The sequence below is a fragment of the Streptomyces sp. NPDC050388 genome, from assembly GCF_040655635.1.
Lineage (GTDB): Bacteria > Actinomycetota > Actinomycetes > Streptomycetales > Streptomycetaceae > Streptomyces.
This window is the reverse complement of the sequence record NZ_JBFAKH010000027.1, coordinates 1-98,667: the sequence shown is the minus strand read 5'-3', so window position 1 is coordinate 98,667 and position 98,667 is coordinate 1. Positions and strand designations below refer to the sequence as shown.

Genomic DNA, 98,667 nt, shown 5'->3' with positions numbered 1-98,667 from the left:
GCAGCGGATCGGACAACGGACCGCCCAGCACGATGCCAGGGGTGGGCTCCAGGGAACGCCGCATGCGCCGGAGACAGTGTCCCTGCGGGGGGGGGGCAGGGGATCTTCGCGGTCCCGAGGCTGCGGGGCCGGAGGCGGATGCCGTGCCGAAAACCGTGAGCAGTCGGCAGGCATGTGTCACATGAGCGCTCAAATGAGCGACATAAGGACAGTGGTGGCCGAAGTGCTCACGGTTTTGGGACGGTGTGTCCTCCCCGCGGCGCGGGCGCGTGTCCGGACATCGCACGCGTCGAGGCCGCCGCCCCACCGGGCGGTCGTGGAAAACCGTCCGCACGAGCAGCCGACCGCCCCCGGCGAGGCCCGATGCGCCAGCACTCGATCTCACGTCCGCCGGGCAGCACCACCGTCTTCGAGCCGCGACGCCGCCTTCAGATCCCTTGCACCACCCGTCGGGACACCGTCTGCGCCGGAAGCTCGTCGTAGGAAGGGACCGGGCTGGAAAGGAGGTTGCCGGCCGCCCCAGTGCGTCTCGTGGCCGGGCGGGGGCCAGGATCCCGTTTCACCTGGACGGGGCCACAGCCGGCCCGCCCGTTCACATTCCGGGATCGCGCCTTCCCAGTCGTCGGTGCACCGGTCGGCCCAGGTCCGGCCCACCATGACCGGCCGGGTCACCACGCCGCCGGCGACCTCCTGCACCCGCACCACCAGACCGAGCCCGTTGACTCCAGGGTTCCCCGCGGACCGTAGGACACATCGAGAATCCCGCACCCGTGAGCGTGCAGGAGGAACCGTTCCAGGTCGGCTGGGACGCAGGCGGTCAACTCCCGCCCCCAGAGCGCCACCTGGGGACCACGGGCCGCGTCGACCGCGACGCGGAACAACCGGCCACGGAACTCCGGGCAGAGCCGTTCTCACAAAGCCTCATCAGCTTCAGCCGTGCTTGTTGTCATGCCTCCCCTGGCTGGTAGCGCCGGCCTACTTCCAAGCGTCCAGCGGTACCTGAGGCCCGCCCGTCAGGTAACGGTGGAGGGCACCGGCGGTGGTCTCCACGAATTCCTCGGGGATCGAGGGCGAGGACCTCGCGGGCGCGGCGGACCGCGGATCACCGCCGAGCACCTGCTGACGCTGCTCGAGGCGGCCACGCCGACGGCATGAGCAAGGCCGAACCGGGCGGGCGCACCTCCGCAGTCGGCCCGTGCTGGTTCCTCCCCACTGCCGCCTCCGCCATCTTCGACCGGGACGACGAAAGGGGCAGCATGCCGGACGAGGTCCACCACGGCGGCTGGTTCGACGAGCACCGCCGCCTCACATCCATGCCCCGGACAGGTCGAGGGAGCGCAGCCAGCGCCGGTCGCCGCACCCCCGAGGCGGCCGAAGCCCCCAGACGTCGATCACACCGCCCGACACGAGGTCTTTGAGGTCACGTGCGGGCGGCTTCCTGATGTGTCACATGGGATGTGCATGAGGTACGTGAGACGGGTGAGCTGTCGTATGTCTGGAACGTGCTTTCCTCGGCGGACCCGGAGAGGGATGATGGAAAGCTGACACTGCTGTTCGAGAGAGGTTCACGGGGATGCCCGAAAGGGACGACGAGGAGCGCGAGTTCGACATCAAGTGGGCGGACGGGGCCGAGCACAAGGAGCCGTCGGCCCGTGCCCGGATGCTCGCCGCACGCTGGAAGGACAACCCGCCCGGCCCGGTCCCGTTCCGCGGTGAGCCGGAGCACAAGGCGTCCCGCGGCTCGTCGTCATGGGTCTCCACGGCCGTGGTCCTCGGCTGCGTCGCCGCGGTGATCGTTTTCCTCGGTTACATCAACTTCCGCCCGTACTGATCAGCGCGGGATGAACGAGGACGTCTTCAGCGGGGAGACGGCGGCGGCGCGCCTGGCCCGGGGCGCCGCCCTCGGTGAGGTGCTGGACATCGCCGACCCGAGTGGGAGTGCCTGGATCGCGCTGGACGAAGGTGTGCGCGCGTCGGCGCGGTATCGGTCCGCGCCGCTGCCGGACCCAGCAGCCGTCGGGCTGTCGGAAGAGTCGCTGCTGGTTCTCGCCCTGTGCCATCCCGACGGGCGGATACGTGAGCGTGCGCTGGTCGGGGCGGCGGAGCACCCCGTGCTGTTTCCTCTGCTCGTCGTGCGTGCCGCCGACTGGGCAGCGCCCGTACGCGAACGGGCCCGGCAGTTGCTGGTCGAGACCCTCGCCGGGGAGGTGAGTGCAAAGACGGTTGCCTCCCTCGCACCGCTGGTTCTGCGGGTCGCCCGCCGCGAACGCGGGGACTTCGGCCTCGAACTGCTCGGTACCGCGCTCCGCCGGGCTCCGCACGAACTGCTGCTGCCCCTGTGCACCCACCCCGACCGCACCCTGCGCCGGTTCGCCTTCCGGTCGGCCGTCAAAGGAGGTCTCCTCTCCCCCGGTGAGCTGGCCCGCCACGCAGCCCGGGACGACGACACGGTCGTCCAGGCCCTCTGCGCCGACGCCGCCCTGGCTGCCACAAGCACCGGCGAGGGCCGGGGCGACTGGGACGACGTACTGGAGCCGCTGCTGGGCGCGCGCAACCCACGGGCACGGTCGGCCGGTGTCACCGCGCTGAGGCGGGCCGGGCGGCCCGAGCGGGCGGTGGAGTTCCTCGCCGACCGGTCCGCGGTCGTCCGGGCCTGCGCGCGCTACGTTCTACGACAGCACGGGACGGATCCGCTGCCCTGGTATCGGGAGCGGTGCACGGACCCGGCGGACCCGGCGGTGCCGCCCGGCGCGGTCGTCGGACTGGCGGAGTGCGGGCAGCGCGCCGACGCGGAGCTGCTGCGGCCGCTGCTCGCCCACCCGGCACCGGCCGTACGGGCACGGGCGGTGGCCGGGCTGCGCACCCTCGACGTGGGCGCCACGGAGCAACTGTTGCCGCTGCTCGACGACCCCGCGTCCGGTGTGGTGCGGGAGGCGGCCACCGCCCTGCTTCCCCTCTCCGGGGCGCTCCCCGCCAACCGTCTGATGGGGTTCCTCGATACCGGGCGCCCCCGGCATGTTCGGGTCGCCGCGTTCCGGCTGCTCGATGCCCGGGGCGGGGTCATCGGACTGCGGGCGGCGGTCGCCCTGCTGGAGGATCCGGACGACAGGCTGCGAATGTGGGCCGGACAGTCGGTGCAGCGCTGGCATCCGGCCGCCGACACGCGCCCCGGGGACCCGGAGGTGGGCGAACTGCTCGACCGGGCCGGCCATCTGTTCGGCGAGTACGTCCTGAAGCGGTGCAAGTGGGAGGCGGGGCTGCCCTCCTGAGACAGGCCCCGCCCGTCGACCCTGTCGGCTAGCGGTTGTAGCGCATGAAGGCGCGGACCATGTGGCAGGTCGTGTTCGACGGCGGGTGTATGCCGATCAGTTCCGCCGTGCTTCGTATCGTCTCGTCGGGTGCCTGGTCGGGCAGGTAGACGCCGGAGTCGAGCAGGGCGATGGCGAGCCGCATCGCCTTGAGGCGGCGGTTGTGCGTGACGTACCACTCCCGCGGGCGGCCCGGCGGAAGCGGCCGCTTCTCGACGGGCGCGCAGGGCGTTTCGAGCAGGACGGGACGCTTCGCGGTGGACTGGGTGGGCAAGGGCTTCGGCTTCAGTGCGGCAGCGGGCACGGCATCCTCCTGTCGCGGTCAGGGTGCCCACCGCGATCCACGCCGATCCCGGCAACACCCTCGAACACTGCTTCCAGTTTACTGCCCGGCACTGACATCCGAAGGCCTCGGAGAAGTCACCGAATGCCCAGGTGAAGAAGGTGTTCCGGCTGTGGAACGCCTGGTTCGGAAGGTGCCCTCCGGGGCGCTGGGGAATTCGAACAGCGGCTCGGCGGGAGCGGAGGGAGCGTACGGTGAACGGCATGGAGATCTGGATCAATCCGGCCTGTTCCAAGTGCCGCAGCGCCCTCACCCTGCTGGACGCCGAGGGCGCCGACTACACCGTCCGCCGTTACCTGGAGGACGCGCCGAGCCAGGGCGAGATCCGTGAGGTGCTGGAGCGGCTGGGGCTGGAGCCGTGGGACATCACCCGCACCGGGGAGGCGGCCGCCGGGGAACTCGGGCTCGAGGAGTGGCCGCGGGACGCCGGTTCGCGGCAGCGCTGGACCGCGGCGCTCGCCGAGCACCCCGAGCTGATCCAGCGTCCGATCATCACGGCCGAGGACGGCACGGCGGTAGTGGCCCGCAGCGAGGATGCGGTACGGGACGCCCTGTCCCGTCGGACGCCTGACGCCTGAGACCGAGCGGCCGTGACGCAGGCCACTTCGGGAAGTCCGCCGGACCGCTGAGTAACTTCGTTCGGCATCTCGTACATAGCGGCGTACGTTCCCCTACCGCTTCAGGAGGCGCGCATGTCGCGCAGGAGAACTCTCGGCCCCAAGAAGAAGCTCGCGTTGCTGCTGAGCGCCGCGACGGTGGCCGGCGGCGGTGCCTTCGTCATGGCCAGCACGTCGAACGCCTCCCAGACGGCGGCACCCACCACCAAGTCGGCGGCCGACTCGACGGTCTGCCAGGGTCTCGCCACGGCGCTCGGCAACAACCAGAAGTTCATCGAGGGTCAACGGGCCGATCCCGATGCGCAGTCCGAGGCGCGGATCGCCAACCGCGAAGCGGTCATCGCCGAGATCGAGCTCAAGCAGAGGGCGTCCGGGTGCACGGTTGGGGAGTCGGCTCAGGACTCCCAGCCGGCACAGCCCGCTCAGCCCGCGCAGCCCGCTCCCGGTGAGCAGGCCGGCGGGGGCGACGCCGCGCAGAACCCGGGCGGCGACGGCGCGGCGGCCTCCGGCGAGCAGGTGTGCAACGGCTCCACGGTCACCCTCTCCGGTGAGGCCGGCGCCCCGGCGGCGTCCAGCAACCAGTTCCCGGCCGGGACCAAGCTGAAGGTCACCAACCTGGACAACAACAAGTCCACGACGGTGGAGGTCACCGGGGTGTCCGGCAGCTGCGCCCTGCTCAACGACGCGGCCTTCGAACAGGTCCGGGAGCCCGGCAAGTTCCTGATCCGCCGGGCGCTCATCGAGAAGGTGGGCTGACCCCGGGCCGCCACAAGCCCCCTGGGGCGCAGACCCTGTTCGGGGGGCGGGGCGGGCCACGGTGCCGCCCCGACCCGGGTCGCCGCCCCAGGGTGTGACGGGAGCCCTCCCCCGCTCGGCCGCCGTCGAGAGCGGGGAAGGGCTCCCTGCGTCTGGGAAGGAGCGAGAAGCCCGCACCACACGGTCCACGTGGTGAACCAGGGCTCCTGCTGGGGGCCTCGGTCTGCTTCAGTGACTCCACTCACACGAAACGCGCGGGCTTCCTGCGGTCGTGGCTAGGCCACGTCGCAGAGGGCCAGCCCGGCCCTGTTGAGGACGTTCGTCGCGCCGACGTGGTCCGCGTTCGCTGCGAACCCGCACACCGTGCATTCGAACTTCGCTTGGGTGGCGCGGTTCTCCTTCGCAACGTGCCCGCAGTCGGGGCAGGTGCGGGAGGTGTTGCGGGGGTCCACGGCAATGACGGTCCGACCGGCGCTTTCAGCCTTGTGGGCGAGGATCACGAGGAACACCCCCCAACCCGCGTCGAGGATGCTGCGGTTCAGACCGGCCTTGGCGGCGGACCCGTTGGGCAGAAACGCGCCGGGGGTTTCCGGATCGGGCTTGGGCTTGGGCGCGCGGGTCATGCCCGCTGTGTTGAGCCGCTCGTGGGCGATCACATCGTGGGCGATCACATCGTGGTCGCCCACGAGGGCGAGCGCGGTCTTGTGCGCGTGGTCCAGGCGCTGGCGGCGGATCTTCGCGTGGATCCGGGCGACCCTCCGGGCGGCGGCCCGGTGCTTCTTGGTGCGTCGGCGGGTCCGCTGGGGGAACCTCGCCAGGTGCCGCTGTGCCTCGGCCAGGTCGTCTGCCACCGCTCCAAGGAAGCGCGGGCTGGCGATGTGCACGCCGTCGGACGTGGTGAGGAAGTGCGTCACGCCCATGTCGATGCCGATGCTGCTGCCCGTGGCGGGCAGCGGCTCGGCGGGCACCTGGTCGCAGGAGAGGACGACGTACCAGCGCCTTCCTTCCCGCTTGATGCTGATCGTCTTGACCCGGCCCTTGACGGGACGGTGCTGGTGCACGCGGACGTGGCCGACGCCCTGGAGGCGGACGCGGGTCTGCGCATCGTGCGGGGTGGAGTCCCAGCGGCAGCCGTCGCCGTCTTTCGGGAAGGTCACGGTGTCGAAGTGCCCGACGCCCTTGAACCTGGGGTATCCGGGTGTCTGGCCTGCCTTGACACGCTGGAAGAACGCGGCGAACGCCTTGTCCAGGCGGCGCAGGGTGGCCTGTTGGGAGGAGAACGACCAGCGGCCCTGTCGCTCGAGGTCGAACGCCCGGATGTCCTTGAGCTGCGCGGACTGGTCGCCGTAGCGCACGGTCGTCTTCGACGTGTGCCGGTAGGCGTCCCGGCGCTCCTGGAGGGCCCCGTTGTACAGCGAGCAGTGATCTCGCATCATCTCGCCCAGCGCGACCGTCTGACGGGCCGTGGGCCGCAGGAGGAACTTGTACGCGCGGATCACGAGCCGTCCCCCTCCCGCTTCTTTGGGGGGCGTTCCCACTGGGTGTCGATGTACCTCTCCACTGTTGCCGCCGATACCGCGCCTACCGAGGCGGCGAAGTACGACGACGACCACAGCGTGGGCATCCGCGACCTCAGGTGCGGGAACTCCTCGCGCAGCACGCGGGAGGTGAAGCCCTTGAACTGGTTGGCCACGTACGAGGCGGACGACTTCGCATCGTGCTTGACGAACAGGTGCACGCGGTCGGGCATCACCTCAAGGGCGATGATCTCCCAGCCGCGCTCGTCCGCCTTGGCCCGGATCAGCTCGTCCAGGCGTTCCGCGACCCGGCCGTCCAGGACCGGACGGCGGTACTTCGGGCACCACACCACGTGGAGCCCGAGATCGTACACGCCGCCGGAGAATCGGCGAACCTTCCTGGTCACGGCCACGTAACAACTATACACACGCGACAGGTCTAGTGCGACAGAAAAACGATAAAGACGAACAATGCTGATTTCTGCACCCAGTTGAGATCGGAGCAGCCCAGACAAGCCATTCCCCACCCCGTTAAGGCGGAGCGCCCCCTGGCTAGGTCATAATGGGGGCATGGACGGTTTCCGGGAGCTCATCGCGACAGGTCGTCAGGACCTCGAGCCCTTCTGGCCCTCCCGTCAGCACGACGACTTCGACCGCGAGTGTTGCCGCGCGACGACCGCGCCGGCCCTCTGACGCCGTACCTCCCGGCCTTCCGCCGGCGCGAACCGCGTACGTCCTCGACCGGCCCGACCACGAACTCGTGGCGGTCGAGTCCTCTCGACGAACCCTTCGCGCGAAAGAGCTGCCCCCTCATGGCGACCACTCGTTCCCCCTCCCCCGCGAATCCCGCGCATCCCGTGAACCTCGTGAACGCCGCGCCCCCCGCGGACTCCGTGCCCTCCGTGACCTCGGCGCCCTCCTCACCCGCCGCCCCCATCGCGCCCCGTACCGTCCCGGCCGGCGGCCGTCCCCGCCACCGGCTGCGGGCCGTCGCCCCGGACGAGGTCGTCACGGTCGCGGACCTGCTCCCTCCGGGGGCCACCTGGCTGCCCGCACCGCAGCACACCCTGCCCGCCCTGCCCGGGCGTCCGCCCATGGTCGGCTACCTGGTGCTGGTCCCCGCCGACCAGCAGCCGCCGTTCCCGGTGGCGGTACCGGACGCCGACCCGTCGTCCGCCCCAGCCGCGCCCCCTGAGGACGACGAGGCCGACGCGTCGGTCCGCGTCGACACCGTGCGGCGCACCGCCGAGGTGGATGGGCGTCAACTCGACCTCACCTACCTGGAGTTCGAGCTGCTCGCCCATCTCGTGGCGCACCCGGACCGGGTGCACACCCGCGACCACCTGGTCGCCACCGTGTGGGGTTATGGCCATGTGGGCGACGGCCGAACCGTCGACGTCCACGTCGCCCGGCTGCGCCGCAAGCTGGGCGCCGAGCACCGGGGCAGGATCCAGACCGTGCGCCGGGTCGGCTACAAGTACACGCCCTGAGGGTGGCCCGGCCCCGCTCTGCTCTGCTCTGCCCTCGGCAGATTCCTGTTCCCCCGGCCCGCCCGACCCGGCAGAGTCGGACGGTATGAGGCTTCTGATGCTGGGCGGTACGGAGTTCGCGGGGCGGGCCGTGGTGGAGGCGGCACTCGGGCGGGGCTGGGAGGTGACCGTCTTCCACCGGGGGCGGCACGGGGCCCCGCCGGGCGTCCGGTCGCTGCTGGGCGACCGGACCGCCGTCGACGGTCTGGCCGCCCTGGACGAGGCGGCCGGCGAGTGGGACGTCGTCGTCGACACCTGGTCGACCGCCCCGCGCGCCGTCCGGGACGCGGCGCGGCTGCTGCGGGGCCGCGCCGGACGGTACGTGTACGTGTCGAGCTGCTCGGTGTACGAGTGGCCCGCGCCCGCCGGGTACACCGAGCAGGCCCCGGTGGTGGCGGGCGCCCGCGCGGACGCCGACCGCACCGAGTACCCGCAGGACAAGCGGGGCGGCGAGCTGGCCGCCGTGGCCGCCTTCGGCACGGACCGGTCGGTGCTGGTACGGGCGGGGCTGATCCTCGGGCCGTACGAGAACGTCGGCCGGCTGCCCTGGTGGCTGAACCGGATGGCACGCGGCGGCCCGGTCCTCGCTCCGGGGCCGCGTGACCTGCCCGTCCAGTACATCGACGTCCGCGACCTCGCCGAGTGGATCCTCGGGGCGGCCGAGCGGGAGCTGAGCGGGCCGTACAACCTGTTCGGCCCGCAGGGGCACGCCACGATCGGCGCGCTGCTGGAGGCGTGCGCGGAGGTGACCGGGGGCGCGGCCGAGCTGCGGTGGACCGCGCCGGAGGCGATCCTTCAGGCCGGCATCGAACCGTGGACGCAGCTGCCGGTGTGGGTGCCGCCGGACAGCGAAGCGCACGGCGCCCTGCACTGCGCGGACGTCTCCCGGGCGGTCGCGACGGGGCTGCGCTGCCGTCCCGTCGCCGAGACCGTGGCCGACACCTGGCGCTGGCTGCGAGCCGTCGGCGGGACGGCACCCCAACGCCCGGACCGGACGTTCAAGGGGCTCGACCCGGAAGTGGAGGCGAAGGTCCTCGCGGTAAAGGGGGATCGGGGCGAGCCGTAGGGCGAGCCGTATGCCCGGCCAGGTGTACGTAGCACCACCCCGTGACCGGTGGCTCGGGCCAGTGACCCGGCTGTCGGTGCTCGGACAGACTTGCCTCATGAGCATCGAAACGAAGAGCCGCCCCGGGCGTACGAAGGGTCTCGCGAAGGCCGCACTGCGGGGGTCGGGGCTGGCGCTGGTGTCGCTCCCGCTGTCAGTGGTGTGCTTCACCCTGACCCTGCTGTCGATCGCGCTGATCCCGGCCGGGGTCGGCATCGTCACGACGCCGTACGTGCTGGCCCGGGCGCGCACCTACGCGAACTGGCGGCGGGTGCTGGCCGCCGAATGGGGCGGGGTGCGCATCCCGCCCGCGTACCGGCCGTTACCGAAGGACGCCAACCCGTGGGCGCGCACGTTCGGGATGCTGCGTGACCCGGCGACCCGGCGGGAGCTGTTGTGGCTGCCGGTCGACATGACCGCGGGGTTCGTCACCGCGCTGCTGCCGGCCGTGTTGCTGCTGTACCCGCTGGAGGGGTTCGCGCTCGCGGCCGGGCTGTGGCGGGTGATGCCGGACCCGTACTGGTACGGCTTCGTCCCGGTCGGCGACCAGGCGTCCGCGCTCGGCGCCGGCGCACTGGCCCTCGGTCTGGTCTTCCTCGCCCACTTCGCCTCCCCGCCGGTGCTGGACGCCCATTACCGGCTCACCCGCGCCTTCCTCTCTCCCACCAAGGGTGAACTGAGCGAGCGGGTAAGGGTGTTGACCGAGACCCGGCGCGACGCCGTCGACACGTCCGCCGCCGAACTGCGGCGCATCGAGCGGGATCTGCACGACGGGGCGCAGGCCCGGCTGGTCGCGATGGGTATGGATCTGGGGACCATCGAGGCGCTGCTCGACAAGGACCCGGAGCAGGCGAAGGAGTTGATCGCGCAGACCCGCAGGTCCTCGGTGGAGGCACTGTCGGAACTGCGGGAGCTGGTGCGCGGCATCCATCCGCCGGTGCTGGCCGAGCGCGGGCTGGGCGACGCGGTGCGGGCGCTGGCGCTCAGGCTGCCGGTGGCCACCGAGGTGAACGTGGAGCTGCCGGGCCGGGCCGGGGCGCCGGTGGAGTCGGCCGCGTACTTCGCCGTCAGTGAGGTGCTCACCAACGCGGTGAAGCACGCGGGTGCCGACCGGATCTGGGTCGACCTGCACCATGCCGAGGGCCACCTGCGGGTGAGCGTCACCGACAACGGCAAGGGCGGCGCGGTGATCGGGGCCGGTTCGGGGCTGACCGGGGTGGAGCGGCGCCTGGGTACATTCGACGGCGTCCTGGCCGTCAGCAGCCCCGCGGGCGGTCCCACCATGGTCACCATGGAGATCCCTTGCGAGTCGTCCTAGCCGAAGACCTGTTCCTGCTGCGCGACGGGCTGGCCCGGCTCCTTCGGGCCCATGACTTCGAGGTCGCCGCAGCCGTGGAGTCCGGTCCCGAACTGTCCCGTGTGCTGGCCGAGTTGGAATTGGACGTGGCCGTGGTCGACGTACGGCTGCCGCCGACGCACACCGACGAGGGGCTGCAGTGCGCGCTCGAGGCGCGACGCCGTCGGCCGGGGCTGCCGGTGCTGGTGCTGTCGCAGCACGTGGAGCAGTTGTACGCACGGGAGTTGCTGGCCGACGGCGGCGGCGCGGTGGGCTATCTGCTGAAGGACCGGGTGTTCGACGCGGGGCAGTTCGTGGACGCCGTACGGCGGGTGGCGAACGGAGGTACGGCGATGGATCCGCAGGTGATCCAGCAGTTGCTGGCGCGGCGGTCGGGCGACGACCGGCCGCTGGCGCGGCTGACGCCCCGGGAGCGGGAGGTGCTGGAGCTGATGGCGCAGGGGCGCTCCAACGCGGCGATCGCCGGCAGGCTGGTGGTGACGGAACGGGCCGTCGCCAAGCACACCGCGAACATCTTCACCAAACTGGGACTGGAGGTCTCGGACGACGACAACCGACGTGTGCTGGCGGTTCTCGCGTATCTCGACCAGGGCCGGTGAAACCGGACCCGCGCTCTCACCCGACGTCCACGATCAGCAACTCCCTGTGTTTCATAGGGCGTTGAAACCAGAGTGCCGTACGAACTTCTCATCAATTTCCGTGACGGTTGAACACCCCCGGGGCGGCTCCCGTACTCAAGGGAGCCGCTCCGCTTCTGTTGGGCGATTCGATGCCCGTAAGGGGGTGCTCCTCAACAAGGTCAGAGGAGTTCAGTGACTCCACCCACCGCTGAGGCGGCGGGCTTCCAACCCGAAGGTTGCGGTCCAGCCCGAACCGACCCCTTTGCGGGGCAAAGCGCAAATTACCAGAGCACCGGGAAGGCCGAGGGCCCCCTTGCGAGGAGAATGATGGGACGCAATACAAGAAAACGCCGTATGCCGTTGGCCGCCAAAGCCGTGGCCGGGACGGCGGCCCTGGCGCTCGGTGGGGGTGGGCTGGTCTGGGCGAACTTCTACGCCTCGGCCGGCGAGTCGGGCCCGTCGCAGAACCGGACGAAGACGAGCGCGGCGCAGATCGCCACGATCGACTGCCCGGACGTCGGCCAGCAGCTCTCCGACGTGCCGGACCAGGCCCGCGGTGAGGTCGACGGTGAACTGGCCTCGATGGACCAGCAGATCACCGACGCCTACCAGCGCCTGGTCACCACGCGCCAGGCGCAGGCCGGGGACTCGCAGTACGTCCAGAATGCCATTCTGGGTCCGCTCAAGGACCGTCGTAAGGTGCTCCTCGACCGGATCAAGCTGGAGATCAACCGCGCGGGCGGCCAGGCCCCCGGGAACCTGGACGAACTCGCCCCCTGCTCCGGCCGCCCCGCCGACCAGCCGCAGCCGACCGACGGCCAGAACGGCGACGGCCAGAACGGCGGCGGTCAGGACAACGGCCAGGACAACGGCCAGGGTCAGGGCGACGGTCAGGACCAGGGCAACGAGCAGGCCCCGACCGACAACGGCAACGGCGCCGCGGGTCCGTTCGCCGAGGACTTCATCGACATCAACGACGTCCAGCCGAACTCGCGCGACCTGCCGAACGGTCTGGCCGCCAACGGCAGGTCCGGTTCCAAGGGCAGCTTCACCACGAAGTGCGGCGTCAACGAGAACAAGCTGTACAACAGCGACAACATCATCGTGGCCCCCGGTGTCGCGAACGGCGCGCACCACATGCACGACTACGTCGGCAACCAGAGCAACAGCTCGCTCTCCAGCGACGACGACCTGGTCGCCGCCGAGACCAGCTGCCAGAACCAGGGCGACAAGTCCTCGTACTTCTGGCCGGTGCTGCGCGTGCAGGACGGCACCCAGGAGTTCGACGCGGCCGACCAGGGCGGCGGCGCCGAGGGCAACGTCGGCAGGATCCTGCAGGCCCAGGAGGCCCAGCTCCGGTTCGTCGGCAACAAGCGGAGCAAGGTCGTCGCGATCCCGAAGCTCATGCGCATCATCACCGGTGACGCCAAGGCGTTCACCAACGGTCTCAAGAACGCCAACACCTCCTACAGCTGCACCGGCTTCGAGGACCGGCAGTCCACGGACAAGTACGTGCTGTGCCCCGAGGGCAGCCAGCTCGTGCGCACGTCCAACTTCCAGAGCTGCTGGGACGGACAGAACGCCGACAGCGCCAACCACCGTGACCACGTGGCGTTCGTCCAGGCGGACGGCAGCTGCCCGAACGGCTTCAAGGCCATCCCGCAGCTCCAGGTCCGCCTGGTGTACGACGTTCCCACCCCGACCATCGAGAACGGTCAGGTGAAGAACCCGTACGCCGTGGACAGCTTCCCGGAGCAGCTGCACAAGCCGATCACCGACCACAACGACTTCATCAACGTCATGGACGAGAGCCTGATGAACAAGGTGGTCAAGTGCATCAACAAGGGCAAGAACTGCACGTAGTCCCCTCGGTCGCCCACTGAGCGGGGGAGGGCCGGTGGCGGGATTCCCGCCACCGGCCCTCCTCTCGTGCGCCCGGTGCGCGCGGTGCCCGTTCAGCCTCCGTGCCCGGCGTGGCCGGAGGCGTGCGCACCGCCGCCGTGGTCCATGCTGCTGTGGTCGATGCCCTCCTCCACGTCGCCGCCGAGCCGTCCGCGCAGGTCGTCGAGCACGTTCTCCTCACCGACGGCGACCCACTTGCGCCCGACGAGGTAGTGACCGCCGTAGTCCTTGGCCATGTCGATCCACTCGCGCTGGCCGCGGTCGGTGGCGAAGGTGGCCAGGACGTACTTCTCCTTGCCCGCCTTGCAGATGGCCTGACGGATCGTGTCGGCGTCGGTCTGCATGTCCGGCTCGCACTTCGCCTCGGCGGCCAGGTGCTCCAGACTGCCGGTGGCCGTGGCGGGCACCTCGCTCCCGGCTCCGCCGGACCCGCAGCCCGCCAGTGCCAGTACCGCCACCGCGCCGGTCAGCGCGAGCATCTGTCGGGTCAGCCTCATGAGTTCCTCCGGTCCTTCCGGCGACATGCCGCACGGAGCCCCGGCAAGGGGCTCTCCGCCTTCGATACGGCTCCGGCCCGCGCAGTGCTCAACGCGCACGCGGCCGAGTCGGGCGACGCCGTCCGGACGGCCCAGTGACCTACCGGCCGGTTGGCTCGTTCTGCTGGGCGTGCAGTCACAGCATGCCGCCCAGCGCCCCCCGCACTCCTCCTCCGACGGTCCGGTCGTCGATGTCGAACAGGCCGAGGCCGCGCTCGCCGAGCACTATCCGCGGCTCGTCCGGCTCGCCTACCTGCTGCTGCCGCCGGGTACGGGCCGGAGCAGACGGGTGCTGACCGCGCACGCCCTGGCCCAGCGCGCGCTGCCCCGCGGCCGCACCGCGGCGCCCGTGATCCCCGCCCAGTCCGCCGAGGCCCCGCAGGCCGCCCCGTCCCCCGGGCGGGACGGCGATCCCGGGTACGCGTTGGTCCGGCTGCAGGTGGTGCGTACGGCGCTGCGGGCGGGCGGGCCGCTCAGGCGGACGCTGCTGTCACCGCCGTTGCCCCGGGTGTGGGGGCTGCGGCTGCACCCGCGGTCCGGTGGCGCCGACGAACTCGCCCTGGATCAGCGGCTGTCCGCCCTGTCCGGACCGGCCCGCGCCGCCTACGTGCTGCGGGGCCTCGAGCGGCTCGCGGACGAGGACGTGCGCAAGGTGCTCACCGACGCGGGGGTCGCCGACGCGGCCGCCGCGCTGGGCGAGGCCGACGGGGTGCCGGCCGAGTACCGGCTGCTCGACTCCCCCGAGTTCGACCCCTGCTCCCTCCAGGCCCGGCCCACCGATCTGCTGCGCCGCCGCCGGTACCTGAAGGCCGCGCTGACCGCGGGGTGCGCACTCGTCGTCTGCGGCGCGCTGCTCGGGCTGCCCGGTGACGGCTGGGGGCCCGACGGTGCCGCCGCGCCGCCGTACGCGCGGAACCCGGCCGCGCAGGCCGCCCTGGACCCGGCGAGGCTGACCCGGGTCCCCCCCGCTGCCTGGAAGACCTCCGCGCGCACCGACTTCTCCGTGTGGCCCGCCCGCGGCGACCTGACCGGTGACACGGACCTGCTGCGCCGCGCCCTCGCCGTGTGGGCCCGGCCCGGCGAGCGGGTCCAGGCGTCGGCGACGCCGGGCACCCCGTCCGGCGGCCCGGCCGGGCCGCCCCAGCTGCTGTACGCGGGGACGGTCGACAGCGCGCGCGTGGTGATCCTCCACGACGGTCTGCGCATCGCCAGGTACGCCGAGCCGAAGGGCGGCGCCCGGGGCGCCGTCCTCGACCTCGCCCGGGTCGACGGCGCGGGAAGGGCCGGGGCGAGTGCGGTGGTGCTGAGCCGGGTCGACGGCAACGTCCGTTATCTGACGGCTCCTTGGGTACGTGAGGCCCGCCGGCGGGACCTGCGCGAGCCCGACACCGACGCGACGGACCTCACGCTCGCCGACGGTGTCACCTCCCCGCTGGCCAGCCCGGCGCTGCGGGCCGGCTCGTGCACCTCGTGGAACGTGCTGGAGCTGACCGACGAGACCGGCACCCGGCTGATGACCGACCTCGCCGAGCTGGTCCCGGCCCGGCTGACCGCGGGACGGCCCGGGGCCACCGGCAAGACATCCGGTGCCAAGGCGCTGCGTGCTGCCTGGGCGCCGTTCGCGTGCTCACTGGCCTCGGTGCGTTCGGCGGGCGTCCGGAGCGTGAACACGTGGGCGTTCGCCGAGCAGCCGCTGCCGGACGGCGGGGCGGGCCCGGCGGACTGGGTGTGCACGCGGGCCGAGACCTGGCGGGGCGGTGGCACCCGGGTGCTGGCGCAGTTCCACACGCCGGGCGGGCCGTTCGGGACGGTGGTGGCCAAGGCCGAGGACGTTCCGCAGTGCGGGGCGCGTGAGCCGCGGGTGCTGGCCGGGGTGCTGTGGAAGTCCCCGGCGGGCACCTGGTACCTGCTGGCCGCCGGCAGTCGCGGTACGACGTCCGTCACCGCGAAGGGCGGTGTCGAGGGCACCGCGCAGGGCAACCTGCTGACCGTCGAGGCCGAACGGGGCGCTCAGGCCGACCTCGTGGGCACCCTGAAGGACGGGGGCTCCCTCACCGGCCTCGGCTGACCCGGTGATCATCACCGCTCGGTCCGGACCGTTCGAGTCCGGAATCGATCGGTAGGCTGGGGGCATGACTACCGGGGCACGCCGCAGAATGGGAGTCGAGGAGCGCCGGCAGCAGTTGATCGGCGTCGCCCTCGAACTGTTCAGCCGTCGCTCGCCCGACGACGTCTCCATCGACGAGATCGCATCGGCGGCCGGTATCTCGCGCCCGCTGGTCTACCACTACTTCCCCGGCAAACTCAGCCTCTACGAGGCCGCGTTGAGGCGTGCCTCGGACGACCTCGCGTCGCGGTTCGTGGAGCCGCACGAGGGCCCGCTGGGAGCTCGGCTGCTGCGCGTGATGGGCCGGTACTTCGACTTCGTCGACGAGCACGGGCCGGGTTTCTCCGCCCTGATGCGCGGCGGCCCGGCAGTCGGCTCCTCGACCACCAACGCGCTGGTCGACTCCGTACGGCAGCGGGCGTACGAACAGATCCTGTCGCACATGGGCGCGGTGGACCCGCCCGCGCAGCTGGATCTGGTGGTGCGTTCCTGGATCTCGCTCGCCGAGTCGACGGCGCTGATCTGGCTGGACGGCCGGCGCATACCGCGGGCCGAGCTGGAGGCCCAGCTGGTGCACGACTTCGCGGCGCTCGCCGCCGTCGCCGCGGCGCACGACGAGGAGCTGAGCACGCTGCTGCGCGGTCTGCTCAAGGACGAGCCGGGTGACGGGCCGTTCGCCGACCTGGTCACCCGGTTGATCGCGCTGGCGTCCTCGCCCTGACCGGTCGCCCGGCGCCTGCTCCCCTACTCCCCTACTCCCCTACTCCCCTACTCTTCGAACTTCCGGTACGAAGCGTCGAGCTCGCGTACCTCCGCGGAGGCGTGCAGGACCGTGCCGTCGAGGGACTTCACGTGCTGCCGCACCAGCTCCAGGACGGCCTCCGTGAGCCGGGCCTTGGTCTCCTCGGTCCGCCCGGGGAGCAGTCCGATGTGGACGTGCACCAGGGCGTGGCCGTCGATGTCGGGGCCGACCACGACGTCCTCGGTCCGGCGGAACCGGGTCTTGCACGCCGCCGGCCTCGCCGCCGCGATCTCCACCACGGTGGTGTGCAGGTCCCGTGCGAAGGCGGGCCGGTCGAAGTCGAAGCCGGCCTTCAGCTGATCGGAGTAGTCGACGGTGATCTGCGGCATCGGTGGGCCCTCCAGTTGCAGGTCGGAGGGCCCACCTTAGCCCGCGCCGTCCGTCAGCCGGTCGTGGTGAACACCGCGACCGTGCGGGCCGGGACGGTGAAGGTGCCGGTCTTCGCCGCGTAGGACGAGGTCTTCACCACCGGGTCCGACCCCGCGGCCTGCACCGGGTGCAGGCGGTGGCCGGTGCCGGCGAGGGCGTCGACGCGCTGTTCCTGCTGCTCCGGCGTGGCGTTGAAGACCACGACCAGGTCACCGAGCCGCATCGTGATCACGCCGGGCGTCTCGTCCTTGCCGGACAGCGGGAAGGACAGTCGGGACTGCACCTGCCCGGCGGTGTCGAGGGAGAAGACCGGTTCCGTCGTCCGGATCCTCAGCAGGTCCCGGTAGGCGGCCGAGGCGCCCTCGATCTGCGGGCAGCCGACCTGCACCGCGCCCAGCAGAGGCTTGGCGTAGGGCCACTTGTCGGCGTTGTCGGCGGCCGGCGGCAGACCGCGGCCGAAGCCGTTGCCGGCGGCGCAGTTCCAGTGGATGGCGTTGAACCAGTCGCCGCTGTCGTAGGAGTTGCGGTCCAGGGACTTGGAGCGCAGCAGGTCGGTGCCTGCCTGGGAGAGGGCCGGGCCCTGGGACAGGGTGGCCGTCGCCATGGCGAGGACCTGCGCACGCGCCCGGTCGTCGGCGCTCACGGAGCTCGGCAGCTTGAAGGCGAGCGCGTCGAACAGGGACTCGTTGTCGTGCGCGTCGGCGTAGGCGAGGGCGTCGCCGGGGGCGTGGGCGTATCCGGCCGGGGAGCCGTTGTAGTCGACCTGGGAGCCCTTGACCTCCTTTCCTTCGGTGTCGGTGAAGCGGTACTCGGCGAGGTTGCCGCTCAGACCCACCTTGATCAGGTCCTGGTAGTGCAGGAGCCGGGCCTTCTGCTCGGCCTCGGTGCCGTTGCTCTTCGAGGAGTTCGGGTCGGTGTGGAGGCCGGACGCGAAGCCCTGGACGCCGGGGTCCTCGTCGAAGGGGCCGCCGCCGCGGACGGCGTCACGGGCCCGGTCGGAGAAGGTGGCGATGCCGGTGCCGGCCATGTTCTGCTGGGTGGCCTGCTCGAAGCGGGCGTCGTCGGCGATCTCGCCGAAGTTCCAGCCCTCGCCGTACAGGATGATCTTCTTGCCGTCGACGCCGTCCTTCTTCGGGGTCAGCGCGTCGAGGGCCTTGCGCACGGCGAGCATGTTGGCCTTCGGGTGGTGGCCCATGAGGTCGAAGCGGAAGCCGTCGACCTTGTACTCCTTGGCCCAGGTGACGACCGAGTCGACGACGAGCTTGCCCATCATGGCGTTCTCGGGGGCCGTGTTGGCGCAGCAGGTGCTGTTGGCGACGGAGCCGTCGGCCAGCAGCCGCTGGTAGTAGCCGGGCACGATCCGGTCCAGGACGCTGGTGTCCGCCTGCCCGCTCGCCGCGGTGTGGTTGTAGACGACGTCCAGCACGACGCGCAGGCCGTCCTCGTTGAGCGCCTTGACCATCTTCCGGAACTCGACCGTGCGGGTCGTGCCCTCCGGGTCGGTGGCGTAGGAGCCCTCGGGGACCGTGTAGTGGTACGGGTCGTAGCCCCAGTTGTAGGCGTCCTTGGCGGCGGCCTTCGCCACGCACTCCTGCTGCTTGTCGGAGTCGGCCGGGAAGGAGGCCAGGTCGCAGCCGACGGTGGCCTGGTCGGCCTTCTTCTCGGGGATGGTGGCGATGTCGAACGCGGGCAGCAGGTGCACGTACGAGGTGCCGGCCTTCGCCAGCTCACGCAGGTGCTTCGAACCGTCGCTGTCCTTGTCGGTGAAGGCGAGGTAGGTACCGGGCTGCTTCGCCGTGCGGTCCTCGACGGAGAAGTCGCGGATGTGCAGCTCCTGGATCTGGGCGTCCTTCAGCGGTACGGCCTTCGGCTTGTCCAGGTCCGCCCAGCCCCGGGGGGCGAGATCGCGATCGCCGAGGTCGACGACGAGGCTGCGCGCGGAGTCGGTGGTCAGGGCCAGCGAGTACGGGTCGGTGACCTTGTTGGTGACGACCTCGCGGGTGCTGGGCGCCCACACCTTCACGACGTACCGGTAGGGCTTGCCCTTCCAGGACTTCGGGCCGGTGACGGACCAGACGCCGGTGGCGTCGTCGCGCCGCATGCGGGCGGTGGAGCCGCCGATCTCCAGCGAGACGTCCTGCGCGGTCGGTGCCCACACGGAGAGCGTGGGCCGGCCGTCGCGGAAGACGGGGCCGAGCTCCGCCCTGGTCGCACCGGCCGCGTACAGGTCGTCGAGGACGCCCGCGGTCTGCACTCCGGTCGCGGCGAGCACGGCGCCGGTGGCGGCCCGCTGGGAGGCGACGACCTGGCCGCGCAGGGCCTCGCGCACGCGGTCCCGGTCGCGCGGGTCGACGGTCCAGGCGGTGTCGTCCTTCAGGTGCGGGAACCTCGCCTTCTGGGCGTCGGTGAGGGACGTCTTCGTCAGCCGGAGCACGCGCGTGTCGTCGCCGCCGGTGAGCGTGCCGTCCTGCGCCTTGATCGAGCCGGTGCGGGAGGCGAGGAGCTGGGTGGAGGCGGCGGCGTCGGAGCCGTTCCAGACGACGGTGTCCCGGTCGATCCAGACCGCCTTGGCGGTGGTCAGGTCGAGGGCGGCCGCGGAGCCGGCGGGCTGCGGCAGCAGGTACCTCTCCTGGCCGCTCAGCAGCCACACCTCGTGGCCGTTGGCCTTGAGGTCGAGCGACTGGTCGGACGGCAGGTCCTTCTCGTCGCCCTTGTGGATGATGTAGCTGAGGCTGGTGGCGCCCTCGGTGAGCGGCACCTCGAAGACCGCGCCGTAGGCGTCGGTCCTCACCGGCTTCAGGGGGTTCGACCAGTCGGTGGGGTGCGCGGCACCGGTCCAGGTGTGCAGGCCCCAGCCGTCGTAGTTCCCGTCCGTGCGGTGGTAGTGGAGGATCGCCTTGGTCGTGTCCTGGGCCGGCTGTTCGGGGCGTTCGGTGGTGACGGTCTCCTTGCCCTGCTCGATCCAGATCTCACCGGTCCTGGTGACGTCGATCGTGCGGTCGGTGGAGACGTCCTTGTTCCCGTCCTTGTCGATGACGAGGAAGCCGATGTCCGAGGCGCCGGGCTTGAGCTTGACGTACGCGAAGGCGCCGTAGGCGTCGCGGCCGGTGAAGGGGTGGCTGTCCGGCCATTCGGTGGCCTCGCCCTCGGCGAGGTCGCCCCAGGCGTACAGGCCCCAGTCGTCGTAGTCGCCGTCGGCGCGCTGGTAGTGGACGATCGCGTGGTCGCGGGAGGCGGCGGAGGGCGGCTCCTCGACGGGCGGGGTGCCGGTGGTGGAGGCGGCCGTCGCGCTCGCGGTGCGTCCGGCCGAGTCGATCACGACGGCCTTGTAGCGCAGGGCGGTGCCGGCGGGGACGTCCGCGCCGATGGTGTGGGTGACCTTGTGGGGGGCGTGGTCGGCGGAGCCGAGGGTCCGCCACTTCCCGTTGCCGGTCTGGGCGGCGAAGACGACGCGGTTGAGCTGTCCGCCCTCGACGTCGGCGGTGAGCTCGACGGTGCCGGTGGCGCCGGCCTCGGGGGCCTCGAGGGTGACCGTGGGCTTCGTGGCGGGCCGGTCGAGCCCGCCCGCGGCCTTGAGGACGATCGCCGAGCCGGCCGGGACGGTGACGGTGATCTTCCGGTCGGCGCCGCTGGTCACGGAGGCGTCGGTGCCGTGGATGCCGCGGAACGCCATGCGGGCGGAGTCGGTCGCGAAGGTGGCCTTCTTCGCCTCGTCGGCGTTGTTGAAGGCGACGACGTACTCGGTGGTGTCCTTGCCGGTGCCGGTGCGGGAGAAGGCGTGGACGCCGGGGCCGTCGGCCGCGTACCGCTGCTGCTGGACGCCGTCGGTGAGGGCCGGGTGGGCCTTGCGGAGCTCCGCGAGGGCACTGATCTGCCGGTAGAGCGGGGCCTTCGTGTCGTAGGTGTCCTCGGCGTGGGTGCGGTCGGTGCCGATCAGGTCGTCGTCGAGGTAGTCGGCGGTGCGGGACGCGAACAGGGTCTGGCGGGCGTCCTTGTCGCCGCCGGCGCCGGTGAAGCCCTGCTCGTCGCCGTAGTAGACGACCGGGTTGCCGCGGCTGAGGAACATCAGCTCGTTGGCCAGCATGGCCTTCTTCAGCAGTTCGGCGTCGGACGCCTTCGGGTTGTCCTGCTTGAGGAACGTCCCGATGCGGCCCATGTCGTGGTTGCCGAGGAAGGTGACCTGTTCGTAGGCGTTGGCCTTGTCGGTCGTGTACTTGTGGTCGTCGCCGAAGACGGAGGCCGGCTTCTTGGCGCTGCCGCCCTGGGAGACGTACTGGCGGGCCGCCTCCTGGAACGGGAAGTCGAGGGTGGCGTCGAGGCGGCCCTGGGTGACGTACGGGGCGGTGACATCCGTGTCGGCGGAGTAGACCTCGCCGAACATGAAGAAGTCCTCCCGGCCCTTCTTGGCCGCGTAGGCGTCCAGGGCGGTGGCCCACTGGGTCCAGAACTCCATGTTGACGTGCTTCACGGTGTCGATCCGGAAGCCGTCGATGTCGAAGTCCTTCACCCACCGCTGGTAGATCTTCTCCATGCCGTCGACGACCTCGGGACGCTCGGTCCACAGGTCGTCGAGGCCGGAGAAGTCGCCGTACTCGCTGGACTCCCCGGCGAAGGTGGAGTCGCCCCGGTTGTGGTACATCGCCGGATCGTTGAGCCACGCCGGAACCTTGACGTTCTTCTTCGCGGCGGGGACGACCGGGGTGCGCGGGAAGGAACCGGCGTCGACGCGCGGGAACTTACGGGAGCCGTCTGCGTAGTCGGCGTCGTCGAAGGGCTTGCCGTCCTTGGTCAGGTAGGGGAAGGCGCCCTTGGAGAGGTAGTCGTAGGACTTCTCCTCGTAGTCGACGACGTCGGCGGTGTGGTTGGTGATGACGTCGAAGAAGACCTTCATGCCCTTGGCGTGGGCCTTGTCGATGAGGGTCTCGAGGTCCTTGTTGGTGCCGAAGTGCGGGTCGACCTGGGTGAAGTCGGTGATCCAGTAACCGTGGTAGCCGGCGCTCGCGTCCTTGCCGGTGCCCTGGACGGGCTGGTTCTTGAAGATCGGCGCCATCCAGATGGCGGTGGTGCCGAGCCCCTTGATGTAGTCGAGCTTCTGGGTGAGGCCCTTGAGGTCGCCGCCCTGGTAGAAACCCTTGTCGGTGGGGTCGTACCCGGTGGTGAGGCGCGAACCGGTGAGCCCGCCGCGGTCGTTCTTCGGGTCCCCGTTGGCGAACCGGTCCGGCAGCACGAAGTAGAACTGCTCCCGGGTCAGGTCGTGCCGCGCGGGCTCCTTGGCCAGTTGAGCATCGGAAGGGGGCTTGGGCGGGGCGGCAGCCCTCGCTGCCATGGGCTGCACGAGGGCCGCGGCGAGGGCGGCCACGGTGACGGCGGCGATCCGCCTCCCCCGCACGGTGCGGCGCCTCGGAGGCGCGGGCCATCTGGGTATCACAGGCGAAACTCCTTGCGATTACGGCTCATTGGGTCCGACCCCCACGCCACGGTGCGGCCTGTTTCGGCCACGTCACCGGGCTCCGGGCGTGACGTTATCGCCGTTGAAAGCTTTACAGCAAGAGTCTTGAAAGTAACGGTAAGGACTTACAGACGGACGCCGGTCGCGCCGCGCCCCGTGAACGGCGGCGCGACCGGCGCGCGTTCAGCAGGACGACTTGCCCGCGTACACCGCGAGGGCCGTGTTGGAGCCCAGGGTGGCGGTCAGCTGCCCCGAACCGTTCACGCTCACCTGCGTGTTGCTCTGGACGTTGCAGTACGTGCCCGCCGGGAGGGACGTCTGGTAGGTGCGGGTCAGGGAGCCGGACTCGTGGTTGACGGCCACGAAGCCCTTGTTGCCCCGGCCGAAGGCGATCGCGTTGCCTCCGTTGTCCCACCAGTTGGTGACCGCCTGACCGCGGGTGGCGTTGCGGAAGGCGACCATCGACTTGATCTCCGGCCAGGCGTGCTGGCACTTCCAGCCGTTCTGCCAACAGGCATTGACCTGACCGCCGTTCGGCGGTCCGGCGTCCGTGGAGGAGAACTCGTAGCCGGAGTTGATGTCCGGGGCACCGTAGGGCCAGGCCAGCATGAAGACGTTGGCCAGGGTGTAGTTGGCGTTGTCCTTGTAGCTGAGCGTGGAGCCGTTGCGCTCGGTGTCGTGGTTGTCGACGAAGACGCCGGAGACGGAGCTGTTCATGTAGCCCCAGCCCTCGCCGTAGTTCTTCAGGTAGGCGAGCTTCTCGTTGTTGAAGACCCGCTTGAGGTCGTAGGCGTAGCGGAACTCCTGGACGTCTCCGTTCCCCGTGTACTCGGTGGGCTGGACTGCCTCGCCGGCGCCGTGGATGGCCTCCTGCTTCCAGTAGACGCCGGGGTTGGAGAGCCGGGACTTGATGTTGGCGAGGTCGGCGGCGGGCATGTGCTTGGCCGCGTCGATGCGGAAGCCGTCCACGCCGAGGGAGAGCAGGTCGTTCATGTACCCGGCGATGGTCCTGCGGACGTACTCCTCGCCGGTGTCGAGGTCGGCGAGGTCGACCAGTTCGCAGTTCTGGACGTTCCAGCGGTCCCGGTAGTCGGTGATCTCCGAGGTGCAGGTGTCGAAGTCGTACGAGGAGTACAGGCCCGGGTAGTTGTACTTAGTGTACGCCGAGCCGCCGGTCCCGGTGCCGTTGCCCGCGGACATGTGGTTGATGACCGTGTCGGCGACGACCTTCACACCGGCCGCGTGGCAGGTGTTCACCATGTTCCGGAACGCGGTGCGGTCACCGAGCCGGCCGGCGATCTTGTAGCTCACCGGCTGGTACGACGTCCACCACTGCGAGCCCTGTATGTGCTCGGCGGGCGGGGAGACCTGGACGTATCCGTACCCGGCGGGGCCGAGGGTGTTCGCACACTCGCGGGCGACCGAGTTGAAGTTCCACTCGAACAGGACGGCGGTGACGTCCTTGTTCCCGGGCGGTGCGGCCTCCGCGACAGTCGGGGTCATGACAACCGAGGCGACCGCGAGCGCGGCGACCCCGGCGAGGGTTCTGCGTGCCATGTGGGGTGTCCTTCTTCATCGAAGGGTGTGGGGAGCGCGAAGGCCCCTGAAGCTTCTTGCTGAAACCTTCAGAAACCTTGCGTGACGCAGATGTTAAAGCTTCACCCTCCGAAAGGGCAGTAGGCGGTACAGCACTCGTGAACGAGGTTCACCCTCAGCCCCCTCACGCACCGCCTGCCGCACGGACGGCCGCCTGGCAAGGATCCGGCAGGAGCAAAGGATCTGCTCTGCGCGTCCGCGGCAACACTTCGAGGCGCTGCCTGCGCCAGGCCCTCAAAGTCAGGCTCTAGGGCCTGTGCGGGGTCGTGATCATGAGCACCGCTGGCGGCCGACTCTGGGCTCCCTGGGCGGGGCGGGGGAACCAGCGGCCACCGGGGGGCGTCGACCCCGATATGCAAGATCGATACCTTTACCTGGCCCGCCATGGCGAGGCCACACCCGACGAAGGCAGTCTCACCGCGGCCGGGCGCCGTCAGGCTGAGCTATTGGGCAAGCGTCTGCACGGCGTGCCGCTGACGGCCGTTCACCACGGTCCGTTGCCCCGCGCGGTGCAGACGGCCCGGCTGGTCGGGGAGCGTCTGGGCGATGTGCCGCTGCGTGAGTGCGAGGCGGCCGGGGACTACGTCCCGTACGTGCCGGAGCGTGACGAGGTTCCCGCAGATGTTGCCGACGCCATGCTGCCTCGCCTCGCTTCGCTGTCTACCGTGGACCGTGCGCGCGGAGCGGAGCTGGCCCGCCAGGCGGTCGCGGAGTTCACCGGGCCGGTCGACGGCGGGAATGCCCCCCGCCACGACCTTGTCGTCACCCACACGTTTCTCATCGCCTGGCTGGTGCGCGCCGCTTTCGAAGCGCCGGCTTGGCGCTGGATGGGACTCAACCACGCAAACGCTGCGCTCACGGTGATCCGTTACGCGCCTGCCCGGCCCGCAACCGTCCTCGTCTACAACGACGTGAGTCACCTCCCGGACGACCTGCGCTGGACCGGCTTCCCGCCCCAGCTCCGCACGCCCTGACAGCTTCCTGCCCGGATGGCGGCTTGCTGGTGGCCGACGCTGTACAGGGCGAACCAACCACTCATCGGCCAGCCCAGGGGGTTCAGTCTCGTGTGGTGGGACGGAGGCTGCGGAGCCAGATGATCGCGCCGCGGAGGTGGAGGGCTGCGAGGTAGCCCTCGGGGGCCTTGTCGTAGCGGGTGGCGATGCCGCGCCATGCCTTCAGCTTGTTGATCAGGCGCTCGATGATGTTGCGGTCACGGTAGAGCTCGGCGTCGTGGGTGACGGGCCGCCCACCGCGGCGCCCCTTCTTCTTCCGGTTGGCGGCCTGGTCGGCCTTCTCCGGGATGACCGCCTTGATCTGGCGTGTGCGCAGGTGGGTGCGGTTGCGGCGCGAGGAGTATGCCTAATGGGACGTGAAGGACGGCAAGCAAGTCCTGTTCCCCGGTTTGCTGGGGGACCGGAGTCGGCCTTCATGGCGCGGGCCGAGCCTTTGAGTATGCCCGGACCCACAGAGTCCTTTGACAAGACGAGGTCGGCTCCGCGCCCATCGTGAGTGCGGCACTGCGGAAATCAAGATGGGCCGCCGCCCGGTCGAGAGGCGGCCCGAGCGGTCGAGATCGTGCACACAGAGGCGTCTTTCGTCGGGGCTGGCTCTGCGGGCCATGACGCGGTTCGCTGTCCGCAGTCCGAGCCGGTTGTGCGGATCACCTCTCTCCACTGCCTGAGCTCTCAGCTCCGACACAGACCTTGATGCCCTGCAGGACGGGGATGAACTGCGGGCTGTCGGCGGCCTGCCCGGGGGTGAGCACGAAGGACAGCGGACGGCAGCGTCGTTCGGCAGCCAGGTGCACCTTGCTGGTCAGCCCGCCCCGCGAGCGCCCCAGGGCAGCGGCCTTCAGCCGCGCGCGGCGCCGACGGCGAACCCGGCGCCGCTCGGCACGGGCAGGGTCAGCCGCGTCAGCTTCTTCCGCACCTTCTTGATCCTTTTGTCCCTTCCTGCGGCCCCCTTTGACTGCTCAATGGCCTCCTCCAGGGCGGCCAGGACATCTTCACTCATCCGTGCGCCCGCCGCGTCGTGATATGCACGGGCGGTCGTAGAGTCCACGCTGACCAGCGACAGGTCCACCTGCCCGCGCCGCGCGGCCTCGGCGATCAGCGCCTCCATCAGGGCCTGGAACACCCCGGCATCGCGCCACTGACGGAACCGGTCGTAGACCGTCGACCAGGACCCGAACTCCTCCGGTATCTCCCGCCACTGGCTTCCGGTACGGAACCGCCAGACCACACCCTCGAACTGATCCCGCAGCCGGTGCGGATACGGCCCGTACCCACCTATCGGCAACAACAGCTCCACCAACGCCCAATCGTCATCGCTCAGTTCGCGTCTCGCCACACGAGTGTTCTACCGCCACGTTGATCACGACTCCGCACAGGCCCTAGTACGAGCTCAAATCGGCCTCACGATCGAACGACGGCGGCCAAGCGGCCACCCACCCCAATCTTCACGACTCCGGAGCGCCCGCCAGAGGCCTGGATGATCCCTACGAAAGATCGAAGTGATGAAGGTCACACCTTCGGGAGTGGTCACTTTCTGCTCCCGTCGGAGGGGTGAGGATTCGGCGCCCCTCGCCCACTCGGCGTGACCGACACCTGTGAGCCTCTCGCGGGCCGCGAGGCGCGCTGACGGTACCCCGATTCCTTCTGCGAGAGAGCTCTTACGATCGCCCCGTCCGGGTTCACTGGAGGCACAGGCCCATCCACGGGTATGTCGACGGCTGGCCGGAAACCGTCGGCCCTATGCGCGGGAACCCGTAAGGAAACCTGCAAGTCATGGATATGGCGCATCAAATGAGGGGAAAGCGAGCGCAGCAAGGGACGCTCGGTGACGACAGCTTTCCGACCTCTTGAGCCTGCAGCCGGAAGCCCTTCCCCGAACTTCGGAAGTAGATCTACGCTCCTGACAGCCGCGAAGCGCGGGGGTATATGCGGACAGAAGCTCCTGAACTCGGACCTTCTTCAGTGAGCCCCGCATGCTCATCGGTTCGAAAGCACACGGTCTGATCCGGTTGGCAAGAGCCGACTCGCATGTGAAGGAGCGCAAATGAAGACTGCAACACGACTGGGCGTTGTCGCCGTGGCCCTTCTGGGCCTCATCGCGACCGCACCGGCCGCATCGGCGGCCGAACATGCCGCCCCGAAGGCGAACAAACCCATGGAGATGTCGACATCAAGGGTGTCGAGGTCGACAAGGAGGCGCCGGACGAGACAAGACGGATCATCGAGTCCAACGCACCCGCAGCCGTCGCCGCCGCCAACGTGTGCGGCTCCGGCTACACCATCTCCACCGGAGCCTGGCGCTACAGCACCTACGGCACCACGTACACGTGGACCAACGGCACGTCCGGTAGCGGGTACTACGACAAGCCCATCTGCACCGTGTTCTTCAACGACAGCGGCTACACCAGGTACATGGGCGTGCGTCTGAAATCCAACTACACCTCCGACGCCCCTGCCGAGGACTTCGGCGCCTTCGGGTCCTACGCCGGCCCGGTCTACCAGAAGCGCGGTTACTGCGGGACGGTCTACTCCTACATGGAGGACTCCAACGGCAAGATTCTCGTGGACCGCGTCCAGACCGTCGGGAGCTGCAACTAATCGTGGCTCGAACCCGAACACGACGTGTTCCGGCAGCCGTCACCACCCTGGTGGCGGTTCTGGCCGTCTCAGGATGCAGCGGGGAACAGGGGGACGCCGACGTGTCGGCGTCCCCGGTCACCGAGACCCGGCCCTCCGTCCCGGAGAGCGGCGTCGAGGAGACCAGCATGACGGAAGACGCGTCGCCCGAGGAGACGCCGGCCGCCTCCCCGACATCCCCCGCCCTTCCTCCCGCCGTGGCAACGGCGCCTGCCGCCGCACCGACGAGAGAAGGGGACACCAAGGCCTACACGTTCGGCGACGTCCAGATCCGGCTGACCCCGAACGAACTCGGCGTCTACACCGCCGTCCACATCCCCAACCCGTCGCAGAGGCCCATGTCCTTCTCCTTCACGGTGCGCGTGACGGGACCGCAGGGCTACGAGGTGATGATGAAGCGCTCCTTCCCCCACGTGTTGCCCGGAGACACAGGGCGGGAAGCGGGACTTCTCATCGACGAGGACGAAGCCCCGGTACCGGCTGACCCGACGGTGGAAATCGTCACCTTCGAGCAGACCGGGGCAGGCTGATCGACGGTGCCTGACCTGGGCCGCACTCACGATCGCCCCAGTGGAACGGCGCTCCACGGGTTGGCCAAGGCGCATCGGTCGACGCCCCACTGACTTCGAAGACCCACATAAGTCCAGTCAGCCAAGGGCTTTCCTGCAACTCTTCGAACCACTCCTCGACGTCCGATACGACCCAATCAGGCGAGTCTCGATCGAGGCTGCCAGCAGGCCAGGACCAGACAAGTGAATCCACCATCGGGGACCCGCTAGCCCTCCGCTGGGTTACGGGACAACTCTTACCGCGTTTCATGCAGCGCTCCGGCACCCAGCACGCATCCGGCCGCCCAAATCGAAACGCATGCATTTTTGATCACAATTCATCCCGATATATCCACTCTCGAAGCACCTCATCCGCTAGAGGAGAGTCCGTCACATGGCCGACGAAAAGGTCCTTGCTGCCCAGAGATGGGTCAACGCCACATACAACAACGTGCCGGGCTACGCGAGGTGCCCCGAGGACGGAAAGACCGGCTGGATCACCATGTACTCCCTCACCATGGGCTTGCAGCACGAGCTCGGCATCAGCCCCGTCGTAGCGAACTTCGGCGACGGGACCCTCGCCAAGGTCACCGAGCTCGGCACCATCGGCGTCGGTTGGCGGAAGAACACCAACATCGTGAAAATCATCCGCCACGGCCTGTTCTGCAAGGGCTACTGGGGTGGAGACACGGCGGTGGCCGAGTTCGACACGGTCGCCGCGGCGGCGGTCGACAAGATGAAGGAGAACATGGGCCTCCCCCAAGACGGTGGGGTAGTCCAGCCCAAGGTGCTCAAAGCCATCCTCAACATGGCTGCCTACATAACCGTCGCTGGCGGCACGGACAAGATCCGGTCCATCCAGCAGTGGCTGAACAAAAACTACTGGACGAAGAAGACGTTCTCCATCGGCCCCGCTGACGGGATCTACTCGCGGGACGTGCAGCAGTCGCTGATGAAAGCGATCCAGCTCGCGGTCGGCATAGCGGAGGCGGACGCGACCGGCAACTTCGGGCCCGGCACACAAGCCGGCATCAGGGCGCACCCCGTCGGCCCCGGGTCATCCGGCCTCTTCGTCCAACTGTTCTCCGCAGCCTGCGTGTTCAATGAGCCCGTTCCTGGATACGGCGAGCCCAACGGACGCACCCACTTCACCGACTCGTGGGATGACGATGTCGAAGGCTGGGTGAGGGCGTTCCAAGCGTTCTCTCAGCTTCCCGTCACGGGGAAGGGCGACTACACCACGTGGGCGCAACTCCTGGTGTCCATGGGAGATACCGAGCGAGACGCAAATGCTTCTGATACCGCCTACACGATCACCCCGTCCCGCGGCGCCAGGATGTACGACGACAAGTACTGATATGTCGGCCGCTACATCAACGAGGCATCGGCGGGCGGCGGGTCGAAGATGCTGGAGCCGGGAGAGCTCGACGATATCTTCGCAGCCAAACTGCGCGTCTTCCCGATCTTCCAGGACCACGGCAGAAGCCTGGCAGAGTACAACCGGGACAACGGGTACAGGCACGGCCAGTGGGCCCACGACCAAGCTGCTCACTTCGGCTTCAATCGGGGCACCGTAATCTACTTCGCTGTCGACTACGACGCCACCCAGGAGGACATGCCGCACATCCTGGACTACTTCCGCGGGGTCACTGCTGGCCTGGCGTCCAGAGGCAAGCGGTACCTTCACGGAGTTTACGGTTCACGGAACGTTTGCGCAGAGGTGACGAAAGAAACCTACGCCGCCTACTCGTTCGTCTCCGGCATGTCCTGGGGATTCTCCGGCAACCTCGGCTTCCCCCTGCCGGCGAACTGGTCGTTCAACCAGATCAAGGAGTACAAGGTAACCAACGGCAGCGATACTTTCTGGCTGGACCGCGACGCGCACCGGGAGAAATCCGATGAAGGCCAGGGGGACGTCAACCGTATTGTTTCCCCTGCTGCGGACTTTCTCGCGAACATCGACCGACTGTACGACCTCGCCAAAAGTTACGGAAAGGGCACCCCGAACCAGCTGGTCACGGACTATTACCGGCAGAAAAGCTATGCGGGGCGCGAGTGGACGAGCCTGATCGGCCAAGTCGACTGGTCGTTCATCGACTACGCCAACAGCCGAGGCGCGGTAATGATGCCCGACTTCACCGATCCCTTCACGGGTCATGACCTGGGCCCCGCGCACTTGCTGGCCACGGCAGCGGGACACATGATCGTGCCGCCTCTGTCCGACAAGCACATGGCCAACCGTGGTGATGTGGCCGGGTGGGCCGGGGACCTCATGACGTTCTACGGGGAATGGCGCCGCGACAGCGGCTCCTACGCCTCTGGCTACACCTACTGCACCGAACGCCTCGGCAAGGTCGGCGTACTCTCCACGTTCGGCTTTAACGACTTCGTGGAGGACGCCGACGGGTTCCTCCTGGCCGAGAAGATGCGGTCCGACGTGCCCATCACCACGGCCCTGCGCGATCACTATGAGAAGACCGGCGGGATGACCCGGTTCGAGGACTATCTTGCCAAGCGGTTCGGTACCTCGCAGGCCACCGCGGCGGACGCGGCGTTCTACATCCTCACATCGATCGATGATCCGCTCATCAATGTCGGACGCATCTTCCTCGAACAGCAGCAAGGGGGAGCCGCCATGATCTTTTCCCACCTGCTTCCGGAGGACAGGCTGAGGAATTATTGCCTTGGCTTCGCGGATACGCTGATCGCTCGCGCCGGGTTGGAGGCCCGCAGCCAGGCGAAGATGAAGTCCAACCACGCCAGGCTGTTCGCGGACGGTTCAGCCTGATGGGTTCCTGGATCCTGGTGGTGCTCTTCGTAGGCTTCGGTCTGGCCTTCGTACGTGTCCAGAAGGGCCGACGGCTCCTCGGCCTGATCAAGGCATCCACCGCCACTGGAACCCTGTGCTACCTGCTCGGCTGGTCTCAAGTCCAATTCTCCTTCCCGTCGCACGCATGTCCCGACTTCTTCGACAGACGCCCCGTCGTCCACTTCGACCGCTACGAGGACAGCACTTTTCCGCTGAACGCCACCTGCTACTGGGACAACGGTGAGCGGAAGGAACTCGTGAGCAGCTGGGTCAACCCACTCCTCTTCACCTGTATGGCCATACTGACCGGCTGCCTGGTGACGTTGGCGGTCCTTGCCTACCGCCGCTACCGGAAAGGACACACGCGTTGAGCGACACCGCTCACATACTCACCCGCCGTCAAGCTCTCGGCATAACCGCGGGCCTCACCGCAGGAGCCCTCCTCGCGACTGCTCCCACCGCTGCCGCATCCGCTCCTGAACGAAGCATGTGGCGTGGCCGACGGTCACAGAACGGCTGGCCCGTCATCGATGGCAACCGCATCGCGCACTTCCGCATCGAAGGCACCAGCGTCAACGTGCCACTGCTGAAGGGCGACGTGGCCACGGTACTGCTCTATGTGGCCCGCCGGTTCGCGTACGAGATCGACATGCTCCGCCCCGGCGACGTCCAGGGCCACACCGACCACCGCATCCTCGGAGCCGACTTCGAGTCGAACCACCTGTCCGGTACCGCGATCGCCATCCGCCCGCTCTTCTACCCGCTGGGAGCGCAAAAGGGCACCGGCTTGTCCGCCCTCGAGAAGGTCGTCGTCGCGGACATCCTCGCCGAATGCCAGGACGTCATCCGCTGGGGCGGACACGCAAAGCCGGTCAAGGAGTCCCACTTCCAGATCAACGTCCCTCCCGGCGACCCCAGACTTGCCCGCCTTGCTCGCCGAATCCGCGGCGAGGACGCCGGCCCCGGATCCGGCGCCGGATCGATCGACCCGTTCCTTCCCAACCGCCGCAGAAAAGCTGCCGCTTACCTCTAATAACTTCTGTGCTTGGAGGACTCTCCAATGACGGTCCACCCAGGTGGCGGTGCAATTCCACGTAACACAAGTTGATCTTGCTGTTGGGTGGAGTCACGTCAGCCTCGGCAAGCCCGAGAGGGTCCGCGGCGGACACATCGAAGCTCCGGCTGAAGGCGGATGACTCTCCCAAGTCGTCGTCACCGGCCGGAGCCTCGGTGTGTCGTCGGTTCGCCACTGTCCGCCTGATCGGGCAGGCCCCTACGAGAACGACGCAGCCCTGCGGTCACTGCAGTAACCCACATCAGTACGCGCTGGTTCGTATGCCGTCGATGAAGGCGGTCCAGGCGGAGGTACCGATGAGCAGGGTCATGCCGGTGGGGTTCTTGCTGTCGCAGACGGGGGCGATGCCGGGGATGTTGTCGGCGAGTTCCAGGCAGTCAACGCCGCCGCCGTCGCTGTACGTGCTCTTGCGCCACACTGCGGCCGTCAGGTCAGGTCAGATACTGCGCATGTCTCGTGCTCCTTCATGGCCCGCCGGATCAGGGCCGCGGATGCCTCTGGTGGCAGGGCTCGGGCATGGACGAGATCGTAACGATGGGAGTGCCGGGCCACCATGGCCCGGCCTTCCACCAACTCACCTGAGTGGCCCGCCTCCAGGTAGGCCACGTCCGGCGCGTTGTCGAATGACAGAAGGGTGAGCGAGCCGCCCATGGCGGAGTGGGCCCGCGACGAAGGGCATCACCTGCACCTCGATGTGCGGGGTGCGGGCGGCTTCCAGCACGGAGGCCAACTGCTCCCGCATGACGGTCGGGCCTCCCACCGGGCACCGGATCACCGACTCGTCGAGCACCACCCACAACAGCGGCGGTTGCGGCTTCCGGAGCAGGCTCTGCCGACTCAGCCGTGCCGCCACCTTCTCCTCGATCTCCTCCACCGTGCACCACGGTTGTCCATGGCGCAGCACCTCACGTGCGTAGGCAGCGGTCTGCAGCAGACCCGGGACGCTGTGCGCCATGTACTTGTGCATGGCGTTCGCCCTGGCCTCGTACGTCACGAACTTCCGTGCCCAGTCCGGGATCGGCGTCCGCTTGATGTGGGTCCACAGATCGACCAGGTCGCCGTCGGCTCCAGGATCTCGTCCAGCCTGGTGTTGACGTCCTCGGGCGGTGTCTCCTCGCCCAGTTCAAACTGGGCGATACGGCTGTGGGCGATGGGGATCAGGTCACCGAGCCCACGCTGGGTAAAACCGGCGCGGACGCGGAGCTTGCGCAGCTTCACGCCGTAGAGCGCCGGCAGGGAAGCGGAGGGGTCGAGTTCCTTCGGTGCGGGCATCGTCTGTCCCCCATTTTCGATCCGGTGCAACGAAAACCGTTACCCCTGGTGAGCGTAGCGTCACGTACCGATGATCGTGGGGAGAGTCGGGATCATCATGCAGGAAGGGCACCGCAACCATGGCACCACAGGAACGTACGAGGCGCGCGGCCGCGATCCGGGACGCCGACGAGGCCAGGAACGAACTCGCCTTGGCACTGGATGACGCCGGTGTGCTCCTGCCCTCGTTGGGGCTCGACACCGTCTCGCTGGCCAGTGGCTATCTGCCGCCGCTGGTGGATCTCGGACGCTGCAATCCGGGCACGGCGCTCAAGTTGGCGGAGGCGCTGCGGGAAGGGCGTCGCACCGTCGAGCTGAGCGCCAGGGTGCGTGAGGTGAACCGGCGGAGTGAGCAGCGGACTTGAGAGCGCCCGTCATGCATGGCGAGGGCCCGCTGCTCCCCGGAAGGGAGCGGCGGGCCCTGGGGCGGACGAGACGTCAGGCCCGTGTCCACCACACCGTCGTGTCCGCCGGCACCTTCGCCCCGTCGCCGGTTTCGGCCACCTCACCGTTGGTGATCAGCACCCTGCCGTAGGACGGCAGGGTCACCGCCTGCCCCGTGGTGTTCGCGACGCACACGAACTCCCCGCGCCGGAAGGCGAGTACGCCCTCCGGGGCCGGCAGCCACTCCACCGTGTCGCCCGCGCCCAGGTCGGCCTGTTCCCGGCGCACGGCGAGTGCGGCGCGGTACAGCTCCAGGGTCGAACCGGCCACCCCGGTCTGCGCCTCGACGCTCAGCTCGCCCCAGCCCTCCGGCTGCGGCAGCCAACTGCCGCCGCCCCCGAAGCCGTACGAGGAACCGGCGCGGGTCCACGGGATCGGCACCCGGCACCCGTCGCGGAAGCCGTCCTGGCCGGCGCCCCGGAAGTACGCCGGGTCCTGGCGCACCTCGTCCGGCAGGTCCACGACGTCCGGCAGGCCCAGTTCCTCGCCCTGGTAGACGTAGGCCGAGCCGGGCAGCGCCAACATCAGCAGGGTCGCCGCGCGGGCCCGGCGCAGCCCCAGCTCCCGGTCGCCGGGCAGCCGGAGCTGGGTGCCGAGGCCCGCCGGGTTGCCGAAGCGGGTGGCGTGCCGGGTGACGTCGTGGTTGGACAGCACCCAGGTGGCGGGGGCGCCGACCGGGCGCATGGCGTCCAGGGTGCGGTCGATGACCTCGCGCAGTTCCGTCGCGTCCCAGTGGGTGCCCAGGTACTGGAAGTTGAAGGCCTGGTGCAGCTCGTCGGGGCGGACGTAGTTGGCGGTGCGCTCGACGGTCGGCGTCCAGGCCTCGGCGACGAAGATGCGCTCGCCGGAGTACTCGTCGAGGATGAGGCGCCACTGCCGGTAGATGTCGTGCACGCCGTCCTGGTCGAAGAACGGCATGACATCGTTGCCCAGCAGCTTCAGTTGCTCGTGCGATCCCAGGTCCGGCAGGCCCTCGGCCTTCACCATGCCGTGGGCGACGTCGATGCGGAAGCCGTCGACGCCCATGTCCAGCCAGAACCGCAGGATGGAGCGGAACTCGTCGCCGACGGCCGGGTGCTCCCAGTTGAAGTCGGGCTGCTCCGGGGCGAAGAGGTGCAGGTACCACTCCCCCAGGGTGCCGTCGGGCTCGGTGACCCTGGTCCAGGCCGGGCCGCCGAAGATCGACTCCCAGTCGTTGGGCGGCAGTTCGCCGTTCGTGCCCTTGCCGGGCCGGAAGTGGTAGCGGTCCCGCGCCGGCGAGCCGGGGCCCTCGGCGAGCGCCCGCTTGAACCACTCGTGCTGGTCGGAGGAGTGGTTGGGCACGATGTCGACGATGATCCGCAGGCCCAGTTCGTGAGCGTCCCGGATCAACGCGTCCGCGTCGAGCAGGTTGCCGAACATGGGGTCGACGGCGCGGTAGTCGGCGACGTCGTAGCCGGCGTCGGCCTGCGGCGAGGCGTAGAAGGGGCTGAGCCACACGGCGTCCACCCCGAGGTCGCGCAGGTACGGCAGGCGGGAGCGGATGCCCTCCAGGTCGCCCATGCCGTCGCCGTTGCTGTCGGCGAAGCTGCGCGGATACACCTGGTAGATCACCGCGTCGCGCCACCAGTCACGCCGCCTGGCGACGGTGGCGACGGCGGCGGATTCGGTCGAAGAGGCCGGGGAGGTCGGTGCCGGGGCGGTGGAGTGCTGCTGGCTCATGTCGTCCTGTTCGTGTCATCGGGGTGGGGGTGGTGCGGCGAGCGAGGAGAAGAGGCGGCCGCGGTGGCCGGCGGGGTCGGTTCGGGCCGCCGCGGCCGCCACCCGCGCGCTCGGGGCGCGCGGGAGTCCTCGTACGAGGGGCAGAACGATCAGCCCTTCGTGCCGCCCGCGGTGAGGCCGGTCACCAGGTTCTTCTGCATGAGGTAGAAGAACGCGGAGACGGGTATCGCGATCAGGACCGCCGTGGCGGCCATGAGGTTGCGCTGGGCGTCGTGCTCGCTGACGAAGCTCTGCAGACCGACGGCGAACGTGTACTTCGTGTCGTCCAGCATGAACGTCGTGGCGAAGGCGACCTCGCCGAACGCGGTGATGAAGCTGTAGAAGGCCGCGACCGCGAGGCCGGGCTTGGCCAGCGGCAGGATCAGCCGGGCGAACGTGCCGAACGGGGACAGCCCGTCGACCCGGCCCGCCTCGTCGATCTCGAACGGAATGGTGTCGAAATATCCCTTCATCAGCCAGGCACAGTACGGCACCGCGGTCGAGCAGTAGACGAGGATGAGGCCGAAGTAGGTGTCGATCAGCTGAAGGTCGGAAAGGATCTGGTACATCGGGACCATCAGGACGGCCACCGGGAACATCTGGGTGACCAGGAGGGCCCACATGAACTTCTTGTACCCGGGGAACCGCATCCGGGACACGGCGTACCCGGTGGTGGCGGCGACGAGGACGCCGAGGACCGTGGTGCCGAGCGAGACGATCAGCGAGCTCTTCAGCCAGTGGAAGAAGTTCGTCTCCTGCAGCACGAACACGTAGTTGTCCAGCGTCATCTTGCCCCAGATGCCGCCGGGGCGGAGGTAGTCGTCCTTGTCCGGGCCGAGGGACAGGAAGGCCAGCCAGGCGACCGGGAACAGCGCGACGAGGCTCGCCGCGGCCAGGATGCCGTGCGAGGTGAGACTGGCGAGCGGGCCGCGTTCCCCGCGTCCGCGCACCTTCACGGGCGGGGTCCTCTCGCCGGCCGGACGGTCCGTGGGAGCAGCGGGCTTGACGGTGGTGGTGCTCATGGGGACTCCTGCCTCAGATCGCGAGCTGCTGCTCATTGCGGTTCAGCCAGCGGCGGTAGAAGGAGGTGAAGACGATCAGGATGGCCAGCAGCAGCATGCCGTAGGCGGCGGACTGCGCGAAGTCGCGTGGCTGCTGTCCGAATCCGAGGTAGTAGGACCAGGTCACGAGGATCTGGGCGTCCGGGGCGGTGTTGCCGAACAGCAGGAAGATGACGGCGAACTGGTTGAAGGTCCAGATGACGCCGAGCAGCACGACGGTGGAGCTGACCGACCTGAGGCCGGGCAGGGTGACGTGCCGGAAGCGCTGCCAGGCGTTCGCGCCGTCCATCTCGGCCGCCTCGTAGAGGGCGCCGTCGATGGACTGGAGTCCGCCGAGCAGGGAGACCATCATGAACGGCACACCGCACCAGGTGTTGACCATGATCGCGGCGAACCGCTGCCAGAAGGGGTCCTCCAGCCACGGCGGTGTCGGCAGGCCCAGGGACCCCAGGCCCGAGTTGATGATGCCGCTGTCCGCGAGCATGAACCGCCAGCCGAAGACGGTGACGAAGGTCGGCACGGCCCACGGCAGGATCAGGATCAGCCGGTAGAGGGTGCGGCCGCGCAGCTTCTGGTTGAGCAGCAGGGCCAGGCCCAGGCCGATGGTGTAGTGCAGGGCGACACAGGCCGCCGTCCATACGATCGTCCAGATGAAGTGCGACCAGAAGCGGTCGTACGCCGTCTCGCCCCACAGGATGTCGGCGTAGTTGTCGAGGCCGATGAACTTGTAGGTGGCCTCGATCTCGTTGACGCCGATGGTGCGGGCCGAGTTGAGGCTGTTGGCGTCGGTGAGGGTGAGGTAGAAGCCGTAGGCCAGGGGGTACAGCACGATGGTGCCGAGCACGACGACCACGGGCACGATCATGGCGTAGGCGTACCAGTGCTTCTGGTAGGCGTGCTTCAGGCGGCCGACCGGGCCGGGGCGGGGCGCGCGGTCACCGCGGCGTTTGCCGGTCGCGCGGTCGATGGCGACTGTCATGGTTCGGCACCTTCTGGATGATCAAGGGGTTCGGCACAGGCCGGTGGCCGCCGGGCCCTCCCCTCCTGGAAGCGGGTCCGGCGGCCACACGGGCGGTTACTTGCTGAAGTCCGGCACCAGCTTGGTGATGGCGATCTCCGCGTCGCTCAGCCCCTTGTCCAGGGACTCCTTGCCGCCCGCGATCTGGGGCAGCTCGTCGTCCATCGGACCCCACAGCGAGCTGTACTCGGGCAGCGCCGGGCGCGGCTGGGCGGCCTCGAGGACCGTCTGGTAGCCGGCGATGCCCGGGTCGGCCTTGACCTCGTCGGTGTAGGCGTCGTCGCGGGTGGGCAGCGTGGAGTTCTTCAGGGCGATGGTCTCCTGGGCCTTGGCCGAGGTCATGAAGTTGACGAGCTTCAGCGCGGCCTCCTGCTTCGCCTTCTCGGAGCCGGCGTAGACCGAGAGGTTGTGGCCGCCGGTCGGGGCGCCCGCCTTGCCGGTGGAGCCGGCCGGGACGGTGGCGATGCCCAGGTTCGCCTTGTCCTTGAAGGCGGAGCCCTTGTAGAAGTTGGTGATCTCCCACGGGCCCTGGATGATCGAGGCGACCTTGCCGTTGACAAACGCGTCCTGGATGTGGGCGTAGGCCTCGGCGGTGACGTCGGCCTTGTGCAGGCCCTTGCCGTCGAAGAGGTCCAGCCAGGTGCCGTAGGCCTTCTTGGCCTCGGCCGACTTCACGGTGATCTTCTTGGCGTCGGCGTCGACCATGTCGGTGCCCTCGCCGTAGAGGAACGGCTGGGCGTAGTAGCCCGCGGTGGAGCCCCAGTAGCCGTCGACGCCGGTCTTGTCCTTGATGGTGGCGGCGGCCTTCTTCAGGTCGTCCCAGGTCTTGGGGGCCTCGACGCCGGCCTTCTCGAACAGTTCCTTGTTGTAGACGAAGGCGAGGGTGTCCGTGGTGAACGGCACGCCGTAGGTCTTGCCCTCGTACTTGGCCTGCTCGACCAGGTTGGGCTTGAACGCGGCCTGGTCCTTCAGCGCCTCGGTGCCGTCCAGCGGCAGGAAGAAGCCCTTCTTGGCGAAGGCGGGGGTCCAGCCGACCTCGGAGCGCAGCACGTCGGGGGCGCCCTTGGAGCCGGCGGCGGTGTCGAACTTGTTCTGTGCCTGGTCGAAGGGGACGTTGACGAAGTTGACCTTGATGTCCTTGTTGGCCGCCTCGAACTCCTTGACCAGGGCCTTGTACGTCGGCGCCTCGTTGGTCGCGTTGGAGGTGTCCCACCAGGTGATGGTGACCGGGCCGTCGGCCTTGTCGCCGCTGTCGCTGTCTCCGCCGCAGGCCGTCGCCGTGAGGGCGAGGGACGCCACCAGCGCGGTGGCCGCTATGCCACGCCGCATGAGTTCTCCTTGAGGGTGTGAAGCCCGGGTGTGCAGGGTGCGGCCCCGTCTGCCGTCCTGCCGACTGCCGACCGCGCCGATGGGGCCGCCGGGCGACGTGAACGTAACAGCGATGCAACTGATCCGAAAGACCTTGCTGAAAAATTTTGCAAGGAGGCGCGACAGTTATGCCGCCGTGACCTCCCCTTGACCCGCTCCGGGCGGCTCCCCGACCGCCGCGCGACCCCGGGTTTCCGGTCACAGGACCGGGGTTCGGACGGTTGTGCAAGACTCTGCAAGTACTTGCCATCCGTTTCCGTCGGGAGAATCATCCGTTGCGGTACGGACGCCGATCACGACCTGCCGACCACGACATGCCACGACATGCCACGACAAGAGGGACAGCGATGACCCAGCAGCCCGCAGCGGGCCGTTCGACGGCGCGCACCAGGCGTCCGTCCGGTGTCCAACGAGTGGGCCGGCGGATACAGTCCGGTGCTGTGACCACACGTCTTGCCGACATCGCCGCCCAGGCCGGGGTGAGTGAGGCGACCGTCAGCCGCGTGCTCAACGGCAAGCCGGGCGTCGCCGCCACCACCCGCCAGTCCGTGCTCGCCGCCCTCGACGTCCTGGGCTACGAACGCCCGGTGCGGCTGCGGCAGCGCAGCGAGGGTCTGGTGGGTCTGATCACCCCGGAGCTGGAGAACCCGATCTTCCCGGCCCTGGCCCAGGTCATCGGGCAGGCACTGACCCGTCAGGGCTACACGCCGGTGCTCGCCACCCAGACCCCGGGCGGGTCGACGGAGGACGAGCTGACGGAGATGCTCGTGGACCGGGGGGTGGCCGGCATCATCTACGTCTCCGGGCTGCACGCGGACACCACCGCCGACATGCAGCGCTACGAGCGACTGCGCGCCCAGGGTGTGCCGTTCGTGCTGGTCGACGGCTTCTCACCGAAGGTGCAGGCGCCGTTCATCTCCCCCGACGACCGGGCGGCTATGGCGCTCGCGGTCACGCATCTCGCCTCCCTCGGCCACACCCGCATCGGGCTGGCGCTCGGGCCGAAGCGGTTCGTGCCCGTGCAGCGCAAGATCGAGGGCTTCGTCCGCACCATGCAGGACCAGGTGGGCCTGGACGCCCGGACCGTGGAGACGGAGCTGGTCCAGCACTCCCTGTACACCCTGGAGGGCGGCCAGGCCGCCGCCACGGCGCTCATGGACCGCGGGTGCACGGCGCTGGTGTGCGCCAGCGACATGATGGCGCTGGGTGCGATACGGGCGGCGCGGCAGCGCGGCCTGGACGTGCCGAGGGACATCTCGGTGGTCGGCTTCGACGACTCCCCGCTGATCGCCTTCACCGACCCGCCGCTGACCACGGTCCGCAAGCCGGTCCCGGCGATGGGCCAGGCCGCGGTGCGCACCCTGCTGGAGGAGATCGGCGGGACGCCCGCTCCGCACAGCGAGTTCGTGTTCATGCCGGAGCTGGTGGTGCGCGGTTCGACCGCTTCGGCCCCCGGGGACCGAAACCGTCCCTAGGGCGGAGGGGACGACGTTTCGTCCACTGCCCCGGGAGGGGCCGCGGGCCGCTGTCCAGGGAGGACATGCGGGTCGGTCCCGACCGGGGGGTGATCTGCGGGAAGGGCTTTTCTGGCAGACTCTGTGCCCATGGGTGAAGCGACGGTGACCACGCTGGAAGGCCGGGAGGACCAGGCCGCAGCGCACTCCGTCGGAAACGGGGAGGGGCGGGACCTCCTGCGTCGTCTGCGCACTCCCCGTCGGCCGCGGTTGTGGTTCGAGATCCTGCTGATCGCGGTGAGTTACTGGACGTACTCACTCGTCCGCAACGCCGTGCCGGAGCAGAAGTCCAAGGCACTGCGCAACGCGGACTGGCTCTGGGACCTGGAGCAGCAGCTCGGTCTCGCCTTCGAGCAGTCGGTCAACCACGCGGTGAACTCGGTGACCTGGCTCGTGGTCGGCATGAACTACTACTACGCCACGCTGCACTTCGTGGTCACGCTGGGTGTCCTGGTGTGGCTCTACCGTACCCATCCCGGCCGTTACGCGGCGACCCGGCTGGTGCTGTTCTCGACCACGGTCGTCGCCCTGGCCGGCTACTACCTGTTCCCGCTCGCCCCGCCGCGCCTGATGAACGGCGGCGGTTTCATCGACACCGTCGTGGTCCACGAGACGTGGGGGTCGATGGCCTCCGGCGACCTGAAGAACATGTCCAACCAGTACGCCGCGATGCCCTCGATGCACATCGGCTGGTCGGTGTGGTGCGGGCTGACCGTCTTCGCGCTGGCGACCGTCCCGTGGGCGCGGGTCCTGGGGCTGCTGTACCCGGCGGGCACGCTGGTGGTCATCGTCGCCACCGCCAACCACTTCTGGCTGGACGCGGTGGGCGGCCTGCTCTGCCTCGCCCTCGGCTACGCGCTGGCGACGGTCTGGTACGGCAGCCGCCCGTACGCCCTGCCGAGGCTCGTGCCGGACCACGGCGGCGGGAGCCTCACCGGCACGGGCGGCGGGGGCGGCGAGGGCCCGGCCGGCTCGGACAGCTCCGACGGCGGGGTCCCGGCCAGCGGGAAGGCGGGCGTGGTGGCCCCCCGCACGCCGGACTCCGCCCTCGCCCCGGACGGGTCCTAGGACCCGCCGTAGAACAGTTCCTCCATCACGCCCCGCGCCCTGCGGGTCGTGCGCCGGTACGCGTCGAGCATGTCGCCGGCGTGGCCCGGACCGTAGCCCAGGTAGCGGCCGACGGCGGCCAGTTCGCGGGGGTCGGCGGGGAAGGTGTCGCCGGCCCGCCCGCGGACCAGCATGACCGCGTTGCGCACGCCGGTGGCCAGCACCCACGCCTCGTCGAGGGTGGCCGCGTCCTGCTCGGAGACGAGCCCCGCCGCCTGGGCGGCGGCCAGCGCCTCCCGGGTCCTGGTCGTGCGCAGACCGGGCTCCCGCGCGCCGTGCCGCAGCTGCATCAGCTGCACGGTCCACTCCACGTCGGACAAACCGCCCGGACCGAGCTTGGCGTGCAGTTTGGGGTCGGTGCCGCGCGGCAGCCGTTCGGACTCCATCCGGGCCTTCAGACGGCGGATCTCGCGCACCGCCTCCTCGTCGAGCCCGGCGGCCGGGTAACGCAGTGGTTCGATCAGCTCGACGAAGCGGCGGCCGAGGTCCTCGTCGCCGGCGACGAGCTCGGCGCGCAGCAGCGCGTGCCGCTCCCACACCAGGGACCAGCGGCGGTAGTACGCCTCGTACGACTTCAGGGTGCGCACCAGCGGCCCGGACCGGCCCTCCGGACGCAGGTCGGCGTCGATGAGCAGGGGCGGGTCGGCGCTGGGGAGCTGGAGCAGCCGGCGCATCTCGGCGACGATCTTGCCGGCCGCCTCGGCCGCCTCCCGCTCGTCCACGCCGTCACGCGGTTCGTGGACGAACAGGACGTCCGCGTCGGAGCCGTAGCCCAGCTCGTGGCCGCCGAAGCGGCCCATGCCGATGATCGCGAAGCGGGTGGGGAGGGTGTCCCCCCAGCCCTCCCGGACGACCGCGCGCAGGGTTCCGGCGAGGGTGGCGGCCGTCAGGTCGGACACGGCGCCGCCGACCAGGTCCACCAGGGCGCCCTGGTCGGCCTCGGCGGGCTGGGACTCGGTGCCGTAGGAACCGATGATGTCGGTGGCGGCCGTACGGAACAGCTCGCGGCGGCGCACCCCGCGGGCGGCCGTGACCGCCTGGGCCGCTCCGTCGGCGCGGCGGACCGCGGCGAGGATCTCCTGCTCCAGGTGGGCGCGGGAGCGGGGCCTGAGGCCCCCGGCCTCCCCGTCGCCGAGCAGGGCCACCGCCTCGGGGGCGCGCATCAGCAGGTCGGGGGCGAGCCGTCCGGCGGACAGCACCCGGGCCAGGTTCTCGGCGGCGGCGCCCTCGTCCCGCAGCAGCCGCAGGTACCAGGGGGTCTTGCCGAGCGCGTCCGAGACCTTGCGGAAGTTGAGCAGGCCGGCGTCCGGGTCGGCGGAGTCGGCGAACCAGCCGAGCAGCACGGGCAGCAGGGTCCGCTGGATGGCCGCCTTGCGGGTCACGCCGGACGCCAGCGCCTCCAGGTGCCGCAGGGCGGCGCCGGGGTCGGCGTAGCCGAGGGCGACCAGCCGCTCCCGGGCCGCCTCCGCGCTGAGCCGGGCCTCGCCGGGGGCGAGCTGGGCGACCGCGTCGAGCAGCGGCCGGTAGAACAGCTTCTCGTGCAGCCGCCGTACGACGGTGGCGTGCCGTTTCCACTCGCGGGTCAGGCTCGTCACCGGGTCGTTGCGCATGCCCAGGGAGCGGCCGATGCGGCGCAGCTCGGCCTCGTCCTCCGGGACCAGGTGGGTGCGGCGCAGCCGGTACAGCTGGATGCGGTGTTCGAGCGAGCGCAGGAAGCGGTAGGCGGCGTCGAGCTGGGCGGTGTCGGCGCGGCCGACGTAGCCGCCGACGGCGAGGGCCTTCAGCGCGTCGAGGGTGGTGCCGCTGCGCAGGGAGGGGTCGGTGCGGCCGTGCACCAGCTGGAGCAGCTGCACGGCGAACTCGACGTCGCGCAGCCCGCCGGGACCGAGCTTGAGCTGGCGGTCGACCTGGGCGGTGGGGATGTTCTCGACGACCCGGCGTCGCATCTTCTGGACGTCGGCGACGAAGTTCTCCCGCTCGGCGGCCTGCCACACCAGCGGTCGGAGGGCGGCGACGTACTCCTCGCCGAGGTCGAGGTCGCCGGCCACCGGGCGGGCCTTGAGCAACGCCTGGAACTCCCAGGTCTTGGCCCAGCGCTGGTAGTAGGCGCGGTGCGAGGCGAGGGTGCGGACGAGGGGGCCGTTGCGTCCCTCGGGCCGCAGGTTGGCGTCGACGGGCCAGATGGTGCCCTCGACGGTGTTCTCGGAGCAGATCCGCATCATGTGCGAGGCCAGCCGGGTCGCGGCGCGCAGGGCCTTGTCCTCGTCCGCCCCGTCACCCTTCTCGACGGCTTCTCCGACGAAGATGACGTCGACGTCCGACACGTAGTTCAGCTCGTGTCCGCCGCACTTGCCCAGCGCGACCACCGCGAGCCTGCACAGGGCGGCGTCCTCGGGTGCGTCGGCCTCGGCGAGCGCGAGGGCGGCCCGCAGGGTGGCGGTGGCCAGGTCGGCGAGTTCGGCGGCGGTCTCGGACACCTCGGTGGTGCCGCAGACGTCCCGGGCGGCGATGGACAGCAGGCAGCGCCGGTAGGCGACGCGCAGCGACACCGGGTCGGTGACGCCGGCGAGGCCGTCCTCGAACTCGGTCAGGCCGGGATGCAGGTCCCGCGCCTCGTACGTGACGAGCGCCCGCCAGTCGCCGGCGTGCCGGGCGAGGTGGTCGGCCAGGGCCTCGGAGGCACCGAGCACACCGAGCAGCCGGTCGCGCAGCGGCTTGGCGGCGATCAGCGTGTCGAGCACTTCCTGCCGGTCGGTGGCGGTGGTCTGCGCCTCCAGCAGCCGGACCAGCCCGTGCAGCGCGAGATCGGGGTCGGCGGTCGCGCCGAGCGCGTCCAGCAGCACCGGGTCGTCGCGCACGGGCACCAGCTCGGGTCCGTCCAGCAGCCGCTCGGCGGCGGACGGGTCGGTGAAACCGTGCCGCAGCAGCCGTGTGAAAGTACTGCTCCTGCGCCCCGGCGCCGACGTCATCCCCGGCCTCCCTCGGTCCTCGGATCACGGTGGTCGTACTGGCGACGAGCCTATCGGCACCTTCGGGGCCCGGCCCGGGGCGGCGTACGACGGGTTCCGGGGGCGCGCGGGGTCCGCCACGGCCCGCGACACGCCGTCGTGTTCCCGGTGGCGCCGCGCACCGCCTTCGGCTTCGGTGAGGGGAGCCGTTCAGCCGGACGAGACGACGGTTCGCGTGCCGCCGAAGCCGACGCCCACAAGTCGGTCCGGGCCGACACAGGAGCTGTGCCCATGGACATGGCCTTGGAAGTGTTCCCGCTGCCCGTCAGTGACCTCGACCGGGCCCGGGACTTCCACCGGAACACGGCGGCCTCCCCTCGCCCCCTGCCCCTCCGGGGCGTCCCGAGCCGTCAGGCGTACGGTTCGGGGACCGGGAGCCGGTAGCACCCGGCCTCGGGGGACTCGACCAGCCGGGACGGTCCGAGCCGTTCCCTCAGCGAGGCGATCCGGGTCGGCAGGGTGGCGCGCAGCGACGCCCGGTGTGCGCGCAGGACCTCCTCGACGATCTGGTCGGTGCGCAGTGTCCGGCCCGGCCGCCGGGCCAGCGCGGCCAGGATGTCGAACTCGTCGTCCGGCAGTTCGGTCGGGGCACCGTCGACCAGGACGGCCCGCTCCCGCAGGTCGATGCGTACCCGCCCGGCCAGCAGCAGGTCTCCCGGCGACTCCTCGGAGGGACCGTCCGGGGCGGCCGCGACGGGGGCGGTGTCGGTGTCGGTTCCGAGGTCGGCGGGGGCGGGCTCGGCGGGCCGGCTGCGGCGCACCACCGCCCTGGCCCGGGCCAGCAGTTCGGCCAGGTTGTAGGGCTTGACGAGGTGGTCGTCCGCGCCCAGGTCGAGCGCTCGCACGCAGGACAGATGGTCCCCGCGCGCGGTGGTCACCAGGATCGGGACCGCACTGGCGGCCCGCATCGCGCCGCACAGTCCGAAGCCGTCGCAGTCGGGGAGGGCGAGGTCGAGCAGGACGACATCCGGGCGGGCCCGGTCCAGCAGCTCGAGCGCGGCCCTGCCGGTGGACGCGCACACCGCCTCCAGACCCTGTTCCTCCAGAGCTGCCCGGAGAGCTGCCGACACCCGTTCGTTGGCCTCAACGACCAGTAGTTTCACATCGTCCTCGTTCTGGCGTGGTTCCGGCGTGCTCGGCGTCCTGAGGTGTTCAGCGTCCTGAGGTCTGGCGCTGCCGCGATCGTGCGCGCGTCCCGCCCCATCCGCTCTCCGCTCCCTGCTGCTCCGAGCGGATGTAGTCGGGGAGCACCCTGGGCGGCCAGCTGCCGATGCTGAACATGCCCATCGAGTAGGCCTTCGCCGCCAGTGCCGTCCGGTTGGGCACCTGGAACTGCCGCAGCAGCATGCCGACGTGGTACTCGATGCCCTGCCGGCTGAGGAACAGCTTGGCCGCCAGACGTACGGTCGGATCACCCGCCGCCACGCCCTCCAGGACCTTCGCGCTGAGCGGGGCCAGCTTCCCTTGCGAGCCGTCGTACACCTCGCGGTCGGCGGGCGTTTCCTCCGGCGTGAACTGCACCACGATCATCTCGACCCGGCCCGCGCCGTCGGTCACCGGGAACGCGGTGATCTTGCCGGAGACCGTGTTGCCGTAGACGGACAGGACGACGGAGTGACCGACGAGACGAGTCCGGTGTCCCTGCACGAGCCGGCCGAACTCACGCAGCACGTGCTGTCGCACACTCGGGTGCAGGAACTCCACGAATTCACGGCCGCGCAGCTCGTCCGCCCGCTGGGCGCACCGGGGCATCACGGGGCTGTTGACGGAACGCACCCGCAGATTCAGGTCGAGAATGGCGAGAGCGATTCCGGAGCGCTCGAAAAGCGAAAGGAACGCATCACGGTACTTCTCGCTTCCGATTTCCGCGTCGAACAGGGAGGAATCTATTTCATGCAACGTTTCGACGGAAAACGGACTTTTTCCGGGCAGGGTGGCGTGCGCCTCCGCCGCCCGCATGAGTCCGTCCACCGTACTGATCTTCGCGAGGGCCATGTAAGCCTTTCCCTCCCTCTCTCGAATCTTTCACTGGCCGCGAGCCAGTCTACGGAGCACGGGCGTTGACGTGCAATGGAATCCGGGACCGCCGCGAAAGACTGTGGTCGCCGTCCCACGGGTTCGGAGAGACCGTCGCGGCGAACTCCGGGAAGCAGCGGGAAACAGCCCCGGGCACCGCTCGGCAACCTCCGGTCATCCGCTAATTACCGGCATTTTCACCCACATTTTCCATTGCCGGACGGGACCGATCCGGCTTACCGGTGAGTAGCCCGATCGGTGCACCGATCGGGCACCGCCCCCGGTCACCGGTCCCGGCACCGGCCCTCGCCCCGGCACCCCTACCCGCACCGGCACCCCGGCTACCGGGTCACAGCCGCTCCGCGAGCACGCCCGAACCGAAGACCGCCCTTCCGGCCATGCGGCGCACCGCCGGAACCAGCCCGGCCCTGCCGTCCACGTCCAGCCGGTGGTACAGCCTGGTGAGGCTCTTCTCCACGGCCCGCCGGGTGACTCCGAGCGCCTCGGCGGCGTCCTGGTTGGTGTGACCCAGGGCCACCAGGGAGGCGACCCGCCGCTCGGTGTCGCTGAGCAGCCCGCCGACCACCGGTACGCCTCCGCACGGCGGCGCACCGTGCGGGGACGACGGCTGCGAGGCGAGCCAGCGCCGCAGCACCGCCTCGCCCGTCGCCTCGGCGATCCGGTCCGCCTCGGCGAGGATCTCGTCGGAGCCCGGCCGTCCGGCGGCCCGCAGCCGGTTGCCGTACGCCGTCAACGACCGTCCCAGCTCCAGGTGGTTGGAGCTCTCCCTGAGCACGGCGACGGACTCGGCGAGCAGGGACAGGGCGTAGCGGCCGCGCACCACGGTGCCCCACATGCGCAGGGTCCGGCCGAGTGCGGTCGGTGCGCCGAAGCGCCGTGCCCGTTCACAGGCGCGGGCGAGGAGTCGGAGCGCGGCCTCCGGGTCGCCGAGGCGGAGCAGCAGGGGCGCGCGCCACACGTCGACCGGGAACAAGGTCCGGTTGCACCAGCCCGCCGCCTCTGCGCGGCGGGCGGCGTCCTGCACATCGGCTGCGAGGGCGGGCAGTTCACGCTCCGCGGTCAGCGGGATCTGCAGCACCCGCAGGGCGAGCCCGCACACCGGTTGCCCGGCGCCCTGCCCCTGGGCCAGTCGGTCCCGCAGCCGCTCCGCCAGCCAGGTGTCACCCGTCTCGACCGCCACGGACGTCAGGCTGAGCACCGCCAGCCAGTCGTGGTCCCCCAGCGAGTCCCCCACCGGGTCCCGCGCCGGGTCGGGAGCTGTCGCGCAGGCCTCCCGCGCGTCCGCCCGGGCGTCGGCGGGCCGGCCGGCGTGCACGGCGGTGAGCGCGCGCCAGCTCAGCACGGCCGTGCGCAGCCGCCGGTCGTCGCGCTGCCGCGCCGTCTCGAGCGCCGTGTCCAGCCAGCAGCGCGCCGGTTCACTCGCCTCCGCGACGGCCGCGGAGGCGATCGTCAGTGCGGACGCGGTGTACTCCGAGGCGGCCGACGCCGGTTCGTGCTCCAGCAGCCACCGCGTGCGGGCGGCGACCTCGGTGGCAGGCAGCCGGCCGCCGAGGACGCCCGCGAAGACGAGGACCGCCATGAGTTCCCGCCGGGCCGCGGTGCCGGGACCGGGAACCGGTCCGGGGGCGAGGACCCGTTCGGGGTCGAGGGCTCGCAGCCGTTGGACGGCGGCGGCCTGGGCCGCCGGGTCCCCCAGCCGCGACAGCCGTACGCGGGCCTCCAGCCGCAGCCCGAGCTCCGAGGCCTCCGATGTCCCCGACGCCTTCGGGGCGGCCCATGCCGTCGGGTCGGCCGTCGGCACCATCGGTCCCGTGCGCCCCGCCCCGGCTTGTTCCAGCATCTCCGACGCCGCGTGCGGAGCGGAGAGGAACAGCGTGAGCGGCACACGGGCCACGACCGCGGCGCGTTCCGGGACCGCGTCCAGCAGGGGAAGCGCCTGGCCGACGTGGCGCAGCATCGCGGCGGTGTCGGCGTTCCGTTCCACGTCGGCGAGGGCGGCCAGCAGGTCGCCGCGCTGGGGGCTGTAGGACGGGAACTCGCGCAGGGCCCGGCGCAGACAGCGGATCGCGAGCGCGTCGTCGCCACCGCGCCACACCTCGCGGGCGGTCTCCCGCATCACCTGTGCGGCCTCGGTCCAGTCACCGGGGCCGACCTCCATGAAATGGGGGACGACCCGCTCGGCCGGTGCGCCCGAGGCGTGGAGCAGTTCGGCCGCCCGGCGGTGCAGCCGGTCGCGGTCGGTGAGCGAGATCCCCTCCTCGGCGGCCTCCCGTACGCAGTCCCACAGTACGGGCGGTGTCCAGCGGTCGGCCGCCCAGCCGAGTCTGATCAGCGTCCTGGCCGCCGCGTTCCCTTCGACCGGGTCCAGATCCGCCAGACGGGCGAGGACGTGCGTCTCGGTCTCTCCGCCGAGGAGCGCAGCGCAGGCGGCGAGCCGGCCGACGGACTCCGGGTGACCGGTCAGGGCCGCGGCCACGCGGGACCGCAGGCTCCAGGGCGCGGGCTGGGCACGGGCGATGTCGAGCAGGCCTGCGGAGGCACCGCGGCCCGCACGCTCCAGCCGCTCCAGCCGCTCCAGCAAGGAGATGATCAGCGCCGGGTTGCCGCCGGTGGCGTGGGTCCAGGCGTGGACCTGGTCGTCGGCGAGCACGATGCCGCGTTCCCCGAGCAGGGCACGTACTCCCTCCGTGCCGAGCGGCCCCATCCGGATCACCCGGTGGGCGGCCGACAGGATTTCCTGCACCCCCGGCGTCTCGGTGGCGAACTCGCCCTCGCACACGGCGACCGCCATGAGCAGCGGGCCCGGCCCCGGGTCGGCGAGCAACGCGGTCAGCCGGGTCAGGGCCGGCTCCCCCGCCCGCTGCAGGTCGTCGACGAGCAGTGCGACCGGGCGGCCGGTGGCTTCCGGGCGGGCCGGACCGGGGTGGCCGAGGGGCAGGCCCTGTTCCAGTCGGCTGCCTCGGGCTCGCCGTACGACGAAGCCGTGCTGTTCCGCGTGGACCGCTACCGCGTCGAGGAAGGCCGAACGTCCCATGCCCGGAGTTCCGGTGACCGCAATAAGCACGGTGTCACCGGTTTGCACACCGTTCATCGCACATCGGACCGTGTCGAGATCCTTTGTCCGCTCCAGGAGCCGCACGGAGCCTCCCTTCCTCAGCGGAGCCGGTCAGCACAGGCCTTTCCGGGCCGGTTGACCCCGGCGAGCCACCTGGACACGAAGGGCCCGGCGTCATCAACAAAAAGTCACAGCACTGTCATATCGTAATGATTATGAGTGCGAGAAGATCAGAGCCGGAGCATCCGGTTCCCTCGGTCCCTTCGGTTCCCTCGTTCTCTGCCTCCCGCTCCCACCCGCTCAGGACGGGAGCCGCCGCCGTGCCGGCCGCCACGCCACGCGGGCCGTCCGCCTGCCCGGTCCGGGGCGAACACCGCGGCGCACGCTGCGTGGTGATGCTGGGCTCCCCCGCCCGTGGCTCGGTGGACGCCATCGCCCGCCATGTCAGCGTCACGTACGGACGCGAGGCGAATGTACGGCGCGTGGGCTGCCGGCGTGAAGCGGCCGGCACGGAGCACGCCGTGCTGCGACGCCTGCTCGGCGCCTCGCCGCCGGGCCACGAAATCCGTTACGCGACCCACTCGTTGGTCTGCGGGCTGCTGGCACGCGGACCACTCGTCCTCGCCATCGGCGACGCGCAATGGTGTGACGAGGGCACGCTCCGCTTCATCGACCGGCTGATGCGCGCCATTCACCGGCAGCCGCTGACCGTCCTGCTGCACCTGCCCCTTGGACTGCCGGGGCCCGCCGCGGCGGCGTTCCACGAACTGGCGACGCGGGACTACTGCACGGTCGTCGACGCCGCGGGCCTCTGGCCCGCCGACACCGCCCGGCCGGCCGCCGAAGACCTGGCCGAACTCGCCCGGCGTGAACCCCGGTTGCTCGAGGTCGCCCGGGCGGCGGCGGCACTCGGCAGCACCGACCCGGACCTCGTCGGCGCCCTGGCCGGACTCCCGTCCAAGGCGACGGGCCGACTCCTGGAGGGGGCCGAGGCCCGCGGTCTGCTCCCCGGACCCATACCGGTCCACGGCATCCCCTCGCTGCTGGACACCCTGCCCGAGGCCGAGCGGGAGCGCATGCGCGCCCAGGCCGCCGAGATCCTCAACGACGCGGCCAAACCGGCCGAGCAGGTGGCCGACCTGTTGCTCGAGCAGAGCACGCTGGACCGCTCCTGGATGCGTGCCGTCCTCAAGGAGGCGGCGGCGGCCGCCCGGCACGACCGCCCGGCTGCCGCGGTGTCCTACCTGACGCGGCTCCACGCCGCCGACGCCGACGATGCCGCCGTCCGCATCGACCTCGCCACCGCGCTGATCGACATCGATCCCCTGGCCGCCCGGGAACACCTCGTTCACCTTGCCGGGACACCCCCCGGCACGGACGATCCACTGGTCCGGGCCCACGCCGCCGACCTGCTCCTGCTCACCTCCCTCATGGTGCACGCCTCCCCCGACACTCCCGCCGCGCTCGGCGCGCTGCTGCGCGAGCTGGGCCCCGGCCGTCAGGACGGCCCGCCGACCGGGCGGACACAACGGGCTCCGGCGCCCACCCCCGCCGTCCCCGCCACCTCTCCGGCTTCTGCGGTTTCTCCGGTCTCCGCGATCCCTGCCGCCCTCACCTCGCCCGCCTCCTCCACCGTCCCGGTCTTCACCGACCGCCCCACCGAGCGCATGGCCCTCGCCGTCCGCGCGCTGCGCACCGCGCTGACCGCCTCCGAGCCGGAGGCGCGGGAGACGGCGGTCGCCGACGCCCGTCAGGTCCTCTGGTCCGGGCGGCCGCACACCGCCTGGGCCAGGGTCGCCGCAGCGCAGGTCCTCGCGCTGGCCGACGACACCGCGACCGCGCTCGACCAGTTGCAGCGGACCGTCGCCGACAGTGCCGAGCGTGAGGAGATGTGGGCCGAGTGCCACGCCGCTTCGGCGCGGGCCCTGGTGCTGCTCGAATCGGGCCAGGCGGCCGAGGCCGCCGAGGCGGCGTCGGCCGCGTCCCGTCTCTCCGAGGGAGAGGGCGCATCGGGGCGGAGCCGGCTGGCGTCGATCGCCCTCGCCCGTGCCCTGGTCGCCCGGGGCGACCTCGACCGGGCGCAGGAGGTGCTGCTCCGGCTCGACGGCCGTCGGCTCGACGACTGCGTCTGGGAGTACCACCACCATCTGACGGCCCTGGCCCTGGTCGAGCGTGACCGCGGCCGGCCCGAGCAGGCCCTGCGTCTGCTCGAGCGGTGCGGGGCGAGTCTCGCCGCCGCCGGCGTGGACAACCCGGTGTTCACCCTCTGGTGGGTGCACAGCACCGAGTTGCTCATGCGGCTGGGCCGGCCGGGCGCCGCCGTCCAACGGGCCGAGCTCGGAGGGCAGTTGGCCGAGCGATGGCCGACGGCCCGCAGCACGGGGCTGAGTCTGCTGGCCCGGGGCGTGTCCGCCGACCCGGCCGGCTGCGTCGAACTGCTCACCGAGAGCGCCCGGGTCCTGGCCCAAAGCTCCGACCGGCAGTCCCAGGCCCTCGCCGAACTCCGCCTCGGCAAGGCCCTGCTGCTCCGGTCGGACCGAGGTGCGCACTCCCGTCTGCGCGCGGCACTGGCGATCGCCGTGCGGTGCGGCCTGACCTCCGTCGCCGAACAGGCACGCTGTGCGCTCCGCTCGGCGGAGGGCCGGCACACCCTGGCGGCGCTCAGCCACGCCGAACGTCCCGTGGCGGAAATGGCGGCGGCCGGGAAGTCGAACCGGGCGATCGCGGACGCCCTGTGCCTGACGGTACGCACGGTCGAGTACCACCTGACGAACGTGTACCGGAAGCTCGGCGTCCCCGGGCGGGTCGGCCTCGCGAAGTGGTTCCCGGCGCACGGACCGCGGCCTGCCCAGGCACGAGCGCTCGGCCAGGCACGGTGAACCACCTGCTCCGCCCGTCGGGTCCACCCGGCGCACCCGACGGGCTCCTGGAACGGACCGAGGAACTGGCCACGTTGGAGCGGGCCGTGCGTCAGGTCGCGAACGGCGGGACGGCGACCGTCGTCGTGCGCGGGCGGCCGGGCACCGGACGCAGCGCCTTGCTCGCCGAGGGCGCGGCCCTCGCCCGGCAGTCCGGCCTGCACGTCCTCACGGCACCCTGGCAGGCCGAACTCGCCCCGGTCAGCGGCCCGTCAGCCCTGTTCACCGACGACACCCAGGGCACATCGGAGGCGGAACGGGCCAAGTCGCCCACGAGCCGACCGAAACCGCGACCCGCGTTGTGGGTGGTCGTCGAGGGCTCCGAGGACTCCGACCCGGCGCCGCTCGGCGCGCAGGCCGGTCCCGGATACGAGCTGTCGCTGCGCCCGCTGACCGAGCACGCCGTACGGACGCTGCTCGTACGGACGTACGGCGAGGAGGCGGCCGACTCGCTCCTGCCGGCCGCGACCGCCGCGACCGGCGGCAACCCGGCGGTCCTGTGCGCCGCGCTCCGGCGATGGCCCGGCCCGCCCCCCGACGCCGCCGAATTCGCCGCGCTCGCCGACCAGACGGGCCGGCACCATCTGAGGACCGTACTGGCGCGGGCGTCCGCACGGGCGTCCGCGCTCGTCGCGGCGAGCGCGGTGGCGGCGGGGCACTTCTCGTTCCGCCAGGTCTGCGAGCTGGCCGGGATCTCCGTGCCGGACGGCGAGCAGGCGCGTACGGAGCCGGCCGTCACCGGCCTGCTCGACTCCGCCGTGCGGCCCCGGCTGTACGACCCGCTGGTGGCCGAGCGGGCACTCGGCCTCCTGGACGGCGACCGGCGCCGTGAACTCCACGAGCGTGCCGTGCGGTTGGCACACCGCGAGGGTCTCCCGCAGGACGTGCTCGGCCGGCTGGCCGCACGGACCTCGCTGGACGAGCCCTGGGTGCCCGGCGCGCTCCACGCGGCGGGCGTGGCCGCGCGCCGGTCCGGCGACGACGACGCGGCGGTGGTGTTCCTCGAACGGTCGTTGGACCGCGGAGCGGCCGACGGGCTGCGCACGGACGTACTGCTGGAACTGGCGAAGGCGCAGTCGTCGCGGCGGCCGGCGGCGGCCGAGCGCGGATTCCGGCGGATCCTGAGGGAGACCGACGTCCCGGACCGGTCCGGGGCACTGCTGTTCGCCGCCGACATGCTGGCGCTGCGCGCCGGGGACGACGCGGCGGAGGCGCTCAGCGCTACGGCGGCGCGGGCCACGTCGGAGGCGGAGCGGCGTACGCTGCGCGGCCTGCACGAGCTGGCCGCGGAAACCTGCCCGCCCGGACCGGCACCGGTACCGGCGCCGGACGCCTCGACCCCCGGCCCCCGGGACGACCGGGAGACGCCGGAGTTCGACGCGACCCGGGCCGCGGTCGGGGCCTGGCGGCACTGCCTGGCCGGGCGGAAGATCGGCGAGGCCCGCCGGCTGGCCGGGACCGTGCTGATCCGGGCGGCAAACGGGCTGTTCACTCCCCGGCTGTTCGCCGCGCGCGTGCTCGCCGTCACCGAGGACGTGGCGCTGGCCCGGTCCGGACTGCAGCGGATCACGGCCGAGGCACGACGGCGCAGGGTGAGCCCCGTGGCCGGGCAAGCACTGCTGGGGCTTGCCGAACTCGCCTTGCGAACCGGCGAGTTGGAGCAGGCCAGGGAGCGGCTGGCAGAGGCGTTCACCGAGGTGCCCAAACACCACTGGCATCCGCGGGCGCTGCCGAGACTGACCGCGGTGGAGATGGTCGTCGCCCTGGAGTCCGGACGGACGGACCTGGCGGAGTCGATCCTGGCACGGTCGGCCCGGGCGAAGGCCCCGTCGGACCGCGACGGGCACGGCCTGGACCGTGCCCACCTGCTGTTCGCCCGGGGCGTCCTGTGCCTGCGCACCGACCGGACCTCCGAGGCGAGGGCGCATCTGCGCGAGTGCGGCCGGATCCTGCGGCCCCTCGGCTGTGTGAACCCCGCCGTCCTTCCCTGGCGTTCGCATCTCGCCATGGCGGAGGCGGCCTGCGCGGCCCCGCAGGCGGCGGAGCGCCTGGTGGTCGAGAGCCTCACGGCGGCCCGGACCTGGGGAGCGCCGGGCGCGGTCGGCGCCGTTCACCTCTGGGCCGGGCCGGCCCTCCCCGACCGTACGGCGCTCGGGCATCTACGGACCGCGGTACGTCTGCTCGCCGGCATGCCGACCCGGAGACTGTACGCGCGGGCGATGGTCGCGCTGGCCTCCACCCTGCTCGACACCGGCCGGTCGACGGAGGCGCGGCACCTGCTCGACGAGGCGGTCAGACGGGGCCGGCCGTTCCCGCTCGCCGAGGAGGTCGCCGCCCGCCTCGCCGCTCAGCCCTCCGCCAACCGGGCACGGCTGAGTCCGGCTCAGCTGCGGGTCGCCCTGCTGGCGGCGGAGGGCCGGTCGAACACGGCGATCTCCGAGGAGCTGTCGGTCGGCGTCCGCACCGTCGAACTCCACCTGACGCACACCTACCGCGCCCTGGGCGTCAACGGCCGCTCCGACCTCGCGGTGGTACTGGGGCACCCATGAGGCCCTACGCGCCCAGCGCCTCCCCCAAGCCCGTACCCACGAGTCCCTCGCGCAGGGCGACCGCGGCGGCCTGGGTGCGGTTGGGGCAGTCGAGCTTGGCCAGCACGAGCGCGACGGTGCGCTTGGCGACATGCTCGGACACCTCGAGGGCCTGCCCGATCTGCCGGTTGCTGAACCCCTCGACCAGCAGTTCCAGCACCCGGCTCTCCCGCTCGGTGAGCTGCCTCCTCGGAAACCGGGTCCGCGGCCCGGCGGTGCTCCGGGCGGGCCGGACGGACCGGGGCACCGCCACCGTCTGCCCGGCCGGCACCGGCGCCGGCCAGACCCCCGCGGCCGGGTTCCGCAGTGCCTCGTCGAGCCCCTCGCTGGTCAGGGCGTCCTGGTCGAGGATTCCGTCACAGGGCACGACCTCGCCGGACGCGGCGCGCCGCACCTCGGCACCGGGCAGCACCAGCAGGACCCGGACCCCGTTGCGGCGGACGACCTCCGCCAGTTCGGCGGCCCACGCGTCCTCGCCCTCCCCGGCGCCGTTCACACACCAGAGCACCAGCACGTCGCAGGAGAGGATGAGCAGTTGGACGGCGTCCTCGGGCGACGCCGTCGTGAACTCCTCGGGCCGGAAGACGGTGGTCTGCTTCACGTGAGCCGCCTCCTCCAGCATGGCTGCGAGCCCACTGCGCGCGACAGCGCCCCGCGCCACGACCGCGACCCTGACCGATCCCTGGTTCATCCAGCGCCCCTGTCCATCCGCCGACCGGCTCCCCCACCGAGCCTCCGTCGCACAATCCCAGCGATTATGTCCCGACGGGGTGCGGTTTTGCGCCACTTCGAGGGTTGCAGTAGATCGACGATCCAGTCACCACTCCGCGACATACGGTCATTCCGCCCCCCTCCCCCGACCCCCACCCACAAGATCTCGGCCAATCGCTGCACCCGGTGAGGACCAGCAGGGTGACCGACGAGGTAGCCGGCGGTGAGGGCCGGCGACGACGGCGGCGCCGACCCCGGTGGACGCGTTCGGCGGCCGGACGGGGTCCGTTGACAGAACACGGGCGTGATCACACAATCATCGCCATGACCACGTACTGGTTCGTCAGGATGTCGGTGGCGCCGCGCGTCCCGGATCGAACCGGCTGCGAGCGCTCCGGCCGATAGCCGACCGCACCCTCTGATCCCGGCCCGGCCCCTCACCACCCGGGCCCGCTCCTCGTCCTCCCGGCCGACGGTCCCGCACAGCCCATTTCCCGGACCGCCCCGACGATCCATCCCGCACACCCGCGTACGGCGGGTGTGCCCCTCGGCGTCCGCGACGCCGGGACGGCCCGTGCTCCGTGCCCCGAAACGGCCGGCCCGTCCCCTCTCCATGACCCGACCCGTTCGAACCCCGTGTGCAGAGGAAGGACGCCCCATGACCGTCACGAACACCGCACCGCCCGCCACCCTGCGTGAGGCACGCATCCCCGGAGGCGGCCTCTACGAGGGACGGCGCGTCCTGCGCCGGGTGCCCGAGGGGTGGGAGGAGCGGCCCTACGAGCTGTTCGAGGTCGAGCCGCAGGCGCGCACGATCGGCGCCGAGATCAGAGGGGTCGACCTCTCCCGCCCGCTCGGCCCCGAACTGCGCGCCGAACTCCACCGGGCCCTGCTGGAGTGGAAGGTGCTGTTCTTCCGGGGCCAGCACCTCGCCCCCGACCGACAGCGCGCCTTCGCGCGCCACTGGGGCGAGTTGGAGACCAACCCGCTGCTCGCCGCCGGTTCCAGCGAGGACGTCGTCCGCTTCGACAAGGGCGACGGGTCCACTCCGACGTTCGAGAACGTCTGGCACGCCGACGTCACCTTCCGCGAGCGGCCGGCGCTCGGTGCCGTCCTCCAGTTGCGCGAGGTGCCGCCGACCGGCGGCGACACCCTGTGGGCCGACATGGCCGCCGCCTACGACAACCTCCCGCAGGACGTGAAGGACCGCATCGACGGCGCCCGCGCCGTGCACGACTTCATCCCCGGTTTCGCGCGGTTCTACGGGCCCGAACGGCTCGCGCCGCACCAGGAGCACTTCCCGCCCGTGGAGCACCCCGTCGTGCGCACACATCCCGACACCGGGCGGCGCATGCTCTTCGTGAACGTCTCCTTCACCACCCGGATCACCGGCATGCCCCGCGAGGAGAGCGACCGGCTGCTGCGCTACCTCTTCCAGCAGGCGCACATCCCCGAGTACCAGGTCCGCTTCCGCTGGCAGCCCGGTGACGTGGCGTTCTGGGACAACCGGGCCACCCAGCACTACGCGGTCAACGACTACGGCCCCCACCGCCGGGTAGCCGAACGCGTCGCCATCGCGGGCGACCGCCCCTTCTGACCTCCGACGCAGGCCGTGCGGGGTCCCGCCCCGCACGGCCGCCGGGAGAAGGCCCCGGAAGGGGCTGTACCGCCCGGATCACCCGGAGGTGTACCGGGCGCCGCTTTCCCTCACCCACCGCCGGCAGGGAGGGCGCTCCGGCCGGAACCGCGCACGCGGTCAGCGCGAGCACGACGACCGGAGCGTGCCGTACGCCGCGCGGATCGCGAGGGTCGGGCACCTCGGCCATCCGCTCCAGCAGGCTCGGGATCTCCTCGGGCACGGCCCCGGGATGCTCGCGGAGTCGGTCGAAGGCAGGCGGGATCGGCGATGATGCGTCGGCAGGCACGGTTCATTCGCCCGCGGTGTCCTCGGCCTCCCAGCGAAGCAGATCGCCCGGCTGGCACTCGAGCACCTCGCAGAGCGCGGCGAGCGTCGCGAAGCGCACCGCCTTGGCGCGGCCGTTCTTGAGTACCGCCAGGTTGGCGGGCGTGATGCCTACGCGGTCCGCGAGCTCGCCCACGGACATCTTCCGCCTGGCCAGCATCACGTCGATGTCGACGGCGATCGGCATCAGATCACCTCGTCCAACTCGGCCTGCATCTGTGCCGCTTCGACGTCACGCGCGACGGCCTGGGCGAGCAGCATCCGCAGCACGAGCACGATGAGTGCGACCCCCAGGATGGCCACGCCAATCCCGCCCATGATGACGGTGACGCCCGGATCGTCCCGCTGGCCCGGCGCGTTGAGGGCCGTGACCGCGAACCATACGAGGGCAGCCGCCACGATCGCGCCGATCACGCCGTCCACGTACCGGAAGGCGGTGTGGGAGAACACGGTTCCGCGTCGCACCATCGTCACCAGCCGCCCTACGCAGACCAGGGCGACCTGGACCGACACCATGCCCAGGATCGTGATCACGCGCAGCGGGGTCAGCGGGAGCGATCCGTCCTCCGGGTCGCTCCCGCTGACCAACGCCCACACCATCCCTGCCTGTACGAACACGGTGCCGACGAGCACCACCACGAGCACGGCGCGGAGCGCGCCCACTGTCAGTTTTCCCACGACCCAACCTTCCATCGATTTACGATGGGAATCTATCGAATCTCGATAGACGAAGCAAGAACTGGGGGACGGAGAGCGGGCGGCGACTTCGCGCCGTGGCGGGACGCCGCCGCCCCTCCAGTGACATGGCGTTCGCGTGAACCATCTTGATCTTGTCGAAACCGGCGTCACCTGAGCACACATCGGATGCCACCCGACTACGCCGAAGCCCTACCCCTCCTGCTTCTTGCTGCGCAGGAAGTGACGTCAGCCCGAAGCCACCTCATACGATCGGCTCGGGCGCAGCGCTGACCTGCGACCGGATGGCTGTCGTTGGTCGTTGTTGGTTGCTGTGGGCCGCCGAAGAACGGTTGCGTACGGTGCCGACGCCGAAGAACAGGTCGGCGGCGATCTCACGGGCGGTGGCGCCCGCGGCGGCCAGCCGGAGCGCCTCCGCCTCCTCCCCCGTCAGCGGGCAGGGCTCGGGCCGTGATGCCCGCATACGCGGGTCCAGCACGCCCCTGCCCGCAACGCCCGCTCCAAGTGGCCCGGCCGGTCGAGGGCGGTCAGCATCAGCGGCCGGCAGTCCGGCACGCGGGCGGTGAGCGCGGCGGCGAGGGCGATGCCGTCGGTGCCGCCGGGTAGGTCGATGTCGAGCAGGACCACGTCGGGGCGGAGCCGGGCCGCCTCGGCAAGGGCGCTCTCGGCGTCGGCGGCCTCGCCGATGGCCTTGATGCCGGTGGCGGTGTTCAGGAGCGCCACCAGTCCGGCCCGCACGACGGCGTGGTCGTCGACCACCAGCACGCTGATCATGTGGTCGATTACTACCGGGCTCAGGAGATGACGCGGTCCCCCTTCTCACGTGTGCCGAAGACGGGCAGGACGAAGGGCGACAGCAGGCAGTACGCGGCGGACGCGCCGAGCAGCGCCCAGGTCGCGGGCGCACCGAACACGACGAGCGGCACCCACTTGCCGTCCGGATCGAACTTGTTGACCGGGTCGGCGTAGCCGTACTCGTAGGCGTTGACGCTGCCGCCGTAGACCGGGTCGCTCAATACGACGGAGGGGGTACGGATGTCGGTGCCCTCACGAAGTCTCGTGGAGGCACCGGCGCTCGGCCCCGTTGCCGTCACACACTGATCCAGGTCCTTCTACGTGCCTTCACCTGCATCGGGAATCGACAGATCGGGGAACTGCTGTCCGGATCCGGGATCCACCCCCACCGGAGCCGGAAGGTCAGAGATCGTCGGGAAGGATGCGGAAGCAGCTGTACCTCCCGCCCGCCGGCCGTAGGGCCCGGAAATCCCGGAGGTCTCGGGTGAGGATGGCGTCCGTGTCGTACTCGGCGGCGAGAGCGACATTGACGGCGTCCACCAGATCCAGGTCGAGCGAGGCGTACCGCGCACGCACGGCCAGCGCGGCGTCCAGGATCTGCGGCGTGGTCGGCGCCAGGACCAACCGCATCTGCCGCACGCGCTCCGTCAGGGTGCGGAGGATTCCGTCGGCGGCCGCACGCCCTGCGCGACTGCCGGCCACCTGGTGCACCTCGGTGAGTGCCAGCGGGGTGGCCACGAGGAAGCCGCACTGGTCCACGGCTTTTCTCGCCGTGTGGTGATCGGGGTCGGACCGGTTGAAGAGGGTGAGGATGCCGGAGGTGTCGGCAATGGCGATCACGCCGCGTTGCTCCGGTTCCGGCGCTCGCGCTCCACGTACCCGTCGGACACCGCCGACCGGATCTCTTCCTCGCCCACGGGAGCGCCGAGGTCGAAGGTCTCCTCGTCGGAGACGAACGGCTCGTCCCAGACGCGGTGCGCGAGGGCGATCCGGTGAATGCCCTCGCGAATGATCTCCGCCTCCGACACCCCGAGCCGTAGGGCGGCCTCCTTGATGAGGAGCAGGTCGCTGTCCTCGGCATAGACGTTGGTGCGCTTCAGAGCCATGTACATCATGGTACAGATCCTGTACCAAGGCGCGACCGGACGGACTCGCCGACCACCCGAATCACCCGGAGGTGTACCGCGCGCCGCTTTCCCCCACCCATTCTCGCCGCCGCACCTACCGTCGTATGCCTCGCGATACGACGCGACGCATACGACGGAGGGGTGCGGATGTCGGTGGACGGTGAGGCGGTACAGGTCAGGGACGAGACGGATGAACCGGGTTGGGAAGTCGACCCGGACGACGAGTGGGGAGTGGCTGTCATCACTACGGTGGGGCGGCAGTTGAAGCTGCGGCGGGAGTCCGTGGGCATGCGGGTCGCCGACTTCGCGGCGGCGATGGGATACGGGGAGGACCTCGCCTACAAGGTTGAGGCCGGCAACCGCATCCCCCGCCCCGAGTATTTGGAGAAGGCCGACGAGGTCCTGGGCGCGGGCGGACTGCTCGCCGCGATGTCGGAGGACGTGGCGAAGGTCAGGTACCCGAAAAAAGTGCGGGAACTGGCGAAGCTGGAAGCCGGCGCGGTCGAGATCGGGCTCTACAGCAACCACAACATCCACGGCCTGTTGCAGACCGAGGAGCACATGCGGGCACTCTTCGACGTCTGGCTTCCGGCTCACACCGAGGAGCAGACTGAACGCATGGTGGCCGCCCGGCTGGCCCGGCGCACTGTCTTCGACAGGTCACCGGCACCCGCCCTCAGCTTCGTCCAGGAAGAAGTGACGCTCCGCCGTCCGGTCGGAGGCACAATGGTGTGGCGTCGACAGCTCGAACACCTTTTGGAACTCGGCAAGTTGCGACACGTGTCGATTCAGGTGATGCCGACGGACTGCGAGGAACACTTCGGGACGGGCGGACTGATCGAGGTGCTGAAGTTCTCCGACGGAACGGCGGTCGGACGCTCCGACGGGGCGTTCGCCGGACGCCCGGTGACCGACCCGAAACAGCTGAGAATCCTCGAACTCCGCTATGGAATGATCCGCGCCCAGGCCCTCACGCCCCGAGAGTCACGGGCCTTCATCGAACAGATGCTTGGAGAGTCATGACCGGCACCCCTCCCGCCCGGACCACCACCGCTCCCGCCTGGTTCAAGAGCAGCTACAGCAGCAGCGGCGACGGCAACGACTGCGTCGAGGTCGCCATATCCCCCGGCGCCGGCGCCGTCTTCGTCCGGGACTCCAAGAACACCCAGGGACCCCGGCTCACCCTCGCCCCGGCCGCCTGGGCGGACTTCCTGGGGATGGCAGGGTTCGCAAGCCGGGGGTGACCGCCAGAGCGGGCACCCCCTCCGCGCCGCAGCGGAGCGTTACAGCACCGGCAGGTTCTTCCGCAGTTCGAAGGCCGTGACCTCGGAGCGGTACTCCTCCCACTCCTGCTTCTTGTTGCGCAGGAAGTGACGCCGCGCGGGAGCGACCTCAACTGACAGACGTCCATGCAGCAACGGCCCGGGGCCAAGCGGTCGTTGCTGGTCGTCGTTGGCCGCTGTGGGCCCCCCTTTGACGGCCCACAGACGGCCCAGTGATCTCTTCGTCCCGAACTACGGGCGGGACGGTTGCTGAGGTCTGCTGGGCCGGCCAGGGAGGCAGCCAAGGCTATCGAGGGCTGATGCCAGTCGGTGGGGTTGCTGTACTCCGCTGCTGTACAGCAACCTTCGACGCATGGACGTGAACGAGTTCTTATCCCAACCCTTGGTCGCACGCGTAGCGACCAACGGCCCTGAGGTCCGGCCAGTGTGGTTCCTCTTCGCGTGGGCTCGCTGACCAGGTTAGGGCCGATACGTTCCACTCCGTGCGCACGCGCCCCGCACCGATCTACCCAGCATGGGCCTAGCCGTACAGCTGCGTTCCTGTAGCAGTCAGCTGGGGAACGTTCCAGCATCGGGCGGAGTCGGCATGATGTGGTCCGAAAGAGGTGCAGGCGGGATCGTCCAAAAGCCTGATGCTTCCTCAACTTCTGCGGCACTATGGGCCCATGAGGTTTGATCTTTACCGGCTCGGTGCACGTGAGTTCGAGAACTTGGCTCAGGCGATCGCTGTTGCCGAGCTGGGTCCTGATGTTGCGGTCTACGGGATGGGGTCAGACGGAGGCAGGGAAGCGACACAGCATGAGCATGAGGATGCGGACTACACAGTAGTGCAGGCTAAGTACAAGGAGTCGCCCTCCGCTGCACAGACCGAAGCCACTTGGCTGATCAAGGAACTACGAAAAGAGTTCTCAGACTGGAAGGAATCAGACAAGCGGGAAAGGAAGCCAGCAAAATTTATAGTTGCGACGAACGTGACGCTGTCAGCTACTCCTAAAAGTGGGGGAATGGACAGGGTGGCTAAGGTCATGAAGGAGGAGTGCGAAAAACTAGGGATTAGTGAGTGGGCTGTTTGGCATTCGGAAAATATCAACAGATTCCTGGAAAAGCATCCGGGAATCCGCACCTCATACGCGGCATGGATCTTGCCAGGAGATATTCTGGCAGCCATATACGATGACGTTTCGAGACGTAACTCGGAAACCGTCCGCGCCATCCGATCCTATGTGCCGAAAGAGCTCCTCAACGATCGTTACGCTAACCTTGATCAGGCCGGGTCCGCAGACGACAGAACTGTCCCGTTGGCGGATGTATTCTTTGATGTTCCGATTGCTCCAAGCCATCAGGAGAGAAACACCGCAGCAAGACAACTGCGCTGTTTGAAGACTTTGATTTCTGCTTGCGACACGCGTCACTCTACTGTCGATATAGCAGAAATCATGGAAGATACATATCGAGCACCCAATCGCTTCGTTCTCGTAGGAGGACCCGGGCAAGGTAAAAGTACGGTTAGTCAGTTCCTGTGCCAGCTATATAGAGCTCAGCTGGTTAAGGATACGACTTACATGCGTAATTCCGAAGTGCGCGCTGCGGTCTCACAGATCAATACTCAGGCCGCTAAGGAATCATTGCTTCCTAAAGCGCGCCGATGGCCAGTTAATATCCCGCTGACGCGCCTTGCCGACGAACTGGCTCAAGGGAAATGCAAGAGCTTGCTTGACTACGTTGCGCAGCGTGTTTCAGAGGCGTCTAGCGCACCAGTATCTCCCAATGATATGAGGGACTGGCTCCAGACTTTTCCATGGTTGCTCATCCTAGACGGACTAGATGAAGTACCTGGTTCAAGCAATAGGGACCAGGTACTATCGCAGATTAGCGCATTTCAGTTGGAGGCCGACGAGCTAAACGCCGACCTTGTTGTTGTTGCAACAACAAGACCGCAGGGATACACGGATGAATTTTCTCCAAAAAACTATTTCCATTACTACCTCACCGCACTAGATACTAATAGCGCGCTAGCATACGGACGGAAACTGGCCGATGCGCGACATGGAAATAGCTCGGATCGGGTTCAGCGCCTTATGGAACGCCTTGAGCGTGCCGCTGCCGAGTCCTCCACGGCACATTTGATGGCCACGCCACTTCAGGTAACGATTATGGCGGTACTGCTCGACCGAGTCGGTAAAGCGCCAAAGGATAGGTTTACGCTATTCGCCGACTATTACCGTGTGATCTTTGAGCGGGAACTTGAGAAGGAGGGTGCGGCAAGTAACCTGCTCAGGGATCACAAGACCGACATTGATTCTATTCATGCTGATGTAGGTCTCCTGCTTCAGACACGAAGTGAACGCTCAGGTGAAACAGAGTCTAGAATCACTGTTGATGAATTTGACACCATCATCAGGGATCGCCTAGCCAGCGAGGGGCATGAGGGTTCAGAACTTGATGAACTGACCTCCGCTATCAGTCGTGCAGCTACGCACAGACTGGTGTTCCTGGTGCCGTCTAGGGACGCAGAGGTTAGTTTCGAAATTCGTTCATTGCAGGAATTTTGGGCTGCCGATGCTCTAATGAACTGCAGTGAGGAGGAGATCGGGCGTCGCCTGCGAGTCATGGCAGTGAGCTCCCATTGGCGCAATGTGTTGCTTTTCGCGCTGGGAAACATTTTCGCAACCCGACGCAATAATCTGCGAGATTCCATCGTTGCTCTCGTTTCGGAGCTAAATTCCCATTCTGAGGAATTTGGGAACATTCCCAGGAGAATCTTGACGGGTTCTCGTTTGGCTGTGGAAATCCTGAATGACGGGATGGTGCGAGCGCCACGCTATGAAGCGGTCCTCATCGAGCAGAGCTTGAAGCTTCTAACGCTTCCTTACAGCGAACATGTCTCTCTGCTCGCAGCATGCGTGAGTGACCGGGGAATGGAAATTGTTCGCGATCACTTCTGCACGATGGGGAATATAGAATCGGATCCGAGTGATTCGGTTCTAGCATTCCTGGCAGCCCGTGCTGCGCATTACGACACCTGGGCGTACGAGCGGCTCTTGTCATTGCATAGCTCAGCGCATGAAGCCAGCAAGCTTGAAATGTTTGAAACGGCCTTGGGGTATGAGATTCCTTGTCTTGTGCACGTGGCCGTGCAGTCGATTATGGAGCCCCGGCTAACCATTCCTCTGTTGCAGCATAGCGAGATTTTGTCGGCCTCTAACTTCTCGTCACTAATGGACCCAGAGGGCTGCTCCTCTGCGCCGCCGTGGCTTGCCTCACTCGTTAGACTCGTCAGTGGCCGGCCAGGTGCGGCAGGAATGGGACCCACCTTCCGCATAGGCCAATTTCGGGGCACGGTTGTCAGTATTCACAAGTGTCCTCCTGAATTGTCGGAGGCGTTGGACCTCGGTTTCCCGGCCGACCATTGGCTCGCCTCTGTGGCTGACTTTTGCGCTGAACCGGGCAAAAGTAAATTGGCGAACGTTATCAATCGCCTTGGCCCTTACTCAAGCGGCTACGAAAAAGTGGCTTCTTACCTTCCATGGATTATCTATTATGCTGTTCGGCTCTACGAACAGTGCGGTGACGCTGCTATCGAGATGATTAAAAGCGGCCACCTGGGAGATGTGTCGGACTGGGACAGTATGGAGAGCCACTGGGGCCGGGTAAGCGCCACTCCGGGTAATTTCATTGATGATATCTGCGAATGGTTCTCCGGAGAGCGGGTGTTCCTGCCGATTGCGCCATGCCGCCTGGCCTATCGAAAATATTCGGGTACAGCGGAGAGTGTTGCTGAGACCTTGAGTATCGTTAATGCAGCTGGCGATGTCGAGACGAAATCACGACTATCGGATCAATTCTTTAGGATGACGGAACCTCTGTCATCCGATGTTCCGGTTGAACTAGTGGAGCAGTTGCATACTGCCATGGTAAGAGATCATGAGCGCTTCCTAAGCTTTGCTTGGTTGAATGAGTCGTGTGCAGGTGAGGAATGGCTGAGTCTGCTTGATCGGATGGGTAGGGAGGCGATTACAGGACTCATTTGGGTTCCTTATCAGACACCCGTCAGTATCGTCGAGCACTGGCTTAAGGATCTAACTCGTATTGGGTTGGGGCGCCTTACAGCATCTCGTGCGGGATCGGCAGAATTGAATTCAAAATTTGCACGTCGGATCCAACTTGAGTGGGAGAGTCTACGAACAGATCCCAGGGGTGACGAGGAAGTAAAGCGGGCGGTATGTGTCGTTATCAGCTTGTTTATTCCTCCGCGAGACCAAGAGGATGCTATTGCGCGACTTGCTTGCTTGAAGAGTGCCCTGAGTGCGGAGGAGGTGGCGCCAACGTATATGGCTAGGTCACTGGCGCTGGACTTTGAAGCGCCGAGCAGGGAAATGCTCCTTAAGCTAGCCGATATGCCGACGTTGTCGTCATACGAACGCCAGGCTTGGTACGCCAGAATGGTTCGGTTGCAAGCGAGTGCGCCGACCGGAATTGAGTACGCAGCGATGCGGCCTTGCTGATTCTCCACTCCAGGTCGTGGGGTCAGCCTGGTCAGGGGACCGTACGCTGGTTGGCAACTTGGGCAGGATTTGAACCTGCTCGCGATGTGCACGAGTGGCCCCTGGTCCTGCTCGACGCAGGCCCTGGACCGGGGAGGGCTAAAGCCGTGGAGCCGACCAGCCCGGCTTACGACGTACCTCTTCTCTGGCATCAGGTGGCTGATTGCTGTGCGCGCGGTCCGGCCCCCGGCCGGGCCGGAGCGGGGCGGAGACAGGAGCGCAGGTCCGGCCGGGGCCGAACCGCGCGCGGTGAGCAGAGCGAGCCGCCTTGATTAGGCAGGGAAAGTTCCACCAAGCAGGCAAAGCAGCTAAGTCTGACCAGCATCCTCGTCCTCGCCGGGCATGGGAAGCTGGGATAGGACGTTTGAGCAACTGAGAGGGAGAGTGCGTGGCGCAGCAGGCCAGCCCTCGGGGGACCTTCCTGAAGATCGCTGATGCGGTGAAGGCCCGGATCGAAGCAGACCCGCACATGACGGAACTTCCGTCTGCTGCTGATCTCATGCGCGACTACAAAATCTCGCGGGGGGTCGCCCTACGCGCCTTCGGCGTACTCCAGCGCAACGGTGTTGCCGAACCGGTGCCCGGTGGGCGGTGGCGGGTCGTCCGGGTCGACGAGAGGACCGACCGGCGCTCGCTGGACGAACGGATCGCGGCCATCATCACGGATGAAGGTCTCGAAGTAGGGGCAGCGTTCCCAAGCGCTTCCGTTCTGGCTGCTCGATTCGGGGTGTCGCGTCCCACCGTGACCAAGGCACTCGACAGGTTGGAGGCCGCCGGCGTGCTGGCAAGTGGAGGACAGGGCAAGGTGCGGACCGTCCGCGCCGTGCCGAATCGAGAGGAGCGTTCGTAGCTTGTCGGAGCTGACGGAGTGGGCCTATCCCCTCGCAGAGTCCCTGCTCGCCGAGCCGCTGCCGCGGCGGTGGCAACACTGCCTGGGGGTGGCCGAGCGGGCACGCACCATCGCGCTCATCCTCGGAGAGGATGCCGACCTGTTGGAGGCCGTGGCCGTCCTTCACGACATCGGCTACGCGCCGGATCTCGCGAAGACGGGTTTCCATCCTCTCGACGGTGCGCGCTACCTCCGAGACGTGGCCAACGCAGACGTGCGCGTTGTGCAGCTGGTAGCGCACCACTCCTGCGCGTGGATGGAGGCAGAAGCGCGCGGTCTGCGAGAGGAGTTGGAGAGCGAATTTCCCCGCCAGAGCGCGCACCTCAATGACGCTCTCTGCTACTGCGACATGAACACCACGCCCGACGGCACCCCTACCAACCCCGTGGACCGGATCAACGAGATTGCCGGCCGCTACGGGCCCGACAGCCTGATCGGGACGTTCATTCGTCGCGCCGAACCCGAGATTCTGGCGAGCACAGCGCGCGTACTGGAACAGGTCGCCGCCGCAAAGCGTCAGCCGATGTAGGGAGCCGTACGCGCCCGGTCCATCGCGTGCTCGATACGCAGCCGCATGGTGGGGTGGACGTCCAACTCTCGCAGGTCCGCTGGGTCGACCCAGCGGACCTGCGTCGTCTCGTTGCTCGTACGCAGCTCGCCGCCGACCGGACGTGCCCGGAAACAGATGCTGAACTGCTGGCGGATCTCGCCGTCGTCGTACTGCATGAGGTGGCCCGGGTCGGTGTAGATCCCGGATAGGTCGACGACCTCGGCCTTGATGCCAGTCTCTTCCCAGACCTCTCGGACCACGGTGTCGCTGATGGACTCCCCCACGTCGTGGCCGCCGCCGGGCAGTGCCCAGCGTCCGTTGTCGGAGCGCTGAATCATGAGCACCTGGCCCGCACCGTTCTGGACGAAGGCGACGACGGAGGGAACCACCGAGTTGGCCGCCGGGGCGTTTGGGTCGTGTAGGTAATCGATGCGTCCCATGCTCAAGCTCCCGTGAAGTCGGCGTCTGTGACCGGGCGGGCGTTCTCCCAGGTGTGCTCGATGCTATGCGCGTACGTGTCGAACAGTCCGCCGGGGAGTCGACGAAGGTGCAGCACGGGGGCCATGTAGGCGCCGATGCCGTAGACGTGTGGGTTCACCAGCATCTCGTCATCGGACCGGTAGATGGAGTTGTAGAGCGTCGAATCGTGCAGCCGAAGAGCTATCTCGGGGTGGCTCTTGATGAGCGGGCGGTAAAGCAGCAGTGCGTTACGGATCTTTCCGTCCATGATTCGGTGGCCTTCGTCCTCGCCACGCTGTCTCACGGCAGCACAGTCCGGGTCCCCGAGCAGGAGTCGGACCCTCACTCCGGCCTCCACTTTCGCCTTGAGTAGGGCATGGAAGAGCGGGTCCTCGGAGAGGAAGAGGCCGGAGTAGACCAGCACGTCCAGGCTCTTTTGGCTGCGCCCGAAGATCTCTCGCCAGAGTCCTGGCGGCACCATGTGGCGGTGCGGGTAGACGGTGCTGATCTCTGCCTTTGTCAGGTCTGCCGTGCTGTCGACGTTCCGGTCGTCTTCCCACAGCGTCGTAACGTCGACCTTCAGCGCTGCTGCTGCCGCGTACTGGTGCCGTCGGTACGGCACTTTGCTCTGAGTGATCCACCGCTCGACGGTCTTCGCGTTCACCTGGATCTCGTCGGCGAGGCTCTGGACGGTCATGCCACGGGCTAACAGAGCCGACCGCAACCGCTCGTTGGGCATCTGTACCCCTTCGTGGGACGTCTAGGGACCTCTTGACGGTAGCAGTCGACCCACAGCTGTCCATGCGTGTGGTGGCCAACTCCCCTGACCTGCAGCGATTCTGAATGTGCGCCAAGAAGTCCAGGCGCGAAACCAAGAGGTTCTGTCGACGTGCTTGACGGACCCCTATGCAGTACCTGTAAAACAGGTACTGCATAGCCGAACCAAACAGCTCGGCTGAGGCGGCTTCATGCCGCACGTGCAGAAGGCGGGGACGCTGCAATCCCGCTGAAGGCCAGGTGGAACAGGGCTTCGGCCCGTACTGGCGAGGTGGCCCGGTGACCGCGAGCAACGGCCGGAGGGTGGGGACGACAGGTCCCCCTTGCAGTGCGTATCCCCTGATCAGACGGCCTAAGGAGCGGCAATGAGTCGACGAAAGCGATGGGCGCGGCCGTGAGCGACCGACACGGCCGCGCCGTTCCATCCCCGGTCCGTGAGCGCGAACGAGCGCCACGGCCAGCCGGTCACGTTCCACCGAATCGCGGCGGCCAGCGCCGCGCCGGTTGCCTCCTTCGGCCGTCCGGGACCGCTCTCGGAGCGGGGTCCGTACGGCCGAAGCGGTGGGGAGCCGGAGAACCCGACTTCAACGGCGTGAGCCCCCGGTGCTCGAACACCGGGGGCTCTGTTCGGGCCGTTCACCTGTGGAAGGACACACGACCCAATGAGTCACATCGTCACTGTTCAGGACGCTGTTACCGCGTTCGCCGACTTCATGGAGCCGACGAACGCCGAGCTGGACGCGATCGAGCGGGAGATGCCCGTCATCCTGGCGGGCGTCGACCTGCTCGACGCGCACATCACCACGCTGGACCGCACGCCGACCGAGCTGGACGCCCGGCGCATCCGCCGGGCCCGCCGCCGGGCGCTGGCCGCCCGCGTCGCGCTGCTCAACCGCGCCACGGCCGCGAGCCTGCCTGGGGGTGCCGCGTGATGGACCGCTTCCCCCTCACCCCGCTCGACCGGTGCAACGTGGCGGCGGCCCGCCAGGCACTGGCCGCCGCGCAGACCGTGGACCTGCTGAGCGAGACGGCCATGGCCCGCACGATCGGCCGACTCGAGGTCGCCCTGGAGCGACTGATCGAGATGGTCGACCCGGCGGCCGACGAGGACGCCGTCCGGTGCCCGGCCGCGCACCCGGAAGACCCGACGCCGTGCAGCGGCCCGGTCGTCGTGACCGTCCTCGACGCGGCGAACGCCGGTGCCGACGGCTGCGAGCACCACGCCGCCCGCTTGCTGGCCTCGCTCACCGGCGGACGGCCGGTCGCCAAGCCGGACGCCCCCGCCGGTATCGCCCTGCGCATCTTCCGCGCCGCGCACCACACCCGCCCCTACCCGTGGCGACAGGAGGGCACGGCATGAGCGCCAAGACCGTACTGCCGGCCGTCGCGATGACGGCCGTGTCCATGGTGCTCACCCTCGCGGTGGTCGTGATGTGGCTGGGCACGGCCATGCCGTGGCCGGTCGCCCTGGTCGTCGGTCTCGGCATCGACGGGGGATGGCTGGCCACCCTCGCCTACGAACGCCGACTCGCCGCGCAGGGCGACCACAACCGCACGGTGACCGCCGTCGGCTGGTCCTTCGGCCTGCTCGCCACCGCCGTCCTGGTCGCCCACGCGCTGACCGCGGAGCACTCCGCCGGCGCGTGGCTGGCCGTGGCCTGGCTGCCGATCGCGGCCAAGGCCCTGTGGCTCGTGCATGGCATGTGGGAGCGCACCGCGCTCACCCCGGTCGCGCTGGACGCGATCCGCGGAATTCAGCAGGAGGCCCGCGACGAGGCGGCCGTGGCCCGCGCCCGGCTGCGCGCCGAGGCGGCCACCGAGGAGACGCGGCTGACGGCCGTGACGGAGGCCGGGGCCCGCGTCGCCCGCGTCCAGGCACGGACCGCGCAGACGCTGTCCGGGGCGTGGTCGACGCTGGAGACGGCCCGCGCCGGCGAGGAGACCGGCAGGGCGCTGACCAGCGTGACGGCCCGCGTCACACCCGACGTCACGCCCCGCTGGGAGCTCCCGGTGTGGGGCCCGTCGGAGCCGCTCACGGCCCGTTCACTGGAGGCCGCACCGGCGCTCACCGATGAGGCGCTGGACGTCATCGTGGACGAGATCCGTACCAGCGAGACCCCGGCCCTCTCGTACCGGGAGATGGCCGCCCGGTTCCGCACGGCCGGTCACTCCGCCTCCGAGGTCCGGTTGCGGGCGGCGTGGAAGCGCGTCGCTTGATGGGGGCACTGCCGGTGTACCGCTGGCGGCTCGCCCCGGACGGCTACGCCACCCGCCGCCAACTGCGGGCCCGCGGTTTGCGGCCCGGCGGGCAGGAGGTGGCCGCGCAGCTCGAACGCCCCCGCCGCCGGCGGGGGCCGCTGGTCGCCTACCTGTACCGCGTCGACCTGGCCGTGCCGGTCCGGCCGATGACGCCCGCCCGCAGGGCGGCGCTGGCCAAGGCCAACACCGCCCGCCGCACGTGTCCCGCCTGCCGGCGCGATGCCGGCTACGTCATCCCCGCCGCGCTGGGCACCTGCGTGCCCTGCGCCGATGCCGACCCGCACGGGTCCGATGGGAGCACCCATGAGCAGTGCTGACCTGCGTCGTCTGGACCGCGAGATCAGGCAGACGGCCAAGAAGCTGGAAGCGGTCCGCCGGGGTGAGTGGTGGCCGCTGAACGGCAGTGAGCGCCGGGCGATGGCCCGCGCCCTGGCCGCCGGTGGCTACAAGGTGGCCCGGGGCCGCAGCGCGGGCCGTGAAGAGCAGCGCATGGACGCCACCGGCAACTCCGCCGAGATCCGGCTGACCGCGGAACTGACCGCCCTGCACGCCGAGCGGCAGCGGCTCCTCACCGAGGCCGCCCGCGACAAGGCCAAGAAGAAGTCGTCCGGCTGGTTCTGACCAGCCATCACGCCGGGGTGGCCGCTCTTTCCACGGACCCGGCCACCCCGGCTCACTCCCCTTACTCCCGCCCCCGCTGGGGGCAGTCAGGAGCTCTCCCAGCATGACGGAGAACGTCGTCCACCTCCACAAGCCCACCGACCCCCCGACCCCGGACACCACCCCGACCGTGCTCACGGTCGTACCGGACCCCGCCCCGGCGGCGCCCGTGCCGCTGTGGGTGCGCTCCGGACGCGCGGTGAAGACGGCCGTCACGCACGAGACGACCCGGGCGACCGTTCGCGCCGTGGCGCGGCACAGCCTCTACACCCTCAACGGCGGCCGGATCGTGGCCCGCCGTGCCTGGGACGGCCGCACCGGGTCCCGCTATGAGCGGATGATCCGGGCGGCGGAAGCCGCGGGGAACCTGGAGGCGGCCGAGGAGTGGGAGGAGCGGTTGCAGCGCTTCCGCGCCGCCCGCCACCACCGCCGCATGGACCTGCTCCACTCCCCCATCGACGCGGCCAAGGGCGTGGCCGTGGGTGCCGGGATGAGCGTCGGCGTGCTGGTCGCCCTCGGCGTCGTGATGGCCCTCAACACCGGGCAGGCCGGCGACGTCATCACCCCGCTGTCGGCGACCGTCGACTTCATCGCGCTGCTGATCCGGATCGTGCAGGTCGTGTGGGGTCCGGCGCTTACGATCGGCCCGTTCCTGGCCCTGCTCGCCCTGTGGTCGGTTGGCCGCAAGCAGCACGCCGCCCCCGCCTGGGCCCTGCCGGCGAATGTCCGGTCGGGTGAGGGCGAGCCGATCACGCCGTCCATCGTGGTCAAGGCCCTGCGCGACCTCGGGGTGCCCGCGCTGGCCCGCGCCATCAAGGAGATGGGCGACGCCGGCGCGAGCATGCTCGGACCGATCACCATCGCCGGATGCGGGGTGGAGGTCGACGTCACCCTGCCCTCCGGGGTGTCCACCGTGGAGGTGCAGAACAAGCGGCGCAAGCTCGCCGAGAACCTGACCCGGCACGAACACGAGGTGTTCATCACCATCCCCACCGCCGCCCGCACGGTGCGGCTGTGGGTGGCCGACTCCGGCGCGCTGGATGAGCCGATCGGCCCGTCCCCGCTGGCGGTCGATGAGTCGCTGACCGCCGACTACGCCAAGGGCCGCGCCCCGTGGGGGCAGGACCTGCGTGGCGATGCTGCCGCGCTGAGCCTGTACCAGCGCCACCTTCTGATCACGGGGCTGTCGAACCAGGGCAAGACGGCCGCGCTGCGCGCGCTCGCCCTGTGGCTCGCCCTCGACCGCTCGGTGGAGTTCCGCATCGCGGACCTCAAGGGCGCCGGCGACTGGGCCATGTACGACGGGCTCGCCACCGTCCTGATCCAGGGCCCGACCGATGACCACGTGATCGAGGCGACCGAGATGCTCGAAGGCGGCGTGACGGAGATGGAACGCCGCCTGACCGCGCCGCCCGGCACGACGTTTCCGCCGCTGATCCTGCTGGTCGACGAGGCGCAGGTGGCGTTCATGTGCCCGCTGCTCGACGCCGACAAGCACCCCTACGGCGGCTCCAAGGCCACCAGCCGCTACTTCATGGCCGCGCGGAAGATCCACAACCAGGGCCGGGCGGTCAACGTGCTGCTGTGGCAGGGCACCCAGGACCCCACCGACCAGAACCTGCCCAAGCTGGTCCGCGAGGGCGCCCACACCCGCGCCTCCCTCGCCCTGGGCACCGAGTCGCAGGCCCGCATGGCGCTGGGGGACAAGGCCGTCGACGGCGGGGCCGCACCGAACCTGCTGCGCCCGGGGCTGGACAAGGGCACCGTGGTGGTCGCCTCGGACGGCATCGCCATCCCGGCCGGCCAGGCGTCCCTCACGGTACGCACGCACTACATCGAGACCGACACCGCGACCGCGATCGCCGAGCGCGCCAAGCGGCTGCGGGACGGCGTGACCACCCTGCACGTGATCGAGCGGGACGCGGAGCGCGATCCGCTCGCCGACATCGCCGCCGTCCTCGGCACCGCCTCCCGCGTCCTGACCGCCGACGTCCTCAAGCGGCTCTCCGCGCTCAACGAGGACGCCTACGGGCGGTGGACGCCCGGCGACCTCAAGCGCGTGCTGGAGGACGCCGGCGCCGAACCGTACAAGTCCGACGGCCGCATGGTCGTCGCCCGCGACCGCGTCGCCCGCGCCCTCGCCCACCGCGACACCGAGGGTTCCGCTTCCGCCGACTGACGGCAGGGAACCGGCCCCTGACGGGTCAGGGAGGCAGGGAGAACTCCCTGACCGCCTCCCTGCCCCGCCTCCCTGCCCCTGACCAGCACAAATGATCGTTCAGGGAGTCAGGGAGGCCCGCAGGTCAGACCTCCGAACCCCCCTCCACACGGCACCCCCCAAGGGGGTGCCTCTGCCTCCCTGACCAACGTTCGGAAGGGATTCCGCATGTACCCCGACCACACCCACGGCGTGCCCGTCGAACGGGCCGTGGAAGTCCACCAGCCCACCCCGCTCCCGCCCGCCGTCCCCGTGTCGGCGCCGGTCGTGCCGGGGCAGCCGGGCACCGTGCCGGCGGTGGCGAGCATCGTCCTGCCCGACGGCCGCGTCGTCACCGGCTACGCCGTCGCCCCGGCGCAGCCCGCGCCGGTCACGGTGAAGCCGGCCGTCTCGCGGACGGCCGTGAACGTCGCCCTCGGGGGTGTCGGGTTCCTCGCGGTGTGCGGCGGGCTGCTCCTGCTCACCTCGTTCATCGCCGCGCTCACCGCGTTCGTCACCCAGCTCATCATCCTGGCCGCCGTCATCTTCGGCGGCTGGATCGCCGTACAGATCCTCGGTCCGAGCGGCCACCGCGGCGGGACCACGGTGAACATCCGCAAGGCCACGTTCAAGCGCAACCACTTCCACGGTTAAGGCTTGTTGTAGGCCAGCGGCCAGCCAACGAAGCCATCTTCAGTCTGGTAGACCAGCTCCACGTACTCCTCGCCAAGGAGATCCTTCAGGTCATCGCTGGGCTCGCTGGGCAGCAGCACCGCGACACGCAAACTCGCCCCGTTAGGAATGTGGCGGCGGTAGTCGGCCAGCTGCCCGATGGCCATACGGATGTTGCTCCGGGTCGTCATGCCCTTGGCCTCATACAGTGCGTGATCTGTGGCGTCGTACAGGTCAGGGGTGAGGGCCCCGGGTTCGCCCTTGATGGTGATCTGGAAGGTGTGGGTCTTGTGCCCCGCCGCGGCCAGATGGGCCTTGAATTCCTCGACCAACTCGCCCTCGCGGCGCAGCACCTTGCGCTGCCCGGCTGAGATGTCCGCGACCGTTTCCGCGGTGCTGTGGTGCTCGGTCTTCTTGACCTTCGCGCCGCTCTGCTGCGGCAGCACCGCCGGGGCCGGCACCGTGACCACGGGTTCCGTGATCTCGATTTCCGTGTGCGTGGCGGCCGGCAGACGGTCTGCCTCCGTCCATGCCGGGGTCGTTCCTTCGGCCGGCCGGAAGCGGAAGACCAGCACGTTGCGCATCACGTTGTCCTTGCCGGGCCCGCGCCGCACCTCGTACGGCTTGATGGGGTCCAGCACCATCTGGCCGATGTAGCGCTGCCGCATCGCTCCGCTGCCGGGCACCTTGCCGTGCGCGACGAACAGATGGATCTCGCGGTTCTTCTCGGCAGCGCTCAGCAGGGACCCGTTGCGGCCGGACGGCTTCTGGTCTCCCTTGGCGCCGGCTCCGGTGTACAGGTACAGCGGTCCGAACTCGTCGTCCTCCGCGCGGCCGTCGAAGGTGTAGCCGTACTCCTCGCCCGCGGACGGGTCGGAGTACACGAACACCTTGCCTGCTTCGTCGGCCGGCTCGATGCCCTGGAACGTGCCACAGCCGTAGGCCGCCGCGATGGCATCGCGCGTCGTCACCAGAGGCGACACAAGATCAACGGTCGTCGTCATGCCGCGACCTTAACCGCCCCCACCGACACCCTGCGCCCCACTTTTCCAGCGCAGGGAAAAGGGCGGCCCCCGCATCTCGCCAAAGAACCGGGGCCGCCCTTGCCAACCAGTCCGCAACAGACCTGTTGGAGGTCTCCCAGCATGACCCAACCCACCACCATCCGACGAGTGCCCAGCCCACGGCCGCGGCTGCCCGAACCCCTACGAACCGCGCTGACGCTGGCCGCGACCGACGTGCCGGTGCTGCCCCTGCGCGTGGGGAAAGTGCCGTTCGGCAACTGCCGCACCTGCGCGGACAACGCGTGCGGCGGCCGGCCGAACATGAAAAGCGCGGGCCCGTGCCGGTGCCCCGGTGTCTGCCACGCGTGGGCCGCCGCCACCACCGACCCCGCCGTCCTCGCCTCCCCGGCCTGGACGACCGCATGGCGACGGGCCGCCGCCATCGCCTACCACCCCGGCGGCGCCGGCCTGACCGTCGTCGACCTGGACGACGCAGCGGCCGTCGCATGGGCCCGCAAGAATCTGCCTGCCACCCGGGCCGTGGAGACGACACGCGGTGAGCACTGGATCTACCGGGGCGCCATGACGTCACGCAACGCCGTGCGTCCCGGCGTTGACATCAAGTCGGCCATGTCCTACGCCCGCTACCTCGGGCCCGGCACCGGCGCGATGACCGCCCTGCCGGACACCGTCCGCGCGCTCGCCGTGAAGGAACCCCCGACAGTCCGACCGGCGCCGCACGCGGTCGCCGTGCCCGCACCGCCCGGGAACGGGCAGTGCCTCCATCGCACGCCCGCCTACCTGGACCGGGGCATCGCCATGGCCGAGCAGCGCATCACCGCCGCCTCCAGTGCGGTCCACGCCACCGTCTACCGCACCTTCCTGGCCGTGCTGTCCACGCACGGCCGGTGCGGCTGCCTCACCGACGCCCACGTCGCCCGGCTGTTCACCGCCGCGCAGGCCAAGGGCGAAACGCTGCGGCACTGCACCGACGCGTGGACCAACGCCCGCACCCGGTTGGGGCTGTGACCATGTCCGACGACGAGAAGACCCCGGCCCGCGAGATCATCACCGACTACGCACAGGCGCACTTCCGGTACTTCCGCACCGCCGACGGCACCGTGTACGCGCAGAAGAACGGCCACCCGGTGGCCCGCCCAATCCGCTCCCAGGGCACCACGGGCAGCCACCGCCAGGAACTCATGGTCGGCCTCTTCCGCGACGGACTGGGCGTGTTCAACGGCACCGCGCTCAAGGAGGCGCTGGACCTGATCGAAGCCCTCGCGCTGACCGAGGACGTGCAGCCCGTCCACATCCGCGTCGCCCCCGGATTCGACGGGGCGACCTGGCTGGACCTCGGCCGGACCGACGGACAGTCGGTCCGTATCCACCCCACCGGCTGGGACATCGCCATCCCCGACCCGCGGGAGGTGTGCTGGCGGCGCACCCAGCTCACCGGCGAACTGCCCCTGCCGGCGAAGGACACCGACGGCAAGGGCATCGATCTGCTGCTGCGGCTGTGCAACTTCGCCACCGCGGAGACCGAGTGCCTGGCCCTCGCCTGGCTGATCGGCTGCCTCGGGCCGTCCGTGCCCGTCCCCGCGCCGTTCCTCACCGGCCCGCAGGGCGCCGGCAAGTCCACCGGCGGCCGGATGCTGGTGCGGATCATCGAGGGCATGACCGGCGACCTGCGCCGGGCCCCGAAGGACGAGGAGAACCTGATCGCGGCGGTGGCGGCGGGCTGGGTGACCGCCCTGGACAACCTCTCCCACATGACCCCGGACCTGTCCGACGCGATGTGCTGCATCGTCACCGGAGCCGAGAACGTCAAGCGCGCCCTGTTCACCGACGGGGACGTGTTCCGCGCCCGCTACCGCCGCCCGCTGCTGCTGACCGGCATCGACGTGGGCGTCATCCGCCCCGACCTCGCCGAACGCCTCCTGCCGCTGCGCTTGGAGCGGCCCCGGGTGCGGCGCACCGAGGCGGAGTTGTGGGCGGAGTACGCGGAGGTGCTGCCCATCGTCCTCGGGTCGCTCCTGGACCTCACGGTCAAGGTCCGCGCGGTCGAGGCGGAGACCCCGACCGACCTGCGGATGGCGGACTTCGCGCACCTGTGCGCGCAGCTCGACGCGGCCACTGGGCTCGGGGCGCTCGCCGCCTACCGGGCCAGCCTGGACGACCTGAACGACGACGTGATCGAAGGCGACCTGTTGGCGCAGACCGTCCTGCGGCACGCCGCAGAGATCGAACCGGGCGCGGAGCAGCGGATGACCTCCACGGAGTGGCTGCACTGCCTCACCCGCCTCTACACCGGCGAGGACTTCCGCCCCCTGCCCAAGGGTTGGCCGACCACCGGCAAGGTGCTCTCCGACCGGCTCAAGCGCCTCCAGCCGACCCTGGCCGCGAGGGGCGTCCTCATCGACTCGGGCCGCACCAGGGAGGGCCGCTACCTCGAAATGACCCGCTCGCCCGCTCCGCCCCCGCCCGAACAGCAGGCGTTCTGACCGGAACCGCCCCCGACCGCACAAGCAAGAGGAGCACCACCGGCCGGGCGTGCTCCTCTTGCTGTTCGGCGGCGGCGCCGCCCTGCGCAGGACGCGCCGCGCAGCGGCTCCTTCTTCACGCTGTGAGGCGCACGGCATCACCACAGACACCCCCTCTCTTTTTCCTAAGTGGGAAATGCTGCGTCACCTGCGTCACAGAGGTCCGGAAAACGCCGGGTGACCTGCGCATACGACCGTGACGCAGACGGCCGCCCTCTGCGTCACGCCGCGTCACCTGCGTCACCCGTGACGGACAGCCTGCGTCACCAGTGACGCACCCCCAGCGCGCTGCGTCATCCAAAACGCGCAGGTCAGACAGCGTGGATGACGCAGGTGACGCGGTGACGCAGAAATCCGAACCTCGGACAGACGCGGCCATGCCCTCCCCTCTTGGAGTCCCTATGGCACAGCCGACAGCCCCCGACCCCCGCGCCACTCTCCGAGGCGGCCTCCCCGACCGGTACCTCACCCCCGACGACATCGCCGAGATGTTCGAGGTGCCCCTGGAGACCGTCTATCAGTGGCGCAAGAAACGCACCGGCCCGCCCGGCTTCCGCATCGGCAAGCACCTTCGCTACGACCCCGCCGACGTACGGGCCTACGTCGACCAGCGCAAGCACGCCGAAACCGCCGCCTAACAGAACACCCACCACACAGCAGGGAGAGCCGCCCATGCGGCTCTCCCTGCCGCATGTCGAGAGGACCGCTGCCTGATGGCAGGCCACATCCAAGACCGGTGGTACAAGACCGAATCAGACGCCGCCGGCAAGCCCCGCCGCGCGCGCACGGACCGCTACGGCACCGGGATGCGCTACCGTGCCCGCTACATCGGCCCGGACGGAACCGAGAAGAGCAAGTCATTCCCCGACCGACAGAAGCGACTGGCCGAGCAATGGCTCGCCCACATTGAGGCGGACATGTCTCGGGGGCAGTACCTGGACCCGGCCGCGAGCCGAGTGACGTTCCGGCAGTACGCCGAGACGTGGCTGAACACGCAAACCACCGACATGACCACGCGGGAGTCAGTGCAGTCCGCGATTCGCGGTCATGCCATCCCCTACCTGGGACCGCGTCCGCTCGGCTCGTTCAAGCCGGAACACATCCGGGATTGGCTTAGCAAACTGGAACGGGCTGTCCCGGCATCGTCGTACCGGCGCGTGATCTACAACAACGTTTCGACGGTCCTCAACGCGGCGGTGGACGACGGTCACCTGTCGAAGAACCCGTGCCACGCGCAATCCGTGCGTCCGCCTGCTGCGGGAAGTGGCCGCGTTGTGCCGTGGAGCGCAGAGCGCGTCTTCGCTGTACGAGCGGCGCTGCCGGAGCGATACCGCGCGACGGTCGACCTCGGAGGCGGATGCGGACTCCGCCAAGGAGAAATCTTCGGGTTGCCCGTCGATGCAATTGGCTTCGACTCCGGATGGCTGAACATCGCGAACCAGGTGAAGGTGACGAAAGACGGTCTCATGTTCGCCCCACCGAAGCGGAACAAGATCCGCGACGTCCCCTTGCCGGACCGTGTGGCGCACGTCCTCAAACAGCATATGGAGGCATTCACCCCGGTAGAGATCACCCTGCCGTGGCTCCGGGTGGACGGTCCGCCTGTCACGAAGCGGCTGCTGTTCACCCGCCTCGACGGCGCGGGTGCGGTTCGGCGTACCGACTTCAACGACCGCGTGTGGAAGCCTGCCCTCGTGGCCGCGGGGGTGATCCCCGCGCCGAAACCGGGAGAGCGTCACCAGGCTGCCCGCGAACATGGCATGCACGCCCTCAGGCACTTCTACGCCTCGGTCCTCCTGGACGCCGGCGAGAACGTCAAGGCGCTGAGCAACTACCTCGGACACAACGATCCGGGGTTCACGCTCAGGGTCTACACGCACCTCATGCCGAGCAGCGACGCACGGGCCCGGAAGGCCGTGGACGGCCTGTACGAGGGCACCGATCCGGCGCCAGACGGCCCAGAGACGGCCCAGGACCCGTGAGACGCCACGGGGCCGACGGTCCGTGACCGGCGGCCCCGTCCACTGAATCAGAGGGAAACCTGCTCTGACCTGCCTCTACAACACGGGCAGGTTCTTGCGCAGTTCGAACGCCGTGACCTCGGAGCGGTACTCCTCCCACTCCTGCTTCTTGTTGCGCAGGAAGAAGTCGAAGACGTGTTCGCCGAGGGTCTCGGCGACCAGGTCGCTGCGTTGCATCAGGGCGAGGGACTCGCCGAGGTTCTGCGGGAGGGGTTCGATGCCGAGGGCGCGGCGTTCGGCGTCGGAGAGGGCCCAGACGTCGTCCTCGGCGCCGGGCGGGAGTTCATAGCCCTCCTCCACGCCCTTCAGGCCGGCGGCCAGGAGGAGCGCGTAGGTCAGGTACGGGTTGGCGCCGGAGTCGATCGAGCGGACCTCGACGCGGGCCGAGCCGGTCTTGCCGGGCTTGTACATGGGGACGCGCACCAGGGCCGAGCGGTTGTTGTGGCCCCAGCAGATGTACGAGGGGGCCTCGCCGCCGGCGCCGGCGGTGCGCTCGGAGCCGCCCCAGATGCGCTTGTAGGAGTTGACCCACTGGTTGGTGACGGCGGAGACCTCCGCCGCGTGCTTCAGCAGGCCCGCGATGAAGGAGCGGCCGATCTTGGAGAGTTGGTACTCCGCACCCGACTCGTAGAAGGCGTTGCGGTCGCCCTCGAAGAGGGAGAGGTGGGTGTGCATGCCGCTGCCCGGGTACTCCGAGAACGGCTTCGGCATGAACGTGGCCTGCACGCCCTGTTCCAGCGCCACCTGCTTCATGACCAGGCGGAACGTCATGATGTTGTCGGCCGTGGACAGCGCGTCCGCGTAGCGGAGGTCGATCTCCTGCTGGCCGGGGGCGCCCTCGTGGTGGGAGAACTCCACCGAGATGCCCATCGACTCCAGCATCGTGATGGCCTGGCGGCGGAAGTCCTGGCCGACGTTCTGCGGTGTGTGGTCGAAGTAGCCGGAGTTGTCGGCGGGGGTCGGGCGGCTTCCGTCGAGCGGCTTGTCCTTCAGCAGGAAGAACTCGATCTCGGGGTGGGTGTAGAAGGTGAAGCCCATGTCGGAGGTGCGGGCCAGGGCGCGCTTGAGGACGTAGCGCGGGTCGGCGAAGGACGGGGAGCCGTCCGGCATGAGGATGTCGCAGAACATGCGGGCCGTGCCGGGGGCCTCGGCACGCCAGGGCAGGATCTGGAACGTCGACGGGTCCGGCTTGGCGATCATGTCGGACTCGTACACCCGGGCGAAGCCCTCGATCGCCGAGCCGTCGAAGCCGATGCCCTCGTCGAAGGCCTGCTCCAGCTCGGCCGGGGCCACGGCCACGGACTTCAGGAAGCCCAGCACGTCCGTGAACCACAGCCGTACGAAACGGATGTCGCGCTCCTCCAACGTCCGGAGCACGAACTCCTGCTGCTTGTCCATCTTCCGCTTCCCCATCATCGCCGGTCGGACCGCCTTTCCCTTGCCGCGACGGATGGCCTCCTCGGGCTGCGGTCGGGCAGTCGGGCCATCCCACCACATCCGGGTTTCACGCGTGTTGCCGACCATGATCGTCCGACGGCCCCGTGGTTCATCGCGCCCGCTGTCCATCTTGCCCGTTCGGGCCGGTGTGCGGAACGGCGGGCGCCGCTCCGGCACGCCGTCGGCGCGCCGTCGGCGGCGGCCTCTCCGGCGCGTCGTCTTTCCGCAGGCTCCCTCGGTCGGCTCAACCCCACCCCCCTTAATTGGTATTTCTGATGCAAGTTTTAATGAGTGATGCAGGCAGTCGAGAACGAGGAGACCTGATGCTGTCCGAGCAGTCCGCCGTCACCGTCCGAGCCACGCTCCCCGCCGTCGGGGCGGCCCTCGGCGAGATCACCGAGCGCTTCTACGCCGGGATGTTCGCCGCCCGCCCCGAGCTGCTGCGCGACCTGTTCAACCGCGGCAACCAGGCCGCGGGCACCCAGCGCGAAGCCCTCGCCGGTTCCATCGCGGCCTTCGCCACGCATCTGCTGGAGCACCCCGACGACCGGCCCGACGCGATGCTCCGGCGCATCGCGCACAAGCACGCCTCGCTCGGCATCACCCCGGACCAGTACGCCATCGTCCACGAGCACCTGTTCGCCGCCATCGTGGAGGTCCTGGGCGAGGCCGTCACCCCCGAGGTCGCGGCCGCCTGGGAGGAGGTCTACTGGCTGATGGCGAACGCCCTCGTCGCCCTCGAGAAGCGGCTCTACGAGGAGCAGGGCGGGCCGAGCTGGCGGGAGTGGGAGGTCGTCGAGCGGGTCACCGAGACCGCCGACGTCGTCTCCTTCCGGCTGCGCCCGGTCGACGGGGGCCCGGTGCGGGACTTCCGTCCGGGCCAGTACGTCTCCGTCCGCGTCGCCCTCGACGACGGCGCCCGGCAGATCCGCCAGTACAGCCTCTCGGGGGCGCCCGGCCCGGACGAGCGGCAGTTCAGCGTCAAGCGCGTGCACGACGAGGACGGAACGCCCGAGGGCGAGGTCTCCGGCCACCTCCACGCACGGGTGCGGGTCGGTGACGTCCTGGAGCTGTCCGAGGCGTACGGGGATCTCGTCCTCGACGCCGAGCCCGGCACACCCCTCCTGCTGGCCTCGGCGGGGATCGGGGTCACCCCGATGACCGCGATGCTGGCCCACCTCGCCGACGGCGGGCACCAGGCTTCGGTCACCGTCGTGCACGGCGACCGCTCCCCCGCCGACCACGCCCTGCGCGCCGACCACGAGGGGTACGCGGCCAAGCTGGCGGACTCCACCGTGCACCTCTGGTACGAGCGGGACGCCCCGGCCGGCACCTCCACCGGCTACGTCGACCTCGCGGACGTGCCGGTGGCGCCGGGCACGCGCGCGTACCTGTGCGGTCCGCTGCCGTTCATGCGGACGGTGCGGGAGCAGCTGATCGGCAAGGGCGTCGCCCCGGCCGACATCCACTACGAGGTGTTCGGACCGGACCTGTGGCTGGCCAAGCAGGGCTAAGGCGCCCGGGAGATCTCCAGCAGGAGCGGGCCCGTGGGATCCGTGGCGAGGTCCGCCACCGTGAGCGGGTCCAGCGAGGCGAAGAACGCCTCCTGGGCCCGCCGCAGCGCGCCCCGCAGGCGGCAGGCGGAACGGAGCGGGCACGGCGCGAGGGCCGAGGTGCCCTCGCAGTCGACGACGTCGTCCTCCCCCTCGAAGGCGCGGACCACGGCGCCCACCGAGGCGGTGCGGCCCCGCTCCGTGAGGGCGAGGCCGCCGCCCCGGCCGCGGCGGGCCGTGAGCAGTTCCATGTGCTGGAGTTCGGCGACGACCTTGGCGGCGTGGGTGTACGGCACGTCGACGGCCGCCGCGACGTCACGCGTCGTCGGGTTGGAGTCGCCTGCCACGACGAGGCGCATCAGGACCCGCAGGGCGAGGTCGGTGGAGCGCAGCAGCCTCATGCCGGGCAGGGTAGGCAATGCGCATCCGGCGTTCAAATTATCCGTCGGAAGCTCTTGTGGAGTTTTCGGGCAGGGTCCACCAGCCACCCCCGCACGGCCTCCCACCCCATCGCGTCGGTTTGACGATTACACTGGCCCGCGTGCCTCAACTACGTCTCGCCCTGAATCAGATCGACTCGCGCGTCGGCGACCTCGCCGGCAACGCCGAAGCGATCGTCCGCTGGACCCGGCACTCCGCCGAACAGGGGGCCCACCTCGTGGCGTTCCCGGAGATGGCGCTGACCGGGTACCCCGTCGAGGACCTCGCCCTGAGGTCGTCCTTCGTGGCGGCCTCCCGTGCGGCCCTGCGCTCCCTCGCCGCGCGGCTCGCCGACGAGGGGTTCGGGGAACTGCCCGTCCTCGTCGGCTACCTCGACCGCAGCGCCACCGCCCAGCCGAAGTACGGCCAGCCCGCCGGTGCGCCGCGCAACGCGGCGGCCGTGCTGTACGGCGGTGACGTCGTGCTGGGCTTCGCCAAGCACCACCTGCCCAACTACGGCGTCTTCGACGAGTTCCGGTACTTCGTGCCCGGCGAGACCCTGCCCGTGCTGCGGCTGCACGGCGTGGACATCGCCTTCGCCATCTGTGAGGACCTGTGGCAGGACGGCGGACGGGTGCCGGCCGCCCGGTCGGCGCGGGCCGGGCTGCTCCTGTCGGTCAACGCCTCGCCCTACGAGCGGAACAAGGACGACACCCGGCTCGAGCTCGTGCGCAAGCGGGCCCAGGAGGCGGGGTGTACGACGGCCTACCTCGCGATGACCGGCGGGCAGGACGACCTCGTCTTCGACGGGGACTCGATCGTCGTCGACCGGGACGGCGAGGTCGTGGCGCGCGCGCCGCAGTTCACCGAGGAGTGCGTGGTGCTGGACCTCGAGCTGCCGGCGGCCGCCGCCGACGCGCCCGCCGCCGGCGAGGTCGTCGACGACGGACTGCGGATCGACCGCGTCGTCCTGTCCGGGGCACCGCTGCCCGCCTACCCGGCGGAGCGGAGGGGGACGCACGCGAAGCCGCTCGACGACGACGAAGAGGTGTACTCCGCGCTGGTCACGGGGCTTCGGGCGTACGTCCGGAAGAACGGGTTCGAGTCCGTACTGATCGGGCTGTCCGGGGGCATCGACTCGGCGCTCGTCGCCGCGATCGCCTGCGACGCGGTGGGTCCGGAGCACGTGTACGGCGTCTCGATGCCGTCCACGTACTCCTCCGATCACTCCAGGGACGACGCGGCGGAGCTGGCGCGGCGGACCGGGCTGAACTACCGGACGGTCTCCATCGAGCCGATGTTCGACGCGTACATGGGGGCGCTGGGGCTGTCCGGGCTGGCGGAGGAGAACCTGCAGTCCAGGTTGCGCGGGACGACGCTCATGGCGATCTCCAACCAGGAGGGCCACATCGTGCTGGCGCCGGGCAACAAGTCGGAGCTGGCCGTCGGTTACTCGACGCTGTACGGGGACTCGGTGGGGGCGTACGGGCCCATCAAGGACGTGTACAAGACGTCGGTGTTCCGGCTCGCCGAGTGGCGGAACCGCTCGGCGCGGGAGCGGGGGCAGACGCCGCCGATCCCGGAGAACTCGATCACGAAGCCCCCGAGCGCCGAGCTGCGGCCGGGACAGGTCGACACGGACTCGCTGCCGGACTACCCGGTGCTCGACGCGATCCTCGAGCTGTACGTCGACCGGGACCGCGGGGCGGACGAGATCGTCGCGGGCGGGTTCGACGCGGAGCTGGTGAAGAAGACGCTGCGGATGGTCGACCGGGCCGAGTACAAGCGGCGGCAGTACCCGCCGGGGACGAAGATCTCCCCGAAGGGGTTCGGCAAGGACCGCCGGCTGCCGATCACGAGCGGCTGGCGGGAGTAGCGGCCGGGGCCTGCGCCTGCTGGGGAACCGGGGACCGCGCCTGCCGGGGCACGTGGCCGGTGACGACGCGGTCCCGGTTCGGGGACGGGACCGCGGTGGGCGACGTCCTGCGGTCCACCGTGTGGGCCACCGCGGCCACGCCGATGCCGAGGAGTGCCAGCAGGGCGCCCGCGAGGGCCGGGGACGTCGTCCCGAAGCCTGCCGCGAGGGTCAGGCCGCCGACCCAGGCGCCTCCGGCGTTGCCCAGGTTGAAGGCCGCCTGGTTGGCGGACGAGGCCAGGGAGGGAGCCGCCGCCGCCTTCTCCATGACCATCAGCTGGAGCGGGGAGCCGGTGGCGAAGGCGGCCGTGCCCAGGAGGGTCACGGCCACGGCCGCGCCCGCCTCGGTGCGCATCAGGAGGGGGAAGAGCGCCAGGACCGCCGTCAGCGCGGCCAGGCCGCCGAAGAGGGTGGCGCGCAGGGAGTGGTCGGCCAGCCGGCCGCCCAGCAGGTTGCCGGCCGTCGCTCCGACGCCGAACAGGGCGAGCAGCAGCGTCACGCTCGCTTCGGCGTAACCGGCGGAGTCCGTCAGCATCGGCGTGATGTAGCTGTACGCCGCGAAGAGCCCGCCGAAGCCCGCCACCGTGGTGCCGAGCGCCAGCCAGACGGGCAGGGAGCGCAGGGTGGCCAGTTCGCCGCGCAGACCGGCCGTGGGGGCGGCCGGGGTGTGGTCCGCCGGGATCAGCAGGGCCAGGGCGGCTATGGCGGCCAGGCCGATCGCGCTGACGCCGAGGAAGGTCACCCGCCAGCCGAGGTGCTGGCCCATGAAGGTGGCCGCGGGGACACCCACCACGTTGGCCGTCGTCAGGCCCAGGAACATCAGGGAGACCGAGCGGGCCTTGCGGTCGGGGGTCACCATGTCGGCGGCGACCACCGCTCCCACGCCGAAGAAGGCACCGTGCGGGAGGCCGCTGAGGAAGCGCGCGGCCAGCAGCCAGGTGTGGTCGGGAGCGAACGCCGAGAGCGCGTTGCCCGCGACGAAGAGGACCATCAGGGCGATCAGCACCGTGCGCCGGGAGATCCTCGCCGTCGCGGCGGCGAGCAGCGGGGCGCCGACGACCACACCGAGGGCGTAGGCGGAGACCAGGTGGCCGGCGCTCGGGATGGAGATGTCCAGGTCGTCCGCGACGTCCGGGAGCAACCCCATGATCACGAACTCGGTGGTACCGATGCCGAAGGCGCCCACGGCGAGGGCGAGCAGGGCCAGGGGCATGAGGGGACCTTTCGAGGCTGGTTCCGCGCTGTTCCGCACGCTCATATGTTCATGTGCGGAACAAAGCCTCTCAGGTTCGGTGTTCCGGTGATCGACGCGCAGGTTGCCGACAGCCGTACGGACGGAGTTGACCTGGGGTTTCAGTCGTCCGGTGTGGCGAGCTTCACGCGGGCCGCGATCGGCAGGTGGTCGCTCGCCGTCCTCGGGAGCGACCACGAGCTCTCCGGCTCCGCGCCCTTGACCATGATCTGGTCGATCCGCGCCATCGGGAACGCCGCCGGCCAGCTGAAGCCGAACCCGCTGCCCGCCGCCCCCTGGGTGGAACGCATCTGGGAGGTGACGGCGTTCAGGGCGCGGTCGTTCATCGTGCCGTTCAGGTCGCCGAGCAGGACGACGTTCTCCAGCGGCTCCCGGGCGATGGCGGAGCCCAGGGCGTCGGCGCTCTTGTCACGCTGACGTGCGGTGAAGCCGGCCTCCAACTTCACGCGCACCGAGGGGAGATGGGCGACGTACACCGCGACCTGCGCCTCGGGCGCCGTCACCGTGGCCCGCATCGCGCGCTCCCAGCCCAGACGGATGTCGACGGCCGCCACGTCGCTCAGCGGGTACTTGCTCCACAGCCCGACCGTGCCGACCACCGCGTGGTACTTGTACGTCGGCGCCAGCGCCCTCTCGTACGTCGGAACCGCGGACGCCTTCAACTCCTCGAGGGCCAGGACGTCCGCCCCCGAGGCGGCGACATCGCGGGCGGTGCCGGACGGGTCCGGGTTCTCGGCGTTGACGTTGTGCGTGGCCACCGTGAGGTCGCCGCCGGGGCCGGTCCGGTCGATGAGCAGACCGCCGAAGAGGTTCAGCCAGACGACCGCGGGCAGCACCACCGCGACCAGGGCGGTGGCGGATCTGCGGACCAGGGCCAGCAGGAGGATGACCGGGACGGCCAGCCCCAGCCAGGGCAGGAACGTCTCGATCAGACTGCCCAGGTTGCCGACCACGTTGGGGATGTGGGCGCGGGCCAGCATGACCAGCGCGAGCAGGACCGCGAACACGGCCAGCACCACGCCCCGGCGCCAGATGCGGCGGTCCCCGCGCCAGCCCCGGGTCATGCGGTCCCACAGGCGCCGAAGCCCGGAGGTCCGACGCTCGGGCCCCGAGCCGCCGTTGTCCCTCTCCGTCACGTACGCCTGCTGCGCCATACCGTCGCCTCACACCTTGCCGTGCACACCGTCGCCCCCGCGTGCAAGACCCTAGGGGATGATCGGCGCCTTTCCCGCCGCCCGTCGACGGCCCTACGGAGGCGAGGACGAGCGGGACCGCTCCGGGAGTTCCGGGCGGGATCATGGAAAGCGCCCTCTGTGACGGAACGCGCACATCGAGACGGCCGCGCGGGGTGTGCCGGCCGTGACAGCCGTGGTGACGGGCCGGGACAGCTCGGAGCGGCGGGCCGGGGTGGGCGGTCAAGCCTTGTTGAGGGGGCGCAGGCCCTGGAGCAGCGTGTCGACGACCTGTTCGGCGAGGCCGTCCGGCAGTCCGGCGTCGGGGCGCAGGAGGGTGCGGACGAGCAGGGGGCCGATGACGATGTCGTTCAGCAGTTCGAGGTCGACGTCGGCGCGGAGTTCACCGTTCTCCCGGCCGCGGCGCAGCACCTCCAGGCCGAGCCGGCGGCGCGGCAGGATGACGGTGTTGTGGTAGGCGGCCCAGATCTTCGGGCTGCTCTTCATCTGGGTGTGCACGTTGTGCAGGATCACCGAGGCCCTGCTGGCGAGGCCGCGCCGGCGCAGGGACTCCAGCAGGACGACGAGGTCGTCGCGCATGGAGGTGCCGGGAAGTTCGGGGTCGACCGGTTCGGCTGCCCGCAGGACGTCGACGAAGAGTTCCTCCTTGCCGCTCCAGCGGCGGTAGATGGTGGCCTTGCCGACGCCGGCGGTGCGGGCGATCCGTTCGATGGACAGCTCCGCGAGGGGCACCCCGTCCTCCAGGAGCTTCATCGCGCCCTCGATGATGGCGCGTTCCACCGCCTCGCTGCGGGGGCGGCCCCGCGCGGGCCCGTCCGGCCGGGGATCGGCGTCTGCACCGGTGTCGGTGTCGGTGAGGCTCACGTCGCTGCGTCCTTTCCGTGGGGCCGGGGGCGATCGACCGGGACGATTCTCCCCGCTGTCCGGCGGGCCGACCCACCGCCCCTTCGGCCGTCAGTCCCTCGTCGACACCAACTCCTCCTCCTTCTCGTCCCCTTCGGGCACCGGCGTCCGGCCCGGCAGGAACAGCCCGACGACGATCGCGCCGATCACCGCGACACCCGCTCCCCCCAGCGCCGTGACGTGCATGGCGTGCAGGAACGCGTCGTTCGCCGGTCCGATCAGGGCGTCACCGCGCGGGCCGAGCCTGGCCGCGACGCCCAGGGTGCCCTCGATGGACTCGCCGGCGGACTCCCGCAGGCCCGGCGGCAGCAGGACCAGCTTGTCCTCGATGTGCGAGCGGTACGCGGTGGACAGCACCGAACCGAGGACGGCGATGCCCAGGGCGCCGCCGAGCTGGCGGAAGGTGTTGCTGAGCGCGGAGGCCGAACCCGCCTTCTCCCGCGGCAGCGTCTGCATGATCACGACGCTGACCGGCGTCATGATGTTCGCCATGGCGGCCCCCATCAGGAAGAAGATCACCTCGAGGACCCAGATCGGCGTGTCCCCGTCCAGCAGGCAGAACCCGGCCAGCATCGCCGCGAGGAGCAGCATGCCGCCGGTGGTGGTCGCCCTGTTGCCGAAGCGGTTCACCAGCAGCCGGGCCCGCGGCGCGAAGATCATCTGTGCGGCGGCCAGCGGCAGCATCAGCAGACCGGTCTCCAGCGGCGTGTACCCGCGCACGCTCTGCGTGTAGAACACCGCGAAGAACATCACACCCAACAGCGCGAAGAAGACCAGCGCGATCGCGACGATCGAGGCCGAGAAGACCTTGTTCCTGAAGTACGCCATGTCGATGGACGGGTGCGTGCTGCGCTTCTCGAACACCACGAACGCGGCGAGCACGGCGAGGCCGGCGCCGATGGTCGCCAGCACGGTGGTGTCGGTGAAGTCGGCGAGCTGGCCGCCCTTGATGATGCCGTAGACCAGCAGGACCAGACCGACCACGGACAGGGAGACGCCGACGGGATCGATCCGGCCGGGGTCCGGGTCGCGGGAGTCCGGCACCAGCCACAGCATCAGGGCGAGGGCGGTCAGCACGATCGGCACGTTGACCAGGAAGACCGAGCCCCACCAGAAGTGCTCCAGGAGCAGTCCGCCGGTGACCGGGCCGATCGCGATGGCGAGGCCCACCCCGCCCGCCCAGATGCCGATGGCCTTCGGCTGCTCCTCGCGTTCGAAGACGTTCATCAGCACGGCCAGCGTCGCCGGCATCACGAACGCGGCGCCCAGTCCCATCACCGCGCGGAAGCCGATCAGCTCCGCCGGGGTGCCGGAGAACGCGGCGAGTGCCGAGCCGAGGCCGAACACCGCGAGGCCCCCGAGCAGCACTTTCTTGCGGCCGAGCCGGTCGCCGAGCAGGCCCGCCGTGAACAGCAGGCCCGCGAAGACGAGCGTGTAGGCGTTGATCGCCCACTCCAGCTCGCTCTGCGTGGCGCCCAGGCCGGTGGGAGCGGGCGTGGAGATCGTCTTGATGGCGACGTTCAGGATCGAGTTGTCCAGGACGACGATCAGCAGGCTCAGGATGAGCACGCCGAGGATCACCCAGCGGCGCCGGTGCACGTGTTCCGGTGTCCGGCGGGCCGGGGCGGTGGGAGAAGTCATGCGGCCACCGTAGGACCATTTCGATACGAGACCGTCTCGTATCGAAACCCTTTGCCGAGACCTTGCCGGGGCATTGCGCCGCCTTTCGCGGGGCTTTGCACGTTCGACCGGGAGTCCGGGACGGCGGCCGGGCGGAACCCGCAGACCTCCCCTAGGCACCGGCCCGCTCGGAATGCCACCATGGAGGGGATCCGGGGACGCCGTCAGGGCGCCTCGAGATGACCTGTTAGGAGCCGTTGCAATGACGCAGCTTTCGGCTGCCCCGACTGGCAAGGCAGTCCCCTCCGACGGCAGCAAGGCGCTGTACGGAGGCAAGGGCACCCGCCGTATCACCGTCCGCGACATCGCCCTCGCCAAGGAACGCGGCGAGAAGTGGCCCATGCTCACCGCCTACGACGCGGCGACCGCGTCCGTCTTCGACGAGGCCGGCATCCCGGTCATGCTCGTCGGCGACTCGGCGGGCAACTGCCACCTCGGGTACGAGACCACCGTGCCCGTCACCCTCGACGAGATGACCATGCTGTCCGCCGCCGTGGTCCGCGGCACCCAGCGCGCCCTGATCGTCGCCGACCTGCCCTTCGGCTCGTACCAGGAGGGCCCGGTGCAGGCGCTGCGCTCGGCGACCCGGCTGGTGAAGGAGGCCGGTGTCGGAGCCGTCAAGCTGGAGGGCGGTGAGCGCTCGCACCGGCAGATCGAGCTGCTGGTCGAGTCCGGCATCCCCGTGATGGCGCACATCGGCCTGACCCCGCAGTCCGTGAACGCCATGGGCTACCGCGTCCAGGGGCGCGGCGAGGAGGCCGCGCAGCAGCTGCTGCGGGACGCCAAGTCCGTGCAGGACGCGGGCGCCTTCGCCGTCGTACTGGAACTGGTGCCGGCGGAGCTGGCCGCCGAGGTGACCCGGACCCTGCACATCCCCACCGTCGGGATCGGCGCGGGAGCCGGGACCGACGCGCAGGTGCTGGTGTGGACCGACATGCTCGGGCTGACCGGCGGCCGGGTGCCGAAGTTCGTCAAGCAGTACGTGAACCTGCGGGAGGTCATGGGCGGCGCGGCGAAGGCCTTCGCCGAGGACGTCGTCGGCGGAACGTTCCCGCAGGAGGAGCACTCCGTCCACTGAGCGCTGAGCGCTGCCGCTGAGCCAACGCCGCACCACGACGGCCCGCCGACTTCCCCCATCGGCGGGCCGTCGCCCTACCGGGGGCTGATGTCCTTCTGGGGGCTGCGCCCCCAGACCCCCCTTCGGCCTGGACGGCCTCGTCCTCAAACGCCGGACGGGCTGTTGGTGTCGGCCTCGCCGACAAAGTTCCCGTCCCTGTCGGAAGTCTGTCGGGGGTTTGTCAGTGGGGGGTGACAGTCTCGGGGCATGACGCGAAACGACAACGACTCCGGGGGCGCGGGCAGTGCCGTCACCGTGCGGGGGCTGGTCAAGCACTACGGCGAGACCAAGGCGCTGGACGGTGTCGACCTGGATGTCCGCGAGGGCACCGTGATGGGGGTGCTCGGACCGAACGGGGCGGGCAAGACGACCCTCGTGCGGATCCTGTCCACCCTGCTCGCCCCGACCGCCGGCCGAGCCACCGTCTCCGGTTACGACGTGGTCCGCCAGCCCCGGCAGCTGCGCCGGGTGATCGGGCTGACCGGGCAGTACGCCTCCGTGGACGAGAAGCTCTCCGGCTGGGAGAACCTCTACATGATCGGTCGGCTGCTCGACCTGCCCCGCAAGGAGGCCCGCGCCCGCGCCGACGGGATGCTGGAGCGGTTCTCGCTCGCCGAGGCGGCCCGGCGCCCGGCGGCCACCTACTCCGGCGGCATGCGGCGCCGGCTGGACCTGGCCGCCTCGATGATCGGTCGGCCGACCGTGCTGTTCCTGGACGAACCGACCACCGGACTGGACCCGCGCACCCGCAACGAGGTGTGGGTCGAGGTCAAGCGGCTGGTCGGGGACGGGGTGACGGTGCTGCTGACCACCCAGTACATGGAGGAGGCCGAGCAGCTCGCCTCAGAACTGACCGTCGTGGACCGCGGCAAGGTCATCGCGAGCGGCGGCATCGAGGAGCTGAAGGCCAGGGTCGGCGGCCGTACCCTGCGCATCCGTCCGGCCGATCCGCTCCAGTTGCGCCCGCTCGCCGACGCTCTCGACGGCCTGGGCGTCACCGGGCTCGCGAGCGCGGCCGTGGACACCGAGCGGGGTGCCGTCCTGGTCCCGGTCCTCAGCGACGAGCAGCTGACCGCGGTGGTCGGCGCCGTCACCGCGCGCGGCCTCACCCTCGCCTCCATCACCACCGAACTGCCCAGCCTGGACGAGGTGTTCCTGTCCCTCACCGGCCACCGCGCCGGTGCCCCGCAGGACACCGTGCCCGCCGAGACCGCCGATACCCACGAGGAGGCCGCCGCATGAGCTCCGCGACGACCGTGACCACTTCCGGCGAGGCGCCCGGAACGACCGGCGGGCCCGGATCGGCCGACGGGTCCGAAGCGGCTCCCGTGATCAGCGCGGACGGCCGTATCCCGCTCCGTTCCCATCTGCGCCACACCGGCGCGCTGGTCCGCCGCAACCTGCTGTGGATCCGGCAGGACCCGGAGTCCATGTTCGACGCCGTGCTGTTCCCGATCGTCTTCACGCTGCTGTTCGTGTACGTCTTCGGCGGCTCGATCGGGCAGGCGCTGGGCGGCGGGCAGGAGGCGTACGTCCAGTACATCGTGCCCGGCCTGATGGCCATGATGGGCATGAACATGGCCATGGGGGTGGGTACCGGCTTCAACCAGGACTTCAACACGGGTGTCATGGACCGTTTCCGGTCGCTGCCCATCGGCCGCGGCTCGGTGCTCTTCGCCAAGATCACGGTCGAGATACTGCGGATGCTGATCGCCACCACGATCCTCCTGGTCGTCGGTGTCCTGGTCGGCTTCGACATCACCCGCTGGCCCGGACTGTTCGCCGCCGTGGGACTGTCCGTGGTGTTCGGCTCCGCCCTCATGTGGATCTTCATCACGCTGGGCGTGACGATGAAGAACGCGCAGTCGGTGCAGGCGATGGGCTTCCTGGTGCTGATGCCGCTGCAGTTCGGTTCGTCGATCTTCGCGCCGACCGGGTCGATGCCGGGCTGGCTGCAGAGCTTCACCGAGTACAACCCGCTGTCCTCACTGGCGGACGCCGCGCGCGGGCTGATGGTGGGCGGCCCGGTCGCGCACGACCTGTGGATGACGCTTGCCTGGTCGGTGGGGATCACCGCGGTGATGGCACCCATCGCGATCCACAAGTTCCGCACCAAGAGCTGACACCCGGCACCGCCCGGCCCGGCGGGGTGCCCGCCGGGCCGGGCGGCGGGTCGGCTCAGACCAGGGCGGCGGCCTTCTCCGGGGAGAGGGCGGTGCCCTCGGTGTACGCGGCCTCGTAGGCCGGGTCGCCGAGGGCCGCCCGGGTCCGCCGCTCGGCCAGGACGCGCACCTCGCGCTCCATGCGGGCGGCGACATGGCCGGGGGGCAGCAGGGCGTCGGCGGCACCGAGGCAGCGGGCCGCGTCCCGGGCGCGCCGCCCGCCGTCCACCACGGCCAGTACCGTGGCGCCCATGGTCAGATACACCGCGCGCATGTGGGAGGCGATGGCCACGGTCAGCGGATCGCCGGACCGCGCGAGCGCCGCGCGGACGGTGACCAGCGCCTGTTCGTCGTGCCCGTCGACGATGTCCAGCCAGCCCTCGGCCCCGAGGATGAGCGCGTCGAAGACGACGTAGTGCGCGATACGGAACTCCTCGCGCAGCGCTCGCAGTTGGGCCCGCGCCTCGGCGGTCCGGCCGGTCATGCCGAGCCAGCCGGTCAGGAAGAGCCGGGCGGCGGGCATCGCCTCGTTGTGCCCGTCGCCCGGCAGGTCGATGACCTCGCGCAACAGTCGTTCGCCGCGTTCCTCTTCCTCTTCGTCACCTGCCTCCAGCAACGCGCTGCCCAGCCGGGTGGTGAGCACCGCCACCTGGGTGCGGGCCCCGAGGCGTTCGGCGTACTCGATCGCCGCCTCGTAGTCCGCGGCGGCGAGCCGGTACTCCCCGCCGCGTTCGCGTGCCTCTCCGCGCGCGGAGAGCGCCTCGGCGGTGCCCCAGGCGTCCCCGAGACGCCGGTAGATCTCCAGGGCCTCGTCGGCGTCGCGCCGCGCGTCACCCGCCTGGTCGCTGCGGTTGGCGAGGAGGTTGGCCCGCGTCTGCAGGGTGGAGGCCAGCTCCCACTCGAAGCCGGGCGTTTGCCGGCAGGTGCGTACACCGGCGTCGGCGGCGGTGCGCAGCGTGCTCATGTCGCCGGTCAGTATCAGGGCGAACGCCCAGAACGTGCCGGGCGGGCGGCAGGTCTGCGGCAGGCCGGGCTCGTAGGCCGCGGCGATGAGGCGCAGTCTGTGCTGTGCCTGCGGGGTCTGCCAGTCGTCCAACTCCGTGTCCATGCAGGCCATGTGGGCCAGATGCACGCCGCGCCGGGCCTCGGCGAGCACCTCACCGGCCAGCGGCGGCGGGGCGTCGGTGCAGCGCTGCCACAACGCGGCTGCGGGGCGCACCGGTTCGGTGAACGGGTCCGGGCCGAGCGCCATGACCTCACGGCACCAGTTGCGGAGCTCGATCCGTTGGTCGCGCATCTGCCAGTACCAGACCAGCGACAGCGTCAGGCACAGCGCCTCGTGCTCGTCGCGCACGGCGACGGCGCGCCGCAGCGCGGTGCGCAGATTCTCGTACTCACGCTCCAGCCTCTGGATGGCCCCGAGTTGCTTCGGCCCACGCAGCAACGGGTCCGTGGTGCGGGCGAGTTCGCGGTAGTACGTCAGATGCGCACGCTCGGCCCCGGCCCGCTGCCCGGCCTCGTCGAGACGTTCGGCCGCGTACTCGGCGACCGTCTCCAGCAGCCGGTAGCGCATCCCGGCATCACCCGAAGGGGCCGCCACCACAAGGGACTTGTCCACGAGTGACCCGAGCGCGTCCAGGGCCACCGGCCCGCAAACGGCCTCGGCGGCGGCGAGGTCGCAGCCGCCGGCGAAGACGGACAGCCGCCGCAGCACGTCCCGTTCGTCCGCGTCGAGCAGGTCCCAGGACCAGTCGACGACGGCCCGCAGGGTCTGTTGGCGGTGCCGTGCGGTGCGGCTGCCGGAGGTGAGCAGTCGGAAGCGGTCGTCGAGGCGGTCGGCGATCTGGCGCGGGGTCAGCATCCGCAGCCGGGCGGCGGCGAGCTCGATGGCGAGGGGCAGCCCGTCGAGCCGGCGGCAGATCTCCGCGCACGCTTCCGGATCGTCGTCGACGCGGAAGCCGGGGTGGGCGGCGGCCCCGCGGTCGGCGAGCAGTCGCAGCGCGACCGGCTCCGGCAGCGGCTCCACCGGACGCAGCAACTCCCCCGGCACGCCCAGGGGTTCGCGGCTGGTGGCGAGCACGGTGAGGCCGGGGCAGCGTTCCAGCAGTGCCTGGGCCAGCCGGGCGGCGGCCTCCACGACGTGCTCGCAGTTGTCCAGGACGAGCAGCATGCGGCGCCTGCCGCAGTGTTCGGCGAGCCGGTCCAGGGGGTCGTCACCGCGGTCGGCTCCTGCCGCCCGCATGCTCTCGACGCCTGCGCCGTACAGCACGGTCTCGCGGGCACCGACGGCGGTGACCACCGCCTCGGGGACGTCGGCGGGGTCGTCGACCGGGGCGAGTTCGGCCAGCCACACCCCGTCCGGACTGTGCTGCCGGACGGCCTCGGCGGCCTCCTGCGACAGCCTGGTCTTGCCGGCCCCGCCCGGCCCGAACAGGGTGACCAGCCGGGCGGCGGCGAGATCGTGGCGGATCGCCTCGATGTCGGCCTCCCGGCCGACGAAGGAGGTCAACCGGGCCCGCAGGTTGCCGGGCGGCCGGGGGGACCCGGAGGGCGGCTGCGGCGCGGGCCTGTCCGGGCTCAGCAACTCGACGTGCAGGGCGCGCAGTTCACCGCCGGGATCGGAACCGAGGCGGTCCGCAAGCAACCGCCGCACGTCCTCGTAAGCGGCCAGCGCCTCGGCGCTGCGGCCCGCGTCGCGCAGGGCCCGCAGCCGCAGCGCCTGCAGGGGCTCGTCGAGCGGATGGCTGTCGCACAGGGCGGTCAACTCGGGCAGCGCCTGCTCGGCCCGGCCGAGGGCGAGGGCCGCGCCGTGCCGGGCGCGCAGGGCGTCCAGGCGCCGGGTGTCGAGCCTGGCCGCCTCGGCGGCGCGGTCGGGCAGGTCGGCGAGGGCGGGACCGTGCCACAGGGCGAGGGCGTCGTCGAGCACGGCGCCCGCCTTGGCCGGGTCCCCGTCGGACAGCGCGCGCAGGCCCTCTGTGGCCAGCCGCTCGAAACGGTGCAGGTCGATGTCGTCGGGCGCGGCCGTGAGCCGGTAGCCGCCGTCCTCGGAGGCCACCGCGTCCGCGCCGAGCGCCCGGCGCAGCCGCCCCACCAGTGCTTGCAGCGCCCCCGTCGCGTCGGCCGGCGGGTCTCCGTCCCACACCTCGTCGACGAGCAGCCGCACCGGCACCGTACGGCCCGCCCGCAGCGCGAGCACGGTCAGCAGCGCACGCAGCCGCGCCCCGCCGACCGGGACGGTGGTGCCGTCGGGGCGGAGTGCCTGTGTGGTGCCGAGAACGCGATAACGCACGAGGCCCATTGTCTCCGGTGGTGCGGGGGCGATCACAGGTCGGGGCGGCGACCCGGTCGGGGCCGGGGCGGTGGCGGGCCGGAGCCGACGGGGTCCGGGCGCCCTCGTCCCACCCTCTCCGGAACCGGTGGTCGGCGCGAGACGTTTTCCGGGTGCGCCCGGTACGGTCGGGCAGTCCGTCCCGCGTGCCGCCGTGCGCCCGCCGAGCAGTCCAGGGAGCCCCATGACCACCGCCGCCACCCGCCGCAGCGACCGGAGGGTCAGCCCCGTGTTCCTGGGCATCCTGGCCGTCACCGCGGTCACGGGATGGGCCACCTGGACCGGGTTCGCGGACCGGCCCGGCTTCGCCGCGTTCCTGTTCGTGACCGCCGCCTGGATCGTCTCGCTGTGCCTGCACGAGTACGCGCACGCGCGCACCGCGCTGCACAGCGGCGACATCTCGATCGGCGCGAAGGGCTACCTCACGCTGAACCCGCTGAAGTACACCCATGCCCTGCTGAGCATCGTGCTCCCCGTGGTGTTCGTGATCATGGGTGGCATCGGTCTGCCGGGCGGAGCGGTGTTCATCGAGCGGGGCCGGATCCGGGGCCGCTGGCGGCACAGCCTGATCGCGGCGGCGGGTCCCCTGACGAACGTCCTGTTCGCGGCGGTGTGCACGGCACCGTTCTGGCTGGACGCACTGGACGGCGTACCGGTCCACTTCCGGTTCGCGCTGGCGTTCCTCGCGCTGCTCCAGGTGACGGCCGCGATCCTGAACTTCCTGCCGGTACCGGGACTGGACGGCTACGGCGTGCTCGAGCCCTGGCTGTCGCACGGGTTTTGGCGGCAGGTGGAGCCGTTCGCGCCGTTCGGCCTGCTGTTCGTGTTCGCGCTGCTGTGGCTGCCCGCGGTGAACGGTGTGTTCTTCGACGTGGTCGACTCGGTCCTGTCGGCCCTGGGCATCCACGAGACCGAGACGTACTGCGGCCTGGAGCTGTTCCGCTTCTGGCAGGACACGAACGGGCTCTGCTCGGTCGGCGCGTGACGGAACCGGCCGTCAGCGGCTGATGCCGGAGCCGGCCGTCAGCACGTGGCGGAGTGGTCCGCCTGGGCGGCCTGTGCCGCCCGCAGTTCCTTCTGCGCCCGGGCGCGCCGCACGTAGTACCAGGTCATGTTGGACGACAGGCCCACGAGCAGGATCCAGACGACGCCCAGCAACCAGTTGCCCCGGGCGAAGGACACGACGGTCGCGGCGACGGCGAGGAGGCAGACGATGAGGGCGTAGAGAGCGAGGCGGGGCATGGCGGCTGGGCTCCTGTCGGGGGACACTGCTTCGTCGACCAGTGTCCCCCATCACCTCATACGTCCGTGACGCGGAGCCCGGCGTGTGCCTTGTAGCGGCGGTTGACGGAGATCAGGTTGGCGACCAGCGCCTCCACCTGGTGGGCGTTGC

Annotated in this window: 84 protein-coding genes and 7 pseudogenes; 48 read left to right on the top strand and 43 right to left on the bottom strand. The window is 70.0% G+C overall.

Translation table 11 applies throughout. The features are described 5' to 3' along the window. Nucleotides 1–975 precede the first annotated feature (975 nt). Nucleotides 976–1,074: pseudogene (locus AB0I73_RS17970) on the bottom strand (DNA mismatch repair protein MutT); the annotation flags it as partial. Between the two features lie 9 nt (nucleotides 1,075–1,083). On the opposite strand from AB0I73_RS17970, the pseudogene AB0I73_RS17965 reads away from it, so the two are divergent. From AB0I73_RS17965 to AB0I73_RS17955, 3 genes and pseudogenes are all read left to right on the top strand, one after another. Continuing rightward, nucleotides 1,084–1,316 (top strand): annotated as a pseudogene (locus AB0I73_RS17965) (hypothetical protein); the annotation flags it as partial. Nucleotides 1,317–1,573: 257 nt separating this feature from the next. After that, the gene (locus tag AB0I73_RS17960; protein WP_363038392.1) at nucleotides 1,574–1,831 is read left to right on the top strand and encodes a hypothetical protein; all 258 of its coding nucleotides are present in this window, start codon (nucleotides 1,574–1,576) and stop codon (nucleotides 1,829–1,831) included. 10 nt (nucleotides 1,832–1,841) lie between these two features. Then, on the top strand, nucleotides 1,842–3,269 hold the full coding sequence (locus tag AB0I73_RS17955; RefSeq protein ID WP_363038390.1) for a HEAT repeat domain-containing protein: 1,428 nt from the start codon (nucleotides 1,842–1,844) through the stop codon (nucleotides 3,267–3,269). 28 nt (nucleotides 3,270–3,297) lie between these two features. Here AB0I73_RS17955 and AB0I73_RS17950 read toward each other — a convergent pair whose 3' ends face one another. Next, complete coding sequence (locus AB0I73_RS17950) at nucleotides 3,298–3,612, bottom strand: hypothetical protein (RefSeq protein WP_363038388.1); 315 nt, start codon at nucleotides 3,610–3,612, stop codon at nucleotides 3,298–3,300. A 242-nt stretch (nucleotides 3,613–3,854) separates the two neighbouring features. Between AB0I73_RS17950 and AB0I73_RS17945 the strand changes: the two genes are divergently transcribed. Beyond that, nucleotides 3,855–4,229, top strand: a complete 375-nt coding sequence (locus AB0I73_RS17945; protein ID WP_363038386.1) for an ArsC/Spx/MgsR family protein — start codon at nucleotides 3,855–3,857, stop codon at nucleotides 4,227–4,229. A 114-nt stretch (nucleotides 4,230–4,343) separates the two neighbouring features. After that, nucleotides 4,344–5,024, top strand: coding sequence for a hypothetical protein (locus AB0I73_RS17940; RefSeq protein ID WP_363038384.1), 681 nt, complete (start codon nucleotides 4,344–4,346; stop codon nucleotides 5,022–5,024). A gap of 275 nt (nucleotides 5,025–5,299) precedes the next feature. Here AB0I73_RS17940 and AB0I73_RS17935 read toward each other — a convergent pair whose 3' ends face one another. Then, the gene (locus AB0I73_RS17935) at nucleotides 5,300–6,523 is read right to left on the bottom strand and encodes a transposase (RefSeq protein WP_363038382.1); all 1,224 of its coding nucleotides are present in this window, start codon (nucleotides 6,521–6,523) and stop codon (nucleotides 5,300–5,302) included. Further along, nucleotides 6,520–6,948: an IS200/IS605 family transposase gene (gene tnpA, locus AB0I73_RS17930; RefSeq protein WP_363038398.1), complete on the bottom strand. Its 429-nt coding sequence runs from the start codon at nucleotides 6,946–6,948 to the stop codon at nucleotides 6,520–6,522. The genes AB0I73_RS17935 and tnpA overlap by 4 nt, the downstream gene beginning before the upstream one ends. Nucleotides 6,949–7,111: 163 nt before the next feature. Between tnpA and AB0I73_RS17925 the strand changes: the two genes are divergently transcribed. The 6 genes from AB0I73_RS17925 (at nucleotide 7,112) to AB0I73_RS17900 (ending at nucleotide 13,015) form a co-directional block, all read left to right on the top strand. Further along, the gene (locus AB0I73_RS17925) at nucleotides 7,112–7,234 is read left to right on the top strand and encodes a hypothetical protein (RefSeq protein ID WP_109381837.1); all 123 of its coding nucleotides are present in this window, start codon (nucleotides 7,112–7,114) and stop codon (nucleotides 7,232–7,234) included. A 119-nt stretch (nucleotides 7,235–7,353) separates the two neighbouring features. Then, the gene (locus AB0I73_RS17920; protein ID WP_363038380.1) at nucleotides 7,354–8,031 is read left to right on the top strand and encodes a winged helix-turn-helix domain-containing protein; all 678 of its coding nucleotides are present in this window, start codon (nucleotides 7,354–7,356) and stop codon (nucleotides 8,029–8,031) included. An 85-nt stretch (nucleotides 8,032–8,116) separates the two neighbouring features. Continuing rightward, nucleotides 8,117–9,136: an SDR family oxidoreductase gene (locus AB0I73_RS17915; RefSeq protein WP_363038378.1), complete on the top strand. Its 1,020-nt coding sequence runs from the start codon at nucleotides 8,117–8,119 to the stop codon at nucleotides 9,134–9,136. A gap of 97 nt (nucleotides 9,137–9,233) precedes the next feature. Continuing rightward, nucleotides 9,234–10,493 carry a sensor histidine kinase gene (locus AB0I73_RS17910; RefSeq protein ID WP_363038376.1) on the top strand — a complete coding sequence of 420 codons (1,260 nt, stop codon included), beginning with the start codon at nucleotides 9,234–9,236 and terminating at the stop codon, nucleotides 10,491–10,493. Beyond that, complete coding sequence (locus AB0I73_RS17905) at nucleotides 10,478–11,131, top strand: response regulator transcription factor (RefSeq protein WP_363038374.1); 654 nt, start codon at nucleotides 10,478–10,480, stop codon at nucleotides 11,129–11,131. The genes AB0I73_RS17910 and AB0I73_RS17905 overlap by 16 nt, the downstream gene beginning before the upstream one ends. A gap of 348 nt (nucleotides 11,132–11,479) precedes the next feature. Then, nucleotides 11,480–13,015: a DUF1996 domain-containing protein gene (locus AB0I73_RS17900; protein ID WP_363038372.1), complete on the top strand. Its 1,536-nt coding sequence runs from the start codon at nucleotides 11,480–11,482 to the stop codon at nucleotides 13,013–13,015. 92 nt (nucleotides 13,016–13,107) lie between these two features. Here AB0I73_RS17900 and AB0I73_RS17895 read toward each other — a convergent pair whose 3' ends face one another. Beyond that, nucleotides 13,108–13,551, bottom strand: a complete 444-nt coding sequence (locus tag AB0I73_RS17895) for a hypothetical protein (protein ID WP_363038370.1) — start codon at nucleotides 13,549–13,551, stop codon at nucleotides 13,108–13,110. A 169-nt stretch (nucleotides 13,552–13,720) separates the two neighbouring features. Between AB0I73_RS17895 and AB0I73_RS17890 the strand changes: the two genes are divergently transcribed. Beyond that, nucleotides 13,721–15,658: a hypothetical protein gene (locus AB0I73_RS17890; protein ID WP_363038368.1), complete on the top strand. Its 1,938-nt coding sequence runs from the start codon at nucleotides 13,721–13,723 to the stop codon at nucleotides 15,656–15,658. 64 nt (nucleotides 15,659–15,722) lie between these two features. Further along, nucleotides 15,723–16,418, top strand: coding sequence for a TetR/AcrR family transcriptional regulator (locus tag AB0I73_RS17885; protein ID WP_363038366.1), 696 nt, complete (start codon nucleotides 15,723–15,725; stop codon nucleotides 16,416–16,418). Between the two features lie 47 nt (nucleotides 16,419–16,465). Here AB0I73_RS17885 and AB0I73_RS17880 read toward each other — a convergent pair whose 3' ends face one another. The 3 genes from AB0I73_RS17880 to AB0I73_RS17870 all read right to left on the bottom strand — a co-directional run bounded on the left by AB0I73_RS17880 (nucleotide 16,466) and on the right by AB0I73_RS17870 (nucleotide 23,874). Beyond that, the gene (locus tag AB0I73_RS17880) at nucleotides 16,466–16,828 is read right to left on the bottom strand and encodes an isomerase (protein WP_109381831.1); all 363 of its coding nucleotides are present in this window, start codon (nucleotides 16,826–16,828) and stop codon (nucleotides 16,466–16,468) included. Nucleotides 16,829–16,881: 53 nt separating this feature from the next. Beyond that, the gene (gene pulA / locus AB0I73_RS17875; RefSeq protein ID WP_363038364.1) at nucleotides 16,882–22,296 is read right to left on the bottom strand and encodes a pullulanase-type alpha-1,6-glucosidase; all 5,415 of its coding nucleotides are present in this window, start codon (nucleotides 22,294–22,296) and stop codon (nucleotides 16,882–16,884) included. Between the two features lie 204 nt (nucleotides 22,297–22,500). Beyond that, on the bottom strand, nucleotides 22,501–23,874 hold the full coding sequence (locus AB0I73_RS17870; protein WP_363038362.1) for an alpha-amylase family protein: 1,374 nt from the start codon (nucleotides 23,872–23,874) through the stop codon (nucleotides 22,501–22,503). A 392-nt stretch (nucleotides 23,875–24,266) separates the two neighbouring features. On the opposite strand from AB0I73_RS17870, the gene AB0I73_RS17865 reads away from it, so the two are divergent. Then, nucleotides 24,267–24,887 (top strand): histidine phosphatase family protein, encoded by a 621-nt coding sequence (locus AB0I73_RS17865; protein WP_363038396.1) that lies wholly within the window; start codon nucleotides 24,267–24,269, stop codon nucleotides 24,885–24,887. An 82-nt stretch (nucleotides 24,888–24,969) separates the two neighbouring features. On the opposite strand, the pseudogene AB0I73_RS17860 reads toward AB0I73_RS17865, so the two are convergent. Both AB0I73_RS17860 and AB0I73_RS17855 read right to left on the bottom strand, forming a co-directional pair. Next, nucleotides 24,970–25,341, bottom strand: a pseudogene (locus AB0I73_RS17860) (transposase); the annotation flags it as partial. Between the two features lie 310 nt (nucleotides 25,342–25,651). Beyond that, nucleotides 25,652–26,262, bottom strand: a pseudogene (locus AB0I73_RS17855) (transposase); the annotation flags it as partial. A 923-nt stretch (nucleotides 26,263–27,185) separates the two neighbouring features. On the opposite strand from AB0I73_RS17855, the gene AB0I73_RS17850 reads away from it, so the two are divergent. From AB0I73_RS17850 to AB0I73_RS17825, 6 genes and pseudogenes are all read left to right on the top strand, one after another. Further along, nucleotides 27,186–27,524, top strand: a complete 339-nt coding sequence (locus AB0I73_RS17850; RefSeq protein ID WP_363038360.1) for a hypothetical protein — start codon at nucleotides 27,186–27,188, stop codon at nucleotides 27,522–27,524. 2 nt (nucleotides 27,525–27,526) lie between these two features. Continuing rightward, nucleotides 27,527–28,093, top strand: coding sequence for a hypothetical protein (locus AB0I73_RS17845; RefSeq protein ID WP_363038359.1), 567 nt, complete (start codon nucleotides 27,527–27,529; stop codon nucleotides 28,091–28,093). Between the two features lie 412 nt (nucleotides 28,094–28,505). Further along, the gene (locus AB0I73_RS17840; protein WP_363038357.1) at nucleotides 28,506–29,468 is read left to right on the top strand and encodes a peptidoglycan-binding domain-containing protein; all 963 of its coding nucleotides are present in this window, start codon (nucleotides 28,506–28,508) and stop codon (nucleotides 29,466–29,468) included. A 12-nt stretch (nucleotides 29,469–29,480) separates the two neighbouring features. Continuing rightward, a pseudogene (locus AB0I73_RS17835) lies at nucleotides 29,481–30,899 on the top strand (glycoside hydrolase domain-containing protein); the annotation flags it as partial. Beyond that, nucleotides 30,899–31,291, top strand: coding sequence for a hypothetical protein (locus AB0I73_RS17830; RefSeq protein WP_363038355.1), 393 nt, complete (start codon nucleotides 30,899–30,901; stop codon nucleotides 31,289–31,291). The pseudogene AB0I73_RS17835 and the gene AB0I73_RS17830, both read left to right, overlap by 1 nt. Further along, on the top strand, nucleotides 31,288–31,953 hold the full coding sequence (locus tag AB0I73_RS17825; protein WP_363038353.1) for a hypothetical protein: 666 nt from the start codon (nucleotides 31,288–31,290) through the stop codon (nucleotides 31,951–31,953). Before AB0I73_RS17830 ends, AB0I73_RS17825 begins: the two co-directional genes overlap by 4 nt. Nucleotides 31,954–32,236: 283 nt before the next feature. Here AB0I73_RS17825 and AB0I73_RS17820 read toward each other — a convergent pair whose 3' ends face one another. The 3 genes and pseudogenes from AB0I73_RS17820 to AB0I73_RS17810 all read right to left on the bottom strand — a co-directional run bounded on the left by AB0I73_RS17820 (nucleotide 32,237) and on the right by AB0I73_RS17810 (nucleotide 33,267). Next, nucleotides 32,237–32,413 carry a DUF397 domain-containing protein gene (locus AB0I73_RS17820; RefSeq protein WP_363038351.1) on the bottom strand — a complete coding sequence of 59 codons (177 nt, stop codon included), beginning with the start codon at nucleotides 32,411–32,413 and terminating at the stop codon, nucleotides 32,237–32,239. An 8-nt stretch (nucleotides 32,414–32,421) separates the two neighbouring features. Then, a pseudogene (locus AB0I73_RS17815) lies at nucleotides 32,422–32,950 on the bottom strand (DUF5753 domain-containing protein). A gap of 35 nt (nucleotides 32,951–32,985) precedes the next feature. Then, nucleotides 32,986–33,267 carry a helix-turn-helix domain-containing protein gene (locus tag AB0I73_RS17810; protein ID WP_363038349.1) on the bottom strand — a complete coding sequence of 94 codons (282 nt, stop codon included), beginning with the start codon at nucleotides 33,265–33,267 and terminating at the stop codon, nucleotides 32,986–32,988. 119 nt (nucleotides 33,268–33,386) lie between these two features. Here AB0I73_RS17810 and AB0I73_RS17805 point away from each other — a divergent pair, with 119 nt between their 5' ends. After that, nucleotides 33,387–33,671: a hypothetical protein gene (locus AB0I73_RS17805; protein ID WP_363038347.1), complete on the top strand. Its 285-nt coding sequence runs from the start codon at nucleotides 33,387–33,389 to the stop codon at nucleotides 33,669–33,671. A 73-nt stretch (nucleotides 33,672–33,744) separates the two neighbouring features. On the opposite strand, the gene AB0I73_RS17800 is transcribed toward AB0I73_RS17805, so the two are convergent. The 4 genes from AB0I73_RS17800 to AB0I73_RS17785 all read right to left on the bottom strand — a co-directional run bounded on the left by AB0I73_RS17800 (nucleotide 33,745) and on the right by AB0I73_RS17785 (nucleotide 38,898). Next, the gene (locus tag AB0I73_RS17800) at nucleotides 33,745–35,451 is read right to left on the bottom strand and encodes a glycoside hydrolase family 13 protein (RefSeq protein ID WP_363038346.1); all 1,707 of its coding nucleotides are present in this window, start codon (nucleotides 35,449–35,451) and stop codon (nucleotides 33,745–33,747) included. A gap of 149 nt (nucleotides 35,452–35,600) precedes the next feature. Next, nucleotides 35,601–36,512 (bottom strand): sugar ABC transporter permease, encoded by a 912-nt coding sequence (locus tag AB0I73_RS17795; protein ID WP_363038344.1) that lies wholly within the window; start codon nucleotides 36,510–36,512, stop codon nucleotides 35,601–35,603. A gap of 13 nt (nucleotides 36,513–36,525) precedes the next feature. After that, complete coding sequence (locus tag AB0I73_RS17790; RefSeq protein ID WP_363038342.1) at nucleotides 36,526–37,530, bottom strand: sugar ABC transporter permease; 1,005 nt, start codon at nucleotides 37,528–37,530, stop codon at nucleotides 36,526–36,528. A gap of 96 nt (nucleotides 37,531–37,626) precedes the next feature. Further along, nucleotides 37,627–38,898, bottom strand: a complete 1,272-nt coding sequence (locus AB0I73_RS17785) for an extracellular solute-binding protein (protein WP_363038340.1) — start codon at nucleotides 38,896–38,898, stop codon at nucleotides 37,627–37,629. Between the two features lie 479 nt (nucleotides 38,899–39,377). Here AB0I73_RS17785 and AB0I73_RS17780 point away from each other — a divergent pair, with 479 nt between their 5' ends. Next, the gene (locus AB0I73_RS17780; protein WP_363038338.1) at nucleotides 39,378–40,412 is read left to right on the top strand and encodes a LacI family DNA-binding transcriptional regulator; all 1,035 of its coding nucleotides are present in this window, start codon (nucleotides 39,378–39,380) and stop codon (nucleotides 40,410–40,412) included. Nucleotides 40,413–40,541: 129 nt separating this feature from the next. Continuing rightward, on the top strand, nucleotides 40,542–41,519 hold the full coding sequence (locus AB0I73_RS17775; protein WP_363038336.1) for a phosphatase PAP2 family protein: 978 nt from the start codon (nucleotides 40,542–40,544) through the stop codon (nucleotides 41,517–41,519). Here AB0I73_RS17775 and AB0I73_RS17770 read toward each other — a convergent pair. The 4 genes from AB0I73_RS17770 to AB0I73_RS17755 form a co-directional block, all read right to left on the bottom strand. Then, nucleotides 41,516–44,527, bottom strand: coding sequence for a bifunctional [glutamine synthetase] adenylyltransferase/[glutamine synthetase]-adenylyl-L-tyrosine phosphorylase (locus tag AB0I73_RS17770; protein ID WP_363038334.1), 3,012 nt, complete (start codon nucleotides 44,525–44,527; stop codon nucleotides 41,516–41,518). The two genes, AB0I73_RS17775 and AB0I73_RS17770, sit on opposite strands and share 4 nt — an antisense overlap. A gap of 389 nt (nucleotides 44,528–44,916) precedes the next feature. Continuing rightward, a complete protein-coding gene (locus AB0I73_RS17765; RefSeq protein ID WP_363038332.1) occupies nucleotides 44,917–45,669 on the bottom strand; it encodes a response regulator transcription factor in 753 nt (250 codons plus the stop codon). A gap of 49 nt (nucleotides 45,670–45,718) precedes the next feature. Next, entirely contained in the window at nucleotides 45,719–46,561 is an 843-nt protein-coding gene (locus AB0I73_RS17760; RefSeq protein ID WP_363038330.1) for a PAS domain-containing protein, read from the bottom strand. Nucleotides 46,562–46,931: 370 nt separating this feature from the next. Continuing rightward, a complete protein-coding gene (locus AB0I73_RS17755) occupies nucleotides 46,932–49,694 on the bottom strand; it encodes a LuxR C-terminal-related transcriptional regulator (RefSeq protein ID WP_363038328.1) in 2,763 nt (920 codons plus the stop codon). 359 nt (nucleotides 49,695–50,053) lie between these two features. Here AB0I73_RS17755 and AB0I73_RS17750 point away from each other — a divergent pair, with 359 nt between their 5' ends. Beyond that, nucleotides 50,054–52,537 carry a LuxR C-terminal-related transcriptional regulator gene (locus AB0I73_RS17750; protein ID WP_363038326.1) on the top strand — a complete coding sequence of 828 codons (2,484 nt, stop codon included), beginning with the start codon at nucleotides 50,054–50,056 and terminating at the stop codon, nucleotides 52,535–52,537. Further along, nucleotides 52,534–55,125, top strand: coding sequence for a helix-turn-helix transcriptional regulator (locus AB0I73_RS17745; RefSeq protein WP_363038324.1), 2,592 nt, complete (start codon nucleotides 52,534–52,536; stop codon nucleotides 55,123–55,125). Before AB0I73_RS17750 ends, AB0I73_RS17745 begins: the two co-directional genes overlap by 4 nt. A 4-nt stretch (nucleotides 55,126–55,129) precedes the next feature. Here the strand turns inward: AB0I73_RS17745 and AB0I73_RS17740 are convergent, their stop codons facing one another. Further along, nucleotides 55,130–55,855, bottom strand: a complete 726-nt coding sequence (locus tag AB0I73_RS17740; protein WP_363038322.1) for a LuxR C-terminal-related transcriptional regulator — start codon at nucleotides 55,853–55,855, stop codon at nucleotides 55,130–55,132. 678 nt (nucleotides 55,856–56,533) lie between these two features. Here AB0I73_RS17740 and AB0I73_RS17735 point away from each other — a divergent pair. Then, on the top strand, nucleotides 56,534–57,472 hold the full coding sequence (locus tag AB0I73_RS17735; RefSeq protein WP_363038320.1) for a TauD/TfdA family dioxygenase: 939 nt from the start codon (nucleotides 56,534–56,536) through the stop codon (nucleotides 57,470–57,472). Here the strand turns inward: AB0I73_RS17735 and AB0I73_RS17730 are convergent. From AB0I73_RS17730 to AB0I73_RS17695, 8 genes are all read right to left on the bottom strand, one after another. Beyond that, complete coding sequence (locus AB0I73_RS17730) at nucleotides 57,405–57,701, bottom strand: transposase family protein (RefSeq protein ID WP_363038394.1); 297 nt, start codon at nucleotides 57,699–57,701, stop codon at nucleotides 57,405–57,407. The genes AB0I73_RS17735 and AB0I73_RS17730 overlap by 68 nt on opposite strands. A 102-nt stretch (nucleotides 57,702–57,803) precedes the next feature. Continuing rightward, nucleotides 57,804–58,025, bottom strand: a complete 222-nt coding sequence (locus tag AB0I73_RS17725) for a helix-turn-helix transcriptional regulator (protein ID WP_133024831.1) — start codon at nucleotides 58,023–58,025, stop codon at nucleotides 57,804–57,806. Further along, complete coding sequence (locus AB0I73_RS17720; RefSeq protein ID WP_363038318.1) at nucleotides 58,025–58,516, bottom strand: DUF2975 domain-containing protein; 492 nt, start codon at nucleotides 58,514–58,516, stop codon at nucleotides 58,025–58,027. Before AB0I73_RS17720 ends, AB0I73_RS17725 begins: the two co-directional genes overlap by 1 nt. A 262-nt stretch (nucleotides 58,517–58,778) precedes the next feature. Beyond that, nucleotides 58,779–58,997, bottom strand: coding sequence for a hypothetical protein (locus AB0I73_RS17715; RefSeq protein ID WP_363038316.1), 219 nt, complete (start codon nucleotides 58,995–58,997; stop codon nucleotides 58,779–58,781). Then, nucleotides 58,964–59,308 (bottom strand): response regulator transcription factor, encoded by a 345-nt coding sequence (locus AB0I73_RS17710; protein WP_363038314.1) that lies wholly within the window; start codon nucleotides 59,306–59,308, stop codon nucleotides 58,964–58,966. The genes AB0I73_RS17715 and AB0I73_RS17710 overlap by 34 nt, the downstream gene beginning before the upstream one ends. A 20-nt stretch (nucleotides 59,309–59,328) precedes the next feature. Continuing rightward, complete coding sequence (locus AB0I73_RS17705; RefSeq protein WP_363038313.1) at nucleotides 59,329–59,628, bottom strand: hypothetical protein; 300 nt, start codon at nucleotides 59,626–59,628, stop codon at nucleotides 59,329–59,331. A 103-nt stretch (nucleotides 59,629–59,731) separates the two neighbouring features. Next, nucleotides 59,732–60,169, bottom strand: a complete 438-nt coding sequence (locus AB0I73_RS17700) for a PIN domain-containing protein (protein WP_363038311.1) — start codon at nucleotides 60,167–60,169, stop codon at nucleotides 59,732–59,734. Next, on the bottom strand, nucleotides 60,166–60,435 hold the full coding sequence (locus AB0I73_RS17695; protein ID WP_363038309.1) for a hypothetical protein: 270 nt from the start codon (nucleotides 60,433–60,435) through the stop codon (nucleotides 60,166–60,168). The genes AB0I73_RS17700 and AB0I73_RS17695 overlap by 4 nt, the downstream gene beginning before the upstream one ends. Nucleotides 60,436–60,603: 168 nt before the next feature. Between AB0I73_RS17695 and AB0I73_RS17690 the strand changes: the two genes are divergently transcribed. Next, nucleotides 60,604–61,479, top strand: a complete 876-nt coding sequence (locus AB0I73_RS17690; RefSeq protein WP_363038307.1) for a helix-turn-helix transcriptional regulator — start codon at nucleotides 60,604–60,606, stop codon at nucleotides 61,477–61,479. Then, nucleotides 61,476–61,700: a DUF397 domain-containing protein gene (locus tag AB0I73_RS17685; RefSeq protein WP_363038305.1), complete on the top strand. Its 225-nt coding sequence runs from the start codon at nucleotides 61,476–61,478 to the stop codon at nucleotides 61,698–61,700. The genes AB0I73_RS17690 and AB0I73_RS17685 overlap by 4 nt, the downstream gene beginning before the upstream one ends. Before the next feature lie 39 nt (nucleotides 61,701–61,739). On the opposite strand, the gene AB0I73_RS17680 is transcribed toward AB0I73_RS17685, so the two are convergent. Then, nucleotides 61,740–61,874 carry a hypothetical protein gene (locus AB0I73_RS17680; protein WP_363038303.1) on the bottom strand — a complete coding sequence of 45 codons (135 nt, stop codon included), beginning with the start codon at nucleotides 61,872–61,874 and terminating at the stop codon, nucleotides 61,740–61,742. A 530-nt stretch (nucleotides 61,875–62,404) separates the two neighbouring features. Between AB0I73_RS17680 and AB0I73_RS17675 the strand changes: the two genes are divergently transcribed. The 3 genes from AB0I73_RS17675 (at nucleotide 62,405) to AB0I73_RS17665 (ending at nucleotide 67,701) form a co-directional block, all read left to right on the top strand. Then, nucleotides 62,405–66,244, top strand: coding sequence for a hypothetical protein (locus tag AB0I73_RS17675; RefSeq protein WP_363038301.1), 3,840 nt, complete (start codon nucleotides 62,405–62,407; stop codon nucleotides 66,242–66,244). Between the two features lie 427 nt (nucleotides 66,245–66,671). Next, on the top strand, nucleotides 66,672–67,133 hold the full coding sequence (locus tag AB0I73_RS17670) for a GntR family transcriptional regulator (protein ID WP_363038299.1): 462 nt from the start codon (nucleotides 66,672–66,674) through the stop codon (nucleotides 67,131–67,133). Nucleotide 67,134: 1 nt separating this feature from the next. Then, complete coding sequence (locus AB0I73_RS17665; protein WP_363038297.1) at nucleotides 67,135–67,701, top strand: HD domain-containing protein; 567 nt, start codon at nucleotides 67,135–67,137, stop codon at nucleotides 67,699–67,701. Here AB0I73_RS17665 and AB0I73_RS17660 read toward each other — a convergent pair. Then, complete coding sequence (locus AB0I73_RS17660) at nucleotides 67,689–68,162, bottom strand: NUDIX domain-containing protein (protein ID WP_363038295.1); 474 nt, start codon at nucleotides 68,160–68,162, stop codon at nucleotides 67,689–67,691. The genes AB0I73_RS17665 and AB0I73_RS17660 overlap by 13 nt on opposite strands. A gap of 2 nt (nucleotides 68,163–68,164) precedes the next feature. Further along, nucleotides 68,165–68,920 carry an XRE family transcriptional regulator gene (locus AB0I73_RS17655; protein WP_363038293.1) on the bottom strand — a complete coding sequence of 252 codons (756 nt, stop codon included), beginning with the start codon at nucleotides 68,918–68,920 and terminating at the stop codon, nucleotides 68,165–68,167. A 700-nt stretch (nucleotides 68,921–69,620) separates the two neighbouring features. Here AB0I73_RS17655 and AB0I73_RS17650 point away from each other — a divergent pair. From AB0I73_RS17650 to AB0I73_RS17620, 7 genes are all read left to right on the top strand, one after another. Further along, nucleotides 69,621–69,890: a DUF6284 family protein gene (locus tag AB0I73_RS17650; RefSeq protein ID WP_363038291.1), complete on the top strand. Its 270-nt coding sequence runs from the start codon at nucleotides 69,621–69,623 to the stop codon at nucleotides 69,888–69,890. Continuing rightward, nucleotides 69,890–70,318, top strand: coding sequence for a hypothetical protein (locus AB0I73_RS17645; protein WP_363038289.1), 429 nt, complete (start codon nucleotides 69,890–69,892; stop codon nucleotides 70,316–70,318). Before AB0I73_RS17650 ends, AB0I73_RS17645 begins: the two co-directional genes overlap by 1 nt. Next, complete coding sequence (locus tag AB0I73_RS17640; protein ID WP_363038287.1) at nucleotides 70,315–71,175, top strand: protein spdB; 861 nt, start codon at nucleotides 70,315–70,317, stop codon at nucleotides 71,173–71,175. The genes AB0I73_RS17645 and AB0I73_RS17640 overlap by 4 nt, the downstream gene beginning before the upstream one ends. Next, a complete protein-coding gene (locus tag AB0I73_RS17635; protein ID WP_363038285.1) occupies nucleotides 71,175–71,534 on the top strand; it encodes an RRQRL motif-containing zinc-binding protein in 360 nt (119 codons plus the stop codon). Before AB0I73_RS17640 ends, AB0I73_RS17635 begins: the two co-directional genes overlap by 1 nt. Next, a complete protein-coding gene (locus AB0I73_RS17630; protein WP_363038284.1) occupies nucleotides 71,521–71,838 on the top strand; it encodes a hypothetical protein in 318 nt (105 codons plus the stop codon). Before AB0I73_RS17635 ends, AB0I73_RS17630 begins: the two co-directional genes overlap by 14 nt. 103 nt (nucleotides 71,839–71,941) lie before the next feature. Next, the gene (locus AB0I73_RS17625; protein WP_363038282.1) at nucleotides 71,942–74,056 is read left to right on the top strand and encodes an ATP-binding protein; all 2,115 of its coding nucleotides are present in this window, start codon (nucleotides 71,942–71,944) and stop codon (nucleotides 74,054–74,056) included. 207 nt (nucleotides 74,057–74,263) lie between these two features. Next, nucleotides 74,264–74,728: a hypothetical protein gene (locus AB0I73_RS17620; RefSeq protein WP_363038280.1), complete on the top strand. Its 465-nt coding sequence runs from the start codon at nucleotides 74,264–74,266 to the stop codon at nucleotides 74,726–74,728. Here the strand turns inward: AB0I73_RS17620 and AB0I73_RS17615 are convergent. Further along, nucleotides 74,725–75,750 carry a hypothetical protein gene (locus AB0I73_RS17615; protein ID WP_363038278.1) on the bottom strand — a complete coding sequence of 342 codons (1,026 nt, stop codon included), beginning with the start codon at nucleotides 75,748–75,750 and terminating at the stop codon, nucleotides 74,725–74,727. The two genes, AB0I73_RS17620 and AB0I73_RS17615, sit on opposite strands and share 4 nt — an antisense overlap. A 141-nt stretch (nucleotides 75,751–75,891) precedes the next feature. Here AB0I73_RS17615 and AB0I73_RS17610 point away from each other — a divergent pair, with 141 nt between their 5' ends. The 4 genes from AB0I73_RS17610 (at nucleotide 75,892) to AB0I73_RS17595 (ending at nucleotide 80,275) form a co-directional block, all read left to right on the top strand. Beyond that, nucleotides 75,892–76,779 carry a bifunctional DNA primase/polymerase gene (locus tag AB0I73_RS17610; protein WP_363038276.1) on the top strand — a complete coding sequence of 296 codons (888 nt, stop codon included), beginning with the start codon at nucleotides 75,892–75,894 and terminating at the stop codon, nucleotides 76,777–76,779. A 2-nt stretch (nucleotides 76,780–76,781) separates the two neighbouring features. Then, complete coding sequence (locus AB0I73_RS17605; protein WP_363038274.1) at nucleotides 76,782–78,254, top strand: ATP-binding protein; 1,473 nt, start codon at nucleotides 76,782–76,784, stop codon at nucleotides 78,252–78,254. A 440-nt stretch (nucleotides 78,255–78,694) separates the two neighbouring features. Then, on the top strand, nucleotides 78,695–78,931 hold the full coding sequence (locus AB0I73_RS17600) for a helix-turn-helix domain-containing protein (protein WP_363038272.1): 237 nt from the start codon (nucleotides 78,695–78,697) through the stop codon (nucleotides 78,929–78,931). 75 nt (nucleotides 78,932–79,006) lie between these two features. Next, nucleotides 79,007–80,275 carry a site-specific integrase gene (locus tag AB0I73_RS17595; RefSeq protein ID WP_363038271.1) on the top strand — a complete coding sequence of 423 codons (1,269 nt, stop codon included), beginning with the start codon at nucleotides 79,007–79,009 and terminating at the stop codon, nucleotides 80,273–80,275. A 75-nt stretch (nucleotides 80,276–80,350) separates the two neighbouring features. Here AB0I73_RS17595 and AB0I73_RS17590 read toward each other — a convergent pair whose 3' ends face one another. Further along, complete coding sequence (locus tag AB0I73_RS17590) at nucleotides 80,351–81,712, bottom strand: glutamine synthetase family protein (protein ID WP_363038269.1); 1,362 nt, start codon at nucleotides 81,710–81,712, stop codon at nucleotides 80,351–80,353. A gap of 362 nt (nucleotides 81,713–82,074) precedes the next feature. Here AB0I73_RS17590 and AB0I73_RS17585 point away from each other — a divergent pair, with 362 nt between their 5' ends. Further along, nucleotides 82,075–83,265 carry a globin domain-containing protein gene (locus AB0I73_RS17585; protein WP_363038268.1) on the top strand — a complete coding sequence of 397 codons (1,191 nt, stop codon included), beginning with the start codon at nucleotides 82,075–82,077 and terminating at the stop codon, nucleotides 83,263–83,265. Here AB0I73_RS17585 and AB0I73_RS17580 read toward each other — a convergent pair. Continuing rightward, entirely contained in the window at nucleotides 83,262–83,705 is a 444-nt protein-coding gene (locus tag AB0I73_RS17580; RefSeq protein ID WP_109381809.1) for an Rrf2 family transcriptional regulator, read from the bottom strand. The two genes, AB0I73_RS17585 and AB0I73_RS17580, sit on opposite strands and share 4 nt — an antisense overlap. A 140-nt stretch (nucleotides 83,706–83,845) precedes the next feature. On the opposite strand from AB0I73_RS17580, the gene AB0I73_RS17575 reads away from it, so the two are divergent. Next, complete coding sequence (locus tag AB0I73_RS17575) at nucleotides 83,846–85,600, top strand: NAD+ synthase (protein ID WP_363038265.1); 1,755 nt, start codon at nucleotides 83,846–83,848, stop codon at nucleotides 85,598–85,600. Here the strand turns inward: AB0I73_RS17575 and AB0I73_RS17570 are convergent. From AB0I73_RS17570 to AB0I73_RS17555, 4 genes are all read right to left on the bottom strand, one after another. Continuing rightward, complete coding sequence (locus AB0I73_RS17570) at nucleotides 85,578–86,852, bottom strand: MFS transporter (RefSeq protein WP_363038263.1); 1,275 nt, start codon at nucleotides 86,850–86,852, stop codon at nucleotides 85,578–85,580. The genes AB0I73_RS17575 and AB0I73_RS17570 overlap by 23 nt on opposite strands. Before the next feature lie 140 nt (nucleotides 86,853–86,992). Next, nucleotides 86,993–88,045: an endonuclease/exonuclease/phosphatase family protein gene (locus AB0I73_RS17565; RefSeq protein ID WP_363038261.1), complete on the bottom strand. Its 1,053-nt coding sequence runs from the start codon at nucleotides 88,043–88,045 to the stop codon at nucleotides 86,993–86,995. A gap of 261 nt (nucleotides 88,046–88,306) precedes the next feature. Beyond that, nucleotides 88,307–88,948 carry a TetR/AcrR family transcriptional regulator gene (locus tag AB0I73_RS17560; protein WP_363038260.1) on the bottom strand — a complete coding sequence of 214 codons (642 nt, stop codon included), beginning with the start codon at nucleotides 88,946–88,948 and terminating at the stop codon, nucleotides 88,307–88,309. Nucleotides 88,949–89,038: 90 nt separating this feature from the next. Further along, nucleotides 89,039–90,628: a DHA2 family efflux MFS transporter permease subunit gene (locus tag AB0I73_RS17555; protein ID WP_363038258.1), complete on the bottom strand. Its 1,590-nt coding sequence runs from the start codon at nucleotides 90,626–90,628 to the stop codon at nucleotides 89,039–89,041. A 241-nt stretch (nucleotides 90,629–90,869) separates the two neighbouring features. Here AB0I73_RS17555 and panB point away from each other — a divergent pair, with 241 nt between their 5' ends. The 3 genes from panB (at nucleotide 90,870) to AB0I73_RS17540 (ending at nucleotide 93,907) form a co-directional block, all read left to right on the top strand. Beyond that, entirely contained in the window at nucleotides 90,870–91,745 is an 876-nt protein-coding gene (gene panB / locus AB0I73_RS17550) for a 3-methyl-2-oxobutanoate hydroxymethyltransferase (protein ID WP_363038256.1), read from the top strand. A gap of 246 nt (nucleotides 91,746–91,991) precedes the next feature. Continuing rightward, nucleotides 91,992–93,026 (top strand): ATP-binding cassette domain-containing protein, encoded by a 1,035-nt coding sequence (locus AB0I73_RS17545; protein WP_363038254.1) that lies wholly within the window; start codon nucleotides 91,992–91,994, stop codon nucleotides 93,024–93,026. Continuing rightward, the gene (locus AB0I73_RS17540) at nucleotides 93,023–93,907 is read left to right on the top strand and encodes an ABC transporter permease (RefSeq protein ID WP_363038252.1); all 885 of its coding nucleotides are present in this window, start codon (nucleotides 93,023–93,025) and stop codon (nucleotides 93,905–93,907) included. Before AB0I73_RS17545 ends, AB0I73_RS17540 begins: the two co-directional genes overlap by 4 nt. Nucleotides 93,908–93,962: 55 nt before the next feature. Here the strand turns inward: AB0I73_RS17540 and AB0I73_RS17535 are convergent, their stop codons facing one another. Beyond that, the gene (locus AB0I73_RS17535) at nucleotides 93,963–97,244 is read right to left on the bottom strand and encodes a BTAD domain-containing putative transcriptional regulator (RefSeq protein ID WP_363038251.1); all 3,282 of its coding nucleotides are present in this window, start codon (nucleotides 97,242–97,244) and stop codon (nucleotides 93,963–93,965) included. Nucleotides 97,245–97,458: 214 nt separating this feature from the next. On the opposite strand from AB0I73_RS17535, the gene AB0I73_RS17530 reads away from it, so the two are divergent. Then, on the top strand, nucleotides 97,459–98,259 hold the full coding sequence (locus AB0I73_RS17530) for a site-2 protease family protein (protein ID WP_363038249.1): 801 nt from the start codon (nucleotides 97,459–97,461) through the stop codon (nucleotides 98,257–98,259). 38 nt (nucleotides 98,260–98,297) lie between these two features. Here the strand turns inward: AB0I73_RS17530 and AB0I73_RS17525 are convergent, their stop codons facing one another. Both AB0I73_RS17525 and AB0I73_RS17520 read right to left on the bottom strand, forming a co-directional pair. Next, on the bottom strand, nucleotides 98,298–98,516 hold the full coding sequence (locus AB0I73_RS17525) for a hypothetical protein (RefSeq protein ID WP_363038246.1): 219 nt from the start codon (nucleotides 98,514–98,516) through the stop codon (nucleotides 98,298–98,300). 56 nt (nucleotides 98,517–98,572) lie between these two features. Then, nucleotides 98,573–98,667, bottom strand: a pseudogene (locus AB0I73_RS17520) (NADPH-dependent F420 reductase); the annotation flags it as partial.

Bases quoted from the DNA above. Each gene is read 5' to 3' on its own strand.
- AB0I73_RS17960 (WP_363038392.1), top strand. From the start codon at position 1,574: ATGCCCGAAAGGGACGACGAGGAGCGCGAGTTCGACATCAAGTGGGCG.
- AB0I73_RS17955 (WP_363038390.1), top strand. From the start codon at position 1,842: ATGAACGAGGACGTCTTCAGCGGGGAGACGGCGGCGGCGCGCCTGGCC.
- AB0I73_RS17945 (WP_363038386.1), top strand. From the start codon at position 3,855: ATGGAGATCTGGATCAATCCGGCCTGTTCCAAGTGCCGCAGCGCCCTC.
- AB0I73_RS17940 (WP_363038384.1), top strand. From the start codon at position 4,344: ATGTCGCGCAGGAGAACTCTCGGCCCCAAGAAGAAGCTCGCGTTGCTG.
- AB0I73_RS17925 (WP_109381837.1), top strand. From the start codon at position 7,112: ATGGACGGTTTCCGGGAGCTCATCGCGACAGGTCGTCAGGACCTCGAG.
- AB0I73_RS17920 (WP_363038380.1), top strand. From the start codon at position 7,354: ATGGCGACCACTCGTTCCCCCTCCCCCGCGAATCCCGCGCATCCCGTG.
- AB0I73_RS17915 (WP_363038378.1), top strand. From the start codon at position 8,117: ATGAGGCTTCTGATGCTGGGCGGTACGGAGTTCGCGGGGCGGGCCGTG.
- AB0I73_RS17910 (WP_363038376.1), top strand. From the start codon at position 9,234: ATGAGCATCGAAACGAAGAGCCGCCCCGGGCGTACGAAGGGTCTCGCG.
- AB0I73_RS17900 (WP_363038372.1), top strand. From the start codon at position 11,480: ATGGGACGCAATACAAGAAAACGCCGTATGCCGTTGGCCGCCAAAGCC.
- AB0I73_RS17895 (WP_363038370.1), bottom strand. From the start codon at position 13,551: ATGAGGCTGACCCGACAGATGCTCGCGCTGACCGGCGCGGTGGCGGTA.
- AB0I73_RS17885 (WP_363038366.1), top strand. From the start codon at position 15,723: ATGACTACCGGGGCACGCCGCAGAATGGGAGTCGAGGAGCGCCGGCAG.
- AB0I73_RS17880 (WP_109381831.1), bottom strand. From the start codon at position 16,828: ATGCCGCAGATCACCGTCGACTACTCCGATCAGCTGAAGGCCGGCTTC.
- AB0I73_RS17870 (WP_363038362.1), bottom strand. From the start codon at position 23,874: ATGGCACGCAGAACCCTCGCCGGGGTCGCCGCGCTCGCGGTCGCCTCG.
- AB0I73_RS17865 (WP_363038396.1), top strand. From the start codon at position 24,267: ATGCAAGATCGATACCTTTACCTGGCCCGCCATGGCGAGGCCACACCC.
- AB0I73_RS17840 (WP_363038357.1), top strand. From the start codon at position 28,506: ATGGCCGACGAAAAGGTCCTTGCTGCCCAGAGATGGGTCAACGCCACA.
- AB0I73_RS17830 (WP_363038355.1), top strand. From the start codon at position 30,899: ATGGGTTCCTGGATCCTGGTGGTGCTCTTCGTAGGCTTCGGTCTGGCC.
- AB0I73_RS17810 (WP_363038349.1), bottom strand. From the start codon at position 33,267: ATGCCCGCACCGAAGGAACTCGACCCCTCCGCTTCCCTGCCGGCGCTC.
- AB0I73_RS17805 (WP_363038347.1), top strand. From the start codon at position 33,387: ATGGCACCACAGGAACGTACGAGGCGCGCGGCCGCGATCCGGGACGCC.
- AB0I73_RS17800 (WP_363038346.1), bottom strand. From the start codon at position 35,451: ATGAGCCAGCAGCACTCCACCGCCCCGGCACCGACCTCCCCGGCCTCT.
- AB0I73_RS17795 (WP_363038344.1), bottom strand. From the start codon at position 36,512: ATGAGCACCACCACCGTCAAGCCCGCTGCTCCCACGGACCGTCCGGCC.
- AB0I73_RS17790 (WP_363038342.1), bottom strand. From the start codon at position 37,530: ATGACAGTCGCCATCGACCGCGCGACCGGCAAACGCCGCGGTGACCGC.
- AB0I73_RS17785 (WP_363038340.1), bottom strand. From the start codon at position 38,898: ATGCGGCGTGGCATAGCGGCCACCGCGCTGGTGGCGTCCCTCGCCCTC.
- AB0I73_RS17775 (WP_363038336.1), top strand. From the start codon at position 40,542: ATGGGTGAAGCGACGGTGACCACGCTGGAAGGCCGGGAGGACCAGGCC.
- AB0I73_RS17770 (WP_363038334.1), bottom strand. From the start codon at position 44,527: ATGACGTCGGCGCCGGGGCGCAGGAGCAGTACTTTCACACGGCTGCTG.
- AB0I73_RS17760 (WP_363038330.1), bottom strand. From the start codon at position 46,561: ATGGCCCTCGCGAAGATCAGTACGGTGGACGGACTCATGCGGGCGGCG.
- AB0I73_RS17755 (WP_363038328.1), bottom strand. From the start codon at position 49,694: ATGAACGGTGTGCAAACCGGTGACACCGTGCTTATTGCGGTCACCGGA.
- AB0I73_RS17750 (WP_363038326.1), top strand. From the start codon at position 50,054: ATGCTGGGCTCCCCCGCCCGTGGCTCGGTGGACGCCATCGCCCGCCAT.
- AB0I73_RS17740 (WP_363038322.1), bottom strand. From the start codon at position 55,855: ATGAACCAGGGATCGGTCAGGGTCGCGGTCGTGGCGCGGGGCGCTGTC.
- AB0I73_RS17735 (WP_363038320.1), top strand. From the start codon at position 56,534: ATGACCGTCACGAACACCGCACCGCCCGCCACCCTGCGTGAGGCACGC.
- AB0I73_RS17730 (WP_363038394.1), bottom strand. From the start codon at position 57,701: ATGGCCGAGGTGCCCGACCCTCGCGATCCGCGCGGCGTACGGCACGCT.
- AB0I73_RS17725 (WP_133024831.1), bottom strand. From the start codon at position 58,025: ATGCCGATCGCCGTCGACATCGACGTGATGCTGGCCAGGCGGAAGATG.
- AB0I73_RS17715 (WP_363038316.1), bottom strand. From the start codon at position 58,997: ATGCGGGCATCACGGCCCGAGCCCTGCCCGCTGACGGGGGAGGAGGCG.
- AB0I73_RS17710 (WP_363038314.1), bottom strand. From the start codon at position 59,308: ATGATCAGCGTGCTGGTGGTCGACGACCACGCCGTCGTGCGGGCCGGA.
- AB0I73_RS17695 (WP_363038309.1), bottom strand. From the start codon at position 60,435: ATGGCTCTGAAGCGCACCAACGTCTATGCCGAGGACAGCGACCTGCTC.
- AB0I73_RS17690 (WP_363038307.1), top strand. From the start codon at position 60,604: ATGTCGGTGGACGGTGAGGCGGTACAGGTCAGGGACGAGACGGATGAA.
- AB0I73_RS17685 (WP_363038305.1), top strand. From the start codon at position 61,476: ATGACCGGCACCCCTCCCGCCCGGACCACCACCGCTCCCGCCTGGTTC.
- AB0I73_RS17675 (WP_363038301.1), top strand. From the start codon at position 62,405: ATGAGGTTTGATCTTTACCGGCTCGGTGCACGTGAGTTCGAGAACTTG.
- AB0I73_RS17660 (WP_363038295.1), bottom strand. From the start codon at position 68,162: ATGGGACGCATCGATTACCTACACGACCCAAACGCCCCGGCGGCCAAC.
- AB0I73_RS17655 (WP_363038293.1), bottom strand. From the start codon at position 68,920: ATGCCCAACGAGCGGTTGCGGTCGGCTCTGTTAGCCCGTGGCATGACC.
- AB0I73_RS17650 (WP_363038291.1), top strand. From the start codon at position 69,621: ATGAGTCACATCGTCACTGTTCAGGACGCTGTTACCGCGTTCGCCGAC.
- AB0I73_RS17645 (WP_363038289.1), top strand. From the start codon at position 69,890: ATGGACCGCTTCCCCCTCACCCCGCTCGACCGGTGCAACGTGGCGGCG.
- AB0I73_RS17640 (WP_363038287.1), top strand. From the start codon at position 70,315: ATGAGCGCCAAGACCGTACTGCCGGCCGTCGCGATGACGGCCGTGTCC.
- AB0I73_RS17635 (WP_363038285.1), top strand. From the start codon at position 71,175: ATGGGGGCACTGCCGGTGTACCGCTGGCGGCTCGCCCCGGACGGCTAC.
- AB0I73_RS17630 (WP_363038284.1), top strand. From the start codon at position 71,521: ATGAGCAGTGCTGACCTGCGTCGTCTGGACCGCGAGATCAGGCAGACG.
- AB0I73_RS17625 (WP_363038282.1), top strand. From the start codon at position 71,942: ATGACGGAGAACGTCGTCCACCTCCACAAGCCCACCGACCCCCCGACC.
- AB0I73_RS17620 (WP_363038280.1), top strand. From the start codon at position 74,264: ATGTACCCCGACCACACCCACGGCGTGCCCGTCGAACGGGCCGTGGAA.
- AB0I73_RS17615 (WP_363038278.1), bottom strand. From the start codon at position 75,750: ATGACGACGACCGTTGATCTTGTGTCGCCTCTGGTGACGACGCGCGAT.
- AB0I73_RS17610 (WP_363038276.1), top strand. From the start codon at position 75,892: ATGACCCAACCCACCACCATCCGACGAGTGCCCAGCCCACGGCCGCGG.
- AB0I73_RS17605 (WP_363038274.1), top strand. From the start codon at position 76,782: ATGTCCGACGACGAGAAGACCCCGGCCCGCGAGATCATCACCGACTAC.
- AB0I73_RS17600 (WP_363038272.1), top strand. From the start codon at position 78,695: ATGGCACAGCCGACAGCCCCCGACCCCCGCGCCACTCTCCGAGGCGGC.
- AB0I73_RS17595 (WP_363038271.1), top strand. From the start codon at position 79,007: ATGGCAGGCCACATCCAAGACCGGTGGTACAAGACCGAATCAGACGCC.
- AB0I73_RS17590 (WP_363038269.1), bottom strand. From the start codon at position 81,712: ATGGACAAGCAGCAGGAGTTCGTGCTCCGGACGTTGGAGGAGCGCGAC.
- AB0I73_RS17585 (WP_363038268.1), top strand. From the start codon at position 82,075: ATGCTGTCCGAGCAGTCCGCCGTCACCGTCCGAGCCACGCTCCCCGCC.
- AB0I73_RS17580 (WP_109381809.1), bottom strand. From the start codon at position 83,705: ATGAGGCTGCTGCGCTCCACCGACCTCGCCCTGCGGGTCCTGATGCGC.
- AB0I73_RS17570 (WP_363038263.1), bottom strand. From the start codon at position 86,852: ATGCCCCTGGCCCTGCTCGCCCTCGCCGTGGGCGCCTTCGGCATCGGT.
- AB0I73_RS17565 (WP_363038261.1), bottom strand. From the start codon at position 88,045: ATGGCGCAGCAGGCGTACGTGACGGAGAGGGACAACGGCGGCTCGGGG.
- AB0I73_RS17555 (WP_363038258.1), bottom strand. From the start codon at position 90,628: ATGACTTCTCCCACCGCCCCGGCCCGCCGGACACCGGAACACGTGCAC.
- panB (WP_363038256.1), top strand. From the start codon at position 90,870: ATGACGCAGCTTTCGGCTGCCCCGACTGGCAAGGCAGTCCCCTCCGAC.
- AB0I73_RS17545 (WP_363038254.1), top strand. From the start codon at position 91,992: ATGACGCGAAACGACAACGACTCCGGGGGCGCGGGCAGTGCCGTCACC.
- AB0I73_RS17540 (WP_363038252.1), top strand. From the start codon at position 93,023: ATGAGCTCCGCGACGACCGTGACCACTTCCGGCGAGGCGCCCGGAACG.
- AB0I73_RS17535 (WP_363038251.1), bottom strand. From the start codon at position 97,244: ATGGGCCTCGTGCGTTATCGCGTTCTCGGCACCACACAGGCACTCCGC.
- AB0I73_RS17530 (WP_363038249.1), top strand. From the start codon at position 97,459: ATGACCACCGCCGCCACCCGCCGCAGCGACCGGAGGGTCAGCCCCGTG.
- AB0I73_RS17525 (WP_363038246.1), bottom strand. From the start codon at position 98,516: ATGCCCCGCCTCGCTCTCTACGCCCTCATCGTCTGCCTCCTCGCCGTC.